The sequence below is a fragment of the Acinetobacter sp. YH01006 genome (assembly GCF_013420445.1).
In the GTDB taxonomy this organism is placed as follows: domain Bacteria; phylum Pseudomonadota; class Gammaproteobacteria; order Pseudomonadales; family Moraxellaceae; genus Acinetobacter; species Acinetobacter pseudolwoffii.
In genome coordinates this window covers 57,672-173,014 of record NZ_VOYB01000004.1, presented here as the reverse complement: position 1 = coordinate 173,014, position 115,343 = coordinate 57,672, and the positions used below count along the sequence as shown (strand labels likewise).

Genomic DNA, 115,343 nt, shown 5'->3' with positions numbered 1-115,343 from the left:
AGAAAATATTGAACAGAACCGCAGAAGTTTAAGTTTCGGGAATGAAGCAGCCGTATTTGATTTTCTGAAACAGGGCATAAGCCAGGCCAATCCCTATTTGCTGGGTGAAGAATTTTCCGCAGCAGACTTATATGCGGCTTATTGTTTAGTCTTTGCGATCTCTGCAAAAATTTTACCGCCATTTGACGAGTTCAGACCCTATTTGCAGCAGATGGCCTCTCGTGATTCCCTGAAAGACATGCCGTGGTTTCAAGACTATCGAGTTTAGTTCATCGCTCTGTATCACTTGATCTGGATATCTCATCACAATAAAAAACCACGCCGAAGCGTGGTAAAAAATGACCTTAAAATTATTTCAGGTACAGTTTTTTAAACAGTTGCTGACTGGTGTTTTCCAGTGATTGTGGAATGGCCAGTGCGGCCACAAAACGGTCAGGACGCAAGATCACCACTGAATCGGAAGTATTGCCAAACCAGGAGCGAATTTCTGTGCCGCTATCACCAATGGTGATGACATCTTCAAACTGTTGGCGCTGGGTATTTTGTAACTGTACTGCCGGAATGACCTGAATAAATTTCACACCGAGGGTTTTCCACTGTTGCAGTGTCTCTGGACTCAGGCCCCATTTTGGATCGACACCCCAGGCAATAATGGCAAAATCATTGCCAATCACTTCATCCAGTAACACTGTTTCACCTGATGCAAGCTGAACTTGAGGCTGAATGAACATCTTGCCAATTGGAGAATTTTTGGCGCCGTTGCTCAAAAGCACACCATCATGATATTTCGGCATCGGTTTAAAGCGCATTTCCAGCAGGTACTGTTTGATCGGCTTGATATAGTTCAGGGCATAGGCGATACCGTCACGGACAAAACCTTGCCACTTTTTTGGTGGTGCCAATACATGACCGGCCATCACGGACAGATCAATCATGGCTTTGGCATGGTCTTTACGTTCAATCTGATAAGAATCTAAAAGTGCGGGGCCGGTTTTGCCTTGAACCACCAGTGCGACTTTCCAGGCCAGGTTAAAGGCATCCCGCATCCCGCTGTTATAACCCTGACCTTGCCATACCGGCATAATGTGCGCAGCATCACCTGCCAGTAAAATACGGTTTACCCGGAATTTGTCCGCAATACGGGCATTATGGGTATAAACACGCTGACGGATCACTTCGATGCCGTCGGTACTTGGAAGCACTTTGGCCAGTAATTTGGCAATATTTTCCGGTTTGCTGAGTTCTTCCTGAGTTTCACCCGGCATAACCATAAATTCAAAACGGCGAATTCCATGGGGCAATGCGGCGGATACATAAGGACGTACCGGATCACAACACAGGTAAATATGCGGTGTCGCAAGCGGATCATTTTCAAGATCGATTACGATCCATTGATTCGGCGCAGTTTCACCCTCAAAAGCAATGCCCAGATTACGGCGTACATAAGAGTTACCGCCATCACAGGCAATCAGGTACTGGGCACGGACTGTTTCTGTATTCCCTTGTTCATTTTGCAGGTTAAGCGTTACACCCTCGGCATCCTGACTAAACTGGGTCAATTGACGTGAGAACAGCACCTGCGTATTTTCATATTGTTTTAAGCCCTGAAGCAGAACCTGATCGACTTGTGGCTGAATAAAGGCATTACGGCGCGAAAATCCAAATTCACGGGTTAAAGGTTGAATATCTGCAAAACAGCGACCCTTAGGTGTTAAAAAGCGCATGGCATGATTGGGCGTGGTATGGGGCAAGACTTGATCGACCAAACCTAAGGATTGAATGGTACGCAAAGATTCATCATCGATCCCAATGGCACGTGGATAATCAATCAAACTATCCAGTTGCTCGACCATCGTGACGCTCACGCCTTGCTTGCTCAGATAGTTGGCAATGGTTAAGCCTACAGGCCCAGCGCCGAGGATTGCTACATCAGTGCTGTAATTGGTATTGCTCATAGTGAATGTCCATTCAATCGACTTGCATTTCAATCTATTAAGGGACAGTTCTGAGCTGTAAACAAGTTAGGCGATAGTAGTTGAGCTATATGAATAATATTAATCTTAAGTGGATTTTTATTATTTAAATAATTGAATTTAAATGATAAATTTAAAATAATTCAATAGTCATTCTCAATCCTGTGATCAGTTTTAACTATGATGGGCATTTAAATCTAGTCAATAAAAATGCTGAACCCGCAGCAAGCATGATTCAGCATCGATCAATATGAGGCAGTACAGGCTAAGCCTACTGGAGAAATACTGCCCTGATATTTTCTTTGATCATTTAACCCGTCGTTAAATCACTTAACGTGCTGCAGGTGTTGCGCTTTCTGTTGCAGCTTCAGATGCAGCTGGTTGTTCTGCATTTGCGCCAGCAACCGGAGCATTTGACTCAGGCAATTCCTGGGTACTGACAATCACTTTTTCTTCAGTGTTTGTATTTGCATTTGTTGTTTCAGTCGCGGCAAAGCTGGTGGCTGCAGCAGCAGTAAGCGTTGTTGCAAGTAAGATTTGTGCATATTTCATTTTTGGCATCCTTTATTTATGTCATATAATTTGCCGAGCTGACCATCACATCAATTCGACAGGAGTTCATCCTAAGCACTGAAATTTTGATGAGCAAATCAATTAACAAAAGCGACACGGAGTGAATAACTCAGCATATACACAATGCAGAAAGTTGTTTAATTACTGTTAATTATGCAGTGTTCTATTTAATGAAAATGTATATGAATGTTTCAAAAAGCTAAATTTTAAATATGAATAAACATCAAGATTCTCTATTTGAGATAATTCTCTTAACTTATAAACTGATGGTTTCAAGTCGCCATTGAGCAAGAAAATGTCTCTACAACCATGCTGTGTCCTATAATACAGGGCATGATCTTGTCTATTTAATCTCTTGAGAACCGATTTTGAAAATTCTGTCCGCAGCACAGCCGATTCCTGTCCATATCATTTCTGGATTTTTGGGGGCGGGTAAAACCACACTGCTTAAACATTTATTACAGCAGAAACCTGAACAGGAAATCTGGGCCGTACTGATGAATGAGTTCGGTCAGATCGGGGTCGACCAGCAGTTATTACCACAAGATTCAGGCTATGCGGTAAAGGAATTACTGGGTGGCTGCCTATGTTGTAGTAGTCAGTTGCCGATGCAGATTGCCTTGTCACGTTTACTGTCCGAAGTGAAACCGGATCGGCTGTTTATCGAGCCGACCGGGCTGGGACATCCTGCACAATTGTTAGAACAGTTGACGGAACCGCATTGGCACAGTCATTTAAACATGCAGGCTTTGGTCACTGTGGTTGATGGTTCACGTTTGCATGATCAGGATTGGTCACAGCAAAATCTGTATGCAGATCAGCTTAAGGCCGCGCAGATTGTGGTGATTTCACATACAGATTTAATGACAGCCGAAGATCATGCTGCGCTTACGCAGCTTCAGGCGGAATATCAAGTCTATGCCCAGCAGTGGTTGTGCACAGAGCAGGGACAGCTGAGTATTGAGCAGATTAAACAGGATTATCAAGGTTCTGTACGTCAGCTCCAGCCTTTATTAAAACAGCAACAGATCAATCCTTCCCCAGAGGCACCCGTGCTGATTCAGCAGCTGCCTTATCATTATGTGGAAAGCGCGCAGGGCTATCAGGTTGCGGGCTGGAAGTTGCCAAAACGCTGGCAATTTCATTTTTATGATTTGCTCGACTTGCTGTGTGAACAAAAAGACTGGCTCAGAATCAAAGGAATTTTTAATACCGATCAGGACTGGAAAAGCTTTAATTTCAATCCGGAGCAGTTTAATTATCAGTCGGTTGAGGCAGGTATTGATAACCGGATCGAAGTGATTTATCAACAGTCACGGGATTGGCTGGAGTTTGAAAGCGCGTTGATGCAATGCCGTATTGATCCGGAAAAATAATAGTACTGTTGCTAAGGCGCTGAATGAGTTATTGACCTAAATCTGTTCAGCAAAATACTGCTAAATCTTATATGCTAGGCGCCAAATTTGAGGATTGTGTTATGGCGTTAAAAGCGACGATTTATAAGGTTGATTTGAATATTGCAGATATGGATACGCACCGTTATGCAGATTATCAGTTGACGATGGCGCTGCATCCTTCAGAAACCATTGAACGCCTGATGGTGCGTATTCTGGCGTATGCGCGTTATGCCGATGAAGCGCTGGAATTTACCAAGGATCTGTTTGAAACCGATGAGCCGGCCTTGTGGGAAAAAGACCTCACTGGTCAATTGGTGAAATGGATTGAAGTCGGTAGCCCGGATGAAGATAAAGTCAAAAAAGCCAGTGCGCGCTGTAAGCAAGTGGCTGTGGTGACCTATGGTTCTGCGGTAGATGAATGGTATAAGCGCAGCAGCAAATTAAAGACGTTAAAGAATGTGGAGGTGTGGAAATTATCGACTACAACCACCGATGCATTGCCACAATTATGTGCACGCACCATGCAGTTACAGCTCAATGTGATGGATGGTGAATGGACTCTGATTGGCGATCAGGGGCAGGTGCTGGTCGAGTGGGAACAGTTACAATAAGGACGCATAAGGATGCACGTCTGGACTTGTATCCTGTCGCTTAAATTGCGTATACCTGAGGAATAAAAATACTCAGGGTTGTGTCATGTACCATGAACTTTATGATTTACTGCTGGCCGTCGCGATCGGGGCCATTATTGGTGCAGAACGTGAATATCACAGTAAATCTGCCGGACTGCGTACCATGATCATGGTCAGTCTCAGCTCCTGTCTGTTTACTATCATTTCCCTGAAAATAGGCGTGGAAAATCCTGACCGGCTGGCGGCCAATGTCCTGACGGGGCTAGGCTTTTTAGGGGCAGGGGTCATTCTCAAAGATGAGAACCGTATTTCAGGAATTACCACGGCCACCACCATCTGGATGACCGCAGCACTGGGCATGGCAGCCGGTGCGGGTTATGAAATCCTGAGTATCTGGGCCACTTTAATGGTCATGGTGGTACTGGTTCTACTGATGTATGTACAGCGCGGGATCGAGTCGCTGAATCAGGAACGTAATTACGAAATTGTCTGTCCTTTTGAGAAACATGAGCTCAACCATTATGAATCGCTTTTCAAACAATATAAGCTAAAAGTCATGCATTCTTCACAGCGCAAGGTTGAGCAGCAGATTAGCGGAAGATGGGTGCTGATGGGATCGGCCAAAAACCATCAAAAACTCACCCTGCATTTACTCAATGATCAGAATATTCAGGAACTCAGCTTTTAATCCATCAAGGACTAAAGCCTAAAAAAATCAATCAATCCGGTTTATACTGGTTTTTGAATTTATGCCAATCTCAGGTAAATAAGTATGATTAACGAACTTGAAATTATTGATTTAAAAGTAGGCGAAGGGAAAGAGGCGGTAAAAGGCGCGCTGATTACCACACACTATACCGGCTGGCTAGAAGATGGAACCAAGTTTGATTCATCGATTGATCGCGGTAATTATTTTGAAACCGTGATCGGAACAGGCCGTGTGATCAAAGGTTGGGATCAGGGCATTTTGGGCATGAAAGTGGGCGGTAAACGTAAACTGCTGGTGCCGGCACATTTGGCCTATGGCGAACGTAAAATGGGCAAAGTGATTCCAGCCAATTCAGACCTGATTTTTGAAATTGAACTGTTTGATGTAAAAACACGTGATTAATTCATTGAAATAAGATTCATTCAGTATCATGAGTGAATGCTGATCGGGAGAAGTCTCAGTATTGGGGGCTTCTTCCGATAAACTACAAAAAAATATTTGAACTCCCTGATATTCCAAGTAGATTATAAGAAGAATAAAGCTCTTTTTCAGGAAACTACTGTCTTTGCAAAACGTGATAAGGAATGTCTATTTTGTAATGTGGGTTTGGGCCATAAGCTGGGGCATCTTGATGAGCACTTCAGTATCTGCCCAGATCGCTGCCACATCCCCCGGGGTGCAGCAGCAGTTCCGTGATCATATCTCTGAAATTCATTTTAGCGAACACAGCAGCAGCCCTTTGCAGGGGAAATGGTTATTTTATCCGAGCCAGTTTATTGTCCAGCCAAGTTCCGTACTGTTATCAAAAACAGTGGAATTGCCGGCTTCTTTTAAAATACTGACCAACTCAAATATTGGTTATGGCACATTTATTAGCCATTATAAAATTCCTAAAGAATTTATCGGACGCCGGATTGCCATTCGGATTCCTGCTCAATATGGCGCTTATCGGGTCTATGTAAATGGCGAGTTTATTGTCCGGCTTGGGCAAATCAGTAAAACACCTGAACAGCAGATCACTGAAAAAGCCCCCCGGATTGGCTATTTCGTTGCAGACAGTGAATACATTACCTTAAGCATTCAGGCCTCGAATTACACTCATTTGCATGGAGGGCTGGAACGCCCAATGCAGATTGGGGTCGCAGGTACAGTCAATCGTCAATTCCAGCAGTTGATGATGAGTATTGCCATGACCTGTGGCGCAGTACTCGGGGTGGGTGTTTTCAATATCCTGTTTTCAATATTTCGAGGATCGAAAGAGCGTAATAGCAAAAGCATTTTTGTGTTTGGCTGTTTTATTATCTTTCTGGCCCTGCATAATATGTTTTCAGCGCCCTATGCTTATTCGGTATTTACCAATATCGACTGGTTATGGGGAACACGTTTAGAGTATCTGTTTACGTTTCTGGCGGTATTGTTTTTCCTCAGTTATATGCATCTGTTTAATCAGCGCTATTTAAAACCGCTGATTTATTATATTGCGATCGTCTTATTGATTTTGAATATCAGTGTGACGCTATTTTCTACCCCAGAGTTATTTGAACGTCTTGCGCTCTATAGTGCGATTTATGGTCTGGTGATTATTGGGAATTTCATGTACGGGTTTTATCAGACCCTACGTGATAAGCAACCGTATTCACGCCTGAATCTGTTTGCCATTATTTTCTTGTGTCTGACATTTTTAAATGACTATCTCTTGCTGATTAATGTCATTCAAACCACACATTTGTCTTTCATTTCCACCAGTTTATATGCCTTGTTGATTATGTTTCAGCAGTCTAGACACTATGCGCATCAAACTTATCAGACAGAACAGCTAAATTTTAACCTCATCGAGCTCAACAGTTCGCTTGATCAAAAAGTCAAAGAGCGTACCCAGCAACTGCATCAACTAAATGCCAAACTGGAACATCAGATGAAGATTGATGCGCTGACCGGTGCTTTTAACCGGCGTGCTTTAAATAGTGAAATCCAGCAGAAGTTTTTGCAAAGCCAGCAACATTCACATGCCACACTGCTTTTTGCCATGCTGGATGTTGATTATTTTAAAAATTATAATGATCATTATGGCCATTTAAAGGGTGATGAGATTCTACAAAACCTGGTTAAGGTGATTCAGGCCAGCTTGCCTCAATCGGGTTATCTGGCGCGTTATGGCGGGGAGGAATTTGCCATTCTGCTTGGTGATATACCGATTCCGGTTGCCCTGCAATATCTGGAACGTGTCATTCAGCAGGTTCGGGAACAACAATTTGAACATCTAAACCGGCCGGATGGCAAAGCCTGGATCACGGTCAGTGTGGGCGCGGCTTGGATAAGCCCACAACATCAATATGCCGATATTCATGCCTTGATGAAAGCTGCAGATGTGCAGCTGTATCTGGCCAAACACACCGGGCGTGATCAATTAAACTTTGAGCAGGGCGCGGATTAAAAAACGTATTTATACAGATATGATCCATCATCTTGTGAATGTGCAGGGCTGGAATCAAATCCACATCGCTGATAATAGCTGAGGGCTGTTTGAGTCGACTTGACTGCAATCTGATAGATTTTTTTCTCTACTAATGCTGCATGCATTTGATTAAATAATTTGGTGCCAAATCCAAGCCTCTGGCAATGTGGGGCGACATAATGCATCCGGATTTCTCCAGTATCACTGACCAATAAAAACCCGACTACTTTGTCGTGCACAAGGCAAACCCAACAATCGTTATAAAGCATATCGACAATCAGGCTGGCGTGATCAAATTTTTCCAGCCAGCTTTGGATGCGACTGTCCTCACGTTGATGATCTAAAACACAAGATTGAATACTGTCATGAATCACCTGAATAATTTGAGGTATATCCTGAATCTTCCCTTCACGAATCACCATGTTATTCATTTTCTCGAACATTTACAGGAAGGCTTCATTGGAAGAGAAATGCAGGTTGAAACAAAATAACAATCTTGTAGTTTTTTGAGAGGATTTTCTTAAAAAACCAGTAGGTGAAGATAACTTATGTTGCTGATCTGTCGGTTTTGTTTATCTGATTTTCTAAAATCAACGCTTCTCAGGAGCGGGTGCTCAAATTTACAGCAAGCTTTGCTAGAATCGCCGTGCTTACTTTAAATCCCCATAAAATCGAGTCAAGGATGCCATCATCGAAATAGTGCAGGAGTTTGCACTGTCTAAAAAATAGACGTATGCTAGGTGTTAGGCCATTATTCAAATGAATATGAAGTGCTCGGTAATAAAAATAAAATCAGCCACACGAGATGATCTACTATGTTTAAATTGTTGCTCTTGCTGTGTATTTTTTTGCTGTTCAATGCCGCCTGGATCGTGGGGCGGAAAATTTATAAAACCCAGTCTTATCTCTCTGCGCAGCGTGCAGAAAAACCTGAACAAATTGCCAGTATTTCAGAACATGTCATGACTACGCATGAGGAACAGGTGCATCTGGTTGATGCTTATGAACTGGAACTGTTTGATGATGTGGCTCAGCTGTTTTTTCAGCGTCATGTAGCTATTCAGGACAGGGCACAGGCAGAGCAGTTACAGCAGGAAATCTTGCAAAAAATGCCCATGCAAAGCAGTACACAAATTCGTCAGATGGATTTAGGGGAGTGGTCGATTTTCTGGAATTTTTACCATCAGTCACTGGAATATTATGTCGGCCGCTATGGCGTGTTTTATACGCATGTCGACCGTTTTGGCCAAGAGCATCGTCAGGAAATTCGTACCGATCTTTTACAGTCAGATTGTGCTTGATCTCTCTGCTCAGGAAGCTTGTAAGTTTTGCAGGAGACGATAGGCGTTAAACATCAAGCTGCATATTTAAGCCGATGTAATTCGGAAAAGGTATTTAAGGCATCTTGCCAGATTTTTTCTGCCCCCTGACGGAAATAGCCCATATGACCAATGTCCTTTAAACCATAATCTTCAGCTTTAAGATCAATATAATGCACGTTTGCTTGACGGTAATATTGCATAAAAGCATGTCTGGAATTAGGCAGGGCCCAAGTATCATCGAGAGCAGCAACCGCATAAATCGGAGTACTTACCGCAGCATAACGTGTGTGTAAGTCTTTCAAATCCGGATCGGCAAAGAAATAGGTCGGATATTTGCACCACTTACGCCACTGACGATAGACATCACGTGGCAAGTCTGCACCCATGTTAAATTTGCTCCATGGCAAATAGCCGGTGATTGCTACGAGTGGAGGGAAAACAATATTCCAGATCATCTGAACCTTGATTTTTTCCTTGAGCGGCATATAACCATGCCAGCCGGCGCCTGTGCCATAACAGTACATCGCTTCGATGCGGTCATGATGTTTACACAGACCTAATGCCTGACCTCCATAGGAATGGCCAATCATATAAATATCCAGTCCTGTCCGGCCCAAATATTCAATTGCCGCACTCAGGTCATATTCTCCCCAGTCCAGATAAGACATTTTAAAGCCTTTGAGCTGTTTCGGTGCGGAAGCGGCCACCCCTCGATAATCGAAGGTCAGCACCTGAAAACCGGCATGAGTTGCATATTCTGCAAAACGGCGATAAAACGCTTGCGGTACTCCCGTTGCACAGGCAACGACAATATTGGCCTTCGCCACAGACGGTGTCCGGTAGAGTTTGCCACTTAAGCTATAACCATCTTCTGCCAGAAACTGGACACTTTCTACCTGCATTTTTACCTGCACCATGAGTATATCCTTCGTTATATTGGATGAGATCTTGTTTTTTGTGCGCTAGCTTATGTTTAATCCAATAATGGGCCAGATGTCAAAACTCGGCAGTCGTATAGCGAGAAGAACCCTTTAAACATATATGAAGATTGCTGCGCTATCATCATGTCTAAACAGGGGGAAATAGTATGATTATTGATTTTCAGCAGGCGAAATTACAGAAGTTTATGGCTCTGGCAATGAAGATCGAAGCGCAGCCTGAACTGTATGTGCAGTTTGATTCGGTTTCAGACTTTTATAAAGCAGACTGGCTGCGGGATTTTCCAAACGGAACCACATGGTATGTGTCCGGTCTAGACGATGGCGCCGATGAATTTCATGTCGTGATTGACTATGCCACAGCGCAGCTACAGATCAGTTGTGGCCAGACACAGTTGTCTGCAAAACTATCTTGCAAAGATTGACCGAATTGCCGCTATTTCCCGATAAAAGAATAATGACAGATGCTATAAAGTTGATATAAATTGCAGAATCATCTCTGTGTTTGGTTTTATTTGCGATAGTCCGGAGTGACCTAAGCGAATAATGCAATAAAAATAAGGAAAAATAGCATGGCACATCAGTTCACTGTGAAAGCAATTATCAATGGCGTGTCTATTGATGAATTTAAACGTCTGGCCAATGATATTCGTTTGCATGAGGCAGTCTGTCATCGAATTCCTGCGCAAAATTTAGAAATTCTGGTCTCGGAAAAGCAGGGGCATATGTATACCTTGAAACGTGCCTATAATCTGGATGTCAACATCCCGGATATGGCAAAAAAATTACTCAAGGATGCATTCCGTTTGCAGCGTACCGATATCAGCGATCTGAATCAAATGACATCGACGGTACAACTCGGGGCAAATTTACCGATCGAGGCGACCTGTCAGCGTGCAGTCACTGGAGATGAAGACCAGATCCAGTTTCAGCTCAACTGGACAGTAAAGGTCAAAGTGCCGTTGCTCGGCGGTATGCTGGAAAAGCATGCAGAAGGCGAGATTCGTAAATTTAGTGAAATTGAACTCAGTATCGTTGAAGATGAATTACGCAAGAGCCTAACAGCCTGAATTAGTGCACCCATCTCGTTCACCAATATTTAAAAAGGGCACTTTTAAGCTGGGTGGTGGCGGTCAATTCGGCAATGTATAGCCATTTAGCTTGCTGCCGTTCTCTAAGCAATGCGGCTTAAGACGTAGAAAAATAATAAGGCAATACAGATGGGATTGAGTGCCGTTTGATCGACTGAAGAAACGGCATCATATTATTTATATTTATGCCGCTAACTTTGAGCTTAATCACTTCTTCTATGATATTGCATCGCCAGTCGATAAGCGAGTTGATCCACATTCAGTAATTATCTGCGCGTACTGCGCAACATGAGCTAACCATCTGCATGCTATTGTTTGTATAGATATTTTTGATTGGTGAAACAGATTGCTGAATTGCAGTGCCATAAGCAAAGACTTCGACCATACCGCCTTGCATGCCCAGTTCCGTAGTGCTCAGCCGAATCCCCATAATCTGGGTGGCTCCGATTCTTTCAGCTTCAAGTTTTAAACGTACAATCGCCTCACGCCGTGCCCGCTCTACCACGCTTTCATAGCTGGTCAAACGACCTCCCAACATGTTCTGCACATTGGCAATTGCGTATTTAAAATAATCATGGGAAATGACCACATTACTGCTGATCATCTGTCCGGAATGTTCAGATAAGATAAAGCGGCTGTTGTTGACCTGGATATAAGCCAGTCGTTGTTCCTGTTCGTCTAGATAACGAAAATGTTTGCGTTCATTATAACGACCAAAGCCAAAACCGACGCTAAACAGAATGACAAAAATGACGATCTGAAAAATTAAACCGTCCATGAATTATTCTGCCTGTGGAAAAGGGTCGGGTAATTTTGGCATGACTGGATCAACAATGACCGCCGTTCCATAGACAAACAGTTCAGAGGCGCCTTGGGCAATATTGGAGGTCGAGAAACGAATACCGACAATCGCATTGGCACCCATGCTACGGGCTTTTTCAACCATCCGGTTCATCGCTTCCTGACGGGATTCTTCCAGCAGCTCGGTATAAGCAGTAAGCTCACCCCCGACAATATTTTTCAGGCCAGCGAGTAAATCACGCCCGACATGTTTGCTGCGTACCGTACTGCCATAAACCACATCAATTTGTTGGCGAATAGTATGTCCCGGTACAGATTCCAGATTGCTAAGTAACATGCGTATGTTTTCTAAATAAATTGCTGGTCTATGACAATAGGAAAACTGCCTTGAAAATGCAATAAAAAAGCCCACCGAAGTGAGCTTTTCTTTTTCTATTTTAAATCTATTTCGCCTGCTGTTCTGCTGCGCGGCGTTGTTCAGTCACGGACGGCTGATTCGGCAGGGTATCCGTGGTATTGACTTTTAAGCCTCCGCCGAGGGTCTTGTAGACTTCAACCTGATTGTTCAAGTTGGCCTGTTCAAGCAAGAGCAAGCCTTGTTCTGCGGCATAAGAGGCACGCTGTGCATCCAGTACCGTCAGATAGCTGTCAATCCCGGCGCGAAAACGTGCCTGCGACAGGCGATAGGTGGTATTGGTGGCTTCTACCAGACGGCGCTGTGCAGCAATTCGATCACCAATGTTTTGGCGAACTGCTAGCGCATCATTTACTTCACGAAAAGCGGCTTGAATCGACTTTTCGTAATCTGATAATGCAATTTGCTGATCGGTTTCAGAAATCTGGATATTGGCCTGACGGGTACCCCAATCGAAAATTGGAATATCCAGACTTGGGCCAAAGGACCAGCCAAAACTGCCTGATTTAAACAGATCGCCTAAATCGGTCGATGCATAACCTGCTGAACCGGTCAAACTGATGGTCGGGAACAGGCGTGCGCGTGCTGCTGCAATATTGGCACCCGCTGCAGACAGACGATACTCGGCAGCGCGTACATCTGGACGGTTAATCAGCAGATCACTTGGCAAGCCTGCACCCAGTGCCGTATTGGATGTGATGCGGGTTACGCGTTGTGCCGGCAATAAAGTCGCAGGCACTTGCTGACCGACCAGCAGGTTTAACAGGTTTTGTGCCTGTGCCACCTGAGTGCGGTAATTCGCGACATCATTGCGTGCCGTTTCGACGGAAATCTGGGCCTGACGCACAGGAAGTTCGCTGTCGATCCCGACATCAAAACGTTTCTTGTTCAGGTTAAACGATTCAAGCTGTGCTTTTAGCGTTTGTTCAGCCAAAGCCAGATTGGCATTGGCAAATGAATAGCTGAGCCAGGCTTGAGACACCTGACCAATCAGTGCAATTTGCGTCGCATCTCGCGCACTTTGAGTCGCCAGGAAGTTATCCAGTGCATTGTCACTTAAGCTACGTACACGCCCCCAAAAGTCCAGCTCAAATGCGGTTACACCCAGACCTACATTATAGGTGGTTACAGCACCGCGGCTTTGAGGATTGCTACTGCCCGTGTCTTGACGTAACACGCTGCCACTGGCACCAATGGTCGGTAACTGATTGTTTTCAGTAATCTGATACTGTTGCTGGGCGCGTTGAATATTCAGGGCAGCAGTGCGCAGATCACGGTTATTGTTTAATGCCAGATCGAGCACCTGTAACAGGCGCTGATCGGCAAAAAAGTTTTTATAACCTTGTTCTGCTACAGAAGTACCAGACGCATTGGTATAGCTGCTCGGGATATTTGCCTGTGCAACCGGCTCTGGACCACGCATGCTTTGACAGGCTGTCAAAGCAAGCGCAAGGGCAGATACCGCAATGCTACGACCTGTAATAGACCATACATTTTGCATTACGACTTATACTCCTGATTTTGTTGTTTTGGTTTGTATTTAAAGATACTTCGAATCCACACGTAGAATACCGGGATAAAGAAGATACCTAACAAGGTCGAGCTGATCACGCCACCAAGTACACCATAACCGACTGAGTGCTGACTACCTGCACCTGCACCTGAAGCCAGGGCAAGCGGCAATACACCAAAACCAAAGGCCAAAGTGGTCATGATAATTGGACGTAAACGCATTTTCGCCGCATGCAAGGTTGCTTCGAATAAATCTTCACCTTGCTCTTGTAGCTCTTTCGCAAATTCCACGATCAAGATCGCATTTTTCGCAGAAAGACCAATCACGGCAATGATCGCCACCTGGAAGTAAATGTTATTCGACAGGTTCGGGTTTTGCAGCAGCACCATCCCGCCATAAGTCATGAGCAATGCACCGACGATACCCAATGGCACCACCAGCAGAACCGAGAACGGAATCGACCAGCTTTCATACAGGGCTGCCAGACACAGGAATACGATCAGGAGTGACAGGGCATACAGGAACGGCGCCTGTGCACCAGATTCACGTTCTTCCAAAGACAGACCGGTCCATTCGAAGTCAAAGCCGGTTAAGCCCATTTCTGGTAACTTCGCCGCAATTTCTTCCATGGCCACCATGGCATCACCCGAACTGATTCCCGGAGCCGGTGTACCTTGAATGTTCATCGACGATACGCCGTTATAACGTTCAAGACGTGGTGAACCATAGGTCCATTCGCCTGTGGCAAAGGCCGAGAAAGGCACCATTTCACCGCGATTATTACGCACATACCACTGGTCCAGATCTTCCGGCATCATACGTGAGCCAGCTTCACCCTGAACATATACCTTCTTGACCCGACCGCGATCAATGAAGTCATTGATGTACGAACCGCCCCAAGCAATACCCATAGTACTGTTAATTTCGGCAACGCTGACACCCAGTGCACCTGCTTGCGCATGATCCACAATGACACGGTACTGAGGAGTATCTTCCTGACCGTTTGGACGTACACCTGCCAGACGCGAATCTTGTGCTGCCATGCCCAGGATTGCATTACGTGCTGCCAGAAGCTGGTCATGACTTTGACCACTTGCAGCCTTGAGCTGTAAGTTGAAGCCAGCCGACACACCCAGTTCAGGCATCGCAGGAAGCTGCAATGGCATGATATAAGAGGCATCTTTGACAATCATGTTCAGCGCCATACCACGTTGAATAATGGCACCGACCTGAGATTCCGGACTGTTACGTTCAGACCAGTCTTTCAGTTTAATAAAGGCCAGACCTGCGTTTTGTCCCACACCGGTAAAGGAGAAACCTGCCACACTAAACACCGACTCGACATGATCTTTCTCGTTTTCCAAGAAATAGTTGGTCATGGTGTTGACCACTTTGTCGGTACGTTCCAGGGTAGCATTTGGCGGTAGCTGAACCAGCGCCATAACCACACCCTGATCTTCATCCGGCAGGAATGAAGACGGCAGTTTCTGGAACAGCAGCACGATAACACCCAGCACTACTGCATAGACAATGCCTGAGAAAATCTTGCTGTGGGTCATGCGATTTACGCCGCCCTGATATTTCACCGCCACATTGTCAAAGCTGCGGTTAAACCAGCGGAAGAAGCGGGCAAAGATACCGTTACTTTGCGGCTTGTTCGGATCATGCTGTTTCAGCAAGGTCGCACACAGGGCAGGGGTAAAGGTTAATGCCACTATCAGCGACAAGACCATTGCTGTGACCAGCGTAATCGAGAACTGACGATAAATAACCCCGGTGGTTCCACCGAAGAATGCCATAGGAACGAATACTGCTGACAGCACCGAGGTAATACCAATCAGTGCGCCAGAAATCTGTTTCATCGACTTTTCAGTCGCAGAAACCGGATCCAGATGCTCTTCCACCATGACCCGTTCTACGTTCTCGACCACAACAATGGCATCATCGACCAGAAGACCGATCGCCAGCACCATGGCAAACATGGTCAGGGTATTAATCGAGAAGCCGAAGACGTTAATCACGGCAAAGGTACCCAAGACCACGACTGGAACGGCCATGGTTGGAATGATCGTGGCACGCCAGTTCTGCAAGAACAGGAACATGACCAGGAACACCAGGATAATCGCTTCGATCAGCGTTTTGACTACGCTCTTGATCGACAGTTCAATAAATGGTGTTGTATCAAAGGCCAGTTGATCGACCATGCCTTGCGGATAGTTCGGACGTAACTGTTCTAAGCGTTCTTCAACCGCTTTTGCTGTATCAAGCGCGTTAGCACCTGTGGCAAGTTTAATTGCCACACCACCAGCCGGTTTGCCATTAAATTTCGAATCAAACTGATAGTTATCTGCACCGAGTTCCACCCGTGCAACATCACCCAGACGAACTTGCGCGCCCGAAGTGGTATTTTTTAGGAAGATATTGCTGAACTGTTCTGGGGTTTGTAACAGGCTTTGAGCCGTTACGGTTGCATTCAGCACTTGACCTTCAACAGCAGGAGCACCACCAAGCTGACCGACCGCAACCTGTGCGTTCTGGGTGCGAATTGCAGTCGCAATATCGCTCGGTGTTACTTGCAGGCTGGCCATTTTGGCCGGATCTAGCCAGATGCGCATCGCATAAGAGCCACCAAAGACCTGAACTTCACCAACCCCGGCCACACGGCTTAAAGGTTCAGAAATATTCGAGTTGACATAGTCTTTGATGTCATCGGCGGTCAGGCTGCCATCAGGTGAATAGAAAGCCAATACCTGAAGGAAGCTGGCACCGGATTTGGTGACACGCACACCCTGACGCTGTACATCTTCGGGAAGAAGTGCAGTGGCAGACTGTAATTTGTTCTGAACCTGAACCTGTGCGATATCAGGATCAACACCCTGGTCAAAGTTCAAGGAAATAGAAGAAGAACCGTTACCCGCGCTGTTAGACGAGATATAACGTAAGCCATCCATACCGTTCATCTGCTGCTCGATGATCTGGGTGACTGTATTTTCAACAGTTTCAGCAGATGCACCTGGATAAGTCGCAGAAATGGTCACGGTTGGCGGAGCAATCGTTGGATATTGTGCAATTGGCATTTTGCTGATGGTTAAAATACCGGCCAGCATGATAACCAATGCAATCACCCATGCAAAAATCGGGCGATGAATAAAGAATTGAGCCATGAACCATTACTCCTTATGCATTTGCAGCAGGTTTTTGTTCAGGTTGTTCTTTCTTTGCATCATCTGCCTTTTTCTCGCTTGCTGCAGGCTGCTGCGGTGCAGCACCTTGTGGCGCAGCAGCTTGAGGTTGATAAGGTTTAGCTACAACTTGCTGTTCAGGTTTCACTTTTGCAATCCCGTCCACAATCACTTTATCACCTGGATTCAGACCTTCAGTCACAATCCAGTTGTTGCCTTGAGAGCCGGTGGTCGTGACTGGACGTGGTGCTACTTTACCATCAGCACCGACCAGCATCGCCATTGCCTGACCTGTTGGAGTACGGGTCAACGCCGCTTGTGGGATCAGGAAGGCATTGGGCACTTCACCCTGTACGATTTGCGCAGTCGCAAACATACCTGGCAGGAGTAAATGGTTCTTGTTCGGGAATACCGCACGTAAAGTCACCGTACCTGTTTCCGGATTTACGCTGGCATCCGAAAATGCAAGACGGCCTTCAATCGGGTAGATGCTGCCATCTTCAAGCTTTAACTTCACTTTAGTGTTGTTTGAGCTATTCAAATCGCCTTTGTTGAGCTGCTGACGTAAACGTAAAAGCTCAGCACTGGACTGGTTGATATCCACATAAATTGGATCTAAACGCTGAATGGTAACCAATGGCTCTGGTTGATTCGCCGTCACTAATGCACCCGCAGTGACAGACGAACGGTTGGTCTGGCCCGAGATCGGTGCACGTACAGTCGAATAGCCCAAGTTAATTTCGGCATTACGCAAGGTGGCACGGTTGGCATTCAGATCGGCTTCAGCCAGTTTGACCTGTGCCACGATGTCATCATATTCTTGTTTAGAAATGGCATTGGTTCCAACCAGCTGGCGGTAACGGCCTTCCTTCACACGTAATACACCCAGATTGGCTTCAGCACGGGCAATTGCTGCACGAGCATTATCCACGGTCGCACGGTTGGTGCTTGAATCGATTTCGTACAGAGCCTGACCTTCACGCACATAACTGCCTTCAGTGAACAAGCGTTTAAGCACCACACCACTGGCTTGCGGACGTACTTCTGAAATTTCAAATGCTGTTGTACGACCCGAGAGCTCTACAGACTGCTCTACACTTTGTGGTTGTGCAACAAGAACACCGACTTCAGTCGGTGGCATTTGTTGTTGAGCACCAGCTTGCTGGCCCTCTTTTGGATCTTTGCTACAACCAACAAGTGCAAGACTTGTTGCTAATGCGCAAGCAGTCAGGGCAGGTGCCCAAAGCTTTGCAGACATCATTGTTTCACCTCTATTAGATCTTTATCTAAATTTTCTTATTTGTGCGCCGCGCAATATCTGATCCAGACCATATACCACAACGAAATCCAAATAAAACTGATACTCCAGCCGGATATGACATCTGAAGGAAAATGTACGCCTAGATAAACTCTTGAAATCCCCATCATCAGCATCCATAAGCCTGCACCGATCATGATGATGGTAAAGCGAGAATGTTGCCGATACATGTAAATTGCCAGACAAGCCAGACATGCCGCATACAGACTATGCGCACTTGGAAAGGAACTTCCAAAACTTTCAACCAGATGCAAGGACTCTGGTGGTCGGGGTCGGGCAATTGCAAACTTTAACAGCCAAGCTAGGAGTATTCCTCCGATAATTCCGATACATATAAAAATTACGCTTGTATGCTTTTTATACCACAGCAAGGCAATACACCATAGTGTGGATAAAAATAATACAAATGGCATGCCACCTATCACTGATAAGGACAGAGTAATTCGATTCCAAAACTCGGTGCGATACAGACTCATCCTTTCCACTGCGTGCAAATCAAGCTTGCTTAAAGCAGGGATATTCAGGATGAACACACTGAAAATTAAAAATAAAATACCGACAAAAAGTAACAAGTAATGCATGCCAAAAATCCTTGTCCCTTTAACCGTTCGCAGATCGGTTAATTGTCTGGAGTAGAAGTGTACTTGTCAGTACACTTTTTTTCAAGTGTGCGTATTTTATGCGAATTCCATTTTTTTAGTAAGGAATTTGTTGCTAAATATACTGTAATTGTCGCAGTTTTAAGATTTTGTCGATGTATGATTTTCGTCAATTTCAATGCTTTGCTTGGGGGGCCAGAAGAAATCACTTGGCCGGGTCAGGAAGTGAGTCATGACCAGTTTTGCCAACGGTTTCCACTGTTCAAAACGTACCCGTCGTGCACGTAAGGCCACAATAATGGTCAAACTGAAACTGACAAATAAGTTGGTCAGGCCAATCAACAACACACCGAGGAAAGACACCACAATCAAGCCAATATCCGGGCCATTAATATTGATCAGGCCCTGAATAAAGTTGGCCGAGGCAAAGGCAATATGACGGATATCGAGCGGCAACCCCAGAATAAAACCAATGGTGCCCATACTGCCGAGCATGATGCCAAACATGAAATTACCTGCCAGCGCTCCCAGATTACGTTCAATATAATCTGCAAACCGGTACAGCCGTTCCTGTCCCATCAATTGCGATAAACGTATATGGGCTTTCAGGCGGGGGCCTACCTTGCGGTAGACGGCCATGTTGTCAAAATAACCGGCCAATAACCCGGACAGGAACAGACATACCCCGGCAATTGCAGCATGCGGAATTGCCAAAGAGGTAAAGGGATTCAGGTCATGTAAGGTTTTGGTTGCCTTGGCATGATTCATTAAGGGTTCATGCAGAGCAACGTCCCACATTAAGGTAATCAATGCCGCCACCGGAATGGCAATCGAAATATTGCCCAGAATTGCCACAAACTGGGTACGGATAATATTCACAATCAGCGCGGCCAGCTCGGCAATTTGCGCCATTTTTGAGCCTTTGCGTTGCTGGACTGTGGCCGCCAGTGCAGCGGCTGTCATCGCTGGCTGTTTGGTCGCCACGGTAAAATGCAGCACATGGATCAGCATAAAACCCAGCGAATAATTCATGCTATAGCTAAAGGCCTGCATGAGAGGCGCCATGCTCAGGCGTGTCATCAGGATTTTCAGGGTGGCCATTGTTGCGATAATGGCACCTGCACCGGCGGCCGATTTGTACATGGCCAGAAAGCCTTTTTTGTCAGTACTGACATAGTGCTCGCCGGTTTTACTAGCATTCTCAGTCACCTGCAAGGCCAGGAGTTCACTATTGGTCGCCAGCAGGGCACGTACACTGCGTTCGCTATAAATCGCTTCAGTGATATCTGCAATAAACAGGCCGATGGACTGGTAGCGCAGGTCATCCTCGTCCATGACCATGTTGAGCAGGATTTCAACCCGCTCCAGACACTGCTCCAGCAGTGCCAGCATATAGGTCAGACTCACGCTGACCCCAATCCGTTTGGTAGAGCGGCGAATTTTTGCCACGACATCATGACACTGTTCCAGCATCACCAGTGCTTGCGAAGCATCTGGCGGGGTGATCGAATCGACCAGCGTGACCGTGTTATAGCGTTTTTTGTATTCCTGAATAAATTCGTTAATCTCACGGTTCTGCACCAGAAAAGGAGATTCATATTCCATCAGTTCCGGCTGTGCATTAATAAATTCAGGATGCAGACCAATACCACTGATCCGATACGACAAAATGGTCAGTGCCTTGATCAGTTGATCTTTAATGCGGGTCTTTTCAGGCTGATTGGAGTGACCCTGATTGAGAACTGAAAATAAGCGTTGCCAGTCATCTTCATCAAAATAGTCGAGCCAGTATTTATCGGTCGGCTGATAAAAAACCTTGCGAAATAATTCTTGTAATTGCTGATGATCCGGAATAACTGGCAGGATATGCGCGCCAATACGCTGATTGAGCTGATTCCAGAAACCATCCAGAGACAAAATACCGGTATCGGAAAACAGACTGGTCTGTTTATAACGGTTAATGATCCGCAGGGTAAATGTCTGTAATGCTGAAACTGCATTCGGCGTCAATAATAAAGCCTGGATAAATGCATTGAACTTTGCTTCGATTTCTTCGGTATTTCTGCTGTCTTCCGGTCTGATTCTTTCAATCAGTTCAATGAGAAGATTTTCATCCAGCACCGCCTGAGGTTGCTCAAGCTGATGCTGCATGTTTTGGAAAAGATCAAGAAAATTAATATGCATAGGCGAGTTTAAAGATTACTGAATTCGGTGTAGGGCCAGTTTGGCCAGATTAATCAGAGCTTGACGATACTCAGAGTCAGGTAATGCCTGCAGGGCATGAATGGCGGTTTCCGTTTCTTCAGTCGCACGTTGACGGCAATAGTCCAGTGCCCCAGATGCATTGACAATTTGAATGACTTGATCGAGATGTTCTGTACCGCCAGTGGCAATACTGCGACGGATAATTTCATGCTGCTCACCGGAGGTATTTTTTAGCGCAGCAATCAATGGCAGGGTAGGTTTGCCTTCCATCAGGTCATCACCAATATTTTTGCCGAGGGTTTCTGCATCGGAGGTGTAATCTAGAATGTCATCAATAATCTGGAAGGCATTGCCGAAATGACCGGCGAAAGTTTTTAAAGGCTCACGGAATTCATCTTTACCCGACAGAATCGCTGCGCCTTCTGTCGCCAGTTCAAACAGGCGCGACGTTTTACCATGAATAATATTTAAATAAGTCGCTTCACTGGTTTCTGGCTGGTGCTGGGATTGCAATTGCAGCACTTCACCTTCAGCAATTTCACAGGTGCCGGTCGAGAAATCTTTCAGCAAGACCATATTGTTTAAATCGACCAGCAGATCAAATGCACGTGAAATCAGGAAGTCACCGACCAGAACAGCAGTCTGGTTATTCCATGTCGCATTGGCAGTCGGACGGCCACGACGCAGGCCAGATTCATCGACCACATCATCATGCACCAGCGTCGCCGTATGCAGCATTTCAATAATCGCGGCCAGCTTGCGATGCGGTTCTAAATCTTCAGCACCACAAGCCTTGGCAGCCAGAAGACACATAATCGGGCGCATACGTTTGCCACCCGCTTCGACTACATGTTTGCTGACGGCCATCACCAGTGCAACTTTTGAAGTAATTCCTTCATTAATGAATGTGTCCATCGCAGCAAAGTCGTTAGCAACAGGAGCGAGAATGTCTTGCTTAAAGTCGATGGTCATGTGAAAGAAAACCTCTAGTCTGGTAAATCGCAGGTCGTAGTTTAACAATTTATAACATGAGTGAAACCTAAGAAATGCATAAACTCCACTAAAAATCAGCTTTTTATAGATCTTATTCAGATTCGATCTATATTCTGCGCTACAAAAAATCAGGAAAGGTCAGCGATATCGCTCTCTTCATCAGGCTGAGTATATTAATCAAACTGGCCGAATTTCTGCTGTATTATTTTGTTGCTGAATATATCTTGAGTGTCTGATTTGATAGAAATTATTTAAGTGTTAAATAATTAGCACATACTCGCCATTATTATTTCAGTAAAATGGCTTGTTGTTTTTTTGAATATCCCTTAAAATCCTCGCCCTTAGATATCCCCCAGTGGCGTACGTCTTAAGATCGATATCTTCCTTTATCGGCACGACGACACGGGCTTGTTTGGAGTACATTATGTACGCAGTAATCCAAAGCGGTGGTAAACAACACCGTGTAATCGAGGGTGAAACCCTTAAAGTAGAATTATTGAAAGCTGAAACTGGCTCAACTATTACGTTTGATGACGTATTGATGCTTGTAAACGGTGAAAGCATTCAAATCGGTGCTCCAGTTGTTGCTGGCGCTACTGTAACTGCTGAAGTAGTTAGCCATGGTCGTCACGACAAAATCCGCATTATCAAAATGCGTCGTCGTAAACACTACCGTAAACAACAAGGTCACCGTCAATGGTTCACTGAGTTGAAAATTACAGCTATTTCAGGCTAATTACGAGGAGTAAATAGACATGGCAACTAAAAAAGCCGGTGGTTCGACTAAAAACGGTCGTGATTCGAATCCTAAAATGTTAGGTGTTAAAATGTACGGCGGTCAATCTGTGACTGCTGGTAACATTATCGTTCGTCAACGTGGTACTGAATTCCACGCTGGTCAAAACGTAGGTATGGGCCGTGACCATACTTTGTTTGCGACTGCTGACGGCGTAATCAAATTCGAAGTGAAAGGCCAATTCGGTCGTCGCTACGTATCTGTTGAAGCGTAATTCGCTGAGATAGAAAAAAAGCCCACAGTTTCTGTGGGCTTTTTTATGCCTGAAAATTGACTGTAATGAACGCCTGATCCAGCTTATGTAAAAAAACGGCTGAAATCTTCATCATGATGAACAAAAAAATAGATTTCGAATTAATAACCATACAAAAGTTCTTATTTTCTATCATTTTAGCTTTTAATTTTCGTTTAAGATGAGACATCAAATAAATTGCGATGACGCAAAATATAAAGGTGAAATTATGAATATGCTTCGTAAAACCGTCTGTGCTATGGCTCTGGGTGCAGTGACTTTAGCACCGGTGATGAGTACAACCGTGTTTGCTGCACCTGTGGCAGCGTCGGAGCAACAGGCAACTGCCAGTCTGGTGAAGCAGCTGAATTATGTACGTAGCATGACGGCAAATTTTGAGCAAAGCACCAAGGTGACCAATCCGAGAGCAACCCAGAAAAAAGGCTTGAGCGCACAACATATGAATCAAACCTTTAAAGGGGTGATGAAAGTCGAGCGTCCGGGTAAATTCTATTGGGAAACGACCGCACCATCGAAGCAAACCATTACAACGACTGGTAAAACAGTATGGATTTATGATCCGGATTTGCAGCAAGCGGTTCGTCAAAATCTGGATGAGCAAGTTGCCAATACACCGGCTTTGCTTCTGTCAGGAAATACCAGTCAGATTATGCAGTCTTACCGGGTCACTCAGCCGAATAAGGGGAAAACCTATTACACGCTGTATCCTAAAAATACCGATGGTGTCTTTGAGAGCCTGACCATTAGCTTTGGCGCCAATAAAGCACCGAGCCTGATGATCTTGCAGGATTCACTTGGCCAAACTACAAATATTAAGTTTAGTAATGTGAAAGTGAATAACAGTATTCCGGCTTCTACCTTTAACTTTACCCCGCCAAAAGGTACGGACATTATTGATCAATAATCAGAAGTATCAAGTAAACCAAAGAGCAACCGATTCTGGTTGCTTTTTTATTGCCAATTATCATGATTATTTTGAGCAGGCTACAAGGTTCAGCTATATCTAGACAAGAGAGCATCTTAAAATAAATAAAAGTCGAGTCAATGAAATTGCAAAATTTTGGGAGCTCAGGATGAAGATCAATCTGTTTAAAACTGCTGAAATTTATGCTGTCTTATTAATCACTGTATATATGTTGGGCTGTCAGCCGCCATCCAATTCAGTTGCAACGCTTACCCAAACAGAGCCGTGGGTGCAGATTGAAGCCAAGAGTATTCCCCTCAAAGGGGTGGCCAAAGTGGTGTGTGAAATAGAAGGCTGTGTACGCTTTGAGCTTCATACGGTGGATACCAACCTTGACTGGATTGATCAATATTTTATAGAACGTATTCAGCATACCGAGCCGGTTGCATTCACCAAAGTGACTCAGAAAAATCCTAAAAAAGCCGATGAGCCCTATTATCTGGATCAGCGTTTTATCAAGGTAGTATTTATCGCTCAGCGTGATCATCTGGCGACTTTTGCCTTAATAAGTTCCAATCTGGTGAAGAATCAAACTGCATCAAGTGAACATGTGGAATATATCAATTTTGATCTGAAACAGAAAAAGCGTCTGGCTTTGCATCAATTGATGTTAAAGGGCGGTGAGCAGAAACTACTCAATGTGATATATCGAACCAATACTCGATGGCTACGCACACAGGGGATACAAGCACAGCAGTTAAAACTGAGTGATAACTATTATTTTGACAGGTCGGGTCTGGTGTTGGTGTACCCGGCAGGTGAATTAACTTCTAAAGCAGCAGGAACGCCTGAATTAAAAGTGTCCTATGCAGATTTGGGTGAAGTGATTTGGCCTGAATATTTAGCCATTTTACAGTCCAAGACTTCCTAAATATTGTGCTAATAAGGCACAGCTGTGGTCGTAGTCACTGTATTTTTTGACGTTAAGAGCTTACACTATAGCCAGTTTTTTTCTTCTGCAAAGATTGATTATGATCGACCCGAAATTACTCAGAAACAATATTGAGGCTGTAAATTTGGCCTTGGCAAAACGTGGTGTTCAACTCAATGTTGAAGAGTGGGCCTCCCTAGAAGCGCGCCGTAAAGAAATTCAGTCCAAGACAGAAACACTGCAAGCTGAACGTAATGCCGGTGCAAAACAAGTCGGTCAAATTAAAAAAGCAGGCGGTGATGCCTCTGAAATCATGACACGCATGTCTGCGATTGGTGATGAAATCAAAGCGGCTGAAGCAGCATTGGCTGAACTGCAAGCGGAGCTTGAAGAAAAATTACTGTCTATTCCAAACTTGCCAGATGAAGCTGTGCCTGAAGGCAAAGACGAAAGCGATAACGTGGAAATCCTGAAATGGGGTACACCACGTGAATTCGATTTTGAGATCAAAGACCATACTGACCTCGGTGAAATGATGGGCGGTCTGGAATTTGAAACCGCAACCAAATTGACCGGTTCTCGTTTCAGTGTTTTGAAAGGCCCATTGGCGCGTTTACAACGTGCATTGACACAGTTCATGCTGAATACGCATACAGATCAGAATGGTTATACCGAAGCCTATGTACCGTATTTGGTGAATGCGGATTCATTACGTGGTACAGGCCAATTGCCTAAATTTGAAGAAGATCTGTTTAAACTTCAAGGCGAAAAAGAATTCTATTTAATTCCAACTGCTGAAGTGCCAGTGACTAACTTCGTGCGTGATGAAATCATTGATGCAGATCGTCTGCCATTAAAATATGCAGCACATACCCCATGTTTCCGTAGTGAAGCAGGGTCTTATGGCCGTGATACCCGTGGCCTGATTCGTCAGCACCAGTTCGACAAAGTGGAAATGGTTCAGATTGTTAAACCTGAAACGTCTATGCAGGCACTGGAAGATTTAACCGGCCATGCTGAAGGTATCTTGCAAGCATTAGGTCTGCCATACCGTAAGATCATCCTTTGTGGCGGTGATATGGGCTTTGGCGCGACCAAGACTTATGATCTTGAAGTTTGGGTGCCAAGCCAGAATACTTATCGTGAAATCTCTTCATGTTCAAACATGGGTGACTTCCAGGCGCGTCGTATGAAAGCGCGTTACCGTGCCGACCAGAAAAAAACTGAATTTGTACATACCTTGAATGGTTCAGGTCTGGCTGTTGGTCGTACCTTGCTTGCAGTGATGGAAAACTATCAGCGTGCAGACGGTTCGATTGAGATTCCTGAAGTATTGCGTCCATATATGGGTGGTGCGACTTATATCGACTAATGCTTGATATCAGCATCGCTAAATGTGCATGAAAATTGCATAGACAATCAGATTTAAAATTTTGAGGTAGTTCATGGATATCTTTCCAATCTCGTTAAAGTTGCAACAGCAACCTTGTCTGATTGTCGGTGGTGGACATATTGCCTACCGTAAAGCGGTATTATTAGCAAAAGCCGGAGCAGTGATTCATGTCATTGCACCTGAAATTGATGCCAATTTACTTGGGATTGTTCAGCAGTCTCAAGGGCAATATGATCAGGCACCATTCAGTACACAGATTCCTTTACGTCATTATCGTTTAGTGATTGCAGCAACAGATGATGCTGATGTGAATCGTCAGGTTTTCGAGCTGTGCGAAGCTGAAAATGTACTGGTCAACAGTGTTGATGATCCGCCACATTGCCGTTTTATGGTGCCTGCGATTATTGACCGCTCACCGCTGGTGATTTCGGTGGCATCGAATGGCACGTCGCCGGTGTTGTCACGCCAGATTCGGACTCAACTGGAAGCGACGATTCCACATGGCATGGGCAAGCTGGCTGAGTTTTCAGGCAAATGGCGCAGTCGCGTTAAAGCAAAAATTGTCAATCCGGATCAGCGCCGTATTTTCTGGGAAGATCTGTACGCCAGTCCGCTGAAAGAGCAGGTGTTTAATGACAATATGGCTGAAGCAGACCGTCTGATCGAGCAAGCATTACAAGAGTGGCAACAGCCGAAAGGTGAAGTCTATCTGGTGGGTGCAGGTCCAGGTGATCCAGAACTGTTGACCCTGAAAGCGTTAAGGTTGATGCAGCAAGCCGATGTGGTGATTTATGATCGCCTGGTGTCTGAACCGATTATGGATCTGTGTCGCCGTGATGCGGAAAAAATCTATGTTGGTAAGGCGCGTTCCAATCATGCAGTTCCACAAGATGGGATTAATGCTTTATTGGTCAAATATGCCAGTGAAGGCAAGCGGGTTTGTCGTCTGAAAGGCGGTGATCCTTTCATCTTTGGGCGTGGCGGCGAAGAAATTGAAGAACTGTTTGCGGCAGGTATTACTTTTCAGGTGGTGCCGGGTATTACCGCAGCTTCAGGTTGTTCCGCCTACGCCGGTATTCCATTAACGCATCGGGATTATGCACAAAGTGTGCGTTTCCTGACAGGTCATTTAAAAGAAGGTTCGCCTGAATTGCCTTGGCGTGAGCTGGTCTATGAAAACCAGACCTTGGTGCTGTATATGGGACTGGTGGGATTGGAAAGAATCTGTGCGCAGTTAATCGCTCATGGTCAACGCGCAGATATGCCGGTGGCACTGGTCTCTAAAGGCACGACTCCTGAGCAAAAAGTTGTGGTGGGAACCCTTGCTGACATCGCCTCTAAAGTGTCTGAGCATCAAATTCAGGCACCGACTTTAACCATTATTGGTGAAGTGGTTCGCTTGCGTGAACAACTGCAATGGCATGAGCGAGGATAAGCAAATCACTGCTTTGCCCGAGCGCAAGACGAAGGCTATGCCTGAGTAAGAGGATAAGCAAAAGTTGTCTCTTGGTTTGACCGTAAGACGAAGGCTATGCCTGAGTAAGAGGATCAGCAAAAGTTGTCTCTTGGTTTGACTGCAAGACGAAGGCCATGCCTGAGTAAGAGGATAAGCAAAAGTTGTCTCTTGGTTTGACTGCAAGACGAAAATTACACCTGAATAAAAGGATATGACGATTAATCTCATGGTCCGAATACAGGAAAAAGCTGCATCTAGATAACAGCACTGATGTTGCTGTTTGATCTATAAGTTGAAAGCTATATCTGAATGAAATGTATAAAGTGAGAAATAAGTGATCCACGTTGTTTTATATGAGCCCGAAATTCCTGCAAATACAGGCAATATTATTCGTCTGTGTGCCAATACGGGAGCACAGTTGCATCTGGTCAAGCCACTGGGTTTTGAACTGGATGATAAAAAACTGAGACGTGCCGGTCTGGATTATCACGAATATGCACGTATGCAGATTTGGGACACTATCGAAGACTGTCTGGCCGATCTGGCAAGCAAAGGCATTGCTCTGGATGCGGTCTATCCACTGACCACCAAAGGGACTGAAACGCCACATACCTCGGACTTGAACCGTCCTGTGGCATTGTTGATGGGGCCGGAAACGCGTGGTCTGCCTGAACATGTTCGGATGATGTTCCCGCAGCAGCACTGGATTCGTTTACCGATGGCAGAGAACTCTCGTAGTTTAAACCTTTCGAATGCCACGGCAGTGATTGTATATGAAGCCTGGCGTCAGCAGGGTTTTAAAGCGCTCTAAGCTTAAATTTACAATAATTTGAAAAGCTGCCTTTGGGTGGCTTTTTTATTTGCTAGGATAGAGAGATACAACTGATTGGAATAAGAAGGATATACGCGTGAAGCCGATATTAAAATTTGCCTTGGCCTGTTGTATTGGAATGACTGCTTTACACCTCGGTGCGCAAGAAGCAAGTGATGTAATGGGGGAAACGCAACAAGTTCAGCCAATTACGCAAGCGGAAATACAGCAAGGATTGGCTGACATGCAAAAACGCTTGGATGCGCGGATCGATAACTGGGGACAGAGTCTGAATTCCGATGATTTTGAATGGACTTGGCGTGGACGTAAATTGAAGCAGACCAAACGTCAGGAAGTCTGTGCTATTTTTCAGGATGTGGTCAATGAAATGTATCAGCTGGCGGTCAAGAATAAAGCCAGACTAAATCCGGAAGAGCAAAAATTATTGTCGAATAGAAGTCTGTTCATTGAAAAACTGGGCTATGAAAATAATCGGGTCAATACCCAAATGGGTTTTGATTGTCGTTTATCCTAAGTAAAATCAAAAACATAAAAAAGGCGCTTAAAGCGCCTTTTTTATTTGAACCGGAACGATATTATTTATCGTCAAATTCGTTGTGCTGAGGTGCAGGATGCTTGAAACCTTTGGTTTTATAACCCAGGTACAAGATACCGCCAAATGCCCAAATCAGACCATATTTCAATGAGGTTTGATCAACTTCGAGCCATAAGGCAAATACTGCAATGAAACCTGCAAGTGGTACCACCACAAAGTTCAGAATTTCTTTCGCAGTTTTGGTACGACCATCACGTAAAGCATAGCGTGAAATGACAGACAAGTTTACGAAACTGAACGCCGTCAATGCACCGAAACTGATCAGTGAAATCACAAAATCAAGATCCATGAAGCCAGCTGTTAAGGCTACAGCACCGACAATCATAATGTTGTATGACGGTGTGTAGTTTTTCGGACTGATATGACCAAAGATTTTCTTGTTGATCACGCCATCACGGCCCATGACGTACATTAAGCGAGATACACCTGCGTGTGCAGAAATCCCTGATGCCATGACGGTAATGATTGCAAAACCAAGTACATAAGCCTGGAACAAGGACCCACCCACCAGCATCAAAATTTCCGGCTGAGTTTCAGCAATATTCTGGAAATATGAACCTGGATTGTTCGGGAAGTAAATCTGCATGAAGTAAGTGCTGATAATGAAAATAATACCGGCAATTAAAGCGGTCAAGAAAATCGCTTTAGGCAAAGTTTTTTCAGTATCTTTGGTTTCTTCAGCCAGCGAGCTTAAAGAGTCAAAACCAGTGAAAGAGAAGCACAGTAAAGTCGCACCAGTAATCAGGGCGCCTACTGACGTTAATTCATTCCAGAACGGTTCCAGACTCCAGAGCTGATAGCGTTGCTCAGCTGTGATTGGACCATCCGCATTAAAGCCAGCCTGTAACTTGCTGTAGACCATCCAGGTAAATACGGCAATGACAATCAACTGCACGAACACGATCATACTGTTGAAGTTTGCTACAAAGCGCGCACCACGTAAATTGATGCCAGTCATGAATGCAGTCAATACCACGACCCAAACCCAATGATTGATATCAGGGAACAGGGCTTCTAGGTAAATGACAGCAAGAATGATGTTGACCATTGGCGACAATAAATAATCGAGCCAAGATGACCATCCCACCATGAAACCCACATTCGGGTGAATGGATTTTTGCGCATAGGTATAGGCCGAACCCGAAGAAGGGTAGCGACGAATCATATGACCATAGCTCAAAGAGGTTAACAAAATTGCAATCAGCGCAAAAATGTAAGAGGTGGGAACGTGGAAGTTACTTTCTTCAGATACCAGACCGAATGTATCAAACAAGGTCATGGGTTGAATATAAGCCAAACCAATAATAATGATGTGCCAGAGTCCCAGCGTTTTTTGCAGTTTAGCTGCCGATTGAGTCCCAGAGATATTAGTCAACGGCGTTATCCTCTTAATCGTTGATCAAGGATCAGTCATATTTATAAGGATCGTTTGAGACGAACGATCCCCCCTACAGTTTTCTATAAAAGCCCGCCAATCTACTTGAAAAGAAGGGCTTTTGCTAGCTATTTTTTTGACTTTTGAGGTGCATAAAGTATGCCATTCAAATTAGCGCAATGATTTCTTTATGCAAGATAAAAGCCTGATGTCTAAAAAAACATCAGGCTTTAATTTTCGCTATATTGGCTTATTTTTCAGTAATTACCAAGCCTTTTTTAAGATAGATTTTAAATCTTCCAAGGTGGCTTCTTTCGGGTTATAAATGATGGAACCATCGTTCAGGGCTTTCTCTGCCACTTCATCCAGCTGCGCTTCAGAAATCTTGCCGGTTTCACGTAATGTACGTGGCAGTTTGGTCAGACTATAAATCCGATCTCGCATGGTCAGAATAGTGGCAATGGTTTTGTCTGCGCGTAAATGTGCTGGTGTTTGCGCATAAATATCGGCACCTGCCAAAGGTAGCAACAGATCAGCAATCTTGTCACCATTGACCTCTTTGTTGTATTCCAGCACATACGGCAGGAACAGGTTCATACATAAACCATGCGGCAAGTGCACCACTGCACCCAGTGAATGACCGAGTGAATGCACAATCCCGACCATCGAGTTAGAAAATGCAATACCGGCCATGGTCGATGCTTGAGCCAGTTCCAGACGGCCTTGCGCATCATTGGGATTATCCAGCACATTGAATAGATGGCTACTGATCTTCTTGACTGCTGCGGTGGCATAAGCATCTGAGATTGGATTGGCTGCCATGCAAGTATAAGCTTCGACCGCATGGGTCAGTGCATCCATTGCGGTCATGGCGGTTAAATGCGGCGGCAAAGTCTGGGTCATGCGCGGATCTAAAATCGCAGCATGCGGCATCAAATAATACGATGCGAAAGGCATTTTAACATTCTTCTCAGTATCTGAGACGACGGCCACCATGGTGACTTCTGAGCCTGTCCCCGAAGTTGTTGGAATCACAAAAAATGGCTTCAGCGGCTTAGGCAGGTTATGGGCACCAGAATATTTAAGCAGGTCATCACCGCCTTCAGACACCAGAATATTGGTTGCTTTGGAGGTATCAATGACTGAACCGCCGCCCACAGCAATGATCGCATCACAGTGATTTTCACGATACAGTTTCGCCGCACTACGTACTGTACCCAAGCTAGAATCGGGTGGTACGTCATCAAAAATGGCTACAATTGCAGCATCCGCCATTTCAAATGCAGCTTCAATCGGTGCCAGCAGATTATTGGCGCGTACACCTTTGTCGGTAATGATGAGTGGACGTTTGGCCCCCAAAGTTGCAAGCTCAAACGGAATATGTTCTAACGCGGCATGTCCGGCAATGACTTTAACTGGACAGAAAAATTCATAATAAGGTTTAGCCATGTTATACACTCCGTTTTAAATAAGATTGAGCGATTTTTAGATAAATACTGCTCGCTTCGCTTAGTTTTTCTTTGAGGCTGAGATTGCTTGGATATTCTTTGACAGCCAGTTGCGCCACCAATTTAGGCAAAATCAGTGCTTCCATTTTATTTAGACAACGCACCAGACGAATGGCATTGGAAATATCGCCATCGGCAATCATGCGGTCATTGGCAAAGGCTTGAGAGGTGCTTTCCTGAAAGGAAAAAACTAAAAAAGCATGGTGCAGATGTTTAAAGGTAATAGTCAGATCAGGTGCTTTTTCCAGATTTTTCACCAGTTCCAATTGCTTGTCCTCAGTGACCCGCGCCACAAAGGCTGGGCCATGCGGAAAGACTTTCATGGAAAGAGTGAAATGGACTGGAAATTGAGCAACTTCCTGTTTGATTTCTTCATCCACCTGGCTTGCCATGACCAGACCGCGGCCAATCACATCCATCATGAGTTTGACATAGGCAAGCTGCAAAGCGGGTTTTACGGATTTAGTTGCAATCACGTGATGATCCCTATCTCAATATTATTGGTTTAGAGTAAATACTCTAATTTATTTGGGGGTGAAATGCAAAGGCTTTATCTTTGCTCGACAGTGACTTGATTAAAGTAACCGCTGTGGCGCAAAGTTTCAATAATTTCACGACATAACTGGTTGAATTGTGGCGGTTGTTCCAGTAGGTCGCTCATGCGAACCATTTCCAGTCCCGCATAACCACAAGGGTTGATGGTATTAAATCCGCTCAGGTCACAATCCAGATTTAAGGAAAGACCATGATAGCTACGGCCTTTACGAATTTTAAAACCCAGTGAACCAATTTTTCGTTCAGCCACATAGACCCCCGGTGCATCGGGTTTGGCATAAGCATCAATGCCGTATTTTTTCAGCAGATCGATCATCAGGTTTTCAGCATAGGACACCAGTGTACGCACATTCCAGCCTAGGCGATTCAGGTCAAACATGAAGTAAGCCACCAGCTGGCCCGGGCCGTGCCAGGTCACTTGACCACCACGATCGGTTTGAATTACCGGGATATTGCTCGATATCAGAATATGTTCTGGCTTACCGGCCTGACCTTGAGTCAATACATCCTGATGTTGCAGAATCCACAGCTGATCCGGACTATATTCATCACGGTTTTCCGTAAATGTTTTCATTTCCAGAAAGCGATCTTCATAAGGAGTAAGGTCGTGATATTGACGAATGATCAGCTCGGGCTTTTGCAGCACATCAGTCACAGGGAGTGTCCTTGGTAATTATAAAAAACTGGTCATAATTATAATGATTTCGGCATGAAATAGGGGCGAGACCTACAATATTTAAGCGCTAGCTCAGTCATTGTACAGGCATAAAAAACACGCCCGAAAGCGTGTCTTTTGTATTTTTGATTACAGTGCGGTTTTAATCAGCGGACAGGCGGCCAAATCTGCATATACTGCATGTACCTGCTCCAGTTCCAAAAAGCGCAGTTGTGCGGTAATGGAATGATATTTGCCAGTACGCGACGGTGTGATGGTCATCTCACTGCCATCAAATTCAGGAAAATGTTTTACAAAGATATCATTCACGGCCTGACGCAGTTCAATGCCAGCAAGGCCAATCAGTTTAATCGGATAATCCATAGGGAAAACCCAAAGATGTTCTTGAAGTTCACGAGATGGTGTACGGTCTAACATGGTAGTCCCCCTGATTTGAAACGCCTGCAATCATGCAGGCGTTTGGGTCTGTCTTGGCTACTTAAGTGGAGACTGATGATTAAATTTCAAGTCTCCAGAATAAGCATCAAATCTTAATCATTCTCGAGGAATGAACGTAAGTGTTCTGAACGTGATGGATGGCGAAGCTTGCGTAACGCTTTAGCTTCAATCTGACGAATACGTTCACGTGTCACATCAAACTGTTTGCCCACTTCTTCCAAGGTGTGGTCGGTCGGCATGTCGATACCAAAACGCATTTTCAGAACTTTGGCTTCACGTTCAGTCAGGTTTTCCAGAACTTCGCGTGTCGCTTCTTTCAGGCCTTCTGAAGTCGCAGCATCAATTGGTGACGTGATGTTGCTGTCTTCAATGAAGTCACCCAGATGCGAATCTTCATCATCACCGATCGGTGTTTCCATCGAAATCGGTTCTTTGGCGATTTTTAGCACTTTACGTACTTTGACTTCGTCCATTTCCAGACGTTCGCCCAACTCTTCAGGTGTCGGTTCACGCCCCATTTCTTGAAGAAGCTGACGCGATACACGATTGATCTTGTTGATGGTCTCGATCATGTGCACCGGAATACGAATGGTACGTGCCTGATCGGCGATTGAACGGGTGATCGCCTGACGAATCCACCAGGTTGCATAAGTCGAGAATTTATAACCACGACGATATTCAAACTTGTCCACCGCTTTCATCAAGCCAATGTTACCTTCCTGAATCAGATCCAGGAACTGCAAGCCGCGGTTGGTGTATTTTTTCGCAATTGAAATCACCAGACGCAAGTTGGCTTCGACCATTTCTTTCTTGGCGCGACGTGCCTTGGCTTCACCAACGGCCATGCGTTTGGCAATGTCTTTAATGCCTTTAACATCAAGACCCAACTCTTTTTCAATATCGGCAATCTTTTGCTGGAAGGCCAATACATCGGGACGTACTTTTTCCAGATAGGCTTTCTGGTCTGCAGGTGTTTTCGCGATCTGTTCATCTAACCAGGCTGGATTCGATTCCTGTCCCGGGAAAGAAGTACGGAACTGGGTACGATCCATACGACCACGGCGCACGGCATAACGCATCACTTCACGTTCTGCACCACGGATCTGGTCATGCGTACCACGAATCATTTCTGAAATGATATCGAATAGACGCGGCGTGAATTTGAACATCATGAATACGGTCGCCAGTGCTTCCAGCGCAGCTTCAGATTCTTCGCTGTCACGACCATGTTTTTCGATGGCTGTTTTGGTATTCAACCATGCATTTTCAAGTTCAGTGAAGCGTGCTTTGGCAATTTCAGGATCTGGACCAGAATCAGCTTCTGAATCATCTTCAGTTTCAGCTTCTTCCTCTTCATCATCGTCCAGTTTTACATCTTTGGTCGATTTTTTCGAATCAGTCTTGTCTTCAGCGATCTCGACTTCTTCTTCGAGTACTTCAGGAATTTCTTCGTCTGATTCAGGATCTAAATAACCCGATAACAGGTCAGCAAGACGGCGTTCGCCCGCTTCATAATCTTTATATTCTTGGAGTACAACTTCTACCGCATTGGGCCAGTAAGCAATCGAGTGCAAAACATCACGAATACCTTCTTCGATGCGCTTTGCAATGCTAATTTCGCCTTCACGGGTTAAAAGCTCAACGGTACCCATTTCACGCATATACATACGCACAGGGTCAGTTGTACGACCTGGCTCATTTTCTACAGAGGCCAGTACGGCTGCAGCTTCTTCTTCTGCAACTTCATCGGCAGCTTCTGTAGTATCTTCGAACATCGTATCATCAGATTCAGGCGCGCGATCATGTACAGGAATACCCACGTCATTCAGCATCTGAATGATATCTTCAATCTGCTCGCTTTCTGTGATGGAGTCCGGCAGATGATCGTTAACCTCAGCGAAGGTTAAGTAACCTTGTTCTTTGCCTCGGCTAATCAGAGCCGCTACTTGTGAAGTAGGGGAAGTCATATCGCTCATCTTTTGCTTACTCTTCGTTGAATCTGTGACAGGAAAAACCGTACAACTTATGCACGATTTAAGCTCATTAAATTTAGTGAATAGCCTACGTATTTCATCAGAGTATTCAGCATTCAAGCTGTCTGATAAAATATTTAAAATGAAATTCAGTAATTTAAGATGGGGATGAATTTGTTATTTTCAAGTCCAACCCCGGCATCTGTGTATTTGACCAAAAAATGTGTAGTCAAAAAACATAAGGACGCAGGGTGGATTATATCATGTCACACAATGTCCTTAAAAAAAAGCCCTATTTACAACTTTAAAATACGAAAATTTAAATAAAACTTGACTTGTGGTTTTAGGCAAGATAAATAGCGCTAAAACCATTTACATTTTTCACTATGAGGAAGTTTTAGTGTCTTCTACAGATTTTGAACTAGATGATAGCTTCGGTGAGGATGATGTTAATTTCGATGAAGCTTCCAGCAAGCTGAGCGCTAAAGAGTCGTTGGAAAAACGTCGTCTGATTGATGACTTACTTTCACAACGTCGCTTGGAACGCGAACTCAAAGATTTTGACTATGACTTCGACGATGATGACGATTTTGATGACGAAGATTAACGAATTCGGATTTAGCATGGCCTGAATAAATGCTATGCTAAACCTTTCGGTTTTCTAAGTTTGGATGTTAGATGAGTGCTTTAGATTTAGACCTGTTGAGTGAATATCTAGATGGTGACCAAAATGAACATGGTCTAGATTTCGCAGCAACCCATGGTTTCTTATGTGCTATTGCAGTAGGCCCAAAATTCGACAAATGGTTAGACGAGCTTTTTGATAGCAATCAAAAGAAAGTGCCTGCAGAAATCATCACTCAGGTACAAGCATGGTTAGAGTCTATCCGTCAAAGCTTAGCCAATGAAGAAGGGATTACATTCCCATTTGAAATTGAAGAAGCAGACACCGAATCAAGCTTGGGTGACTGGAGTGTGGGCTTTGTCGATGCCATGTTCCTGAACGAAGAAGCTTGGTTTACTGAAGAATTTGAAGAGCAACTGGTAGATTTAACTCTGCCAATCATGGTCTTCAGCGGCATTGATGATGAAGATCCGCAAATGGAAACTTTCCGTCGCAATGGCCAGTTAATGGACGAACTTGCAGAAGAAATTCCAGACAACTTAAATGAATTGTATCTGATGTATCACACTCCAGAATAATTCATAAAAAAAGCACCGCACGGTGCTTTTTTTAGCTTTGGACTTTTATCAAAGCATCGAAGGGATTTTATTTTCTTTCAATACCGACCCGTTTGCTCAGACTGTAGCGGGCATAGCCATTATAGGCAATATGAAAGATCAAACCATGTACCGCAATCACAGCGGCCATCAGAAATGAATTCGGGCCCCTTCCGGTATAAGCCATGTTGTTGAAGATGGCTTCAGTCTGTGGATACATCCAGATCACAACAAATATAAAAATAAACCCAAATGTAATCGCAATGATGGTAGAACCCCATACCAGTTTGCTTTTCTCTTCCTTGCTGGGTAAACGTTGTTCTCTCTTCACAAAGTATCGGGCACTGAGAAAGGCCGACGCGATCAGGGCCGGGATCAGGAGAATCGCGCCCAGATTGAATACATAAATGAGTACGCCCACGAATAGAACCAAGCTAAGATAAACGGTGGCAAAATATTTAAGATAGTGCGACATCGTTTTAGCCTCCTTCATGCTGAGGTCTATTCAGGATGGACGATTTTTACGCTGCTGTCTACGGTAGATAACCCAGGCAATAATGACTATAACAATCGCAATAATCACATAACTGACTTTACTGAAAATTTGCTGCATCAACTCTTGGTTTTCACCAAAGTAAAATCCGACACAGGCCAAAAACGTGGTCCAGATGATGGTTCCGAGTGTGCTATAGAACATGAATTTCCAGAAGGGCATACGGCTCATGCCGGCAGGAATGCTGATCAGTGAGCGGACGGCAGGAACCATGCGGCCAAAAAACACAATCCGATGTCCATAATGTTCAAACCAGCTCAGTGATTTTTTCACATCATTGGATTTGATAAACAGATATTTGCCATAACGGTCGACAAACTTGAAAATGGAATCGTGATTGAATTTATAACCCACCCAGTACAGCAAGGCTGCTGCTAGTAATGAGCCAATGCAACCGGCCATGATCACCCCGACCAGTATTAACTCACCCTGAGAGGCCGAATAGCCCGCAGAAGGCATAATGATTTCGGAAGGGATGGGTGGGAAGACATTATCCAGAAACATGAGCAGGGCAATACCCCAGTAGCCCAGTTGTTCCATGACGGAAATAATCCATTCAGTTAAATTCATAAGATGGTCAAAATAAAAAATACTGCCTGTATCCTAAGCAGTATTTTTTATGCGGTAAAGTCTTGGAATATAAATGAGCAGGCAGAATCAGCTATGTGTCAGCGTATAAATATAGACTTTGCGTAAGCCATAGGCCAAACAGACAGGTAAAACACTCAGCAGCATAAAATGAATGACACTGGTATTAAGATGATAACCAATAAACAGCGCTAAAATCGCGCCAATCACAGTTCCCAAGATGACCACAAACACATGTGACTGGCTCTCAAGCTCGTCATTAACCTGATGAAGTCGTTGTTGTTTTATATTCTCTTTGGGTTGAAACTGAACCAGATTATCTGGATCTCGAGCAAGTGAACTGGTCATGTTATATTCCTTTTCATTTTAAAATTTAAGTTAATAATGAAAGACTTGGCTTAAGATAGACTTTTCAATAGACTAGCAATCTTGCTTGGAAAAAAATAAGGTTCTTGGTAATGAATTGGTGAGAGTTTTATTACTGTTGTAATTTTTATGTAAATAAAAAACCCTCCGAAGAGGGTTTTTATATATTTTCTTACAAAGCGGCTGGCTTAGAGACGTTTACGTTTTGCTGCCAGAATTTGGGACTGACGCATACGGAAACCGTCTTTTTGTTTCTCTGTGGTCTTGTCAATGCAGTACACGCAAGAGACACCATGTTCATAACTTGGCAGCGCCACTTCTTCAGGAAGCAAAGGCCAGCCACAGGCATGGCATTTGGTGTTTTGACCTTCTTCGACACCGTGTGTTACTGCTGTACGGCCATCAAATACGAAGCATTCGCCTTCCCACATACTTTCTTCAGCCGGAGTTTCTTCCAGGTATTTTAAAATACCGCCTTTCAGGTGATACACCTCTGTAAAACCTTCTTGCAGAAGCAGAGAGGTTGATTTTTCACAGCGAATACCACCGGTACAGAACATGGCAATTTTCTTGTCTTTGTGCTGTTCCAGATTATTTTTCACATATTCAGGGAATTCACGGAAGCTTTCAGTTTTCGGGTCAATCGCGCCTTTGAACGTTCCTGCTTTGTATTCGTAATCGTTACGGGTATCAACCAGAATCACGTCATCACGCGCAATCAGTTCATTCCATTCCTGAGGATCAAGATAGTGACCGACCAGATCACGTGGTTTCACTTCTACCCCTAAAGTCACGATTTCTTTTTTTAATTTAATTTTCATTTTACGAAATGGCTTGTCAGAGCTGTCTGACTCTTTATATTCCATCTCAACAAAGCCTTCATTGAGAAGGAACTGGTGAATTTGATCAATCGATGCACGGTCACCTGCAACCGTACCGTTAATCCCTTCACCCGCTACAATGAGTGTTCCACAAAGGTTGATTGTTTTTACCAAGTCTAAAAGACGTTGTTGAAGATCGGCAGGATCTTGAACTTCTTTGAATTGATAAAGTGCGGCAACAACCCAACCTGAGGTCGCTTGCTGTTCTACAGGTGCAAGCTGTTCTACAGTAGCGTTCATGGAATACTCCAACGTAGCATGATAATTTAAAGGCGCATATTTTAGCGTGATTCGAGTGAATAAGCGAGTAAAACACTTGCCTTTTAACAGGCTTCAATTCATGGGGGAGAGCGTGTATAGTCATGCCCGACCCGGAATTTTGTAAAGTTTTATGCAGTGATGCAGGTACTGGAAGTTGCAGTATCTTTGGAGTGTGTTTTGAGTTCAGATCGTCGTATTGCGTCTTTAACCCCGTGTGCTGGGCGTTGCTCGACCGTATTTGGTGATGCGGTATGTCGTGGTTGCCGCCGTTTCAATCATGAGGTGATTCACTGGAACACTTATGGCGCTGATCAGCATCATGCCGTATGGCGGCGTCTGGATGCACAGCTGGATCAGATTTTAGTGCCGTTGTTGCCACATGCAGATATCGTCAAGGTTCAAGCCTTTGTGCTGTCAAAACGGGTACGTTTACGTGACGATGCCTCCAAAGGGCGTAAGCTGTATCATGCTTTAAAGCTCTGTGAAAAAAATCGGCATTTTACCGATGATAGTGGTTTGGGGATTCATTATAAGCAGGTACGTCCACTCTGGGATGAATTTGAGCGCCGGATTCTGGCTTTGGCCACTGCCAGTTATGATCTGGCTTTTCTGCGGGCGGATGGCATTAGTCAGCATCTGATTCATCTGCAGGAAGAGGAATAAGTCCTCTTTTTTTATGCAAAAAAATAACAACAGCTGAGGGAAGAGCATGAATATCAGTGAGTATCTCTTGTATTGTCTGGCTGTTGTGGTAATGATCGCCACGCCTGGTCCGGTGATGTTGCTGGTGGCCAGTTCCGGTCTAAAAGGCGGTTATGCTGCGGCTTTAAGAACTATTTTTGGCACCAATTTCGCTTCATTGATATTGATTGCTTTATCGATATTAAGCCTGAAAGGTTTGCTGGTCATTAATGAACAGTGGCTGTATGCCATCAAGTTGCTGGGTTGTCTGTATATTGGTTATCTGGGGCTGCAAATATTTCGGGAGGTGATTTTTCAGCAAGCAGAGTCAGCTCAAAAGAAGTTATCTCCGGTACGTGGCGGCTTTCAGCAGGGTTTTCTGGTCGGTATTTCCAATCCCAAAGATATTATTTTCTTTGCGGCTTTTTTCCCGCAGTTTATTGGTATTACATCTGATCTCGATTTGAGTCTCATAATCTTAACCTTGAGCTGGATCGTGCTGGATTTCCTGACCCTGTCGGTGGTGTATTTGGGTTTTAACCGTTTATCCCGTTCTCGGTTGTATCCGCATTTGCTGGCCTTGTGTGGTCTCATTCTGCTGATCATTGCTCTTTACGGCATTTATCAGATCCTGATTTAAAAAAGTACTGCACAGTTGTAAGGTTCCTGCCTGGCATATGCGCTAAAAATCATGCTAAGGTAAAATCAAATAAAAATTGAACAGATCAGCATGTCTAAAACAGTAACCAAGCCCGATCATCCATTCTCACCGCTGTTATTTATTCAACCTGCTGTTATTCAGATTCTTCAAATCATTGGACTCGCGCTGATCGCTGTCAGTATCGTGTATCTGCTGGCAGCAAACTGGTGGATGCTGCCGAAATTTGTCCAGTTGTTTATGCCGCAAGTTTTATTGCTGGGTTCGGCATTGCTGAGTGTGCATTTTGCTGCGCGAGAAAAGTTAAGACAAAGTCTGGATACTGTATCGGGTTTAATGCTGGGCTTAAGTCTGGCGGTGATTGGGCAGATCTATCAGACTGGCGCGGACAATTATCAACTATTTTTGCTTTGGGCATTGTTACTTTTGCCTTGGCTGTATCGACCGAATATTGGTGTGTTTGCATTATTTTGCGTGGTCAGCCAGCTGGCGCTTTATTTTTATTTTAAACAAAGCTTTTGGTTGGTGCGTGCTGAAACTGCCTATCTGCTCAGTCTTAATCTGTTGACCGGACTGAGTCTGATCTATGCATTACGCTATTATCCGGTTTTACGCTATCTGTTGATTGCCGTGGTGGTACTCATTTCGGTATTCAGCATGTTTCGATTTATCGACTCGAATTCGATCTGGTATTTGGCTTCGGTACTGGTCTTAGCACTGTTATTTAGTGCTTATTTCTATACTCGGCAGCAACAGCTGGAAACCAGTTTGCTGGTTGCAGGGCTGGCACTGAGTTTTAGCATTCTGATTTTTGATCTCACAGACCAATATTTGCAAAATTCAGCTGCAGGCTTATTGGTGCTGGCTTTGCTCATCTTTGGCTGGTTTGCGGCGATTAGTGCGCTGCTGATAAAGCTGTTACCCCAGAGCCGGTTTTCGGTCATTCCACTGGCGCTGGGCGCATGGATTGCTGGTGTGATACTGGCCATGCTGTTGCTGACCTATTGGGAAAGTTTATCCATCCTGATGGGGCTAATCTTTATCGGGATTGCCTGGTGGCTGATTCATAGCAAGCCTTCAGTTTTTCTGCGGCAACTGGCTTATTGTTTGTGGGTTTGCGGTCAGGCTGCTGTCCTGATTCATACCGAATTGTTGACAGATAGTTTATTGCTGATCTGGCTGATACAAATCGGTATTACGTTGCTAAGTATCATGAATCGCATGCATTGGCTGGTGCTGCTATTACAGTTATTACTGGCTCATGCGTTGGGAATTGCAGTTTTAATCGAGCAGCACCCATTTTCTCATGACCATCGCCTGATCACATGGATCATGCTGTTGAATTACAGTGTGCTGATCGTGGCTTTACTCACTGCAAGACACTGGCTTGCTTCAGCTTATGCCAAAAGTGTGAATCTGTGGATGATCAGTATTTTGGCAGCAACGGCTATTTTTCAATGTCTGTTGCAATTTGGCGTAGCGCAGCAACTGCATCCGCGCGGTATAGATGAAGCAATTGTTTTCTATATTTTACCCGCAGTATGGCTGCTGAGTTTTATTGGAATACATCTGAAGCAATTTTCGCTGACACCACTCTGGCTGATTCCTGCCGCAGGCATTTTACTGATTGCACTGGGCTATTTTGAAATTTTCATCATTCTGGTACTTATGGCCTGGGCGATGGTCAATCAACAGCGATTGATGCAGGCCTTATTGGTTCTGTTACTGATCTTCTGGTTATGGTTGCTGTATTACAATCTGGGACTCAGCTTTTTATTTAAGAGTGTCAGTATCTTTGCTTCAGGTCTGCTGGTTTTGCTTCTGGCTTATGTGTTGAGCTCACCGAAATTTCAGTCGAAAACAGGAGTGACCTCATGAAAAAGTTTTGGGTGCTACACCTGAGTATTTTTAGTATTGCCTTATTTGTGGGCTTAATTATCCAGCATGAATGGCATTTAAGAAATAGTCAGAGTATTTTTGTTAAGTTGGCGCCCGTCGATCCGCGTTCGATTTTGCAGGGCGATTATATGGCGCTGAATTATCAGTTGCATTTTGCTGGTCTAGATGCTGATGAAACTGCCCTGAATCAAACAGGTTCAGATATCACTATTCAGGATTTTAAAGATCGGTCTCAGATCATGAGCTATGTACGCTTGGATGCACAACGACGGGTGATACGAAGCAGTTTTGATCCGCGTCTGTTACAAGTTCATCCGGCATCTTCCGCAAAACTGCTTTTAAAGAATCCACGCAATAGTTTTGAAGCTTTATATCCGGCGGCCAATAGTTTTTTATTCGCCGAAGGCCTGGAGCCGTGTTATCGCAATGCCAAATTTGCCGAACTTAAGCTTAAGGAAAATGGAAAGGCTTTACTGGTTAATCTTGTTGACTCCCATTTAAAGCCCCTAAATTGTGAAAGTTCTAAAAGCTGGCGGCAGGGCAGTTAATTATATTTAGTCATTCTGGCCATAAAAAAGCCCGCGAGGTGCGAGCTTTGGGAATCTGGTCGAATCGACTTAAGCGACTTGTACCGGAATACAGTTGGCAGTATGGCTGACGGTATTGTTTGGATTTGCATAGACCAAGCGTGGCTGATGTGCATTTGCTTCAGCTTCAGTGAAATCACCAAAAGTTGCAATAATGATGATATCGCCTACATCGGCTTGATGTGCAGCGCCACCATTGACTGAAATGATGCCTGAATTATCTTCGCCACGAATGGCATAAGTTGCAAAACGTTTACCATTGGTCACGTTCCACACATGAATTTCTTCGTATTCGCGAATGCCAGCTAAATCCATCAAAACGCCATCAATTGCACATGAACCTTCATAGTGTAATTCTGCATGTGTAACGTGAGCGCGGTGAATTTTGCATTTTAATAAACGAGATAGCATGGCTAGCGTCCCCTGAGTTGAACTAAGACTTTGATCATCATATGGTTGAATCAATTTCTACGACACTGGATAAGTGGGTAGGCTTGCGCATTTTGCGCTTAAATGATCTTTCTGACAAGCGGAATTGTCCAGCGATTTTTGAATGATCAGTTAGGCTTATAGGCATTAATTTGATTCATGGCTTGCTGTACTTCTGCATTCACCAGCATTTTGGTACGTGCGAGCGCATGTGAAATTGCATCATCCATTAACTTTTGTTCGCTGCTGGGCGCTTTACTGAGCACATGACCAGAAACACGGTCTTTGGCACCAGGATGACCGATTCCAATACGCAGGCGATGGAAGTTTGAACCAATATGCGGCACGATATCGCGTAGACCATTATGACCACCGTGACCACCACCCGTTTTCAGGCGAATGACACCAGGATTCATATCCAGTTCATCATGGGCAATCAGGATCGATTCAGGTGCGATATTGTAGAATTTGGCGAAAGGAACAACACTTTTACCGGAAAGGTTCATAAAGGTTGTAGGTAGAAGAAGACGAACGTCTTGACCTTCGATATTGCCACGACCACTAAATCCATTGAATTTCGGGTCTTTCTTGAGGGTAATGCCATATTGCTCTGCAAGGCGTTCTACGAACCAGGCCCCTGCATTATGGCGGGTTTGGGCATACTCAGAACCTGGGTTGCCCAAACCAACAATCAGTGAAATATTTGACACTAATTACACCATTAACACTTATGCGCGTTTAAAGTCAGCGTGCATAGGCGTGTTTTTAGCTGGGTGACGTTGTAAGGCTTGGATTTTCACGCTTTCAACTTTACCGTCTACATCAATTTCGATAACTTCTTCAAAGAAAGAGTTATTTTCTAAGAATTTAACAAGCTGACGAAGCTCAAGAGTAACAGCTACAGGAGCAGCTTCGCCACCGTAGATGATTGCAGGAACTTTAGCTTGAAGACGAAGGCGGCGGCTCGAACCTTTCCCTTGAACTGCTTCTTCACGTGCTGCTGCGTTTAATACGAAGTTTGCCATGATAGACATCCTATTTAAGTTAAATGAACCAGACTTGCGACCAGTCTAGTGAGTAAAAGCCCTACCAAATGGCAGGGCTTTGAAAATTCAGCGCTCTATTATAGATAAGAATCGAACATTGCGCTAATAGATTCTTCGTTGTTAATGCGACGAATCGTTTCGGCAACCATGCTGGCTACGGAAACCTGGCGAATCTTGCCCAGTGCTAAAGCTTCATCTGAAAGTGGGATGGTGTCACAAACCACCAACTCATCAATCACAGAATGTCTTAAGTTTTCTAATGCTTTACCAGAAAGTACTGGATGCGTTGCATAAGCAACAACCTTGCGAGCACCGAAAGTTTTCAATGCATCAGCTGCTTTGCATAAAGTGCCTGCAGTATCTACCATGTCATCGACGATGACACAATCACGATCTTTCACATCGCCAATCAAATGCATCACTTGTGATTCATTCGCTTTTTGACGACGCTTATCGATGATTGCAAGATCGATATCACCCATTTGTTTCGCAACAGCACGTGCACGAACCACACCACCGACGTCAGGTGAAACCACCATCAGGTTGTGATGTGACTGCTGACGTAAGTCAGCAAGTAGCGCTGGTGTACCGTAGATGTTGTCTACAGGGATATCGAAGAAACCTTGGATCTGGTCAGCATGAAGATCAATCATCACAACGCGGTCAATACCTACAGTCGTCAGCATGTCTGCAACGACTTTAGCAGTAATTGGCACACGGCTTGAACGTGGACGACGGTCTTGACGAGCATAACCAAAGTAAGGAATCACGGCAGTAATACGACCTGCACTTGCACGACGCAAAGCGTCAGCCATGACTAAGATTTCCATCAGGTTATCGTTAGTAGGAGCACAAGTAGGTTGCACGACGAATACGTCTTTACCACGAACGTTTTCAGTAATCTCGACAGCGATTTCACCATCAGAGAACTGACCTACAGAGGCAGCGCCTAGAGGAATATGTAAGTGACTTACGACTTTTTGAGCGAATTGTGGATGCGCAGATCCACTAAAAACGACAAGATTGGGCATGAAGCACCCTTGGCGGTTGGGATATATGGGAATAGATGGCAGGGGTAGCTGGATTCGAACCAACGGATGCCGAGATCAAAACCCGGTGCCTTACCACTTGGCGATACCCCTAATGCGGCAGAACTTTAATATTTTTACGGTAAAGTGTCAAGGTAAATTAACAGTCTTACAGCAAATGAGTGTTCTGTCTTTTTTCGAGAAAATGGCAGGGGTAGCTGGATTCGAACCAACGGATGCCGAGATCAAAACCCGGTGCCTTACCACTTGGCGATACCCCTAAATTTGATGAACTGTAAGATGGCAGGGGTAGCTGGATTCGAACCAACGGATGCCGAGATCAAAACCCGGTGCCTTACCACTTGGCGATACCCCTAATACAGTACATCTACAGGTGAAAATGGCAGGGGTAGCTGGATTCGAACCAACGGATGCCGAGATCAAAACCCGGTGCCTTACCACTTGGCGATACCCCTATCTACACTTTAAACTGAACTAAAGGTGATTCTTGTAAACTGTTGACCAGGTAAGCTTTACATGGTGCATTTGCAAGAATATCTTCGATATTCAGATTTTCAGTGACTTCAATAAACACACAAGCACCTGTACCTGTAAGTTTTGCAATACCGAACTGGTCGAGATATTGCATCGCTTCATCGACTTCAGGATATAAGGATCGAGCCAGTGGCTCAAAGTTATTTCCAAAATCAGATGGCGTTTGCTGATAGGCGCAAAATTTAGTGCTCTTCGTGTCTCTTGTCAATGCTTTTTGCGAAAAAAGCAGTTGAGTGCTGATAAAACAGTCAGGTTTTAACACAATGAATTGTTTTTGATCTAAGTCTATGAATGTTAAGTGTTCGCCAATGCCTTCAGCCCAAGCATTTCGACCATGTACAAATATCGGTACATCTGCACCCAGTCTGACTCCGAGATCTGCCAGTTGCTCGATATTTAAACCGCACTGCCAGAGCTGGTTCAGCACAATCAGGGTGGTGGCTGCATTAGACGAGCCGCCCCCGAGTCCAGCACCCATCGGGATATTTTTTTCCAGACGAATCTTTAGTCCGGATAGTGTTTGAGCATAGGGCTTCAACAGTTGTACCGCACGATAGATTAAATTCTGTTCTAGGTCGACGGAGGCCAGCCCTTCAATCTGGATGTGTTGATTATCTGTTTGTTCAAACTCCAGCCAGTCATACAGATCAATCAGCTGAAAAATGCTTTGCAGCTCGTGATAGCCATTTTCACGGCGACCGGTAATATGTAAAAACAAATTCAGTTTAGCAGGCGAGGGAACACGAATCATCATGGGCTAACATCAGGTCAATTAACGGTTTTCAATGATCATTGTAATACGGTTTTCCGCGCCATTTTCAAGTGACTGCTTTAAAATCAAGCGGTTTGGCATTTTGGCCTGCGCATTGTAATTGAGATCGACCGTCCAGCCCTGTTCAATAATCTGGCTAATCCGCTGTGTATCATCTTTTTGCAATTTGGCAGTTGTTGTCGCAGGGCGGGCCTGTACCCAGTCCACTAAATAGCTGATCGGTGCTTGCCAGCCTGTGGCGCGTTGCAGTAATTCTTCGGCACTTGCCGCCTGAATCACACCTGTTTTAGCACTGTTTAATGTGACTTGGCCGGGCGTGCCGGAAATCTGGGTTTTGCCCACACCTAAAATACCACTCAGCTCAATATCAAATTCTTCTTGCTGTTGTACCCAGGTAAAGAATGCACTGCCGGTCTGTTGCGGTGTGCGCACACCAATTTTACCTTGCAGCTGGAATTGATTATCTGCCTGTACAGAAGGCGTCACTGGCGTTTGCGGATTGATCATCTGCTGACAACCAGTTAAGAATAAAGCAGTTGCTGCAAAGGCACAGCAGCCCAATTGGCTTAAATTGCGCATAAAAGAATTAACTCGTTTGGTTTTGTGGTGCTAACAATAGCGAATTAAGTTGTTTTAATTCGGGGTCATTTGGATGGTTTTGTTGTAATTGTTGTAACACTTGATGGAAGTGTTGTATATCACCATTCATGTACAACGAACGCGCATAACGTACCCCAATCTTCACGCTTGGATTGAGTTGATATGCTTTGTATAAGACATCTGCAGCCGTGGCAAAGTCATTCTGTAAATAACAGATATAACCATAAGTATCCAGAATGGAAGCCTGTTCCGGTGCATATTCCAGTGCCTGTTCGACATAGCGGCGCGCTTCTTCCAGACGCCGGTTCTGCATTGCCAGGGTATAGGCATAGGCATTCAGATAGGTCGGACTATTCGGTTCAATCTTGAGTAAATTTGCCAGCAATTTATCCAGCTTGTTGCGATCCTGATGTGGATCTAGCAATAGCACTTGCGCATAAACCAGTTCCGGATCATCCGGCAGGTTTTTGCTGGCTTCTTCTAGCAGGCGGATCGCAGCTTTTTTATTCTGCATACGCGTTAAAATATCTGCTTGGGCCAGATATAAAAAGCTGGCATGTTGTGGATAATTCACCCGTTCCTGAGTCAAGAAACGCAGCGCATCATGCAGCTTATCCTGCTGGGCAAAAATCGAGATCATGTTACGACGCGAGACGGTGTACAGACTGCCATCGACCAGACGATAATAGGCTTTGGCGGTTTCATAATGCTGTTTGCGTTCAGCATTCACTGCCAGATAATAATAGGCTTCATTTTGATACTGCGCAGAATAACGCAGTTCGACCAGATGTTTTTCGGCCTTCTCGTATTCTTCCAGATCAATACTGGTCAGTCCGGCAATGAACAGGGCTTCTTCAGCCGTTGGCCATTTTTTTAGAATGTCTTGCAGTTTTTTCAGCGCCAAAGTCGCTTCGTTCAGCTTGACCAGATATTTGACTTCGGCCAGACGCACATCCAGATTATTGCGGTGTTTACGGCTGGATTTTTCATACCATTGCAGGGTTTCTTCTGGATCGCCAAGAGCATTCAGCAGATTGGCTTTCATCAGGATATAACCAGTCGCATTCGGACGTTTTTTTAGAGCACGGTTAATGGTATTTAAAGCCTGTTCCAGCTGACCATTTTGTGCTTCCAGACCGGCCACCAGCACCAGAATAGACGGATTGTCTCTGGCTTTGGTGGTGCTTAAAGCCTGAATCAGATAGCTGCGGTCTTCTGTGCCTTCAGGTGAAATCCCAGCGAGAATTTCTTCCAGATCGGCACTGTCATCAATTTGCAGGATTTTCTCTAAGGTCTCTGCCGCCAGCTCATACTCATGCACTTTCAGGGCAATATGGGATAAATAAAATAAAGCGGGGACATCCTGCGGCTCCTGTACCACCCAGTGGGTCGAGATATCGAGGGCTGCCTGTAAATCATCATGTTCCAATGCAACATTCAGTGCACGCTGCTTGACCGTGGTGGAATTGCTCTTGATTGCCAGAACCGTATAGTTGTGCAAAGCAGTCGGAATGTCATGTGCGGCAATGGCAAACTCGGCCATCATACTTTGTTTTATGGCATCATAATTTTGATTTGCATGGTAAACTGCTTCCGCTGCATAAAGATGAGCAGTTGAAGCCATGCTACCCACCAATAGGAATGTGGTAGAATATTGCTTAATTGTAGGGCCGTTGATACGGCTGATTGTTTGACGCAATTTTTCTTGATCCAAGTAATGCTTTTTATGACACCGATATTGCACAATAGCATAAATTTATTGAAATGATGACCTGATATGTCTTTCTTTGCATTGGGTGTCAACCATCAAACTGCCTCTGTAGAACTGCGGGAACAAGTTGCGTTTAACCCTGAAAAGTTAAGTGCCATTCTTGCCGAGCAAAGCCAACACCCTGAATTAAACGACATGGTGGTGGTGTCTACATGTAACCGAACCGAAGTTTACGCGATGTCTGACAATGTCGACATGGTGCTGAACTGGCTCGCCCAAAAAAATGGGGTGGATGTCAAACAACTGCAAAATCATGTCTATCGTTATGAAAATGCCCAAGCCGTGACGCACTTGATGCGTGTCGCCAGTGGTCTGGATTCACTGATGCTGGGTGAACCGCAGATTCTGGGACAAGTCAAAAATGCACTTTCTCTTGCCAAAGACTCCCAGACGGTGTCACGCAGTTTAAACCGAATTTTTGAATATGCCTTTTATGCGGCCAAACGGGTTCGTTCCGAGACTGCTGTCGGCAGCCATGCGGTATCGATGGGCTATGCGGTTGCACAGTTGGCCCTACAGGTATTTAGTCATCCAGACAAGCTCACCATTATGGTGGTAGCAGCCGGGGAGATGAACAGTCTGGTCGCCAAGCATCTCGCAGAAATGGGTGTGGGCAAGATTATTATCTGTAACCGTACCCGAGAACGTGCAGACATTCTGGCGCAGGAAATTGCGCATCGGGTGGAAGTAGAAATTATTGACTTTGACCAGCTGGCAGACAATCTGCATCGCGCCGATGTGATTTCCAGTTGTACCGGCAGTCTGCATCAGGTGATTCATTTTGCAGATATCAAAGCGGCACTGAAAAAACGCCGTTACCAGCAAATGTTGTTAGTCGATCTAGCCGTGCCACGTGATATCGATCCTAAAGTTGAAAAACTTGATGGGGTATATCTGTATGGCGTCGATGATCTGCAAAGCGTGATTGAGGAAAATCTGGCGCATCGTCGTCAGGCTGCGGTTGAAGCCGAAGTTATGGTGAATCAGCTCGCAACAGAACTGATGACCCAGCAAAAGGTCAAGCAGGCCGGGGCCACCATTCATGCTTATCGTGACCATGGTGAAGAGTTGCGGCAGGAAGAACTGGCATTGGCGCTGCAACGTATTGCCAAGGGTGAAAAAGCAGAAATGGTTATGGCTGAGTTTTCGCACCGCCTGACTCAGAAACTCTTACATCCGACTTCTATTGTGCTGCGTGAGGCGGCCAAGGCGGAGGATCCAAGCTGTTTTGAAATGATGCGCGATACCTTGCAAGAGGTAGTTGATACACGCCGCAAGACCAAACATTAGCGAGCTCTTTAACAATAGCTATTTTGAAGAACGGCGTTTAGAGATAAACGCCTTATTTTTATTTGAAGCGATTTAAAACTGTTAATCGTCCAATAAGGTCATGGAGCGTTTTTTATCAATTTCGTAAATCTGCATTTTCAGATTCTTCATTTCTGCAATGCTGCTAAATTTTTTCGATTTTATCTTGTTTTTCAGACACTGATATTGCAGCTTGGTCGAGAAGTCTGCCGCCAGTTTGTCGGCCTGTTCAGGCGAAGAGGTATAATCGCTCACATTGGCATGTTGTAGAATATGCTGTAATTCATGATGATGTACTGCACAGGCACCTAAAACATAATAGATCGAGAGTTCAGGATCATCCGGCAGGTCATCAAAAATCACATTCAGAATATTTAGGATTTTAAACAGCAGCTGATCTTCAGATACCAGCGCACGCAGTGGTTCAAAATGAATATACAAATAGGGATGATTCATCAAAATTGCAATCACATATTCTTCAGCATCAATTTTGGTGCTAAAACTTAAGGATGCATCGGTATTAACCTTGGGTTGCCATTTACGGTTAAAGCCCAGTTTTTCGCGGAAAAATTGCTGCAGCAAATAGCGGAATGAGCCATGTTTAGGCAATAATTCGGTCAGGTTTTTCAGTTCACCCATGACCTGACTTTTACCTTCAGGGGTGGTGATGTCCTGATTTTGGGTCAGATGGGCAAACACGAAGTCCGACATCAGCGGCGCCTGATCCAGCAAGCGTCTAAAGTTTTCGATGCCTTCACGGCGGATCAAGGAGTCCGGGTCATGGTCAGCAGGCAAAACAAAGAATTTCAGCTCACGGCCATCACTGAGTAATGGCAGGGCAATGTCCAGCGTTCGGCGTGCGGCTTTTTGACCGGCAGCATCGCCATCAAAGGCAATGGTAATCCGGTTGTTCTGCTTAAACAGAATGTTCAGATGGTCGGTATTACTGGCAGTCCCCAGTGTCGCGACTGCGCCATGAATGCCGTATTGCTGCAATGCAATCACATCCATATAGCCTTCGACCATCAGCCATTCCTGGGCTTTCTGCTTTCTGCCTTCATACAGCCCATAAAGCAACTGGTTCTTATGGAAAACTTCAGAGTCTGGCGAATTGATGTATTTGGGCTTGATCTCGTCATTGAGCGCACGGCCACCAAAGCCGACCACACGACCCTTGGTATCACGAATCGGGAAAATCACCCGTTCACGTAGCAGGTCAAAATCACGGCCACTGTCGCTGGTACGAATCAGCCCCAGTAGTTTCAGGCCTTCAATATCCTGAGGAAAGGCTTTTTCCAGATGTTGCCAGTCTTCAGGTGCATAACCTAAGCGCCAATAGGCAATGGTTTCTGCAGTCAGGCCACGTTGCTTGAAATATTGCTGTGCACTGGAACTGTTGGGTAACTGGCGTTCATAAAACTGCGCGATATTTTCCAGCAGGTCGTATAAGTTGCCGTCTTGCTGAACTTCGGCCATTGGCATGTGCTCAAAAGCAGCAAAAGGGTCGCCGTAGAAATCCTGTTCGGAGGCCTGAAACTCTGCAAATGGATCAAAAGAAGCATCCGACACAGAATATTCTTGTGCTGGGCGTTGCGGAGCTTGCGTATTCTCAACTTTGGTCGCAGCGACTATTTTCGGTTTGGCTGATTCCCGTTTGTATTTTAATTTATTGGAGTCAGTATTGTCTTTTGGCAGTTCAATGCCGGTCTGACTGGACAGGTCTTTCATCACTTCGACGAAATTACGGCTACCAATGTCCATTAAAAAACGGATGGCGTTGCCATTGGCCTGACAGCCAAAACAGTGAAAATATTGTTTGTCACGATAGACGTGAAAAGAGGGCGATTTTTCCTGATGGAAAGGACAGCAGCCCGAATAGGTACGGCCAGTTTTTTTCAGTTTCACGAATTGACCAATCACATCGACAATATCGGTGCGATCGAGAATCTGATCAATCGTATGTTGAGGAATTGCCATAATCTGCTGAGCTTCTCGTGCTGCGTATCTAAGGTTTAAGTGATTGAATCAATAGGATTGAACTGATTCAGGTCAATTCTTTTTAACTTCCTTTGTATACCTTTTGCACGATTTGTTCAAGCCTGGCCGGGACAAAGCAAAAGGGCAAGTATGATACCTTGCCCTTAAAGAAAATGCACCTGTGACAGTCGGCTTATTCGGCAGTCGGTTCAGGTTGCTCTGCTTCGGTATTTTTAGGACGATCCAGCAAACCAAATGAAATGCGGTTGGTGATGCTGCGCTTTTCAGTTTCTGGCGTATCCGATTGTGCATCGGTGTCGGTTACAGTCTTGGCTTCTTTACCAAAAATACCCAGTGTCGCGCGGTTAAAGAAACTGCTTTCGCTCCGCGCTGCACGCAGATTCACCGTACCATCTGATTTCACCAGATTCGGATAATTCAGCTTTAAAACATCCACATATTGCTGAGAAGTCGCTTTATCACCTAGCTGATCATAGCCATAAGCAACTGTTGCGAGTGCTTCTGGAATCTGAGGGGTTTGTGGATAATGTTCCACCACCCATTGTGCACGTTCAACCGCAGCCAGATAGGCTTTACGTTTTAAATTAAAGCGTGCCGCATTCATTTCATGCTCAGCCAGTTCCTGACCGATAAATTTCATGCGCTGCGCTGCATCGACCGCATAGGTGCTAGACGGATAGCGGCGAATGAAATCGACAAAATTCTGATAAGCCACTTTCAGATAGCTGACATCACGATGCGACTGTTTCAGCGAGGTATAACGCAGCAGACCATTATAGTTCTGCTCCATATTGGATACGCCACGTACATAGTAAGCATAGTCGACATTTGGATGTTGTGGATTCAGACGGATAAAACGCTCTGCCAGTGCCACTGCACCTTCATAATCTTTTTGCTGAAATTTTACATATAACAGTTCAAGTTGCGCTTGCGGAGCATACTGACTGGTCGGGAAATAGGTTTCCAGTGCTTCTAGCTGTTTTGCGGCATCGGTATATTGATTACGATCTAGCGCTTTCTGTGCTTTTTGAATATAAACTTGCTCGCTAGATTCAGGACCTTTATCCACGACTTCTTTTTTGGGATTACTGCTACAGCCTACCATTGCCGATGCAATGCCTAATGTCACAGCAAGCATTGTCATTTTATAATGTGGTAGCGACATAAAAATTCCTCTGTTAATACGGGCAATGAGCTACAATTGCACTATTAAACCACTTTTGTCTGAATGAGCAAATGAGTCAAGCACAATCTTCCAATTCTAATATCCCTGATACTGATTTCAATTTACTTGAAGATTCTGAGGATGCAGATAACCATACTTCAGAAGCAACTGCAACACGTTTATCGTTGCAATTTCAACTGGATGAAACTTATATCGGGCAACGAATCGACCAGATTGCAGCGATGGTCTGGAGCGATTTTTCCCGAGAAAAATTAAAGCAATGGATCAAAGAAGGTAATTTATTGGTGAATGGCCAACCGGTCAAGCCTAAATTTAAAAGTGATGGTTTCGAAATCCTGACCTTAAATGTCGAGCTTGAAGCGCAAACGCGCAGCCTGCCGGAAGACATTCCACTGGATATCATCTATGAAGACGAAGATATTATCGTCATCAACAAACCAGTCGGTATGGTGGTACATCCGGGTGCCGGCAATACCTCGGGCACCTTGGTGAATGCTTTATTACACCACTATCCAAAATCTTCTGAGCTGGCGCGAGCAGGTCTGGTACATCGTATCGATAAAGATACCAGCGGTTTATTGGTGGTTGCTAAAAATCTGGAAGCACAGTTTGCCTTAAGCAAACAGCTTGAGAAGAAATCGGTGTATCGTCTCTATGATCTGGTGGTTTACGGCAACATTATTGCTGGCGGCACCATTGATGAGCCGATCAAACGCCATCCGGTGGATCGTGTAAAAATGGCAGTTCTGCCAGGCGGCAAGGATGCAGTAACCCATTACAATGTTAAAGAGCGGTTCCAGCACTTCACCCGTGTTCAGGCACGTCTGGAAACCGGACGTACCCATCAGATTCGTGTGCATTTTAGCTATATCGGCTATGGCCTGGTGGGTGATCAGGTATATATGCCGCGTGTCCGTATGCCTGCAGGCGCATCGCAATTGCTAGATGATACTTTACGTGGCTTTAAGCGTCAGGCTTTACATGCCGTGCAACTGGGGCTGAAACATCCGCGTACCAAAGAAGAAATGACCTTTGAAGCACCGTGGCCGGAAGACTTTGCCAATCTGATTGAAGTGCTGCGTACCGAAAACAAAGCCTATTAATCTTTTTATTTAGCTCGCGTCAAAGCAAGGAATCGAGATGCAATTTGTACCAGGACTTCCACCAGGTGTGTATGTGGGTCAGACCCGTGTTTATCATGCGAAAGTGCAGCCATCTACACAGCCTGAACTTGCAGGTTTTAATCTGGCCTTGCATGTGCAGGATGATGCGCAACGGGTACAACAGCATCGTATGGCTTTACTGCAGGATTTCGCTGCCTTTGGCGTAGATAAAATTACCTGGATGACCCAGACGCATAGCACCATCTGTCATACGATTAATGAGCAGATGCCTTTTGAGGCACTGGTAGGAGATGGTCTGGTGACGCAGCGTAAACAGCATGCTCTGATGATGATGACTGCAGACTGTTTGCCAGTTGTATTAGGCAATGCGGAAGGTATGGAAGTTGCGAACTTGCATGCCGGCTGGCGGGGACTCGCAGGAGGTATTATCGAAAATACCCTTGCAGCCATGCAGACTCCGCCGACTTGGGCGTGGCTCGGTGCAGCCATTAGTCAACCTAGTTTTGAAATTGGTGCTGAAGTAAAAGCAGCTTTTTGTGAGAAATATCCTGAACTGGACAGTGCGTTTCAGCCCGGTGGACAGGCTGGTAAATATTATGCTGACCTGTATGCGATTGCGCGTTATATCTTGCAGCAACACGGCATAAATACCGTATTGGGTGGGGATCAGTGTTCTTATCGTCAAGCAGATGAATATTTTTCTTATCGCCGTGAGCCTAAAACGGGTCGTATGGCGACATTCGTGTTTATGGCATGAAAATGTTAAACTTAACTGAATTTTTTGGCTTTTGAGCATTATGTCCCTATCTTCCAAATCTGTTGCGATTGTTTATCACAGTCCTTATGGACACACGGCTAAAGTGGCAAATTTTATTGCTGATGGTGCACGGGAAACTGGTGTTCAGGTGCATATGATGAATGTCGAACATATTGATTGGGATGTGCTAGATGCCGCAGATGCGATTGTCTTTGGTTGTCCGACCTATATGGGAAGCCTGACCTCTGCCATGAAGCTGTTTATGGAGCAGTCATCCAAGCGCTGGCTGGCGCGTAGCTGGCAGGGCAAACTGGCAGCAGCTTTTACCAATGGTGGCGGACTTAGTGGCGACAAACTGGCAGTGTTGCAGCAAATCAACCTGTTTGCGATGCAGCATGGTATGTTGTGGAGCGGTTTGCCCTTGATGCCGACAGGTCGTGCCGTGACTGATCTGAATCGTATGTCGAGCTTTTTGGGGCTGATGACCCAGTCGGACAATGCACCGGTAGAAGTCACCCCACCTGAAGGGGATTTAAAAACCGCGCTCTGGTTTGGCGAATATATTGCTTTGACACTGGCGCGCTTAAATCATCCAGCTTAGTCAGTGATAAAAAAACCTCCACATGCTGGAGGTTTTTATATTCAAGTATTGATCCATTATTTATGGAAAATTCGCGCTTTATCACGTTGCCAGTCACGGTCTTTTTCAGTAGCACGTTTGTCATGGAGCTGCTTACCTTTGACCAGTGCAATTTCCAGCTTGGCATGTGGGCCTTTCCAGTAACAGGCCAGTGGCACGCAGGAATAACCTTTCTGGTTAATCGCGCCCATCAGCTTTTCAATTTCACGGCGATTCAACAACAGTTTTCGGGTACGGGTCGCTTCAGGCACCACGTGTGTTGAAGCACTCAGCAAAGGCTGAACTTGCGCACCAAACAGGAAAGCTTCACCATTTTTAAAGGTAATATAGCTTTCTACAATGGTCATACGACCGGCACGCATTGATTTGACTTCCCAGCCCTTTAATGACAGCCCCGCTTCAAATTTCTCTTCAATAAAATAATCGTGGCGGGCACGTTTATTCAGTGCAATGGTACCGCCATTATTTTTTTTTACTACAATAGATGCTTTCGCCATAATCTGATACTTCCAAACGTGCTGCTATTGTACCGCAACTAGAAATAAGGTGAAGTTTTTTAAATTAATGAGGATTATTCACCAAAAAAACAAGTTTTTGCTAAAATAAGATTCTACATAACAAACAGAGTACAAATGGATGTCTAAAACTCGTGTGATTTATCCGGGGACTTTTGATCCAATTACCAATGGACATATTGATTTGGTAACCCGCGCAGCGCGAATGTTTGATGAGGTCGTTGTGGCGATTGCCATCGGTCATCATAAAAATCCGGTATTTAGTCTGGAAGAGCGTGTTGCCCTGGCAAAAGAGTCATTGAGTCATTTGGACAATGTTGAATTTGTAGGTTTTGATGGTTTGCTGGTCAATTTCTTTCGTGAGCAAAAAGCGACGGCTGTACTGCGTGGTTTGCGTGCAGTGTCCGATTTTGAGTATGAATTTCAGCTGGCCAATATGAACCGTCAGCTTGACTCCCACTTTGAAGCGGTATTTTTAACTCCTTCAGAGCAATATTCTTTTATTTCATCCACTTTGGTGCGTGAAATTGCTCGATTAAGAGGTGATGTGACCAAGTTTGTACCACCAAACGTGGTTGCTGCCTTCGGGCGTAAACTTCAACAAGGTTGGTAGCGTGTCTTTATATATCACCGATGAATGTATTAATTGTGATGTCTGTGAACCTGTATGCCCGAATGAGGCCATTTATATGGGTGAACTCATTTATGAGATTCATCCAGATTTATGTACAGAGTGCGTCGGACATCATGATCAACCGCAATGTCAGCTGTTCTGTCCGGTGGATTGTATTCCACTGGATCCGAACCATGCGGAAACGCAGGAGCAGCTGCAAGCCAAGTATGAAAAACTGACTGCTCAAAAAACATCAAGCAATTAGTCTCGATATTTGGTACTATGCCGCTCGAAGTGAGCCAGACGATCGCTGCTGTGGAGATCTCCGTGATTGAAGCAGGGGAGGAAAGTCCGGGCTTCATAGGGCAAGGTGCCAGGTAACGCCTGGGCGGTGTAAACCGACGGCAAGTGCAGCAGAGAGAAGACCGCCTTCAGTATGTTTTCGAGCAATCGGAATCGGAGGTAAGGGTGAAAGGGTGCGGTAAGAGCGCACCGCATGGCTGGTAACAGTTCATGGCGAGGTAAACCCCACCGGAAGCAAGACCAAATAGGAATCCATTAGGCATGGCCCATGCTGGATTCGGGTAGGTCGCTTGAGCGCATGAGTGATTGTGCGCCTAGAGGAATGATCGTTCACGACAGAACCCGGCTTATCGGCTCACTTCAACAAATTTTGATCAAACAGTGCATTATGGGGTTGACGCTCTTTAAAGAAAATCTCATAATGCGCGCACAGTTTAAGGCTATGTAGCTCAGTTGGTTAGAGCACCGCACTCATAATGCGGGGGTCACAAGTTCAAGTCTCGTCATAGCCACCATATTCTGAAAAAACCCACTCCGATTGAGTGGGTTTTTTTATGTCTGATATTTGGTGATGATGTTGGTGGAAAATCTGAAAAGCACTACAATAGTTAAAATAAAACAAATAACAAGAATATGTATGATGATTAAAAATTTAATGCTATCAACTTTAATTTTATTTATGGCTTTGCCTGTTTTTGCTGCAGATTCAATTAAGTCATTTCCTTTTAAAGAAAAAAATATTTCCAAAGCAGAAATAAGATCAATTTGTCAAAAAGTAAAATTTAGTTGTGATGAGCGTGATGCAAAACTTTGGGTAGTTAAAATTGCTGAAGCTGAAAAATATTATTTAATTGATGAAAATTTACAAATTATTCAGCTTTCAAAAAATCTTGGAAAATATCAAATCATTGATTATTGGGATCTAACCACGTATCAACAGGTTTATGCGCTTAAAGAGGATAAGAGTGGTATAGAATTTATATATCCTGCCTTATACCCACTCAATCGGCATAGTTATGCTATTGCCTTAATTCATGGCTGGGTTTCAAATGATGCAGGTGAACAGAATGCACAGTTTATTCAATTACTTCCAAAAGGAAAGACAAAACTGGTCTTCGAGCATTTACCTTTTTACGAATACCAGAATCGACTTTCCTGCTACAAAGATATGAAAGATAAAAAGAATAATTATTGTGATGATCAGAAGGAGACCGTACTTAAGATCAGCTATAGAGATGTAGGATTGGCTTATTATGAATGGCGTTTAAGTTATTTGAATATAAACTGGCTTAAGAATAATAAAATCGACGGATATAAACAGCGGAGTTTGGCGTTAATCCCTTTTATTCAAGCGCAGTAAAGGCATGTAGCAGTGATCTAACATCATCCGTCTGCAACTGCTCACGTATTTTTAAAAACTGCTTTTCATCTAAGTCATAGAGCTTTAGAGAAAGCAGTTTTTTAATATCTTCTTCAGGAAAACGGTATTTAATGATTTTCGCAGGTACACCACCGACAATTGCATAAGGCGGCACATCTTTGGTTACTACTGCACTTGTTGCTACCACAGCACCTTCGCCAAGCGTTACACCTTGCATAATCATGGCACGTGAGCCAATCCAGCATCCATCGCCAATGACTGTGTCGCCAGCAGGCACAAAACTGCGTGTATCGAAGGGAAAGGCTGAAATCCAGTCTGTACGGTGTAATTGATTACCACCCATCATAATCACGCATTCTGCGCCAAAACAGACAAAATTGCCGATATAGAGCTGATCAATGGGTTTATCTGGAGTAGAGGACTTGTCATGTAGATAACGCACAACACAACGCTCAAACCCTTGATCCCAATAAGCGGAATAGTAAGAATAATTCCCCTTAATATGAATATTTGGATTCTTCACCGTTTTTGAGATGAATTCGAACTCACACCAGTGTTTGACAGGGGAATTAATTAACTTTTCAGACATGCGTATATGGCGTTTTGAAGGTTGGGGGATTATAGCAAACAAAAGTCCCTCTTTGAAAAAGTGGGATTTTGGGGGGGGATTCTTAAACAAGGCCTCTCCTTTGTCGAGTAGTGTTCTTCATTTCCTAAAAGGAAAGGCAATTTTATTGTGAATTTTGATTTGTAATGATGGCTTTGTGTTCCTGTGGAATAACATCCTCAGAATATATACTGAGTGTACAAGGGAGTGAGGAATATGATTGAAATTATGAAAAATTTTATCTGAACAAATTCCAAAAGATACTAAAAATACGAGCAATACAATTGGGAAAAAGAAAGCCCAGAATTGCGCAGCTGAGTATCGCGGTTGAAATAATCAGGACAGAACTGGTATGCATGTCGATGAAGTATGACCAGTTGATCGCGATGGCAACACCAAGGATCAAACCGCCAAGTGCATAGTAAAAAGCGTGTATGAAGCGATCATCCATTTTTTTGTTATCTATTTTATTATTTGCTCATAAATTAAAGCTAAATCAATAGTTTTTCAATAAAAAACCCCTCAATTGAGGGGCTTTAATTGTTGTAAATATCTAAAGCTTAGATATATTCAACTTTCACAATTTCGTATTCAACTTCACCATTTGGTGTCGTAATTTTCACATCATCGCCTTCGTTTTTACCTAAAAGACCACGTGCAATTGGTGAGTTCACAGAGATCTTGTTGATCTTAAAGTCTGCTTCGTCATCGCCTACAATCTTGTAAGTTTTTTGCTCTTCAGTATCCAGGTTTTCAATTGTCACTGTCACACCAAAAACCACACGACCTGATTGCTCAAGTTCTTTCACATCAATGACCTGGCAAGCGCCCAGTTTCCCTTCGATGTCCTGAATACGGCCTTCACAGAAGCCTTGCTGTTCACGCGCTGCGTGATATTCTGCATTTTCTTTTAAGTCGCCGTGTTCACGTGCTTCCGCAATCGAAGCCGTGATACGAGGACGGTCAACGGTTTTCAGTTGATGTAATTCTTTCTCTAAGGCAATTTTGCCTTCAGGAGTCATAGGATAACGTTGCATGTTGTCCCTCAAAAGTCAGTTGAAAGATATAAAATCTATAAATAAAAAAAAGCCCGCCACCAAGAAGGTAGCGGGACTTCTTGGAAACTTAATTAACCTTTAGTTAGGTCTTGCAAGCGATATACATCCATTGGCAATTTGATTGCTAAAGCTTGGCATACAGCATCAGCACCGTTCAAGGTGGTCGTGTAATACACTTTACCTTGTAGCGCAGAGCGACGGATCGAGAACGAATCCTGCTGAGCCTGTTTACCTTCAGATGTATTGATAATGAGGTGAATTTCGCCATTTTTCAAGCGGTCCACAATATTAGGACGGCCTTCAGTTACTTTATTCACACGTTCACATGCAATACCCGCTTCAGTAATCACGCTGTATGTGCCACCCGTTGCAAGCAACTTGAAGCCATAGTCTACCAGTTGCTGAGCGATACGCGCGACATGCGGCTTATCTGAATCACGAACAGACAGGAACGCATGTTTTACTTCGCCTTCAGTTGGTTTACCTGGTAAGCGATCGTTCGAGCCTAATACAGCTTTATAGAACGCTTCACCAAATGATTTACCAACACCCATGACTTCGCCAGTCGATTTCATCTCAGGGCCAAGGATTGGGTCAACACCCGGGAATTTGTTGAATGGGAACACCGCTTCTTTTACAGAGAAGTGCTGAGGAATAATCTCTTTAGTGAATCCTTGAGATTCTAGAGATTGACCTGCCATACAACGTGCAGCAACTTTTGCTAAAGACTCACCGATACATTTAGAAACGAACGGTACAGTACGTGATGCACGTGGGTTCACTTCCAGAATGTAAACGTCAGTGCCTTTTACTGCAAACTGAACGTTCATCAAACCGATTACACCCAGTTCTTTTGCCATTGCAACAGTTTGACGGCGCATTTCGTCCTGTACTTCTTGAGAAAGCGAGTAAGGAGGAATCGAACATGCTGAGTCACCAGAGTGGATACCCGCTTGTTCAATGTGCTGCATGATACCGCCAATCACAACGTCTTTGCCGTCAGATACGCAGTCCACGTCAACTTCGATCGCGTCATCAAGGAAGCGGTCAAGAAGAACCGGTGCTTCGTTTGATGCTTGAACTGCATCACGTAAGTAGCGTTTCAATTCGTCATCGTTATACACGATTTCCATGGCACGACCGCCAAGAACGTATGATGGACGTACAACGAGTGGATAGCCAACTTTCGCTGCTTCAGCCATACCTTCTTCAGCAGATTTTACAATGCTGTTGTTCGGTTGACGAAGTTGCAGACGCTGAATCATTTGCTGGAAGCGTTCACGGTCTTCTGCACGGTCAATCGCGTCTGGAGATGTACCGATAATTGGCGCACCGGCTTCTTCCAAAGCACGAGCCAATTTCAAAGGTGTTTGACCACCGTACTGCACGATAATGCCTTTAGGCTTCTCGATACGTACGATTTCAAGTACATCTTCCAATGTGATTGGTTCGAAGTACAAACGATCTGATGTGTCGTAATCTGTAGAAACCGTTTCAGGATTACAGTTGACCATGATGGTTTCATAACCATCTTCACGCATTGCAAGCGCTGCGTGTACACAGCAGTAATCGAACTCGATACCTTGACCAATACGGTTAGGTCCGCCACCAATCACCATGATCTTGTCACGCGTTGATGGATTTGCTTCACATTCTTCATCGTAAGTTGAGTACATGTACGCTGTATCAGACTCAAATTCTGCAGCACATGTATCGACACGTTTGTAAACAGGGGTTACGCCCAGGTTCCAACGGTGTTTACGGAATTGTTTTTGTGAAATGCCCATCAAGTCTGCAATACGAAGATCCGATAAACCTTTACGTTTGAAGCTGCGGATGTTGTCCGCGTTCAAATCACCAAAACCTAAAGATTTAATCTGTTCTTCAGTTTTAATGATGTCTTCGATCTGGATCAGGAACCAAGGGTCGATATTGGTTGCAGCAAATACTTCATCAAGTGTAAAGCCGTGACGGAATGCATCACCAATGAACCAGATGCGCTCAGGACCTGGTACTTTAAGTTCTTGAAGAATTTTATCTTTCGCACCTTCAGCACCGATTTCGATTTTTTCATCGAAGCCAGAAGCACCAACTTCAAGACCACGAAGCGCTTTTTGCATAGACTCCTGGAAGTTACGGCCAATGGCCATGACTTCACCGACAGATTTCATCTGAGTCGTCAAAGTTGCATCTGCTTGCGGGAATTTCTCGAAGTTGAAGCGAGGAATTTTCGTTACAACGTAGTCAATCGCAGGTTCGAATGAAGCAGGAGTTGTACCGCCCGTGATGTCATTTTTCAACTCATCAAGGGTATAACCTACAGCCAGTTTCGCCGCGATTTTCGCAATCGGGAAACCCGTTGCTTTAGATGCAAGGGCAGAAGAACGAGAAACCCGTGGGTTCATCTCGATCACAACGATACGACCGTCTTTAGGGTTGATACCGAACTGAACGTTTGAACCGCCTGTTTCTACGCCAATTTCACGAAGTACAGCTAAAGAAGCGTTACGTAGTAACTGGAATTCTTTATCTGTCAGTGTTTGAGCAGGCGCAACAGTGATTGAGTCACCTGTATGCACGCCCATTGGGTCAAAGTTTTCAATGGTACATACAATGATACAGTTGTCGTTTTTGTCACGAACAACTTCCATTTCATACTCTTTCCAACCAATGAGTGATTCATCGATCAATAACTGTTTGGTTGGAGAAAGATCGAAACCGCGTTCACAGATTTCAATGAATTCTTCTTTGTTGTATGCGATACCGCCGCCTGAACCACCCATCGTGAATGATGGACGGATAATCACAGGGAAGCCGAAGCGTGCTTGAATAGTTAAAGCTTCTTCCATTGACTCGGCAATATCTGCTTTTGGACATTCAAGACCAATTTTACGCATTGCCTGGTCGAAGAGTTTGCGGTCTTCAGCTTTTTCAATCGCTTCTTTGGTCGCGCCGATCAATTCAACATTGTATTTTTCTAGAATGCCGTGCTCATCAAGGGCAAGGGCACAGTTCAATGCAGTTTGACCGCCCATGGTGGGAAGAACTGCGTCTGGGCGTTCTTTCTCAATAATTTGTGCAACAGTTTGCCAGGTAATCGGTTCGATATACGTTGCGTCTGCCATTGCAGGGTCGGTCATGATGGTCGCCGGATTCGAGTTGACCAAAATAACGCGGTAGCCCTCTTCACGAAGGGCTTTACATGCTTGAGCACCTGAGTAGTCAAACTCACATGCCTGACCGATGACAATCGGACCCGCACCAATAATTAAGATGCTTTTAATGTCAGTACGTTTAGCCATGATGCTTCCTTAATTACTTCTTAGATGCTTCGATAAGTTCGATGAAATGATCGAACAATGGTGCGCAGTCATGTGGACCAGGGCTTGCTTCAGGGTGACCCTGGAAGCTGAACGCAGGCTTGTCTGTGCGATGAATACCTTGGTTAGTACCATCAAACAGTGAGCGATGCGTTACACGCAATACATCCGGCAGGTTGCTTTCATCAACTGCGAAGCCGTGGTTTTGAGAAGTAATCATCACTGTACCATTTTCAAGGTTTTGCACAGGATGGTTGGCACCGTGGTGACCGTGAGGCATTTTTAGTGTTTTGGCGCCACTTGCAAGTGCAAGGATCTGGTGACCCAGACAGATACCAAATACTGGAATTTCAGTGGTTTCTACAATTGTTTTTACAGCTTCAATTGCGTAGTCACATGCAGCTGGATCGCCAGGGCCGTTCGAGAGGAACACACCATCTGGATTCAGAGCAAGTACGTCAGCAGCAGGAGTTTGCGCAGGCACCACAGTCAGTTTACAACCGCGGTCTGCGAGCATACGTAAGATGTTGGTTTTGACACCGTAATCGTATGCAACAACATGGAATTTAAGTTCAGGTTGAGAGAAACCTTTGCCTAATGCCCAAGAGCCTTCAGTCCACTCAAAGCCCTCAGGATCGCAACATTCTTTTGCCAGGTCTAAACCGTTTAAACCGCTAAAGGCACGTGCTTTTTCAAGCGCTTCTGCTTCAGTGATATTTTCGCCAGCAAGGATACAGCCATTTTGCGCACCTTTGTCACGTAGGATACGTGTCAATTTACGCGTGTCGATATCCGCAATTGCCACAACATTGTGTTGTACCAAATATTCAGCTAATGATTGGGTTGAACGGAAGTTACTGTGCAATAAAGGCAGGTCACGAATGATCAATCCGTTGGCCCAAACTTTATGAATACGACCTGATTCAGCGTCTTCTTCATTGCAGCCTGTGTTACCGATATGCGGGTAAGTCAGTGTCACAAGTTGCTGTGCATAACTCGGGTCAGTCAAAATTTCTTGATAGCCAGTCATGGCAGTGTTGAAAACGACTTCACCAGTCGTACTACCCGATGCGCCAATCGAAGTACCTTTAAAGATAGTTCCGTCGGCAAGGGCTAAAATTGCTGGGGTGCTCAAACCAAAGCTCCTGAAATTTAGGCTGTAAAAAAGCGAGAAGACGAAAAAAAAGGAAGGCTAATTTTTAAACCTACCCTCCTATGTCTGCTCGCTTGAACTTAACACGGCATTATACGCAGAATGATGCTTGAAGTCCAATGGCTTTGCAGCGAAAGTATAAGATAAATGCCTTGCTTTTTGAATGGAAGTCTGTTTTGTAAACAGGATGAAAAAATGTAAGCAATTAATAATTGTCAGACAAATCAAATCTTAAATTTTATCAAGTCTACTAATATAGCTCAGTCAATATAACAATAGGAACAAGACAAATGACTACAGCATCAAAATCTACCCAATCCAAAAAAGCCAGCCCGAGCGTCGTGGCAGAAACTGCCGAGAAGCTTGAAAAAGTAGCAGTAGAGGCGAAAGATCAAGCACTTGAAAGCATCGAAGAAAGTAAAGAAAAGCTTGAAGTTGAAGCCAAGCAATTGACCGATACCGTACAGGAACAATTGCGCCAATTTAAGCAGGAGGTGTTGCAGCGAATTGACACTTTAAAGGAGCAGATCTTCGGTTCACAAAAAGAATTAACTGAATTGAAGAGCTTTATCAAAACAGAATTCAATGCAGTGATCGAAGACTTGTCCAGTCTGGGCAAGGAACTGAAAGAGGATGTCAGTCAGATTTCGACCAAACATAAAGAGCATTTGACCGATACCTTAAAACGTTCTAAAGACAGCACCATTGAAGTGCTGAAAAAAGTCAAGCCGGTAGTGAAAGCAGAAAGTTCAGACAAAAAGCCTGAGCTGAAAAGTTAAGCTGCGTTGAAAGGCTGCTCTTTAAAAGGAGAACAATCACATGTTCTCCTTTGTCTTTATGCAGCAAAACGGACTCACAATAACAATTAAAGGGGGTCACGATGCAACAGCATTATTTCGTAGGTATACTTGGTTTACTGATATTGATCATGCTACTGAATCTGGAAAGTGGGCTAGGGCGCATGCTTTATCTGGGTGTGATTGTGTTGTGTCTGGGAGTGCTGGGGCTGGTTTTTGGCACCATCCTGCTTACTGTACTCACTTTTGCGTTTATTCTATATGCCGCTGTAAAATCCATTCAGAAACAGCATCAGCTAAATCATTAAAATATAAAAATTTAGCAATATTGAAAATCTTTAAAACAACGCTACAGAGCTTGACTACTTTTCTAGGCATAAACAAAAACGTGAGACTTCAAGTCTCACGTTTTATCAGCCTATGCTAGATTCAGACAGCGGTGCCTGATTTAAACCACATGTAACCAGTCTCGTTTATTATGAAAATCTGCCTGAGGACTACTGTGCTGCATCGCGTAGTACTGATCGCCTTGCGAGGTTTTTAAAACAGCAGATAAACCCAGGAATAAATCTTCCCATTTCAGTTTATGTGTTGCCATAAAATCCGTCAGATCCACGCTGACATTAAGACCATAATGCGTACGTTTGAGCTGATTCAGCTCAATATCATCTGCAGCTTGCGGTGGCATATCTTCAGGATAGCGGTATTCTTCAAATTGATAAGCCTGCCAGGCCTGAGACGGGGAAAGATTGATCTCACGATAAAAATCTTCGCCCTGAACCCCAATAAAAATTTCAAAGCAGGTCTGTTCCCACAAAAAATCCTGACGGGGATGTGCAGCTACCATGTCTGGCCACAGGATGTAATGATTGGGATCGCGGATCCAGAAGCCCACATTTAAACTACATGGACCTTGCTGTTCAATGGCAGCAACCAGAGAGATGGCCTGAAAACGGCGATCAAATGCGCTAAGTTCGTAACTTGCCATAAGTCCTGTACTTAGTTAGACAAATGAGCGAAACGAACAAGATTGGACAATTTTTGGTTCTGTTTTGCCGCTTTCTTATAAAGAAGTGCAATTTTACCAATAGTTTGAACCACTTCAGCACCAGTCGCTTCTGAAATTTCAGCAATCAGCGCTGCACGCGCTTCACGATCTTCAGCGACAATTTTAACTTTAATCAGTTCGTGATCGTTTAAAGCACGCGCTAATTCTTCGATGACATTTTCCGTCAGACCTTTGTCACCTAGCATCACGACTGGGTTAAGTGTATGTCCGATTTGACGTAAACGCTTACGTTCCTGAATAGATAAAGCCGCCATGAGAGATAACCTGAATTTTAAAACGGCTTAGTATAGCAAAAGCAAAAAATAAACGCTGTAAATTATCAGGAAATAATCATATTCAATCTGTCCACGGAGAGAGCAAAAGCCTTAGATTTAGATACACATGTATACTGCAAAATAAGTCTTTTTCACGTACAATTAATAATAAGACATTTTTTTATTTAGAGAGTTATGGCTACACGCATTACCAACCAAAAGTTATCTAAAAGTAGTCGTGATTGGATGAGAGAGCATTTAGACGATCCTTATGTAAAAAAGGCACAAAAGGAAGGCTATCGTGCGCGTGCAGCATATAAGCTCTTAGAAATGCAAGAAAAGTATAAAATCATTAAACCTGGTATGACTGTGGTCGACCTAGGCGCAGCGCCAGGCAGCTGGTCACAGATTGCTGGTAAACTTGTTGGCGATAAGGGTTTATTGATTGCATCTGATATTTTACCAATGGATGCTTTACCAGATGTCACTTTTCTGCAAGGTGACTTCCGTGAAGAAGAAGTTTTCCAAAAACTGCTAGAAATTTTAGATGGTCGTACTGTAGACGTTGTAATTTCAGATATGGCCCCCAATACATCAGGTAATAAGGCTGTAGATCAACCGCGTCAGATTTACTTGTGTGAACTTGCACTGGATTTTGCCAATAAGGTGCTAGGCCCCAAAGGTCAATTTGTGGTAAAAGTTTTCCAAGGCTCAGGTTTTGATGAATTCCGTAAGCAAGTGGTTGATAGTTTTGATATTCTGAAAACATCTAAACCCTTGGCATCACGTGCTCGCTCTAAAGAAGTTTTCCTGATCGGGCAGGGACGCAAGAAGGCTTTAAAATAAGTCTACTTGCCAAGTCGTTAAAAATTGTGCATTTTGTACGTTTTCAGATAATTGTAAGTTAATTTACAGCTTAAGTATTAAGGTCACCCTGAACAGGGCATGATCAAATTAGATTGGAATGGGAATAAAGCTTTGAGCGATCTTTTTAAGAATGCCGTATTGTGGCTCGTAATACTGGGTGTGCTGGTGTTAATCTTCAGCAACGTCAGTGACCGCAATCAACCGACTACAATGAACTACTCAGAGTTTGTTGCCGCGGTCAATGCTGGCCAAATTAAACAAGTTGTTATTGACGGCGAAAGAATTCGTGGCGAAAAATCAAACGGTTCAGAGTTTGAAAGTATTCGTCCGGCAGTTCAGGATCCTGAGCTGATGCCAAGCCTCATTAAAAATAATGTTGTGGTCGAAGGTGAAGCACCACAACGTCAAGGCTTGCTCATGCAGTTGCTTATTGCAAGTTTCCCTGTGCTTTTAATCATTTTGTTATTCATGTTCTTTATGCGCAACATGGGTGGCGGTGCAGGTGGTAAAAACGGCCCAATGAGTTTTGGTAAGTCTAAAGCCAAAATGTTGTCTGAAGACCAGATTAAAGTCACTTTCGTCGATGTTGCCGGTTGTGATGAAGCCAAGCAAGAAGTGGTTGAAATTGTCGACTTCCTGAAAGACCCAACGAAATTTAAACGTCTCGGTGCAAGTATTCCACGTGGTGTTTTGATGGTCGGTCCTCCAGGTACAGGTAAAACCTTGCTTGCCAAAGCCATTGCCGGTGAAGCTAAAGTGCCATTCTTTAGTATTTCAGGTTCTGACTTCGTGGAAATGTTTGTGGGTGTTGGTGCATCGCGTGTGCGTGACATGTTCGAACAGGCAAAACGTCATGCACCATGTATCATCTTTATTGATGAGATTGATGCAGTCGGTCGTCACCGTGGCTCAGGTACAGGCGGTGGTCACGATGAACGTGAGCAGACGCTGAACCAGATGCTGGTGGAAATGGACGGCTTTGAAGGCAATGAAGGTATTATCGTGATTGCTGCGACGAACCGTGCCGATGTACTGGATAAAGCTTTACTTCGTCCGGGTCGTTTTGACCGTCAGGTTGTGGTTGGCTTGCCAGACATTAAGGGTCGTGAACAAATCCTGAATGTGCATTTGAAGAAATTGCCTTCAGTCACAGGGGTCGACGTTAAAGTACTTGCGCGTGGCACACCAGGCTTCTCGGGTGCGCAATTGGCTAACCTGGTGAATGAAGCGGCTTTATTCGCTGCACGCCGTAACAAGAACACTGTCGATATGCATGACTTCGAAGATGCAAAAGACAAACTGTATATGGGTCCTGAGCGTAAGTCGATGGTGCTGCGTGATGAAGAGCGTCGCGCGACGGCTTATCATGAAGCAGGTCATGCGATTGTTGCTGAAAGCTTGCCAGGTACAGATCCTGTGCATAAAGTAACGATCATGCCGCGTGGCTGGGCTTTAGGTGTCACCTGGCAGCTGCCTGAATTTGACCAGACTAGCCATTATAAAGACAAAATGTTGAATGAACTTTCGATTTTGTTTGGTGGCCGTATTGCTGAAGAAGTATTCATTAACCAGATGTCGACCGGCGCGTCAAATGACTTCGAACGTGCAACTAAAATGGCACGTGCGATGGTGACCAAATACGGTATGTCTGACAAAATGGGCGTCATGGTCTATGAAGAAGATGCACAGCAATCGTTTATGGGCAGTATTGGTAGCCGCAGTATTTCTGAAACGACCCAGTTAGAAGTCGATCGTGAAATCCGCCGAATTCTGGATGAGCAATATAAAGTCGCACGCGATATCTTGGAAAGTAAAAAAGATGTTGCCCATGCGATGGTCAAAGCCTTGATGGAATGGGAAACTATTGATCGTGATCAAATCCGTGACATCATGGAAGGTCGTGAACCTCAGCCGCCAAAAGTCTATGTTGCAGAAAATCCTGTGATTGATGTAACCCCAGATGATGGCCCGTTGACGCCACCGCCATTGCCAGCCAACTAAGTTAAATAAAAAACCACCTTTGGGTGGTTTTTTTATGTCAGTCATTTTTATGATAATTTTCTGAATGCTATATTTAACTCAAAACTAATGGGCAAATGTCTTATCGAGCTTTGCTTTATTGCTCTATCCATAAGACAATATTCGAATTATTGTGAACGAGAATGGAAACATGCAGCTGATGCCTTTACGACCACATGTATGGACATTTGGTGAGTTAAAACTGGACTTATCTCAGCCGCATGTGATGGGAATTCTCAATGTCACCCCCGACTCATTTAGTGATGGTGGTCGGCATAATCAAAAAGAAGATGCAGTTGCACGTGCGCTGGAGATGATGGCTGAAGGTGCGACCGTAATTGATATCGGCGGGGAATCGACCCGTCCGGGTGCCGCTGTGGTAGACGTAGAGGAAGAGATCCGCCGCGTGGTGCCTGTGGTTGAAGCCTTAGCAAAACATGATGTTGTTCTCTCGATTGATACTTCACAACCAGAAGTGATTCGTGCAGCGGTTCAGGCCGGAGCGCATATCTGGAATGACGTCCGTGCGTTGACCCGCCCCAATGCCTTAGTAACGGCCGCTGAATTAAATATTCCGGTAATCATTATGCATATGCGTGGTGAGCCGACCACCATGAACAATCTGGATCAATATGAGGATGTCACTACCGAGGTGATTGGCGAACTATCTCAACGTGTTCAGGATGCCTTGGATGTAGGAGTAAAAGCCGAAAATATCATGATTGATCCGGGGTTTGGTTTTGCCAAGAATGCTCAGCAAAATCTCAAGCTGCTTCAAGAATTTTATAAATTGACAGAAATGGGTTATCCGATTTTATCTGCCTTATCACGTAAACGCTTTATTGGGGCTGTCTTAGATGGCGCAGAACCACAGGCGCGTGCGGTGGGTTCGGCAACAGCACATTTGCTCAGTATTCAGCAGGGCGCCTGTATGGTACGGGCACATGATGTGAAAGCGACAGCGGATGCGATTAGAGTCTGGCAAGCCATGCAGATGGCGTAGACATTGATGGCGGGAGAGTAAGCATCTGGCAATGTTGTTTGGCTTTCAGGCAACAATGTGCTATATAGGCACGCTTAGATTAAATTGTCATCTTTTAGAGTGCCTGTAATGTTTGCAGATTTACTTCTCCCCATGTTCGATGATGCGTATTATCCCGATATTCTGGTTGCTGAAATCAAACAGCACATCGAACATTTTGCCCAAAAAGTCGCTAAATCAGCTTTGTCAGATCAAGAAATTTACCAGCTTGCCCATCTGACCGTTGCTGATATTAATGCCATGAAACCGCAGTTTGAAGATCTGGATTCATCTCTGGATGATACCGCTGCAGATTATATTGCCGAAGCCATGATGATGGTGGTGCAAGAGCACGGGTTGTTCGAGATTGAAATGGAAGAGCTGATTACCAATCGTGAATGGTGATCGATAAAACCCTGCTACTGCAGGGTTTTTTATTATTTGTAGAAATAGTCTTTAAAACTTTTAAAGCGAATCGAGCTGAGTAATTTTTGCTCCTCATGCATGCATTGCTGATAAAGATTCTGGTAATAAGCCTGCAGATTTGACTGGTCCTGAATCGGTTGCGGTGTTTTGGATCTGGACTGTTGATAGGCCCAAAAGGCCAGCTGCCGCAGTTTTTGCAGTTTGATCTGATCAATTGCACTACAAGAACTTTTAAATAAAGGTTCTAAGGTGACAGCGCCAAAAGAGGAAAGCGCTAAAATGATCATGCTGATGATCACCAGCATATCTGAATGAACTACATACAGATTCAGCAATAAAACCAGAAAAATCGGAATTTGCAGATACAGACAGTTCTGCAAGCGCTGACTATAGGCTTTGGAGCTGAATTGCGCCTGATATTGTGCATACCAGATATAGGGATAAAGCAGGGCCATTAACATGATCAAGGTGACATTAAAGGCGATCGTGGCATTCTTGAAAAAATAATATTCCAGAAGTACTGAGCTGATGCTACAGGCCACGCAGATTAAAAGAGACAGTAAATTAATCGCGATCACAAACTGGAGATTTTGCAGGGCATTAAATTTGAAGCGGCTATAACGCAGCTTCAGGAAAAAAGCGTCTGGATGGCGTAATTGTAATGTGGCGAGATCGAAGTATTTTAATTCTGACATGAGGATTTCGCGCTAAAAGAATAAAATTCAGGCACAAAAAAACCAGCCTAATGCTGGGTTTTCTATTGCACCATTTTAATAAAGATTAAAATGGTGCCCGAGGCCAGACTCGAACTGGCACGCTTTGTGGGCGGGGGATTTTAAATCCCCTGTGTCTACCGATTTCACCACTCGGGCATGTGCGCAATAATAGAGGACGAAATAAAGCTTGGCAAGCACATTTCTAAATGATTGCTTTCTTTTCAAGCAATTCCGTGGCTTCTCTCTAAAAAATTAGCAGATCAATCTGTTTTTAAGCCCCTTATTAGAAATATTCAAGATGGCTAATCAAAATAATAGAGCGAACTATGAGTTCTCGTCCAGATAACTGTCGACATCCAGATGCTTGATGGTTTTACAGTATTGATGCTCATGTTTCAGCAGTTGGATATATAACTCGGCATAGTGATTTAATTGCTGTTTTAGTTCGGCATGCTGAGGATGATTGTTTGAACAAAAACGTAATTTTAGTCGAAGCATACAGGTCTGTTTATAAGCCCAGAAGCAGATTCTACGTAATTGTTGCAACTGATAATGTTCAGTATTTTGGCTGTTTTCCCGGAACAAGTTTTCCCGATAAAAACGGATAAAGCCAAAGCTGACTCCAAAAAAGAATAAACTCCACATCAGCAGGCTACTTTGTACAAAAAACAGATTTAAGGTTTGTAGTATAATCACCACAGCCATCTTGATTGGGGTATGGCGTAATAACTGATATAGCGAATAAGAAGAATGCTGAACCTGTTGCAGAATTAAGGTGAGACTCAACATCAGGAACAACAGTATCGCCAAAATGGCATAACTTTGCGCCTGAAATTCGCTCACTTGCACAAAAGATTGCTTTATGACGTCACCGAACATCAAACTGACGGGAATAAAAATCATGGCCGCCAAGACCCAGGGAATCAAAAGCTTGGCTTTATCCCAGATCCCACGGATTTTGATCTGGCTATAGAACAGGTAATTGCCTTTAAATGCAGTCGGATACTGTTGTTGAAGTTGCTGCAGCAACAAAGTCACTTGGGTAGTGGGCATCATCCAGAGATTGATTCAGAAATAGACACAGGCACTATAGTCGATTTGACGCAGAATCACAGGACAAATCCATTTTCAGCGCTTATCATTGCTTTAATCACGAAGATTTTAGTTTTTTAGCCACGAATTATGCGAAAATAGCCGATTCAAGATTTATTTTTTTAAGGACAGTTTATGACTGATCAATCTCCTGAGGCGTTAAGCGACATCGAAATTTTAGACATCCTGCAAAGCATGAAAAAGGATGAACTAAATACTGAGGCGAAAGAAGTGATTCGTCAGGGTGGTAAAGCTGGTCGTCAGGAAGCGCATAAAGAAGCGTTAGTGGCATTGAATCAGTCATTTGAAGACAAATTTGTCGAAGCGGTATCTTTGGCTTTGGGCCTGAATACGGCACAAATCAAAAAAATCCGTTATAAAAAAGACCGCGTCCGTATTTTAAAAGCGCGCGGAATTGATTATATGGCGATTGATGGTGCTGAAACTGCACAGGTACTGTCACAAATTGCCCAAGCAATTGTGCGTGAAGACGCGATTGTTACCCATGACCTGCATAATATTTTCCCATTCTGGAAAGAAGGCTGGCCTATGGTGCAGTTCGACAATGCTTACAAGATTCTAGAAGATGATATCCAGATTCACTATCAAGCTGTTTTAGATGCATTGTTAACAAAGATCTAAGCACCTCAATAGATGTAAAAAAGCACCGTTAGGTGCTTTTTTATGATTGAATTTACTGGTTTGAATAAAACAAACTTAAAATAAAACTGATAGGAACGATAAATAGTCGTCCCCATAAAATCAAAGGTATGGCTAAATACTGTCCCCAACTCATGGTTCGGTCATAATGGCCACGGTGACGCTGGTAACCATAAGGGGTAATGATGCAAGCAAAAATCAATAAAATGATCGCTAAAAACAAAAACAGCGGATTTTGTTGTTGAGCAAAAAAGAAATAGATTAAATACAGTCCTGAATAAAAACTAAAACAAGCCAATAGCGCAGAAATGGACATCACTCTATCCTTATGATTTTTATTTTAAAATAGAAGAAGAATCAGATTATTCTGATTCTTCCTGAATTAATGGATTGATTTCAATGATCCGAGTCACCAGCAACTGGTCAATCTTGAAATGATCGACATCGACGACTTCAAATTTATAACCGGCATGAATGACGGTATCGGCAGGACGCGGAATTTTACGCAGCTTGAACATCATAAAACCAGCCAGTGTTTCGTAATTTTCCTCATCTGGCATTGAGTCGATTTCAAGCGCATGTTTCATGTCTTCAATTGGCGTGCTGCCTTCAATCAACCAGGAATTATTGTCACGCTTAATAATTTGCTGATCGGCTTCAATTGGTGTCACCCAGTCGCCCATCACGGTAATCATAATGTCGGAGAGGGTAATCACCCCAACCACCAGCGCATATTCATTAATGACGACGGCAAATTTTTCCTTGGTCGAGCGAAAACGGTCCAGAACTTCCGATAAAGTTAAAGTATCCGGAATGGTCAGGACATTACGGATGGTATTTTCATTTAACTGTAGCAGCGACTGGTTATTCAGAATCCGCACCAGAATATCTTTGGCATCGACATAACCAATCACACTGTCGATGTCATTGCTACACACCAGAAACTTGGAATAGGGATATTCCGCCAGCTTTTGCCGAATACTTTCTTCTGGTTCATTTAGGGTAAAGAACACCACATTCTCACGGGTAGTCATACTCGAAGGTACATTACGCTCTTCCAGCTCGAATACATTTTCAATGAAATGATGTTCCTGTTTTTGCAGTACGCCAGCCTGTGCACCTGCATCCATCACTGCGGAAATATCATCAAAGGTAATATTATCATCACGAATGGTATTTACTTTAAACAGACGGAACAGCATGTTGGCAATAACATTAATGAGCCAGGCCAAAGGCTTACAGACTTTAATGAAAATCTGAATGGGTTCAATGACCGAGACTGCGATCTTTTCTGGCGCAATCATGGCCAGACGTTTCGGCATCAAGTCTGCAAATAGAATAAATAAAGAAGTGACGACAGTAAAGGAAAGTGCAAAGCTAATATTTTCAGCCCAAGGACCCTGGTAAAAGCGGGAAACAAAATTAAAAATATAAGGACGGAAGGCTCCTTCACCTAAAATACCGCCAAGAATGGCGACTGCATTTAAACCGATTTGAGAGGCTGCAAAGAAGTCAGCAGAATTTTCTTGTAGATCTAAAACTTTTTGAGCGCGATGTTCACCCGATTCAGCCAGAATTTTCAGTTTGACTTTACGGGCACCTGCGAGGGCGATTTCTGTTAAAGATAAAAAACCGGCCCCCGCGATGAGTATTAAGATAATCACGATATTTTGTAAGAGGCTCACAAATCCACCTGTGGATGAATAGTATCTTGGGATATTTTTAACACAAAAAAAGGCTTGAGGTGTAAAAACTACCTCTCAAGCCTTCAAAGTATAATCTTAAAAAATAAGAATTTAGAAGAATTTGAGTTTAATAGTGTGAAAATTGAGAATTATTGCTCAGGAATTCACGATTTTCTTCCTCAATCATTTGACGCGCAACATACAAAATCAGCTGACGTAACCAGCGATGTGCAGGGTGATGATGCAATAGAGGGCACCATGCCATTTTGAGTTCAAATTCGGGAATATAAAATGGTGGATCTTTCAGAATTAAATTATGATTCTTGGCTTGCAGGCGTGCGATCCGTGAAGGCAGGGTTGCCACCAGATCGACATTGGAGGCCAATAAACCTGGCATTTGATAATGACGGGTAAAGACCGAGATTTTACGTTTCTGGCCAATACGTTCCAAAGCCTGATCGATCCAGCCTAAACCGGCCTGTTTCTCCGGGTTGACCCCAAAGCCGACACCCATACCGGTTTTAGAGACCCAGATATGCTGTGCATCCAGATAGCTTTTTAAGTTCAGGTTGGTTGCAGCGGGGTGTTTATTGTTTAATAAACAGGAAAAACTGTCACGCCAGACCAGAACCTGATGAAAACTTTGCGGTATTTCATTAAAACGGTTAATCGCCAGATCAACTTTGCCTTGTTCCATGTCACGATAAGACACATCACTCGGGGTTAGAAAGTCCAAGACCACGTTCGGTGCTTCTGAACGTAAGGCTTTGACCAGCCGAGGAACCAGCGTCGCTTCGGCATAATCCGAGGTCATAATCCGGAAGACACGATTTGACGTATAAGGACGGAACTCGGTACGCGGTTCCAGAATCATGGACAAGTCAGCCAGCGCATCCCGGATACGTGGCTGTAACTCAAGTGCACGTTCTGTGGGTGTCATGCCTTCAGAAGAACGGATCAGGAGAGGATCATTAAATAAATTGCGTAATCGGCGTAAAATATTACTCATGGCAGGCTGGGTAACGCCCAATTGTTCGGCTGCACGGGTGACATTTTTTTCGCGAAGAAGTACATCAAGATAAATTAATAGATTGAGATCGACCCGCTCCAGATTCATAAAAGAAATACCGAGAATAAATACAAGAAATTATGCTGATTATGCCATAACTGCCGGGCTTTGTGTAAAGCGCCGATGAAAAAAAAGCCATGATAAAGCAGATAAAATCTAGGGAATTTATGCAGGTTTAAGCTGAATAATTAACGATTTTATTCGACTGAGTAGAAGCACGGGCTAAGCAAAGATTCAGTATTTTCATGTATGCAGATCAACAGCTCCATAACCAAGCTTTAAACTTTAAAAATACAGGTGTGAGTGCGTGAATAATTGCGTGAAAAGTATGCTATCTTGATAAATGCTTCAGCCTAAGAAATAATTCAAAATCATGATTATTTTTTAATAAAAGTGGATTTGAGCCAAGCCCAGACTTAAGTCTAATGAAGTATTTTTAAGCAGTCTGAAGGAAAAACGATCAATTTTATTTTAGTAAAATATAAAATAAAACAATATCTTATTTTAACATCACAGGATTATACTAAGACTTTCATCTACTCATTTTTTAAATAAATACTGAAGATTCTTGCAGACTATTGGATTAATTTTCATAAGCCCACTAATCTTTAGCTATCCCAACGGACCGGCGAAAATCTAAACAAGTTACTGAGGGTGTGATTTGAACGGTTCGTTGCAGAAAAATCCTAATATTATTACAGGAAAATATCATGACTACATACCAAACAGCGATTGATGCAATCCGCGAATTGAAAGCGAAATTCGGTAACACTTGGGCAGACATCAGTCCTGAAGATGCTGCGCGTATGCAAATCCAAAACCGTTTCAAAACTGGTTTAGACATTGCGAAATATACCGCGGCAATTATGCGTCGTGATATGGCTGCTTATGATGCAGACTCTAGCAAATACACTCAATCATTAGGTTGCTGGCATGGTTTCATCGCACAACAAAAAATGATTGCGAACAAAAAATACTTCGGTACGACTGAACGTCGCTACATTTACCTTTCTGGTTGGATGGTTGCAGCACTTCGTTCAGAATTTGGTCCACTTCCTGACCAATCTATGCACGAAAAAACTTCTGTTCCTGCATTGATCGAAGAAATCTACACATTCTTACGTCAAGCTGACGCGAAAGAATTGAACGACTTGTTCCGTGCACTTAAAAAAGCACAAGAAGCAGGCGATACTGCTAAAGCAGCTGAATTGACTTCACAAATCGACAACTTCCAGACTCACGTTGTGCCAATTATTGCGGACATCGATGCGGGTTTCGGTAACGAAGAAGCGACTTATCTTTTAGCTAAGAAAATGATCGAAGCGGGTGCATGTGCACTACAAATCGAAAACCAGGTGTCTGACGCGAAACAATGTGGTCACCAAGCTGGTAAAGTAACTGTGCCACACGAAGACTTCATCGCGAAAATCCACGCACTTCGCTATGCATTCCTTGAAATGGGTCTTGACGACGGTATCATCGTTGCACGTACTGACTCTGAAGGCGCTGACCTGACTCAAAAAATCCCAGTGGTTAAAGAGCCAGGCGACATCGCTTCTCAATATATCAGCTACTTGGAAACATCTGAAATTGATATCGCTGATGCACAAGAAGATGAAATCCTGATCAAACGTGATGGCAAACTTCACCGTCCTAAACGTCTTGCTTCTGGCTTGTACCAGTTCCGTGAAGGCACGCAAATTGACCGCGTTGTACTTGACTGTGTAACCAGCTTGCAAAATGGTGCGGATCTTCTTTGGATCGAAACTGCGACACCAAACGTTGCTGAAATCGCTCACATGGTAAACCGTGTGAAAGAAACAGTTCCAAATGCGAAACTTGTATACAACAACTCACCTTCATTCAACTGGACGCTTAACTTCCGTCAACAAGCGTATGACCGTTGGGTTGCTGAAGGTAAAGACGTTTCTGCTTACGACCGTGCTAAGTTAATGAGCGCTGAGTACGATGCAACTGAACTGGCTGCTGAAGCTGACGAAAAAGTTCGTACCTTCCAAGCAGATGCTGCGCGTGAAGCGGGTGTGTTCCATCACTTGATCACACTTCCGACTTACCACACAGCTGCACTTTCTACGCATGAACTTGCTCAAGGTTACTTCGGTTCTGAAGGCATGTTGGCTTATGTTGCTGGCGTACAACGTAAAGAAATCCGCGGCGGTATCGCATGTGTTAAACACCAGGCAATGGCTGGTTCTGACATCGGTGATGACCACAAAGAAATCTTCGCTGGTGACAATGCATTGAAAGCTGGTGATGACGCTAAAAACACAATGAACCAGTTCAGTGCTTAATCTGCTGAATTGATTCACCAAAAAACCCTGCATCTGCAGGGTTTTTTATTTGGAAAAATGCTATTAATAAATAGGAAATGGCAACCTCAAGAAAGTATTCAAGTAAGATCATCCATAATTTCTCCATGATTGGTTTTTATCACAGTTATTATGTGTTTAATTCTTGCATTTTACTGCTATGTCACTGAATACTTAGATATAGCTTGCTCGTATTTGGTCTAAATTCATCCCTATTTAATTAAAAAGTGACTCGGACTTATGCTGTCTAAATTTTTTATCCACCGCCCGATCTTTGCTGGGGTATTGGCGATTGTCGTGATGGCGATTGGCCTGTTCGCAGTGATGAACCTGCCAGTGGAACGTTATCCGGATATTGCCCCGCCACGGATAACGGTGGCAGCAACCTATAGTGGCGCTTCTGCGGAAACTGTGGAAGAAAGCGTGACCCAGGTGCTGGAGCAGCAGATTAAAGGGATTGACCATTTACTGTATTTTAGTTCGAGTAGTGATTCTTCAGGGCGCAGCCGGGTCAGCATCAGCTTTGAAAATGGTACCGACCCCGATACAGCACAGGTTCAGGTACAAAATGCGATTAATGGGGTATTGAACCGTTTACCGGAAGATGTCCAACGCCAGGGCGTTAACGTGTTTAAATCTCTCGGCGATACCCATATGGTGATCAGCCTGTATGATGAGTCCGGCCGCAGTAACAATATTGAACTTTCTGATTACTTGATGACACATCTGGAGCAGGACATTTCCCGGATTGAAGGCATTGGTGAAGTCGATGTTTTTGGTTCTCAATATGCGATGCGGATCTGGCTGGATCCAGGAAAACTCAAACAGTATAAGCTGATGCCAAGCGATGTTCGTGCCGCCATTGAAGCTCAGAATACTCAGGTGGCTGCGGGCGCGATTGGGGATTTGCCGGCAGTGGATGAACAATACCTGAATGCTAAAGTCACCTCGGGTTCCCGTCTAAAAACCGTTGAAGAATTCCAGAATATTATTGTCAAATCGGATCGTGCCGGTAGTTTTATTTATTTAAAAGATATTGCACGGGTCGAACTTGGTGCTGAAAGTTATCAGTCTTATAGCACCAATAATGGTTATCCTTCGGCAGGTCTTGGAATTTCTCTGGCCTCAGGTGCCAATGCCATTGCCACCTCAAACTTGATTAAAGCTGAAGTTGCCCGTATTTCCCAGCAATTACCCGAAGGCTATAAAATTGCCTACCCACGAGACAATACACCCTTTGTACAAGAGTCGATTAAAGAGGTGGTCAAAACCCTGATCGAAGCGATCATTCTGGTTATCATGGTGATGTTCATTTTCTTGCAGAACTGGCGTGCTACTTTGATTCCTACCGTAACGGTGCCGGTGGTGATTTTGGGAACCATGGCGGTGCTTTATGCACTGGGCATGAGTATCAATACCTTAACTTTATTCGCTTTGGTTCTGGCTATTGGACTATTGGTTGATGATGCGATTGTGGTGGTAGAAAACGTGGAACGGCTGATGCATGAACAGCATTTGTCTGCCAAAGAGGCGGCGTTAGAGTCCATGCAGGAAATTAGTGGGGCATTGGTCGGAATTACCTTAGTTCTAACCGCAGTCTTTATTCCGATGGCGTTCTTTGGCGGTTCTACCGGGGTGATCTACCGACAGTTCTCCATCACTTTGGTTGCGGCCATGTCCTTATCCTTATTGGTGGCCTTGATTCTAACCCCAGCACTGTGTGCGCTCATTCTGAAACCGAATCCGAAACCGGCAAAATGGGCGGCATGGTTTAACCAGAAGCTGGATCATTTAAAGCATCGTTATCTGCATCTTTCCAAAGTCACGATTCAGCATCAGGTCATTTGTTTACTGCTTTTTGCCGGCTTGATCTGTGTCTTTGCACTGTTTTACCGTGCTTTGCCAACCAGTTTTTTGCCGAGTGAAGATCAGGGGATTTTAAGCCTGCAAATCAAAGTGCAGGAAGGTGCTCCGATGAAAAATACCATTCAGGTCGGAGAAGAGGTCCGTAAATATTTTCTGGATCAGGAACAGGCCAATGTCAGTCTGGTGATGATTCGTTATGGCCGCAATTTCTCGGGAACTGGCCAGAATCTGGCCACCGGTTTTGTGGCATTAAAACACTGGAATGAACGTGCCGGTCAGGACAATACCGCACCCGCGATTCGTGAACGGGCTTTGAAGCATTTTCAAAGTAACCCTAATGCACAAATCAACGTATCCATGCCCGCGTCAGTCAATGGTCTGGGACAAACCGATGGTCTGGATTTCTGGATTCGGGATATCAATGGTAATGGCCGGCAGTATCTGGAACAGCAATTTCAGGCACTGGAAGCTCAGGCTGGCAATTATGCAAGCTTTGAAAATCTGGGTAAACGTTCTAATCCTGAAAAAGCCGAACTACGCGTCAATATTGACCAAAAACAGGCCATGGCCAATGGTCTGACCCAAACGGCAATTAACAGCACCTTATCTAGCGCTTGGGGTGGCAGTTATATCAATGACTTTATTGATCGCGGCCGGATTAAACGGGTGATCATGCAGGGCGATGCCGAATTTCGTTCCAAGCCGGAAGATCTGGCACAATGGCATGTCCGCAATGACCAGAATCAAATGGTGCCTTTTAGTAACTTCTCGCAAGTGGACTGGAGTGGTGGTCCGGAAGTGGTCAACCGTTTCATGGGCTATACCGCACTACAGATGGAAGCAGATCGGGCTCAAGGCAGCAGCTCCGGTCAGGCCATGCAGGATGTAGAGGCGCTGATTGCTGAACAGGACGGTGTAGATGTGGTCTGGAGCGGTTTATCCTTTGAAGAAAAACAGTCCAATAATCAGGCCATCTGGCTGTATCTGATTTCGATAGGTTTTATTTTCCTGTGTCTGGCCGCATTGTATGAAAGCTGGAGTATTCCAACGGCGGTAATGTCAGCAATTCCTCTTGGTATTGGCGGCAATATTATTTTCAGTTATTTGGCTGGCTTCCCGAATGATATCTATTTCCAGATTGCCTTGCTGACCACCATTGGCTTGTCCTGTAAGAATGCCATTCTGATTGTGGAATTTGCTTCGCTGGCACAGCAACAGGGAAAATCGGTGGTGGAGGCAGCATTGGAAGGTGCTTCCCTGCGTCTGCGTCCGATCCTGATGACTTCCTTGGCTTTTGGCGCCGGAATTTTACCTTTGGTCTTTGCCACGGGAGCAGGCGCGGTAAGCCGTCAGGAAATTGGTGTCAGTGTATTCGGCGGCGTAATTTTCGGAACCGTGCTGGTGCTAATTTTTATTCCCTTTATGTATGTGATGATTCGAAATTTAATGGCTAAAAAAGAACCGGTTGATTCATGATCGTGCGCTCAGAAAAACAATCCATAGCCTGACTCAATCCGGCTGTGATGATTTAGATGCACTGAGAGCAGGGGTAATGTTCGGAGGATGATGCTAAAATCCACGCCTTTGCGCTTATAACCATGGACTGCCTATGCCGAAAATTTCAGAAAAAATACAGCATATTCAACAACAGATCCGTTCTGAACACCATGCTATGGCGATTGGCTTATTAAATGAGCTGAATGTCGCCGATCAGGCCAGTATTTTAAAAGGTTTGAAGTTAGAAGAACAGATCCGGATTTTTCAGGAACTCAAAGAACCGAGCCGGGTATTCGAGTTTATGCCACTCAGCCAACAAGTCAGTCTGGCTGAGCAATTACCGGTCGCACAGATTATTGCGATTTTAAATGCGCTCGATTCGGACAACTTTGTCGATGTTTATAAACGATGTTCTCCACAGCTGCAGCAGCAGCTCATGGCAAAATTGTCCGAAGCGAGTCGGCAAACCCTAAAAGATCTGGCGATTTATCCTGAAGGGACTGCTGGTGCGCTGATGAGCTCCAGTTTTGTTTCTTTGCATCAGGATCTGTCGATTCATGACGCTATCCAAATGTTGCGTGTGGTGGCCGCAGATCAGGAAACCCTGTATCTGATTTATATTGTTGATGAGCAGGACCAGCTGATCGGGGTAGTCTCTTTAAGGCAGATGATTCAGGCCAGTCCTGAAACCAGCATTGCCGAGATCATGCAAAGAGATGTGATTTACGCCAAGATTGGGGATGACCAAGAAGACGTCGCAAAAACTTTAACCTATTATGATTTTATGGCTTTGCCGATTGTCGATGAGCATAAAAAAATTCTTGGAATTGTCACTTATGATGATGCCATGGACATCATGGAAGCCGAAACCACCGAGGATATTTTAAAGTCAGGGGCGGTTGAGCCCTTAACTGAGTTAAGTTTAAAAACTGCGCCTATTTTTACATTGTACCAGAAGCGCGTATCTTGGCTGGTGATTCTGGTCTTTGGCAGTCTATTGTCCGGCATTGGCATTGCACATTATGAAGAGACCATTGCCGCGCATATTGTTCTGGTTTTTTTTCTGCCATTGCTGGTGGGCAGTGGTGGTAATGCCGGCTCGCAGTCGGCGACCTTGATGGTGCGTGCTTTGGCCACCGGTGATGTAGAGTTTAGAGACTGGTTTAGCCTGCTCAGCCGGGAAACCTTGGTGGCGTTGTGTCTGGGTGGCACCATGGCACTGGCTGTCTCGGTGTTGGGTTATGTCCGAGGGGATATCATGGTGGCTGTGGTTCTGGCGATCAGTATGCTCGGCATTGTGCTGATGGGCTGCCTGATCGGCATGAGTCTGCCTTTTATTCTGAACAAGTTTAAGATGGATCCGGCCAGTGCCTCTGCACCTTTGGTGACCTCTATTTGTGATGCCACCGGTGTGATTATTTATCTATTTGTTGCTTCCAAATTATTGTTTTAATTCACAGATTGCTACAACTTTGGTCTCAAAATAATTTATGCTGATGAAAGTCAGCCCTATTTTTGGAATCACATATGCCTGAGCCTGGACAAAAAACAAAACTGAGTCAACAAGAGGTCATTCGTCTGGAACGTGATCTGGCCAAGTTTGCCAACATGATGGATTCAGTGGTACGTATTCCATTTACCAAGCAAGGGGTAGGGGCAGATGCCGCGCTGAGTACGATTCCGGTCGCTGGAGATATCGCCGGTTTTGTATTGACCTGTTATGCCATTCATAAGGCCAAACAGATTGGGGTGCCGAGTGCCAAGCTGAATCCGGTCATGAAACTGGCGGTGATGGATGCGGTGGTTGGATTTATTCCAGTGGCAGGCACCATTTTTGATATTTTTATTCGTCCCAGTCGCAAGGCGCTTGATGTGGTGCATGTTCATATTCGTGAAGAATATCAGATTCACAGTGATCGACATGTGGTACACCCTTTTTTGCATGAAAGCCTGGAACGCAAACAGCAGCAGTCTGTATTTTGGTGCAATCCTGTAGTGGCCTGGATCTGGATTCATATCCCGGATATTTTAGGCGCCTTGTTCCTGATTCTATTTGTTTTTGCGATTGGGTGGGGTGCGATGGCGTTGTATCAGTGGATTAGCGCATAAAGGCCTATATAAATAATGAATAATTGAATCCAATAAAAAAGCCTGCAAGTGCAGGCTTTTTTCAATCAATGAATAGTATTACTTAAGCACAATCAAGCTGTTGTAGTGCAGCAACACGTTGTTCGATGCTTGGATGCGTCTGGAACAAGGCAGCAAGGCTAAAGCCTTCTTCTTTACCCGCAGAAATCGCAAATGCTTTCATTTCTTTCGGCATGGCATCTGGCATTTCAGACTCTGCCTGTAAGCGCAATAATGCTGAAATCATAGCCTGTTTACCTGCCAAGCGCGCACCTGCTTCATCGGCACGATACTCACGCTGACGGGAGAACCACATCACAATCGACGACGCCAGAATACCGAATACGATATCCAGTACGATGGTAATTACAAAATAGGCAATACCCGGTGCTTCACCTTCTTCACGACCAAAAACGTTACGGTCAATAAAATCACCCGCGACACGTGCGAAGAACATGACGAAGGCGTTCACAACACCCTGAATCAGTGCCAGAGTGACCATATCACCATTGGCGACGTGACCAATCTCATGCGCCAATACTGCACGAAGCTCGTCTTTGTTCATACGCTCAAGCAGACCAGTCGATACGGCTACTAAAGCATCGTTTTTATTCCAGCCAGTGGCAAAGGCATTGGATTGATAAGATGGGAAAATACCCACTTCCGGCATTTTAATGCCTGCACGCTGAGAAAGTTGTGCAACTTCATGGAGCAACCAGGCTTCAGCTTGGTTACGAGGTGCATTCGGGTCAATCAGTTCAGTACCCGTGGTCTTTTTCGCCATCCATTTAGACATGAACAGGGAAATCATTGAGCCAACCATACCGAACACGAAACAGATGACCAACAGGTTGCCTAGATTCAAGCCACCTGCGCCATGGTAACTACCGACACCGAAGAGTGACAAGATAATGCCAGCTACAACCAGTACCGCGAGGTTGGTTAGCAAGAACAAACCAATCCGCATCATTGAGAAATCCTCTTATTACAGAAAAATAATCTGATTATTGAATGTAAATCATTGAAATCAATATGAGGTGAAATCGATAAGATTTCAAGAAAAAAATAGCAATTCGCTACAAAAAGACAGTATGTTTTTTGTCCATATTGAAAGATAGGTCTTTAAAAACAAAGCTGTTTCAAAATTACTCACTTAAATATATTTTTGCAGATGCTGTCGCATTGGCAGTGGCATAAGAACCCATCGGTGCATCAGTGAAGCTACCATCTGCTCGTGCAATGATCTGACGCTGATATTTTGCCGCCTGAACATTGGACGCCGTCGTGGTTTCAGTTGAATAATTGGCAGAGCTGGCAATGACACGACCAGTATCAGAAGAAGCGGTATATGTACCACTGGTGCTGCCCAGTCCCTGTGCGTACAAGTTCTGATAACGGCTGCTGACACGGCGGACATAGTCCTGAGTTTCACGAAAAGGTGGCACACCCTTATATTTGGCCACATTGCCTTCGCCGGCATTATAACCTGCCAGTGCCAAGGTAGTATTGCCATTAAAGCGTTTCAATAACCAGGCCAGATATTTGGCCCCAGCCATAATATTCTGCTGCGGGTCATAGGCATTGCTGACATTAAAACGACGTGCTGTCGCCGGCATAAGTTGCATCAGGCCTTGTGCACCGACTGGAGAGCGTGCCTGTACATTAAAACCGGACTCGGTATGCATCACAGCTTTGATCAGGCCTTCAGAGACACCATAGGTTTGCGCTGCCTGGCGAATAATCGAATCATAAGCATTTTTATTTCTACTATAGCTCGGCAAGACCGAAGCTTCACTGGAACCCCAATTGCTATAACTATGAATATTACTGTCTGGATAATAGGTCTTCTTTTCAACCTGAAGATGGTTATAGCGACTTTTCTTATTGGTTAATAAGGTGCTGCCATTGCTATCGCGCAACTGATAAATGGTTTGACCGGCATAGACCAACTGGCAACAACTCGCCAATAGCACAGCACTGATCCCCTGACACCCCAAAACACACAAATTTATTTTCATTGTTTATATTAGGTAAACACAATCGAGAAAAATTTAATGATGAGTTTAACAAAAAATTACGGAATGAAAAGACTTGTACGCTGCATTTATAAACGAGTTTGTAAGTGCAAGCCATTTTTTACATTTTAGAGTTAGAAAAAAAATATGATTTAATTTAAAACCTTAGGGTTGACAGGTTTAACTAGTTGATTTTTATTAATAATTAAATTGGTTAAAAAGTGATCAATTTAAAGAAAAGCCTTATCTTTTGAGACGAAGAACTTGTCAAGTGCGTTTCAATCCACAAAGTTATCCACAACTTTTGTGGACAACTGTGGAAAAGTCCAAAAACTAGGCATCTTGCTGATTAATTGAACTGAAACGTTCAATATATCAATCTAAATAAAACATGAAAATGAAACTAATATGACATTTGCATGAAAATAAATTCTTTTGATGCGATGCGGGCCTGAATCGGCTAAAATTGCGCGGTATTTTTATTTATGGGTGAATCTCGTCTATGTACTCGCCAGTTGAGTCCGAACAAGGATTTAATTTCAAACCTGAACTGCCAACAAGCTCAGCCTACTATCGTTTGTTGAAGAAGCTGCGTCGCCAGGTCGGACATGCCATTCGTGACTTCAAAATGATTGAAGAAGGCGATAAGGTCATGGTGTGTATTTCAGGTGGTAAAGACAGTTACACCCTGTTAGATATCATGTTGCAGTTCAAGCGTATCGCACCGATCAACTTTGATGTCGTGGCGGTGAATCTGGATCAGAAACAGCCAGGCTTCCCGGAAGATGTATTACCACGTTATTTAGAAGAAAATAACATTCCGTATTACATTCTGGAAAAAGACACCTACAGCATCACCAAAAAGTTGACCCCGGAAGGTAAGACTTATTGCGCCGTCTGTTCGCGTCTACGCCGTGGCTCTTTGTATGGCTTTGCCCAGGAAATTGGTGCGACCAAGGTTGCGCTGGGGCATCACCGTGATGATATTCTGGCGACCTTCTTCCTGAACCTGTTCCATGGCGGCAGCTTGAAGGCCATGCCACCAAAACTGTTGTCTTCTGACAAAAAGAACATTCTGATTCGTCCACTGGCTTATGTGGAAGAAAAAGACATCATCAAATATGCAGAAATGCGTCAATTTCCAATTATTCCATGTAATTTATGTGGCTCTCAGGCGAACCTGCAGCGCGCAATTATCAATGACATGTTACGTGATTGGGATAAGGCACATCCAAAACGTCTGCACAGTATTTTTGGTGCATTGCAAAATGTCTCGCCATCACAGCTGGTCGATCGTGAATTGTTTGACTTTGAAGTGCTGGACAGCCAGCGCGAATTTGACTTCAAAGACAGCTATTCGACTGAAGAAGCGCTGGAAGGCGAGAAACGCCGGATTAATATGGTCAATCTGGGCTTTGCCGCAGAATAATTTCAGCACACAGATATCAGCCTTCGGGTTGATGTCTGTATGAAAAACAAATAAAAATAGAACTACAAAAATTGAACGACGCGTACAAAATTCGTTAGCCTTTGCGCTAATGATCATGATATAACAAAGCACGAGCATAATAGCTTCAACATGATGTCGTCTGGATAGTCGACACAAATGAACAAATAATTTGAGGAAAGATCATGCCTGCTTTTTTAACTGATGATTGGTTTTCAACTGTAGAAACACTTACTGCGCAAGCTGGTGATTTAAACTTGCCACCAGCTTTGGCGAACCTGGCGATTAATTTGGTTGTAGCGGACACTACAGGTAATACTGAACTATCTTTAGATGGTGGAGCAATTAAAAAAGGTTTGTCTTCAAATGCCAAAACGACTTTGAATATGGACGGCGAAACGTTACGTAAAGTTTTTCTGGAGTTTGATATGGCCGCAGCCATGCAGGCATTTATGACCGGTAAAATCAAAGTACAGGGTGATATGTCTCAATTGATGGCACTTCAAACTGCCAAACCGAGTCAGGAACAAAAAGATCTATTCAAGAAAGTACTTGAAAATACGACAGCTTAATTTTGCTGAACATCAGCTGAAATGAGCACAAAAAAAGCTTACCCTTGAGGTAAGCTTTTTTTATCGCTGGATAGAATAAAATCCAGCTCATCAGACCTTAGATATTCACCAATTGTGGTGTGGTCTTGATGTGTTCCAAATAAGCACGAATACGGGTTACATATTGTACTGCCTGACGATAGCGGCCGTTATTGGCTTTATTCTGATCCAGATAGGCATAGAGGTTGACCCAGTTATTTGGATTCTTGCCTTGTGACTGAATGCGTTTTTGTAACTGATTCACTGCACCTGGGCCCATATTATAAGCGACCAGTGCAAACCAGTTGCGATCCGGATAAGGAATATGCTCATAGCGGCTCAGCATTTGATCATAATACTTGGCACCACCCTGAATGCTTTGGGCTGGATCGGTACGATTGCTCACACCCATTGCTTTAGCAGTGCTATTGGTCAGCATCATCAAACCGCGAACACCTGTCGGAGAGACCGAGTTCGGTTTCAGATAAGATTCCTGATAACCAATGGCAGCTAATAAATGCCAATCCAGATCATATTGCTGCGCTGTCTGTTTAAAGCTTGCTTTATAGATCGGTAACCGGTTGCTCAAATCACGTTGAATGGCTGTCCAAGATTCCTCTTTCACCACATTCTGATTATAAAATGAAGCAAGCTGCTTGATGGCACCACTTTGTTTGCCTTTACAGATAAAAGCACTGGCAGTTTGGCTCAAGGGATCTGTGGCAGATTTAAATACCAGATTTAAATTGGTATTCAAGCCATTACTCACCAAAATAGACTGATCACCACAGGTGGCGGAGAATGAAGTCAGGCGCTTATTTTCAATTTCACCTAAATCGGTGGTGGTCATGGCCAGATTGGCTTTGCCCTGAGCAACCCATTGCAGTGCAGTGGCATTATTCGGGACAATTTTAAAATCCAGTTTCACATTCAGACTGTTGGCATAGTTGCGCACCAGGTCATAACCGAAGCCATGCAGATGTTGTCCATCCTGAAATACGGTGGTCGGATTTTCGACTGCAACCACGGTCAGCTTATTGCTATTGACCACATGATCAAACTGAAGTGTGGTCTTACTTGCATTGATACTGTGAAAGGGAATAAATGCAGTGCTCAGTACAAGTGCTTTCAAAGGGAGAGAAGAAATTACAGATCGTAGGCAAAGCCTCGACCCAGTGGATGAACTACTGTGCATGTTGTCTCCGCTACAAGTAATTTATGCCCTAAAAATCACAGCCAACATAGCCAGAAATTTTAACAGTTTGATAAATTCAATAAGGGTTGGGCAGTCATGACGTCATTCAAAATGACAAGAGATTTACGCATCATTATGTAGAAAAACTACATAGATTAAAAAGTAAGCATTTCCGGAAGTAGGTGGCATATTAATGATCTAAAAAACGATTGTCAAATTTTGTACACAAATTATTATTAAAAATAATTTTAAGATATTGAAATGTAATGTGAATTTTTTTTGAATTTTTTCATTGTTTTGAAATGGTAAATAAAATAAGCTGTTTGTAAGTTAATACACTGAAAATTTGATCAGCACGACGTATGAAATCCAACTTAATCACCCGTGGTGGACACGATAAATTGGTGGCAGAACTTAAGAATCTCTGGCATGAAGAGCGGCCGGAAATCACCAGAAAAGTGAACTGGGCAGCGAGTCTCGGCGACCGTTCGGAAAATGCCGATTACCAATATAACAAGCAAATTTTGCGTAAGATTGACCGCCGGGTCAGATACCTAGGCAAGCGTCTTGAAGAGCTAAAAATCATCGATTTTTCTCCAGAGCAGGAAGGCAAGGTCTATTTTGGAGCTTGGGTCGAGATTGAAAATGAAGAAGGCGAGCAGAAAAATTTACGTATTGTCGGAGTCGATGAAATTTATGATCATCATCCGCAGCATATCTCGATCAGTTCGCCCATGGCACGTGCGTTGTTGGGCAAGCAGGTAGATGATGAGGCTGAAGTGCTGACACCTTCCGGAAAGAAACGCTGGTTCATCAATTCAATTCGTTATGAAAAACCAGAAAATTCAGCAAATTAATGGAATTGATTTTATTTTGTGCAATTGATGCAGTGAAAGCATGAAAATATTTGCCAAGCGTGATTTTTGTTTATATCATGTCGGCCATGGAAGCGTGGCAGAGCGGTTTAATGCACCGGTCTTGAAAACCGACGAGGGTGTGAGTCCTCCGTGAGTTCGAATCTCACCGCTTCCGCCAAATTCTAAAAACCCAGTCAATTGACTGGGTTTTTTTATGCCTTTATTTTTATATTCATTATCAAGCTAATTCTGATTCATGTCGTTGCTTTATCTTGAATTAAATAGCTCTTGGCATCGTTTAAGTATTAACTTCTTTAAATAAAAATACATTTCAGCTTTTGTTTCGGCTGATTTTTAACTGAATAAACAGCTTTTGCTAAAAGTTTTGCTAAATTTTATTGCCAAAAATCCGATTTATTTATATGATGGCGGCCAAGGAAGCGTGGCAGAGCGGTTTAATGCACCGGTCTTGAAAACCGACGAGGGTGTGAGTCCTCCGTGAGTTCGAATCTCACCGCTTCCGCCAAATTCTAAAAACCCCAGTCGAAAGATTGGGGTTTTTCTTTTTAGGCAGCAATGATTCAATACTTTATTCATCAATAACCAGTCCATAGCCCAAAACTTGAAAAATGGACGCATGTGCCAAATATAGAGTCAGAGACATCAACGCGCTATCATATGCCCAAGCATCATATGGATCTCATTATGAAAATTGTCGCAGATGAAAATCTGGCATTTACCGATTATTTCTTTTCTGAATTTGCAGACATTCGTCATTGTCCAGGCCGTAACTTAATGGCACAGGATGTTCAGGATGCAGATGCATTATTGGTACGCTCAGTGACTCAGGTCAATGAAGCACTGCTACAGAATAGTTCGATCAAGTTTGTAGGCAGTGCCACTATTGGTACAGATCATCTGGATATTGCTGTATTGGAACAGCATGGGATTCAGTGGAGCAATGCATCCGGCTGTAATGCACAAGCCGTGGCTGAATATGTCATTACCGCATTACTGCATGTACGTCCTGAGTTAGTAGATGCCAATGCAACATTTAGCCTGGGTATAGTCGGTTTGGGTAATGTTGGAACCCGTCTGGCTTATATGGCAAAACTTTTGGGCTGGCGCGTGATTGGCTATGATCCTTTGGTTCAAAGAACGCAGGTCGATCAAGTTGAATTTAATGAATTGTTGCAGCAAGCGGATGCGATTTCGATTCATGTCCCTTTAACTCAAACGGGTCTTTATCCAACTTACCATTTATTCAATACGGCTACATTAGTGCAAATGCAGCCTGATGCAATTCTGATTAATTCTGCACGTGGGCCAGTGATTGAAGAGGCCGCCCTGATCCAGGATCTTAAAGCGACACAACGAACCGTGATTTTAGATGTTTTTGAACACGAACCGGTTATTTCAGCAGAATTTCTGGATCTGCTGACGCTGGTGACGCCGCATATTGCCGGTTATAGCCTGGAAGGCAAGGCGCGTGGTACTCAAATGATCTATGACGCTTTCTGTCAAAATTTTGCTTTTGCAGTACATAAACAGTTCGAAACCCAGCTTCCGGTCTGCAAGCAGTTTTTCCAAAATCAGGATTTAAAAATGGTGCTAAAGCAGTATTTAACGCAAATTTATGATATTGCCCGTGATGATCAAAATCTGCGTGCTTGTGTCAAGGATGGCAAAGTGGATCAGCAGGCTTTTGATCATTTAAGAAAAACCTATCCGCTGCGTCGTGAATGGGCTGCACATGGTGGGCCAAAAGCATGAATAGCACTTATCAGCCGACGTGTGACTTGAATGCCATGCGTGCACGTGCCACCTTATATGCACAAATCCGTCATTTTTTTGCTGAGCGGGATGTATTAGAAGTCGAAACACCAATTTTATCTCAAGCCGGTGTGACCGATGTGCATTTGGCTTCAGTACAGGCGCAGCGTCATGTACTGGCTAAAGCACATACGCATTATTTACAGACCTCACCTGAATTTGCCATGAAGCGTTTATTGGCCAGTGGCAGCGGGCCTATTTACCAGATTTGTAAAGTCTTCCGTGATGATGAACATGGACGTAAGCACAATAGCGAATTTACCATGCTGGAATGGTATCGCCCGGGCTTTAGCTTAAAAGATTTGATGTTCGAAGTAGCCGATCTGCTTAATGTGACGCTTAAAGCACGTTTTGCTGAAATCCGTCCAACCATTTTGAGCTATAAACATGCCTTTATAGATCGTCTGGATATTAATCCATTGCAAGCGACCTTGCAGGAACTGAAAGACTGCTGTCGTCGTGTCGGTCTAAATCTGGATTTGGGTGAGGATCGGCTCGGCTATATCGACCTGTTATTTTCACATATGGTGGAGCCGAGTCTCGGTTTTGATACCGCAGTATTCCTGACCGATTTCCCGCCTGAAATGGCCTCTCTGGCGAAAACCCGAATCGATGAAGATGGGGAGCTGGTCGCTGCACGTTTTGAGTTGTATATCGAAGGTTTAGAATTGGCCAATGCCTATGATGAGCTGATTGATGCCGAAGTTTTGCGCTCACGCTTTGAGGCGGATAATGTAGAGCGGGCCAGATTGGGACTGCATGTCATGCCTATTGATGAGTATTTACTGGCGGCTTTACCGAATATGCCGGAATGTTCAGGGATTGCCTTGGGAATTGACCGCTTGCTCATGATCGCGACCAATCAGATGAAACTGGAGCAAGTGATTAGTTTCCCGGCGGATATTTCCTGATCGGGATTTGATTTTCCTTAAGCTCTTTAGAGGGCTGGGTCTCTGCACTAAATGATTGAAGCAATAAAAAAGCACCCTCGGGTGCTTTGTCTTTATTCAATAGATACAGTTTGTTGGGCTTTAAGTTCACCCAGTGCCTGAATACGCCGTTCAATCAGCATTTCGCCAATATCCGGGCCTTGAATATCGGCAGGCAGGTCTTGTGCTTTAATGGCACGTACTATCTGCATGGCATCAAGTACATATTGCGCTTGTGGATAGGCACGATCTTCCAGTCCTAAACGGCCACGTGAATCACATTCACAAGCCTGTACAAAAGCTTCGACACGCTCGGGACGACGTAAAACGTCCAGACGCTGCAATAATCGCCATAAAGTACCGGGTTTGAGATTAAATGCCTGATGACATTTCAGATGCTCTTTACATACTGCCAACGCCAGTTGCTTGGTATAGGTCGGTACTTTTAAGCGATCACACAGATCATTGACCGGCTTGATGCCACGTTCTTCATGCATGATATGCCGCGGTAATTCTTCAACCGGGGTTAATGCTTTGCCCAAATCATGCACTAAAACGGCGAAACGTACATCCAGACTATAGTTTTGACGACACGCCTGCTGCAAGGACATCATGGTGTGAATGCCGCAGTCAATTTCCGGATGATATTCAGGGCGTTGCGGAATACCATATAAGGCATCTATCTCAGGAAATAAGACTTTTAAAGCCCCACATTGACGCAATACTTCAAAATACACATCAGCATGGCGTTCTGTTAAGGCACGTGAAGTTTCTTTCCAGACCCGTTCCGATGTTAATGCATTCAACTCACCGGATTCCGTCAAGCGCTGCATGAGTGCTAAAGTTTCATCCGCAATCACAAAACCCGCACTGGTATAGCGGGCCGCAAAACGGGCAATTCGTAGCACCCGTAATGGATCTTCGACAAAAGCATCGGAAACATGACGCAGCACCCGGTTATTCAAATCCTGCTGACCGCCATAAGGATCATAAATCTGACCGGCATCATCCATCGCCATGGCATTAATGGTCAGGTCACGACGGATCAAATCCTGTTCCAGGGTCACACTGATATCGGTATGAAAGTCAAAACCATGATAACCGGTGCCGGATTTACGTTCGGTACGGGCCAGTGCATATTCTTCTTTTGTTTTGGGGTGTAGGAAAACAGGAAAATCTTTGCCTACGGGCTGATAGCCTAAGTCAAGCATTTGCGCCGGAGTTGCACCAACGACCACATAATCTTTTTCGTGATAGGGGTGTCCGAGCAAATGATCCCGAACTGCACCGCCTACTAAATAAACTTGCATGAAAAAACCTCTATTCTTACAAGCATCATGCTACAGAATAGAGGTTTTCTCAAGTTAAGAAACGAGGCGGATGCGTCGTTATCTTGTCATTGGATTAAAGTGCGTCTTGTTCCGCTTGCTGGATTTCTGCAACGGTAAGTGCAGTCATGTTCACCACGCGACGCGTAGTCGCAGTCGGAGTCAAGATATGTACCGGCTTCGCAGCACCCAACAGAATTGGGCCAATCGTCACGTTGTTGCCTGAAGTTGCTTTCAACAAGTTAAACGAAATGTTGGCAGCATCCAGATTCGGCATGATCAGTAAGTTTGCAGAACCTTTAAAACGTGAGTTCGGGAAGGCAAACTGGCGAATATTTTCATCCAGTGCAGCATCACCGTGCATTTCACCTTCAACTTCTAGCTCAGGCGCGATTTCAGACAGGATGTCATATACCTTACGCATTTTTTGCGCGCTGGCATCATGCTGGTCTGAACCGAAACTTGAGTGAGAAAGCAGGGCAATACGTGGGGTCATACCAAAACGGCGCACTTCTTCAGCAGCCAGAATGGTCATTTCCGCCAGCTGTTCAGCCGTTGGATTGGTGTTGACATAGGTGTCGGCAATGAACAGGTTGCGATCTTCAAGCATCAAGGCATTTAGGGTAAAGAAAGTGTTATGACCTTCTTTTTTGCCAATGATGTTGCTGACGAAGTCCAGATGAATGTCGTAGCTTGAATAAGTACCACAGAGCATGCCATCTGCCATGCCATGTTTGACCAGCATCGATGCAATTAAGGTAGAGCGACGACGCGCTTCACGCTGTGCATATTCAGGCGTTACGCCTTTACGCTGCATGATCTGGTAATAATCGTCTGCAAACAACTCATAATCCGGATTCTTTTCCTGATCAACAATCGTGATATTCACGCCATCTTCAAGACGTAGACCCAATTTTTTGATATTGGCTTCAATCACGGCTGGACGACCGACCAAAATAGGGATCGCCAAACCATCATCGACTGCAATTTGAACGGCGCGAAGTACACGCAGGTCTTCACCTTCCGCATAGGCAATACGCTTAGGATTCGATTTTGCCTGTTCAAAGATCGGTTTCATCACGAATGCCGAGTTATAGACAAACTCAGACAAACGTTGACGATAATGCGAGAAATCTTTAATTGGACGTGTTGCTACACCCGAATCCATGGCTGCTTGTGCCACTGCAGGTGCGATTTCAAGAATCAGGCGCTGATCCAGTGGACCCGGAATCAGGTATTCACGGCCAAATGATGCCGATTTCTCACCATAAGTTGCAGCATCCGCTTCGACGTGTGCCATACGCGCAATTGCATGTACACAGGCAATTTTCATTTCTTCGTTAATCGTGGTTGCACCAACGTCTAATGCCCCACGGAAGATGTATGGGAAGCAAAGTGCGTTATTGACCTGGTTTGGATAGTCAGAACGGCCAGTGGCCATGATCACATCATTACGAACTTCGTGTGCATGTTCAGGCAGAATTTCTGGATCCGGATTCGCCAGTGCGAAAATGATCGGATCTTTGGCCATCACCTTAACCATTTCTTTGGTCAGGATGCCGGCAGCAGAAAGACCAAGGAACATGTCTGCACCCGCGATCACATCACCAAGCTGAGTGGCTTCGATGTCCTGTACATAAGCTTTCTTCGACTCATCCAGACCTTCACGGTGCGTCGTCAGCAGACCACGTGAATCGGCAACGATGATGTTCTCTTTTTTCGCGCCAAGGGCACAAAGCAGATTTAAACAAGATAGGGCTGCAGCACCCGCGCCTGAAGCGACAATCTTGATGTCTTCAATTTTTTTGCCGTTGATTTGCAGCGCGTTAAGTAAAGCAGAACCCACAATAATCGAAGTACCGTGCTGATCATCATGGAACACTGGAATGTTCATGCGTTCACGCAGTTTTTGCTCAATATAGAAACATTCTGGCGCCTTGATATCTTCAAGGTTGATCCCGCCGAAAGTCGGCTCTAAGGATGCGATAATATCAACAATTTTGTCCGGGTCGTTTTCAGCAATTTCAATATCAAACACATCTACGCCAGCGAATTTTTTGAATAATACGCCTTTACCTTCCATGACGGGTTTAGAAGCCAGAGGACCAATATTACCCAGGCCCAATACCGCAGTACCGTTGGTCACTACAGCGACCAGGTTGCCACGTGCAGTATACAGTGCAGCAGTTGAAGGATCGCGTTCAATCTCAAGACATGGTGCAGCTACGCCAGGCGAGTAAGCAAGGGCTAAGTCACGTTGGTTGACCAATTGTTTGCTTGGTGTAACGCTGATTTTTCCCGGGGTAGGAAATTCGTGATAGTAAAGGGCCTGTTGCTTTAAAGATTGTTCGTCCATCAGTCTCTCGATCGTTGTAAAGATTACCCGGTCAGCGGGTAAAAAATTTATTTATGTCCCTGAATATACCATTTGTTAGCCTGTTCGCACAGCCAATGGCGGCCGTTTTTCCAACAATCTTGCTGAAGCATGTATAAACTTAGACTTGATAGATATAAGAGTCCTTAACCATGTTTTGCTTCAAATAAGTGGTCGCTTCCTGTTCGGGCAGCGGTTTGGAGAAAAGGTATCCTTGAGCGATATCACAGTCTAAATCACGCAGATATGCTAACTGCTCTTCAGTCTCGATGCCTTCCGCGACCACGGTCATCCCCATGGCTTTACCCATCGCCACCATGGCACTGACAATGGCTTCCTGTTTGTTTTCACCAATCTTGGACACAAAGCTGCGGTCAATTTTTAGGGTATCAATCGGGAAATCAGCAAGATAGGATAGGGATGAATACCCCGTGCCAAAATCATCCAGAGCAATATGGATCTGTCGCTGTTTGATTTCGTTCAGCAGGTTTTTGACTGCTTCCGAATTTTCAATTAAAGACGATTCGGTAATTTCCAGTTCCAGACTGGCACCTGAAATCTGGTTATCGGCAATGGCCTGATCCAGATCATCGAGTAACTGACCGCGGCGCAATTGCTGCGCCACGACGTTGACTGATACACAAATATGATTAAAGCCCAGATTATTCCATTGGCGGATCTGTTTGGCTGTCTGCTGGATGACCAGACGGCCAATATCTGAAATCAGGCTGGTCTGTTCGGCTAAAGGGATAAACAAGCCGGGTGGAATAATGCCTTTTTCGGGATGATTCCAGCGAATCAAGGCTTCAAAGCCATAAATGCGCTGATCACTGAAATTAATTTTTGGCTGATAATAAACAATCAGCTCATTATTCTGGAGGGCTTTACGCAAATCCCGTTCCAGAAAAATCCCCGTTTCTTGTAGGCCATCACTTTGATTAGAATAAAAGTGAATGGTATTGCCCCCCAGATTTTTAGCTTCGTTCAGGGCCTGTTCGGCACAGTTGTTTAAATAATCGAGTTGACGACCATGATCTGGATAAAATGCCACGCCCATGGAAAGCGTGATCACATAATCCTGACCGTAAATATTAAATGGAGTGGTAAATGCCTGAGCGATGCGTTCACAGTGTCGCTGTACTGAAGGGCGAATATGTGAAATCTCATAGATAATCGCAAAATCATCACCATTCAGATGCGCCACAAATAAGGCTTCTGCATTGTTCATGCGCAGGCGCTGCGCGACCTGACGTAAAAGTTCATCCCCGCCATTATTGGATAGATATTCATTTAATGGACGGAAGCGATCGATATTCAGGCGAATCACGGCCATCTGCTGAATGGAGTCTTTTTGCGAGACCAGATATTGATGCAGCTGATAGTTATAATAGAAACGATTCGGTAAATCGGTCAGTGGGTCATAATTTTCCAGATAAGACAGGCGCTGTTCCTGTAATTTGCGTTCGGTCAGATCCGAGACAATCCCGACATAATGGGTAATCCGGCCTTCATCATCGGTGACGGCATTGATGTGTAACCATAAGGCGGATTGTTTGCCCGACATGAATTTGGCGTATACCTCGCCATCATAGGAGCCAATCTTTTGAAGCTGTTTGATAATACTGGCATGGTTACTGCGCTGTTCAGCTTTATTTTGTGCAACAAGATCGAATAAAGACTTACCGATGATCTGCTCACGCTCAAAGCCACTCAGGTATTCATAGTGAGGATTGACATCAATATAATACAGTTCAGGATTGAGAATAAAAATCCCTTCCGCGGCCTGTTCCAGTACACTGGCAACCAGTTTTAAACGTTCTTGAGAAATACGTTCCTGCTGAATATCACGACGAATACCTACCATTCGCAAAGGTTTGTTATTTTTAGGATCACGGCTAATCACGCGGCCAATATCATGCACCCAGTTCCAGCTGCCATCACTGAGCAGAATCCGGTAAGTGGCATCATAACGCTCAATCTGGCCACGTAAATGCTGTTTCATGTTGCGCTTAAAATAGTCCAGATCATCAGGGTGAATCAGATGCTCTAATTGCAGATGATGATCTTTGGAATCACGCAGAATTTTTTCATCTTTATGATTGGTTAATGTAATGAGACGGTCTTTGATATTCCAGTCCCATGGGCGAATGCCGGCAATCTCATGGGCAAGATCCAGGTTCTGTTGCTGATTTTTCAAATGATAATTAATCTGTTCAATATCATAGGTACGTTCCCGTACTTTTTGTTCCAGCAGTTGATTGTTGAGCTGTAACTGTAATTCAATATCTTTGGATTTATTGACTTCAGTTTGCAGTTGCTGGCACAGCTCATCAGTCCAGGCCACTTGCTGTTCGGCATTTTTAACCAGCAGACTGTTTTCTGCATACAAGCGCGATGTCCGGCGATGAATACGATAACTACTATTGGCACACAGCAGAATGACAATCACCGCAAAATTTAAGGCCAGACCGAAGAAGGGATTGGAAAGGCTGACATGATAAATTTGCGACAATAAAAAAGGGAATAAAGAGGGTAAAAATACCAGACAGAAATAACTGAGTTTTTGGGTCAGATAAGTCAAGCCAAATGCCTGAGTCACAATCAGGAGCAGAGCAGACAAGGTCAGTGCTTCAATATCTTCGAATGCAGGATTGGCCTGCGGCAAATAGCAATAAATTGTATAAATACCGACAGCAATACAGCTCCCGACGGCAAGACTCTGAATCTGTAACCAGCGATGTGCGCCTTTCAAATCATATTGTTCAGGCTTAAAATAAAGTGTGCTCACCAACCAGCACATACTGACCAGTAGCTCGGTCAGAATAAACCAGGTATTAAAATAGGTATTGGAAGGACGATATTGAAGGTGATAAATACAAAAAATATAAAGGCAAATCACCATTATACTGATTAAAAAATAGCGACTATGGCGAAGTGTGTTCGCAATCTGAGCATGATGCAAATGCTGCTGGATATAGTCGTCTTGCTTATCAACCATGTGATTCAATGCCTGTATTCATCCTAAACGTTTTTCCCTATGTATTGTTCTTATAAAAAAACTCCAGGAAATGTGTAAAATTAACTCATCAATAGTTATTATTCTTTCGTCGAGATTAGAGGTCTTAGGAATAAAAATCAACAAAATTAAAGACAAATTTTTACTGGCCTGATGAACTAGAGATTATAGTTCAAAATTGAAAGGGCCACGACAGGGGCTGTTTCGGTACGTAGTACGCGTTCACCAATACACCAGTTTAGAAAACCTTTTGCATTTGCCGCTGTAATTTCTGCCTCACTGAGACCGCCTTCAGGGCCAATCAGCAGGGCAATATCCAGGGTCGCATCTGCCAGTACATCTGTTTCATCTTTATTGGGGGCCAAAACCAGTTTGGTCTTGGGTAGCTCGGTTTCCAACCATTTTTCAAGTGATATTGGTGCTAAAATTTTAGGCACAATATTCAGTCCACACTGTTCACATGCTGCAATCGCGATCCCTTGCCAGTGATCCAGTTTTTTTTGGTCACGATCATATTTCAAGCGCATTTCACAACGATCTGAAGTCAGCAGCTGAATTTCGGAAACGCCCAATTCCACAGCTTTTTGAATCGCATAATCCATGCGGTCGCCTTTGCTCATCACCTGACCGAGCAAGGCCTGGAACTTGGGTGTGCGATTGGCGGGATTAAATGCATTGACCGATACTGTGGCTGATTTTTTAGCAACCTCAGTTAAGGTCACTTCATATTCGCCACCCTGTCCATTGAACAGGGTCGCGGCTTCGTCCGCTTGAGCGCGTAATACCTTTACCCAATGATGAAAAACGGTTTCCGTTAACTCAACCGTAGTATCAACATTTAAGTCTGCTTCAATAAAAAAACGTGGCATGTAAGGATTACTCTCAGATGGAACAAAACAAGACTGCATTGCATTTACACCCTCTTTGTGTTTCTCTCAAAGGGAGAAAATGGGTGAGATCAATGCAGCCTAAAAACTTATGCTAGACCTAAGTCTTTTACAAGTTGGCGTGTAGGATCAGTGGTGTTCATGGTGTAGAAGTGCAAGCTTGGTGCGCCACCTGCAAGTAGACGCTCACAGAATTTAACCACAACTTCGTGGCCAAAGGCTTTGATGCTGGCAGTATCATCACCATAGGTTGCCAGTTGCTTGCGAATCCAGCGTGGAATCTCGGCACCGGTACCGTCCGCAAAGCGGATCAGGTTGCTGGCATTGGTGATTGGCATAATGCCCGGCGCCACAGGAATATCAATTCCGGCTTTCTGGATGCGCTCTACAAAGTAGAAATAAGCATCTGGATTGAAGAAAAACTGGGTTAATGCTGCATTGGCACCAGCTTGTACTTTTTCAACAAAGTGCTGGATGTCTTGATCAAAGCTTTCTGCCTGAGGATGCATTTCCGGATAAGCTGCGACTTCAATCTTGAAATGATCGCCTGAATATTCACGGATAAAGCGAACCAGATCAGCGGCATAGGGTAATTCACCCAAACCAACCTGACCTGATGGCAAGTCACCGCGGAGGGCAACAATACGGTCAATGCCTTGTGATTTGTACAGATCAAGCAGTTCTGCAATACGCGCTTTATCATCGCCGATACATGACAGGTGAGGGGCAACCGGTGCACCTTTGCCATTAAAATCGTTGATGGTAGACAGGGTGCGTTCACGAGTTGAACCGCCTGCACCATAGGTCACAGAGAAGAATTCTGGATTGAGCAATTGTAGTTCTTGATGAACCACTTTGAGTTTTTCCGCACCTACATCAGTTTTGGTCGGGAAGAATTCAAATGAAATTGGAATTTGCTTAGACATGTTGAAATCCTTTTTATAAATACTTGTAATTTTGGATTGCCCTCATCCTAACCTTCTCCCAAAGGGAGAAGGGACTTCCATTACGATAGTTAAAGTCTTTAAAACTTACCCTCTAACTATTTTCACAATAGAAGTTTCCCTCTCCTTTTAGGAGAGGGCTAGGGAGAGGTAAAAACAAAAATTAGTATTTATAAGTCTCAGATTTAAACGGACCTTCAACAGCAACGCCTAAGTAATCCGCTTGCTCTTGAGTTAATTGAGTCAGAACACCACCAAAACCTGCAACCATTGCAGCAGCGACTTCTTCGTCTAATTTCTTAGGAAGAAGCTCTACACGAATTTGCGCAGCTTTTTCAGATTCTGGAAGATCAGCAAATTTCTCAGCGAATAAATGCATTTGACCCAATACCTGGTTGGCAAATGAACCATCCATAATACGTGATGGGTGACCAGTCGCATTACCAAGGTTTACCAAACGACCTTCAGAAAGAAGGATCAGGTAATCATTTTCATTTTCTGAACGATACACTTGGTGTACTTGAGGTTTCACTTCAACCCACTTGTAGCCACGTAGGTAAGCTGTATCAATTTCAGTATCGAAATGACCAATGTTACATACAACAGCGCCCGCTTTTAATGAATCAAGCATTGCTGAGTCACACACGTGGTAGTTACCCGTTGTAGTCACGATCAGGTCAGTGTTTTGAAGAAGATCAAGATTCACGTCTTCTTTCTTGCCAGTTTGTACGCCATTTTTGTATGGAGAAACAACTTCGTAACCGTCCATGCATGCTTGCATTGCGCAGATTGGATCAACTTCAGTGACGCGTACAATCATGCCTTCTTGACGAAGTGATTGAGCAGAACCTTTACCTACGTCACCGTAACCAATTACAAGCGCACGACGGCCAGATAAAAGCATATCTGTACCGCGTTTGATGGCATCATTGAGTGAGTGGCGGCAACCGTATTTGTTGTCGTTTTTAGATTTCGTTACTGAATCGTTTACGTTGATTGCAGGAACTTTTAAAGTGCCATCACGAAGCATTTCATACAGACGTTGAACACCTGTCGTTGTTTCTTCAGTGACACCGTGGATTTTAGCAATCACTTCTGGGTATTTTTCATGAACAAGTAGCGTTAAATCACCGCCATCGTCAAGAATCATGTTGGCATCCCAAGGCGTGCCATTGACATTGATCTGTTGTTCAAGACACCACATGTATTCTTCTTCAGTTTCGCCTTTCCAGGCAAACACAGGAATACCCGCAGCCGCGATTGCAGCAGCAGCGTGATCTTGAGTAGAGAAGATGTTACATGAAGTCCAGCGAACTTCAGCGCCCAATTCAACCAGTGTTTCAATAAGAACAGCGGTTTGAATAGTCATGTGGATACAGCCGAGAATTTTCGCGCCAGCAAGTGGTTTAGCAGCAGCATAGCGTTTACGCAGACCCATTAGGGCTGGCATTTCAGCTTCTGCAAGTTTAATTTCTTTACGGCCGTAATCAGCAAGTGAAATATCAGCAACTTTGTAATCTGTAAATGAAGCAGTAACCGCGTTCATCAGGATCTCCTAGGAAAAAATAGATTGGATCGTTCTGTTCGCGGATGCCGTTGTTGATCAGAACGAATGTCTGACCGATGGTCGAGCCTAGCGATTTTACATTTAGTGCCTGTAAAACGTCGCAGCATCCCTCGACTAGCGCAGTATTGTACTTGTATTTAATTTTATATCCAAGTTATAAAACAGTTACAATTAATTAGTTGCTTAATAAATAGAAAAGGAAAAAGTATGGTCGAGAAAGTTAATGGGGCTTTAATAATTTTAGAAGAGCTCAGATTAGATTCTAAAATAGGCAAAAGTAAGCACTTCTCGGCGAGTGATAGACAGAAAAAATATCATAATCTAATTGGCATCCCTGCAATTTGTTTTAATATTTTTATTGGGACTGTGCTTATAGCATTTCTAACATCTGAATATAACAATACAATTCTTTCAATTGTAGCTGCATGTCTTTCTTTTCTTAGCGCCGTATTGGGAGCGGTACAGACATTTTTTAATTTCAGTAAAAATTCAGAAGGTCATCGATCAATAGGAAATAGATATTTAGAAGTTTCTAGAAATTGTAAAATGTTAATAATGAAACATGAAGATAAGCCTTTTACCTCAGAAGATTTATGGGGTGAAGTTATAAACTTACAGAAAGTATACCTTCTTATTAACCAAGAGGCCGAAGCTTTTCCGACATCAGAGAAAGATCTAAAAAAGGCTAGAAGTTCAGTAGAGATAACTCCTTTTAAAAACGGCTATAATTTAAAAAATTGAATTTAAAAAATAGGCAACTATTGGTATAAATATCGGAGCAATAAGAAAAAAAGCCCATCATCTGACGGGCTTTTCGTTTTATTTAGCTTCTTGCTCAGCAGCATCCGCTTTTTGGGTCCAGAACTCAGCTAGTTCTTCATCGCCATCTACACCTAAACCATTTGCATAAATAAAAGCAAGATCGCGCATGGCCTGAACTTCACCCCATTCCGCAGCCTGTTTGACTAAAGAAATTGATTTCTCTACATCTTTTTCAATCACATCACCGCGACGGTAGAAACCGGCCAACTCTAAAGTCGCAGCAGGGTGCTTCTCGATATTGGCTTTACTTAACCAGTAATAGGCTAACTCAAAGTGAGCTTTAGATTCTTCCGGATCTTCTTCAGTCAGTTCTTTGGCATAAACGGTATAACCTTCACCTAACCAGTACATCGCATCAACCAGTCCGCCGTTGGCAGCTTTCAATGCCCATTCTTCAGCCAGAATGATGTCATCATCATGCTCGCTTTGCATATACAGTTCAGCCAATTCAAATTGCGCTTCAGCATTGCCTGCTAAGGCAAGATTGGTCAGGGCAGCAGAGGGAGAAACACGCTGGGTCATATCAACATCTCAAAAATATTATGCGTAGACTAAAGGTTTAAATTAAAAAAGCCAATCCGAAGATCAGCTTTTCAAGTATGAGGGGGTAAATTAGAATTTTAGACCAAGCAAATGATTGCTGAAATCACGGCGATTACCACACAGATTGAGGCGATTACTTTAATTTTACTTTCCAGATAGCTCAGGCTTAAACCAACGACCAATGCTGCAAAAGTTAAACTGCCCAGCCAATAACTGATCATGTTACTGATTGTACCTGCGAACAGGCACAGGATGAGCGCAATCGTTAATATCACCCAGCCAAGAATGCTGGCTATTTTGGTTTTGGGAGCATCTAGCTCTTTAGCAAAGATCTGTTTCTGATGTTTGGACATCGACGCGGCAAGTGCAAACATACCGAGAGAAGTCAAAGCCCAAATCAATAAGAAGAACATCATGCCTGATTCTCCTTGAGCATCACTTTAGATTTTTTAGGCGGCAAGCCTTTATGGTTTTTCACTTTCTTGAATGCAAACCAGAATAGGATTGCAAGCGCCCACATCGCCAGATCAAAAGAAGCAATCATCCACTGACCATGCATGATGCTGTTCCAGATTGCCTGACCGCCGGTCAGGAAGTTTACAATTGGGAGTAGGGCAAATGCTGCTGTTGCAAGCAGGAGCAGCTCTAGCCAGGCCTGACGATTGCTACGAATCATGGCATAAACTAAGGTCAGCAACCAGATGATAAAGAAGCTGCGAATTTCCCAGTTCAAACGCATGTCCATGTCTGCCGGAATAAAACGGTTGGCATAAAAGTAGGCAGCACAGGCAATCGGTAAACCGATAATTGCCGCGATATTAGTCACTTCCACAAGACGATAACCAAAAGATTTATAGCCTTGCTTTTGTTGTTGTGGTGCGCGTTTGACACACCACAGAATCAAACCAGTCGCAATCATGAATGTGCCGACCACACCAGACATGAACAATAACCAGCGTAGAGCCAAGTCCACGCCACGTGCTTCATGCAATGTGGTAAATACGTTATAAATACCGTTTGCAACCGAGGGTGTTTTCAGTGTGGTTTGATCCGGCTTTAATTCACCCGTCACGCCATTGAAAGCCAGACTCGGATAAACATTACGATAGGCTACGCTGACCCCATTTAAGGCACGAAGTTCAATTTCAGCTTTGGCGGTATTTGGCTGGATGATGTTAATTGTAGCAACCGGATTGTTTTTCCATTGCTTTTCTGCTGCTGCAAGAATGGGCGCTAAGTCTGCCAATGGCGCAGGGCGGGCAGGTGACGCATCGCCACGCGAACGGCGAGCTTCACCCCGTGCAGACATATCACCACGTTCACCACGATTCTCTCCCTCACTACGCGGTCGACGCTGGTCACTATCACCGGATTCAGCCTGAACGCTATTGTCCTGAATCAAGCTCTTACGTTGATCTTGCAGAAATGCGCCTCGATTTTCATAAATCTGGTTGACACCCCAAGGCATCAGGGTAAACAGCAGCAGTAACAAACCGCTAAAGGTAATCATGATATGGAACGGCAGGGCAAATACCGCCGTTGCATTATGGGCATCCAGCCAGGAGCGCTGACCTTTGCCAGGACGGAAAGTAAAGAAATCCTTAAAAATTTTCTTATGGGTAATCACACCGCTGATAATCGCCACCAGCATGAGCAAGGTTGCAATGCCGACAATCCAGCGCGCCCAGATTCGGGGCAGTCCGTACAGTTCAAAATGAAAACGGTATAAGAATGAACCACCGCGTGTTTCACGGGCTTGCAGCACTTCACCGGTTGCACTGTCAATGGTTAGGCGGGTACCGCCACGACGGGCACGCGGATCTTCACCGGCACCGCGAATATTCAGTATGGTGGTATTCTGGCGTGAGTTAGGCAGCTGAATCGCCCAGCTGCCGGCATCCGGATGATGCTGTTGCAGATAAGCCAATGCGACACGGGTCTGTTCGATTTGGGACTTTTGTGGGACTGACTGATGAAATTCCGGTTTCATCCAGATGCTGATTTCATTCTGGAAAAAACTTAAAGTTCCAGTTAAAAAAATCGCATATAAAAGCCAGCCTAAAATCAGACTGGCCCAGGTATGCAACCATGACATCGACTGGCGTGGCCCTTCCTGTTTTGCATCTACTCTCATCTTAATTTCCTAGGAATTTATAGCTGATATAGAGCAAAACACTGGGAATTACGATTCCGAGCGTTGCCTTGATAGTTTTGTTGACCATAAATACCCAAATAAAGGCTGCGGTATTCAGGCTAAAACCAATCAGGGTGGCTGACATGGCAGCACTGCTTCCTGCATCCATAAACATCTGGGCAATCACGATGGCAGCCAGCGAGGCAAGCATATAACCGCCGACACCAGCCAAAAGAAAGCGATATAAAATCATCCCACGATAAACCAGCAGATTTGCTTTAACTTTATTTTTGCTCGATGGACTCGGTGCAGTAACTGTTTCAGTCGCTATTGCATGCATATTCGGACTACTCATCATCGAAAATTCTATCTATTAAACTTGTTAAGCTATTTCAATGCGAATGATAACAATTATTGTTTATATTTTAAATACGAAACATCAAACTATTTATATGAAAAATAAAAAGAACTATTGGACAGGCTAAAAGGGGGGTATTAAAAAATATAAGCTTTAAAAATAAAAACAGCGGCTCGAAAGCCGCTGTCTAAATATTATCTGTTCAGAATTAGTCTTGCTGAATACCTGCAACCACCCAGTCCTGATTTGAACCTGCTGGTTTAGTGAAATGCCAGATTTCTGCAAACGGTTGTGGCAAGCTGTTCAAGTCTTCGCTTACCGTACCGGTAAAGCGTACGCTGACAATATACTGACCATTGTCAGTCGATGAATCTACCACCATGGCATTCAGATTTGAAAACTCGGCCACATCCTGATCCTGATTGCTCATGATGTCATTACGCATTGACTGATAAAGATCAGGAGTTAGGTAACGCTGAATTTCCGAAATGTTGCTTGCCGTATTCATAGACTGAATGTGGTTAAAACGCTGACGTGCGACACGCAAGAACGCGGCAGGTTCAGTACCATCCGGTAACTGGCTACCACTTTGGGTATAAGCCGTGCCGAAAGGCGCCGTATTTACCGGCGCAGAACCAAACGGTGCATTAGTACTTGGCGTTTGACCACCAACATTCTGACCAAAGATATTGCTATTGTCACCACCGCGAGGTGCAGTCGGTGCTTGACCAAAAGGTGCTGTATTACCAGCACCGCTATTTGGTGCAAATGGATTAGAAGCTACTTTTTTTTTTGCGCCCATCTTACGGAAAATGAAGAAGGCAACAGCAGCAGCAAGCAGGATCCAGATCCAGCCTGGAATACCACCTTTTTCCTCTTCTGCTGGAGCCGCCTGAGCTTCAGACGCTGCCACACTTTGATCATCGGCCAATGCATTGGCAGCTACGGCACCAATCGCAGCACCCGCTACACCGGCAGCAACCATACCACCCACACCTGGGCCAGATTTTTGCTGGGTTGCAGCACCGGCAACTGGCGCTTGTTGAGCAGGCGCAGCTTGACGAGGTTGTTGATAAGATTGGGTAGGCTGTGCAGAACGTTGCATACCGTGACTTTTACCGCCACCGGCACGTTTTGCTTCAGCAGCAAAAGGCGCAACCAATAATACTGCTGTCAAGATACCTGTAATCAAACCGCGCTGTCGAACTTGCATTCATTTTTCCTATGAGAATAAAACCTATTTGTACAGTCTATTTATATAGGCTTTGTGTGGAATTTCAATCAAAAATCTGTATTTTTTTGCGCTTTACTGCAAATTCACTGCCTGATGCTTAATTTAGCTCATCACTTAAAGACATGGCTTCACTCAGGGCTTCATGCAAACGGGCAACAGGAATAATTTGCACGCCTGCAATGGTTTTTTGCGGTGCATTGCCACGCGGCACAATAATGTATTTAAAACCATGCTTGATCGCTTCTTTCAGACGTTCCTGTCCATTTGGCACGGGACGAATTTCACCAGACAGCCCGACTTCCCCAAAAACAGCCAGTTGTTGTGGTAAGGCCTTGCCACGAATACTGGAAGCGCAGGCGAGAAGTACCGCCAGATCTGAACCGGTTTCGGTGATTTTCAAACCACCGACGATATTGACATAGACATCCTGGCCGGAGGTTTGCACACCACCATGCCGATGCATGACGGCCAAGAGCATATTCAGGCGGTTCTGATCCAGGCCAAGTGCTACACGTCTTGGTTGGCCATGCGCATCATCGACCAAAGCCTGTACTTCGACCAGGAGTGGACGCGTGCCTTCACGACTGATCATGACAATCGAGCCCGGAATCGCTTCATCATAACGGCTTAAAAATATTGCAGATGGATTGGACACTTCGCGCAGCCCTTTGTCGGTCATGCCAAACACCCCGAGTTCATTCACCGCGCCAAAACGGTTTTTGACGGCACGGATCATCCGGTAACGTGAATCGGACTGACCTTCAAAATACAGCACACAATCGACCATATGCTCAAGTACGCGTGGGCCTGCCAAGGCGCCTTCTTTGGTGACATGACCGACCAGAAATAAAGAGGTACCGCTGTTTTTGGCAAAACGGGTCAGCAGGGCAGCGGATTCACGAATCTGCGAGACTCCACCTGGAGCTGATTGTAAGGTCTCGGTATACAGGGTTTGAATTGAGTCCAGAATTGCTACGGCAGGGCGTTGTTGGGCCAATACTTCACAAATACGTTCAACACAGGTTTCGGCCATGACCTTGAGCTGATCGGTCGGCAGATCCAGACGCTGGGCACGTAGCGCGACCTGAGACAAGGATTCTTCGCCGGTGACGTATAAGGCCGAATTTTTGGCAGAAGCCATGTGCGCGGCTGTTTGCAGCAAAATAGTCGATTTACCAATTCCGGGATCACCGCCAATCAGAACCACGGAACCTGTTACCAGTCCGCCACCCAGAACCCGGTCAAATTCACTGATTCCTGTTGGCAGACGGGTTTCGTGAGAGACTGAGACCTGATTTAAGATGGTGATTGTGGATGCCTGACCTGCATATCCACCCGCGATTTTTGGCTGAGCCCGATGTGTAACCGCAGGTGCAATGCTGACCTCAGTCAGGCTGTTCCATTCCCCACATTCCGAACATTGTCCCGACCATTTCGGATGATCTGCACCACATTGTTCACAACGATAGACACTTTTTGCTTTAGCCATATTTTAAGATGAGGCGATTGAAATTGACTGACAGCATAGCGGTGAATGTGATCTAAAACCAAGCCTTTCACCTGAGAAATCATGGTTTTTACGACAAGGCTTGTCGTTTTTATTTGTGCTTATTCGGATGTTGTGTATCAACGCCGTCTATAATGCCCGTCTTGTTATGCTGAAAATGGAACAGATCTTGTCACAATTGCTGAAACATATTGATGCGATCGCACGTGAAAAAAACCGTGATGTGCTGTTTGTGCATTTTGAACAGTATGTATACCCAGATCAGGACGCTCACTCGGTTCGGCAAATGTTTATCGGCTGGTTAGAGCAACAGGGTATCCGTTATATACCGTGTTTAGGCATTGAGCCCACAGTCCGCAGTGACGTGTATTCGGGCAGTCTATATCTGGATGTACCTTTTGACCTGCAGCATAAAACCTATCAGAAACTGAGCGAGTATTTGGAAGATGATCAGGGCAATATGAAAATTGAAGGCATTCAGTTTTTTGTTTTATCTTTAGGGCTGGCACTTGAACTCGAATCTGACGGCAAATTACCAGAATGGGGCGGTTTATGCTCATAGAACATGAATATTGGATTTGGATTTCGAATAATTAATAATAAAAAGCCACAATTGATGTGGCTTTTTATTCTCTTGGTTCGGGATTTAAGCAATAAGGCGGTTAATAAAGTTCACCAGATTTACGCCTTGCGATGAAGTCTTTCGATTCCTTGGCAATCACGCCAGACAATAACAGCAATGCAATCAGGTTGGGAACCGCCATCAGACCATTAAAGGTATCGGCAAATAACCAGACCAGATCCAGTGTCGCGATACAGCCGACAAAAACCGATGCAATATAAATAATACGATAGGGTAGAACGAACTTTTCGCCGAGCAAGTAAGTGGCACATTTTTCGCCGTAGTAGCTCCAGCCTAAAATCGTGGAATAAGCAAAGAAAATAATTCCGAAGGTGACCACCCAGCCACCGACACCGGGCAGGAGTTTGTCGAACACGCCAATCGTCAGTACTGCACCGGTCTGATCGCCAAATGAATTACCGGCCATGATGTAGCCCATGACCAGAACAATACCAGTAATCGAACACACAATAATGGTATCAATAAAAGTACCGGTCATAGAGACCAGACCCTGACGGGCAGGATGGTCGGTTTTTGCTGCTGCGGCTGCAATCGGCGCAGAGCCCATGCCGGCTTCATTCGAGAATACCCCACGTGCTACACCATAACGAATCGCCGCACCAATCGCACCGCCTACTGCAGCTTCACCGGTAAAAGCATAGGTGAAGATCATTTTTAGTGCAGGCGCTACCAGTTCTAAATTGTTGAGAATAATGACCAGACCACCAGCCACATAGCCTACCGCCATGATTGGAACAATCACCGAAGATGCCTTGGAAATCGATTTAATCCCGCCCAAAATCACCAGTGCTGAAAAGGCAGTAATGATAATACCGGTCATCCAGGTTTCGATCCCCAAACTGTTTTCAACTGCCAGTGCAACAGTATTGGACTGCACTGAACTGCCGATCCCAAAAGAGGCCAGTGTCCCGAACAAGGCAAAAATCAGCGCCAGCCATTTCCATTTCAGGCCACGTTCGATGTAGTACATCGGACCACCCGACATTTCACCTTTTTCATTTTTAATCCGGTATTTGACTGCAAGGACACCTTCGCCGTATTTAGTCGCCATACCAAACAGTGCAGTCATCCACATCCAGAACACCGCACCCGGACCACCCAGCACACAGGCGGTGGCTACGCCGGCAATATTACCGGTACCAATCGTGGCAGACAGTGCAGTCATCAGTGAAGCGAACTGGGAAATATCGCCTGAGTGCTCGGGATGCTTGCCAAAAACCTGTTTGAAGGCCAGTGGCAACATACGGAATTGCCAGAACAATAAGCGGAAAGTGAGGAATATCCCGGTGCCGACAATCAGTACCAGCATATAAGGGCCCCAGACCCAGCCGCTTAAAGTCTCCATTAAACTTTGTAAATTTTGCATAAAATTCTTCTTATTGATCCATGTCTATGTAATTCGAGATATTGATTAAAAAGCAATTATTGTGCCATCGGTATTCATCCTGAATACTTAAAATGGCGGAATTGTGTTCTAGTTTTTACATGGTTTTGCTGCTTTGACAAGAAGTTTCTTGAATCTCGGGCGTCGAAAAAATAAGCGTTAAGCTGGCGCGAGTGAGATATAAGAAAAATAAATGAACTTTACAGTTTAGGCAGAAAATACAAATGATGTGATTTTTCTTTTTGTATTCAGGCTTTTTTACGTTAATTTGTCGCGAGTAAAACTCGAAGTTGAAATCAATAATGTCAGAAAAATATAACAGTTCATCGGCAGAGCACGGTGAGTTACAGCGAAGTTTATCCAATCGGCATCTACAGCTTATTGCCATTGGTGGCGCCATCGGAACCGGCCTGTTTATGGGTTCGGGCAAGACCATCAGTCTCGCAGGTCCTTCTATTCTGGTGATCTATATGATCATCGGTTTTATGGTATTTCTGGTAATGCGTGCACTCGGTGAGTTGTTGCTCTCGAATTTGCAATATAAATCATTCATTGATTTTGCCACGGATCTGATCGGGCCTTGGGCCGGATACTTTGTTGGCTGGACCTACTGGCTGTGCTGGATCACTATCGGGATCGCAGATCTATCCGCGATTATTTATTACCTGCAATTCTTCAATAATGGCTTGCCCTTTAGTCCTGAAGAAGGAGTGATGATCAGCGTTGCCGCGATTGTGTTTATCATGGGTTTGAACCTGGTCACGGTCAAACTGTTTGGTGAAATGGAATTCTGGTTTGCTCTGGTCAAGATTATCGCGATTGTGGTGCTGATTGCCGTTGGCCTGTGGATGGTCTTTACCGGGTTTACCTCGGATGCCGGCACAGTTGCGTCATTTAGTCATATCTGGTCACATGGCGGTATCTTCCCGACTGGAGCGATGGGCTTCCTGGCCGGGTTCCAGATTGCGATTTTTGCCTTCGTGGGTGTAGAGCTGGTGGGTACGACCGCAGCTGAAACCAAAGATCCGGAAAAGAACCTGCCGAAAGCAGTGAACTCGATTCCGATCCGTATCATTATTTTCTATGTACTGGCACTTTTGATTGTGATGTCGGTAACGCCATGGAATCAGATTGATCCAAATATCTCGCCCTTTGTGAACCTGTTTAGTCAGGCTGGTATTGCCGCAGCTGCGATCATCATGAACCTGGTGGTGTTGTCCTCGGTGATGTCATCGATGAACAGTGGGGTATTCTCGACCAGTCGTATGCTGTTCGGTCTGTCGCGTGAAGAGCAGGCACCACTTGCCTTTGGTCGCTTAAACCGTCGTGCAGTTCCGGCAAATGCCTTGTATTTCTCTGCGGTATGTTTGTTGCTGGGTGCAGCACTACAGTATTTCGTTCCAGATACCGTCCGCGCTTTCACTTTAGCAACGACTTTATCCACGATTCTGTTTATCTGTGTCTGGATCATCATTATCTGGAGCTATATCGTGTACTACAAAACACGTCCAGAATTGCATGCCAAATCGACCTTTAAGTTGCCGGGTGGTCTGGTGACCTGCTGGATTGTGATCGTATTCTTCCTGAGCATGATCGTGGTGTTGGCGCTGGAAGACGATACCCGTCAAGCACTGATGGTCAGCCCGATCTGGTTTATCCTTCTGGTTATTGGCTATTTCGGTTTCTATAAACAGAAACATAAATAAACCTTATCAATAAAAACGTCAGCGATCTGCTGGCGTTTTTTTATCGCTAAAGATAATCTCTAGGCTTTAGCGCTTTAGCGCTTTGGTCATGGTGATCATCGCGTTATACTTCATCGAAACACTATTCAATTAGGTGGTCAGATGCATCAAGTCATTTGCTACATCAGTATCTTGGCGACAAGTCTTGTTCTTGCAGCTTGTGGGCAGTCAGGTGCGTTGCACTTGCCGAATGATCCAGATTACGACAAGCGTGCCAAGTATTTGTTATATAAAAATACCGAAGCTGAATCCAAAGCCTCCGATGAAGAACGAGATGCCCCTGTGCAACAACAGTTTGCTGCGCCTGAAGCATCAGATTCAACGACTACACCTTAACGCTTTCAAAGAAAGGATACCTTCATGAGTTTCACCCGCATTAATGGGGTATTGCACGCTGAGCAATGTTCATTACAACAGCTCGCAGAGCAATTTGGCACACCTCTCTATGTTTATTCCAAAGCCACCTTGGAAAAGCATTTTTTAGATATGGACCGTGCTTTTAACTTTATCGATCATCAAATCTGTTTCGCGGTAAAGTCCAACTCCAATCTTGCGGTATTGAATGTATTGGCCAAACAGGGGGCCGGTTTTGATATTGTGACCGGCGGTGAATTGGCACGTGTACTGAAAGCCGGTGGTGATGCCGCAAAAATTGTATTTTCGGGTCTGGGTAAAACTGAAGCAGATATTAAAAAAGCCTTAGAAGTGGGCATTGCCTGCTTTAATGTGGAATCTCATGCCGAGCTGGATCGTATTCAAAAGGTTGCGGCTGAATTGAATGTTAAAGCGCCGATTTCATTGCGCGTGAATCCGGACGTCGATGCCAAAACCCATCC

General features: G+C 44.3%; 110 protein-coding genes, 8 tRNA genes and 1 other RNA gene (2 of these 119 cut by a window edge). 55 read left to right on the top strand and 64 right to left on the bottom strand.

Annotation, left to right across the window (positions count from 1 at the left end):
• Positions 1–268, top strand: the end of a protein-coding gene (locus FTT73_RS05425) for a glutathione S-transferase family protein (RefSeq protein WP_180078251.1). 347 nt of this gene lie to the left of the window's left edge; only the last 268 of its 615 coding nucleotides appear in the window; its start codon lies off the left edge, out of view; it ends in the stop codon at positions 266–268.
• An 82-nt stretch (positions 269–350) separates the two neighbouring features.
• Here FTT73_RS05425 and FTT73_RS05420 read toward each other — a convergent pair whose 3' ends face one another.
• Together FTT73_RS05420 and FTT73_RS05415 are read right to left on the bottom strand one after the other, a co-directional pair.
• Positions 351–1,955, bottom strand: coding sequence for a bifunctional 3-(3-hydroxy-phenyl)propionate/3-hydroxycinnamic acid hydroxylase (locus tag FTT73_RS05420; RefSeq protein WP_180191125.1), 1,605 nt, complete (start codon positions 1,953–1,955; stop codon positions 351–353).
• A gap of 348 nt (positions 1,956–2,303) precedes the next feature.
• Complete coding sequence (locus FTT73_RS05415) at positions 2,304–2,525, bottom strand: hypothetical protein (protein WP_180078206.1); 222 nt, start codon at positions 2,523–2,525, stop codon at positions 2,304–2,306.
• 389 nt (positions 2,526–2,914) lie between these two features.
• Here FTT73_RS05415 and FTT73_RS05410 point away from each other — a divergent pair, with 389 nt between their 5' ends.
• The 5 genes from FTT73_RS05410 (at position 2,915) to FTT73_RS05390 (ending at position 7,718) form a co-directional block, all read left to right on the top strand.
• Positions 2,915–3,922 carry a GTP-binding protein gene (locus FTT73_RS05410; RefSeq protein WP_100357878.1) on the top strand — a complete coding sequence of 336 codons (1,008 nt, stop codon included), beginning with the start codon at positions 2,915–2,917 and terminating at the stop codon, positions 3,920–3,922.
• 101 nt (positions 3,923–4,023) lie between these two features.
• Positions 4,024–4,554 (top strand): YaeQ family protein, encoded by a 531-nt coding sequence (locus FTT73_RS05405; RefSeq protein WP_005169770.1) that lies wholly within the window; start codon positions 4,024–4,026, stop codon positions 4,552–4,554.
• Between the two features lie 85 nt (positions 4,555–4,639).
• Complete coding sequence (locus FTT73_RS05400) at positions 4,640–5,263, top strand: MgtC/SapB family protein (protein ID WP_005097799.1); 624 nt, start codon at positions 4,640–4,642, stop codon at positions 5,261–5,263.
• A gap of 84 nt (positions 5,264–5,347) precedes the next feature.
• A complete protein-coding gene (locus tag FTT73_RS05395; RefSeq protein ID WP_005097798.1) occupies positions 5,348–5,686 on the top strand; it encodes an FKBP-type peptidyl-prolyl cis-trans isomerase in 339 nt (112 codons plus the stop codon).
• Between the two features lie 229 nt (positions 5,687–5,915).
• Positions 5,916–7,718, top strand: coding sequence for a diguanylate cyclase (locus FTT73_RS05390; protein WP_100357896.1), 1,803 nt, complete (start codon positions 5,916–5,918; stop codon positions 7,716–7,718).
• Here FTT73_RS05390 and FTT73_RS05385 read toward each other — a convergent pair.
• Positions 7,715–8,182: a GNAT family N-acetyltransferase gene (locus FTT73_RS05385; RefSeq protein ID WP_005097793.1), complete on the bottom strand. Its 468-nt coding sequence runs from the start codon at positions 8,180–8,182 to the stop codon at positions 7,715–7,717. The two genes, FTT73_RS05390 and FTT73_RS05385, sit on opposite strands and share 4 nt — an antisense overlap.
• A gap of 372 nt (positions 8,183–8,554) precedes the next feature.
• Here FTT73_RS05385 and FTT73_RS05380 point away from each other — a divergent pair, with 372 nt between their 5' ends.
• Positions 8,555–9,040 carry a hypothetical protein gene (locus tag FTT73_RS05380; protein ID WP_005169777.1) on the top strand — a complete coding sequence of 162 codons (486 nt, stop codon included), beginning with the start codon at positions 8,555–8,557 and terminating at the stop codon, positions 9,038–9,040.
• 53 nt (positions 9,041–9,093) lie between these two features.
• Here the strand turns inward: FTT73_RS05380 and FTT73_RS05375 are convergent, their stop codons facing one another.
• Entirely contained in the window at positions 9,094–9,978 is an 885-nt protein-coding gene (locus FTT73_RS05375; RefSeq protein ID WP_180191124.1) for an alpha/beta fold hydrolase, read from the bottom strand.
• 170 nt (positions 9,979–10,148) lie between these two features.
• Between FTT73_RS05375 and FTT73_RS05370 the strand changes: the two genes are divergently transcribed.
• On the top strand, positions 10,149–10,424 hold the full coding sequence (locus FTT73_RS05370; protein ID WP_180078202.1) for a hypothetical protein: 276 nt from the start codon (positions 10,149–10,151) through the stop codon (positions 10,422–10,424).
• 147 nt (positions 10,425–10,571) lie between these two features.
• Positions 10,572–11,069: a DUF2505 family protein gene (locus FTT73_RS05365; RefSeq protein ID WP_005097789.1), complete on the top strand. Its 498-nt coding sequence runs from the start codon at positions 10,572–10,574 to the stop codon at positions 11,067–11,069.
• A gap of 280 nt (positions 11,070–11,349) precedes the next feature.
• Here FTT73_RS05365 and FTT73_RS05360 read toward each other — a convergent pair whose 3' ends face one another.
• From FTT73_RS05360 to sdsA, 8 genes are all read right to left on the bottom strand, one after another.
• Positions 11,350–11,868, bottom strand: coding sequence for a YbjQ family protein (locus FTT73_RS05360; RefSeq protein ID WP_005097787.1), 519 nt, complete (start codon positions 11,866–11,868; stop codon positions 11,350–11,352).
• 3 nt (positions 11,869–11,871) lie between these two features.
• On the bottom strand, positions 11,872–12,228 hold the full coding sequence (locus tag FTT73_RS05355) for a YbjQ family protein (protein ID WP_005097785.1): 357 nt from the start codon (positions 12,226–12,228) through the stop codon (positions 11,872–11,874).
• A gap of 106 nt (positions 12,229–12,334) precedes the next feature.
• Positions 12,335–13,807 carry a multidrug efflux RND transporter AdeIJK outer membrane channel subunit AdeK gene (gene adeK / locus FTT73_RS05350; protein ID WP_005097784.1) on the bottom strand — a complete coding sequence of 491 codons (1,473 nt, stop codon included), beginning with the start codon at positions 13,805–13,807 and terminating at the stop codon, positions 12,335–12,337.
• The gene (locus FTT73_RS05345; protein ID WP_005097783.1) at positions 13,807–16,983 is read right to left on the bottom strand and encodes an efflux RND transporter permease subunit; all 3,177 of its coding nucleotides are present in this window, start codon (positions 16,981–16,983) and stop codon (positions 13,807–13,809) included. Before FTT73_RS05345 ends, adeK begins: the two co-directional genes overlap by 1 nt.
• A gap of 13 nt (positions 16,984–16,996) precedes the next feature.
• Entirely contained in the window at positions 16,997–18,262 is a 1,266-nt protein-coding gene (locus tag FTT73_RS05340; RefSeq protein WP_034608437.1) for an efflux RND transporter periplasmic adaptor subunit, read from the bottom strand.
• 35 nt (positions 18,263–18,297) lie between these two features.
• Complete coding sequence (locus FTT73_RS05335) at positions 18,298–18,900, bottom strand: phosphatase PAP2 family protein (RefSeq protein WP_074383416.1); 603 nt, start codon at positions 18,898–18,900, stop codon at positions 18,298–18,300.
• A 159-nt stretch (positions 18,901–19,059) separates the two neighbouring features.
• Entirely contained in the window at positions 19,060–21,102 is a 2,043-nt protein-coding gene (locus tag FTT73_RS05330) for a site-specific recombinase (protein WP_034608441.1), read from the bottom strand.
• 15 nt (positions 21,103–21,117) lie between these two features.
• The gene (sdsA, locus tag FTT73_RS05325; protein WP_005097778.1) at positions 21,118–22,095 is read right to left on the bottom strand and encodes an All-trans-nonaprenyl-diphosphate synthase; all 978 of its coding nucleotides are present in this window, start codon (positions 22,093–22,095) and stop codon (positions 21,118–21,120) included.
• Positions 22,096–22,540: 445 nt separating this feature from the next.
• On the opposite strand from sdsA, the gene rplU reads away from it, so the two are divergent.
• The 8 genes from rplU (at position 22,541) to FTT73_RS05285 (ending at position 29,195) form a co-directional block, all read left to right on the top strand.
• Positions 22,541–22,852 carry a 50S ribosomal protein L21 gene (gene rplU / locus FTT73_RS05320; RefSeq protein WP_005097776.1) on the top strand — a complete coding sequence of 104 codons (312 nt, stop codon included), beginning with the start codon at positions 22,541–22,543 and terminating at the stop codon, positions 22,850–22,852.
• A gap of 19 nt (positions 22,853–22,871) precedes the next feature.
• Positions 22,872–23,126: a 50S ribosomal protein L27 gene (gene rpmA / locus FTT73_RS05315; protein ID WP_005097774.1), complete on the top strand. Its 255-nt coding sequence runs from the start codon at positions 22,872–22,874 to the stop codon at positions 23,124–23,126.
• Positions 23,127–23,373: 247 nt separating this feature from the next.
• Positions 23,374–24,069 carry an outer membrane lipoprotein chaperone LolA gene (gene lolA / locus FTT73_RS05310; protein ID WP_180191123.1) on the top strand — a complete coding sequence of 232 codons (696 nt, stop codon included), beginning with the start codon at positions 23,374–23,376 and terminating at the stop codon, positions 24,067–24,069.
• A gap of 169 nt (positions 24,070–24,238) precedes the next feature.
• The gene (locus tag FTT73_RS05305; RefSeq protein WP_180191122.1) at positions 24,239–25,000 is read left to right on the top strand and encodes a DUF3298 domain-containing protein; all 762 of its coding nucleotides are present in this window, start codon (positions 24,239–24,241) and stop codon (positions 24,998–25,000) included.
• Between the two features lie 100 nt (positions 25,001–25,100).
• Complete coding sequence (gene serS / locus FTT73_RS05300) at positions 25,101–26,372, top strand: serine--tRNA ligase (RefSeq protein WP_005097768.1); 1,272 nt, start codon at positions 25,101–25,103, stop codon at positions 26,370–26,372.
• Positions 26,373–26,445: 73 nt separating this feature from the next.
• Positions 26,446–27,828, top strand: coding sequence for a siroheme synthase CysG (cysG, locus tag FTT73_RS05295; protein WP_100534875.1), 1,383 nt, complete (start codon positions 26,446–26,448; stop codon positions 27,826–27,828).
• A 355-nt stretch (positions 27,829–28,183) separates the two neighbouring features.
• The gene (locus tag FTT73_RS05290; RefSeq protein WP_005097765.1) at positions 28,184–28,660 is read left to right on the top strand and encodes a tRNA (cytidine(34)-2'-O)-methyltransferase; all 477 of its coding nucleotides are present in this window, start codon (positions 28,184–28,186) and stop codon (positions 28,658–28,660) included.
• Between the two features lie 139 nt (positions 28,661–28,799).
• Positions 28,800–29,195, top strand: coding sequence for a hypothetical protein (locus tag FTT73_RS05285; protein ID WP_218946060.1), 396 nt, complete (start codon positions 28,800–28,802; stop codon positions 29,193–29,195).
• Positions 29,196–29,256: 61 nt separating this feature from the next.
• Here the strand turns inward: FTT73_RS05285 and FTT73_RS05280 are convergent, their stop codons facing one another.
• From FTT73_RS05280 to rpoD, 6 genes are all read right to left on the bottom strand, one after another.
• Complete coding sequence (locus FTT73_RS05280; RefSeq protein WP_005097762.1) at positions 29,257–30,651, bottom strand: APC family permease; 1,395 nt, start codon at positions 30,649–30,651, stop codon at positions 29,257–29,259.
• Between the two features lie 264 nt (positions 30,652–30,915).
• Complete coding sequence (locus FTT73_RS05275; RefSeq protein WP_005097761.1) at positions 30,916–32,100, bottom strand: iron-containing alcohol dehydrogenase; 1,185 nt, start codon at positions 32,098–32,100, stop codon at positions 30,916–30,918.
• A gap of 1 nt (position 32,101) precedes the next feature.
• Positions 32,102–32,635: a hypothetical protein gene (locus FTT73_RS05270; RefSeq protein WP_005097759.1), complete on the bottom strand. Its 534-nt coding sequence runs from the start codon at positions 32,633–32,635 to the stop codon at positions 32,102–32,104.
• 74 nt (positions 32,636–32,709) lie between these two features.
• The gene (gene lipB / locus FTT73_RS05265) at positions 32,710–33,369 is read right to left on the bottom strand and encodes a lipoyl(octanoyl) transferase LipB (protein WP_074383411.1); all 660 of its coding nucleotides are present in this window, start codon (positions 33,367–33,369) and stop codon (positions 32,710–32,712) included.
• A 150-nt stretch (positions 33,370–33,519) separates the two neighbouring features.
• A complete protein-coding gene (locus FTT73_RS05260; protein WP_005169807.1) occupies positions 33,520–33,807 on the bottom strand; it encodes a YbeD family protein in 288 nt (95 codons plus the stop codon).
• A 113-nt stretch (positions 33,808–33,920) separates the two neighbouring features.
• Positions 33,921–35,855: an RNA polymerase sigma factor RpoD gene (gene rpoD / locus FTT73_RS05255; RefSeq protein WP_225554192.1), complete on the bottom strand. Its 1,935-nt coding sequence runs from the start codon at positions 35,853–35,855 to the stop codon at positions 33,921–33,923.
• Between the two features lie 346 nt (positions 35,856–36,201).
• Here rpoD and FTT73_RS05250 point away from each other — a divergent pair, with 346 nt between their 5' ends.
• Both FTT73_RS05250 and FTT73_RS05245 read left to right on the top strand, forming a co-directional pair.
• Positions 36,202–36,408 (top strand): PA3496 family putative envelope integrity protein, encoded by a 207-nt coding sequence (locus FTT73_RS05250; protein WP_005169810.1) that lies wholly within the window; start codon positions 36,202–36,204, stop codon positions 36,406–36,408.
• Between the two features lie 71 nt (positions 36,409–36,479).
• A complete protein-coding gene (locus FTT73_RS05245) occupies positions 36,480–37,004 on the top strand; it encodes a YecA family protein (RefSeq protein WP_005169813.1) in 525 nt (174 codons plus the stop codon).
• A 67-nt stretch (positions 37,005–37,071) separates the two neighbouring features.
• Here FTT73_RS05245 and FTT73_RS05240 read toward each other — a convergent pair whose 3' ends face one another.
• The 4 genes from FTT73_RS05240 to FTT73_RS05225 form a co-directional block, all read right to left on the bottom strand.
• Positions 37,072–37,497, bottom strand: coding sequence for an ABZJ_00895 family protein (locus FTT73_RS05240; RefSeq protein ID WP_180191121.1), 426 nt, complete (start codon positions 37,495–37,497; stop codon positions 37,072–37,074).
• 30 nt (positions 37,498–37,527) lie between these two features.
• The gene (locus tag FTT73_RS05235; RefSeq protein ID WP_074383408.1) at positions 37,528–38,145 is read right to left on the bottom strand and encodes a DedA family protein; all 618 of its coding nucleotides are present in this window, start codon (positions 38,143–38,145) and stop codon (positions 37,528–37,530) included.
• An 87-nt stretch (positions 38,146–38,232) separates the two neighbouring features.
• Positions 38,233–38,511, bottom strand: coding sequence for a hypothetical protein (locus FTT73_RS05230; RefSeq protein WP_005097750.1), 279 nt, complete (start codon positions 38,509–38,511; stop codon positions 38,233–38,235).
• A 206-nt stretch (positions 38,512–38,717) separates the two neighbouring features.
• Entirely contained in the window at positions 38,718–39,650 is a 933-nt protein-coding gene (locus FTT73_RS05225) for a rhodanese-related sulfurtransferase (protein ID WP_005097749.1), read from the bottom strand.
• 198 nt (positions 39,651–39,848) lie between these two features.
• Here FTT73_RS05225 and FTT73_RS05220 point away from each other — a divergent pair, with 198 nt between their 5' ends.
• From FTT73_RS05220 to FTT73_RS05205, 4 genes are all read left to right on the top strand, one after another.
• Complete coding sequence (locus tag FTT73_RS05220; protein ID WP_035337988.1) at positions 39,849–40,334, top strand: DUF1289 domain-containing protein; 486 nt, start codon at positions 39,849–39,851, stop codon at positions 40,332–40,334.
• A 46-nt stretch (positions 40,335–40,380) separates the two neighbouring features.
• A complete protein-coding gene (locus FTT73_RS05215; protein WP_180071803.1) occupies positions 40,381–40,992 on the top strand; it encodes a LysE family translocator in 612 nt (203 codons plus the stop codon).
• A 90-nt stretch (positions 40,993–41,082) separates the two neighbouring features.
• A complete protein-coding gene (locus FTT73_RS05210) occupies positions 41,083–42,888 on the top strand; it encodes a DUF2157 domain-containing protein (protein WP_180191120.1) in 1,806 nt (601 codons plus the stop codon).
• Positions 42,885–43,457, top strand: coding sequence for a GDYXXLXY domain-containing protein (locus FTT73_RS05205; RefSeq protein ID WP_005169829.1), 573 nt, complete (start codon positions 42,885–42,887; stop codon positions 43,455–43,457). The genes FTT73_RS05210 and FTT73_RS05205 overlap by 4 nt, the downstream gene beginning before the upstream one ends.
• A 69-nt stretch (positions 43,458–43,526) precedes the next feature.
• On the opposite strand, the gene panD is transcribed toward FTT73_RS05205, so the two are convergent.
• The 11 genes from panD to FTT73_RS05150 all read right to left on the bottom strand — a co-directional run bounded on the left by panD (position 43,527) and on the right by FTT73_RS05150 (position 49,625).
• On the bottom strand, positions 43,527–43,907 hold the full coding sequence (gene panD / locus FTT73_RS05200; RefSeq protein WP_005097743.1) for an aspartate 1-decarboxylase: 381 nt from the start codon (positions 43,905–43,907) through the stop codon (positions 43,527–43,529).
• A gap of 146 nt (positions 43,908–44,053) precedes the next feature.
• Positions 44,054–44,635: an aminoacyl-tRNA hydrolase gene (gene pth, locus FTT73_RS05195; protein WP_074383404.1), complete on the bottom strand. Its 582-nt coding sequence runs from the start codon at positions 44,633–44,635 to the stop codon at positions 44,054–44,056.
• Between the two features lie 18 nt (positions 44,636–44,653).
• Positions 44,654–44,950, bottom strand: coding sequence for a 50S ribosomal protein L25 (gene rplY, locus FTT73_RS05190; protein ID WP_005097741.1), 297 nt, complete (start codon positions 44,948–44,950; stop codon positions 44,654–44,656).
• Between the two features lie 98 nt (positions 44,951–45,048).
• Positions 45,049–46,002, bottom strand: coding sequence for a ribose-phosphate pyrophosphokinase (locus FTT73_RS05185; RefSeq protein WP_005097740.1), 954 nt, complete (start codon positions 46,000–46,002; stop codon positions 45,049–45,051).
• A 36-nt stretch (positions 46,003–46,038) separates the two neighbouring features.
• Positions 46,039–46,113, bottom strand: a tRNA-Gln gene (locus FTT73_RS05180).
• 92 nt (positions 46,114–46,205) lie between these two features.
• Positions 46,206–46,280: transfer RNA gene (locus tag FTT73_RS05175), tRNA-Gln, on the bottom strand.
• A 20-nt stretch (positions 46,281–46,300) separates the two neighbouring features.
• Positions 46,301–46,375: transfer RNA gene (locus tag FTT73_RS05170), tRNA-Gln, on the bottom strand.
• Between the two features lie 25 nt (positions 46,376–46,400).
• Positions 46,401–46,475: transfer RNA gene (locus FTT73_RS05165), tRNA-Gln, on the bottom strand.
• A 2-nt stretch (positions 46,476–46,477) separates the two neighbouring features.
• Complete coding sequence (gene ispE / locus FTT73_RS05160) at positions 46,478–47,305, bottom strand: 4-(cytidine 5'-diphospho)-2-C-methyl-D-erythritol kinase (RefSeq protein WP_180191144.1); 828 nt, start codon at positions 47,303–47,305, stop codon at positions 46,478–46,480.
• Between the two features lie 21 nt (positions 47,306–47,326).
• Complete coding sequence (gene lolB / locus FTT73_RS05155; protein WP_005097737.1) at positions 47,327–47,905, bottom strand: lipoprotein insertase outer membrane protein LolB; 579 nt, start codon at positions 47,903–47,905, stop codon at positions 47,327–47,329.
• Positions 47,906–47,912: 7 nt separating this feature from the next.
• The gene (locus FTT73_RS05150) at positions 47,913–49,625 is read right to left on the bottom strand and encodes a tetratricopeptide repeat protein (RefSeq protein WP_180191119.1); all 1,713 of its coding nucleotides are present in this window, start codon (positions 49,623–49,625) and stop codon (positions 47,913–47,915) included.
• Positions 49,626–49,703: 78 nt separating this feature from the next.
• On the opposite strand from FTT73_RS05150, the gene hemA reads away from it, so the two are divergent.
• Positions 49,704–50,987 (top strand): glutamyl-tRNA reductase, encoded by a 1,284-nt coding sequence (gene hemA, locus FTT73_RS05145; protein ID WP_005097735.1) that lies wholly within the window; start codon positions 49,704–49,706, stop codon positions 50,985–50,987.
• 81 nt (positions 50,988–51,068) lie between these two features.
• On the opposite strand, the gene FTT73_RS05140 is transcribed toward hemA, so the two are convergent.
• Together FTT73_RS05140 and FTT73_RS05135 are read right to left on the bottom strand one after the other, a co-directional pair.
• Positions 51,069–52,982, bottom strand: a complete 1,914-nt coding sequence (locus tag FTT73_RS05140; protein ID WP_180191118.1) for a DNA primase — start codon at positions 52,980–52,982, stop codon at positions 51,069–51,071.
• Positions 52,983–53,175: 193 nt separating this feature from the next.
• On the bottom strand, positions 53,176–54,168 hold the full coding sequence (locus FTT73_RS05135) for an outer membrane protein assembly factor BamD (protein WP_180191117.1): 993 nt from the start codon (positions 54,166–54,168) through the stop codon (positions 53,176–53,178).
• A gap of 71 nt (positions 54,169–54,239) precedes the next feature.
• Between FTT73_RS05135 and rluD the strand changes: the two genes are divergently transcribed.
• From rluD to FTT73_RS05120, 3 genes are read left to right on the top strand one after another with little or no spacing between them, the layout of a single operon-like run.
• The gene (gene rluD, locus FTT73_RS05130) at positions 54,240–55,292 is read left to right on the top strand and encodes a 23S rRNA pseudouridine(1911/1915/1917) synthase RluD (protein WP_180191116.1); all 1,053 of its coding nucleotides are present in this window, start codon (positions 54,240–54,242) and stop codon (positions 55,290–55,292) included.
• A 37-nt stretch (positions 55,293–55,329) separates the two neighbouring features.
• The gene (pgeF, locus tag FTT73_RS05125; RefSeq protein WP_180191115.1) at positions 55,330–56,070 is read left to right on the top strand and encodes a peptidoglycan editing factor PgeF; all 741 of its coding nucleotides are present in this window, start codon (positions 55,330–55,332) and stop codon (positions 56,068–56,070) included.
• Between the two features lie 40 nt (positions 56,071–56,110).
• A complete protein-coding gene (locus FTT73_RS05120; RefSeq protein WP_005097730.1) occupies positions 56,111–56,671 on the top strand; it encodes a flavodoxin family protein in 561 nt (186 codons plus the stop codon).
• 56 nt (positions 56,672–56,727) lie between these two features.
• Here FTT73_RS05120 and smpB read toward each other — a convergent pair whose 3' ends face one another.
• Complete coding sequence (gene smpB, locus FTT73_RS05115; protein ID WP_004280586.1) at positions 56,728–57,207, bottom strand: SsrA-binding protein SmpB; 480 nt, start codon at positions 57,205–57,207, stop codon at positions 56,728–56,730.
• Positions 57,208–57,346: 139 nt separating this feature from the next.
• Between smpB and coaD the strand changes: the two genes are divergently transcribed.
• The 5 genes from coaD (at position 57,347) to FTT73_RS05090 (ending at position 59,501) form a co-directional block, all read left to right on the top strand.
• Entirely contained in the window at positions 57,347–57,838 is a 492-nt protein-coding gene (coaD, locus tag FTT73_RS05110; protein WP_180076220.1) for a pantetheine-phosphate adenylyltransferase, read from the top strand.
• A gap of 1 nt (position 57,839) precedes the next feature.
• Entirely contained in the window at positions 57,840–58,103 is a 264-nt protein-coding gene (locus tag FTT73_RS05105; protein ID WP_005097729.1) for a YfhL family 4Fe-4S dicluster ferredoxin, read from the top strand.
• Between the two features lie 26 nt (positions 58,104–58,129).
• Positions 58,130–58,507: RNase P RNA component class A (gene rnpB, locus FTT73_RS05100), an RNA gene on the top strand.
• 72 nt (positions 58,508–58,579) lie between these two features.
• Positions 58,580–58,656, top strand: a tRNA-Met gene (locus tag FTT73_RS05095).
• 65 nt (positions 58,657–58,721) lie between these two features.
• A complete protein-coding gene (locus tag FTT73_RS05090; RefSeq protein ID WP_373686432.1) occupies positions 58,722–59,501 on the top strand; it encodes a hypothetical protein in 780 nt (259 codons plus the stop codon).
• Here the strand turns inward: FTT73_RS05090 and FTT73_RS05085 are convergent.
• The 4 genes from FTT73_RS05085 to carA form a co-directional block, all read right to left on the bottom strand.
• On the bottom strand, positions 59,485–60,111 hold the full coding sequence (locus FTT73_RS05085) for a CatB-related O-acetyltransferase (RefSeq protein ID WP_180191113.1): 627 nt from the start codon (positions 60,109–60,111) through the stop codon (positions 59,485–59,487). The genes FTT73_RS05090 and FTT73_RS05085 overlap by 17 nt on opposite strands.
• Before the next feature lie 578 nt (positions 60,112–60,689).
• Complete coding sequence (gene greA, locus FTT73_RS05080) at positions 60,690–61,166, bottom strand: transcription elongation factor GreA (protein ID WP_005097724.1); 477 nt, start codon at positions 61,164–61,166, stop codon at positions 60,690–60,692.
• Positions 61,167–61,258: 92 nt separating this feature from the next.
• Positions 61,259–64,489: a carbamoyl-phosphate synthase large subunit gene (gene carB / locus FTT73_RS05075; protein ID WP_180191112.1), complete on the bottom strand. Its 3,231-nt coding sequence runs from the start codon at positions 64,487–64,489 to the stop codon at positions 61,259–61,261.
• A gap of 13 nt (positions 64,490–64,502) precedes the next feature.
• Positions 64,503–65,642 (bottom strand): glutamine-hydrolyzing carbamoyl-phosphate synthase small subunit, encoded by a 1,140-nt coding sequence (gene carA, locus FTT73_RS05070; RefSeq protein ID WP_005097721.1) that lies wholly within the window; start codon positions 65,640–65,642, stop codon positions 64,503–64,505.
• Between the two features lie 308 nt (positions 65,643–65,950).
• Here carA and FTT73_RS05065 point away from each other — a divergent pair, with 308 nt between their 5' ends.
• Positions 65,951–66,439 carry a hypothetical protein gene (locus tag FTT73_RS05065; protein WP_159516100.1) on the top strand — a complete coding sequence of 163 codons (489 nt, stop codon included), beginning with the start codon at positions 65,951–65,953 and terminating at the stop codon, positions 66,437–66,439.
• 101 nt (positions 66,440–66,540) lie between these two features.
• Positions 66,541–66,765, top strand: a complete 225-nt coding sequence (locus FTT73_RS05060) for a hypothetical protein (RefSeq protein ID WP_100355628.1) — start codon at positions 66,541–66,543, stop codon at positions 66,763–66,765.
• A 140-nt stretch (positions 66,766–66,905) separates the two neighbouring features.
• Here the strand turns inward: FTT73_RS05060 and FTT73_RS05055 are convergent, their stop codons facing one another.
• Positions 66,906–67,445, bottom strand: coding sequence for a DOMON-like domain-containing protein (locus FTT73_RS05055; protein ID WP_180191111.1), 540 nt, complete (start codon positions 67,443–67,445; stop codon positions 66,906–66,908).
• 11 nt (positions 67,446–67,456) lie between these two features.
• A complete protein-coding gene (yhbY, locus tag FTT73_RS05050; RefSeq protein ID WP_005097716.1) occupies positions 67,457–67,780 on the bottom strand; it encodes a ribosome assembly RNA-binding protein YhbY in 324 nt (107 codons plus the stop codon).
• A gap of 195 nt (positions 67,781–67,975) precedes the next feature.
• On the opposite strand from yhbY, the gene rlmE reads away from it, so the two are divergent.
• From rlmE to FTT73_RS05030, 4 genes are all read left to right on the top strand, one after another.
• Positions 67,976–68,626, top strand: coding sequence for a 23S rRNA (uridine(2552)-2'-O)-methyltransferase RlmE (gene rlmE / locus FTT73_RS05045; RefSeq protein WP_005097715.1), 651 nt, complete (start codon positions 67,976–67,978; stop codon positions 68,624–68,626).
• Positions 68,627–68,758: 132 nt separating this feature from the next.
• Entirely contained in the window at positions 68,759–70,648 is a 1,890-nt protein-coding gene (ftsH, locus tag FTT73_RS05040; protein WP_100355633.1) for an ATP-dependent zinc metalloprotease FtsH, read from the top strand.
• Positions 70,649–70,817: 169 nt separating this feature from the next.
• Positions 70,818–71,669, top strand: a complete 852-nt coding sequence (gene folP, locus FTT73_RS05035; RefSeq protein WP_159138239.1) for a dihydropteroate synthase — start codon at positions 70,818–70,820, stop codon at positions 71,667–71,669.
• A gap of 108 nt (positions 71,670–71,777) precedes the next feature.
• A complete protein-coding gene (locus FTT73_RS05030; RefSeq protein ID WP_005169878.1) occupies positions 71,778–72,092 on the top strand; it encodes a DUF5713 family protein in 315 nt (104 codons plus the stop codon).
• Positions 72,093–72,124: 32 nt separating this feature from the next.
• Here the strand turns inward: FTT73_RS05030 and FTT73_RS05025 are convergent, their stop codons facing one another.
• The 3 genes from FTT73_RS05025 to FTT73_RS05015 form a co-directional block, all read right to left on the bottom strand.
• Positions 72,125–72,808, bottom strand: a complete 684-nt coding sequence (locus FTT73_RS05025) for a hypothetical protein (protein ID WP_180071806.1) — start codon at positions 72,806–72,808, stop codon at positions 72,125–72,127.
• 91 nt (positions 72,809–72,899) lie between these two features.
• Positions 72,900–72,985 (bottom strand) — tRNA-Leu (locus FTT73_RS05020).
• Between the two features lie 168 nt (positions 72,986–73,153).
• On the bottom strand, positions 73,154–73,882 hold the full coding sequence (locus FTT73_RS05015; RefSeq protein WP_100534866.1) for a hypothetical protein: 729 nt from the start codon (positions 73,880–73,882) through the stop codon (positions 73,154–73,156).
• Between the two features lie 174 nt (positions 73,883–74,056).
• On the opposite strand from FTT73_RS05015, the gene FTT73_RS05010 reads away from it, so the two are divergent.
• Positions 74,057–74,563, top strand: a complete 507-nt coding sequence (locus FTT73_RS05010) for a hypothetical protein (RefSeq protein ID WP_074383395.1) — start codon at positions 74,057–74,059, stop codon at positions 74,561–74,563.
• 52 nt (positions 74,564–74,615) lie between these two features.
• Here the strand turns inward: FTT73_RS05010 and FTT73_RS05005 are convergent, their stop codons facing one another.
• The 3 genes from FTT73_RS05005 to FTT73_RS04995 form a co-directional block, all read right to left on the bottom strand.
• Positions 74,616–74,897, bottom strand: a complete 282-nt coding sequence (locus FTT73_RS05005) for a hypothetical protein (protein WP_005097706.1) — start codon at positions 74,895–74,897, stop codon at positions 74,616–74,618.
• A 46-nt stretch (positions 74,898–74,943) separates the two neighbouring features.
• The gene (locus FTT73_RS05000) at positions 74,944–76,266 is read right to left on the bottom strand and encodes a hemolysin family protein (RefSeq protein ID WP_005097704.1); all 1,323 of its coding nucleotides are present in this window, start codon (positions 76,264–76,266) and stop codon (positions 74,944–74,946) included.
• Between the two features lie 127 nt (positions 76,267–76,393).
• Entirely contained in the window at positions 76,394–77,383 is a 990-nt protein-coding gene (locus FTT73_RS04995; protein ID WP_005097703.1) for a LysR family transcriptional regulator, read from the bottom strand.
• A 662-nt stretch (positions 77,384–78,045) separates the two neighbouring features.
• Here FTT73_RS04995 and FTT73_RS04990 point away from each other — a divergent pair.
• The 4 genes from FTT73_RS04990 to FTT73_RS04975 all read left to right on the top strand — a co-directional run bounded on the left by FTT73_RS04990 (position 78,046) and on the right by FTT73_RS04975 (position 85,137).
• On the top strand, positions 78,046–79,647 hold the full coding sequence (locus tag FTT73_RS04990) for an isocitrate lyase (protein ID WP_005169883.1): 1,602 nt from the start codon (positions 78,046–78,048) through the stop codon (positions 79,645–79,647).
• Positions 79,648–79,905: 258 nt separating this feature from the next.
• Positions 79,906–83,007, top strand: a complete 3,102-nt coding sequence (locus FTT73_RS04985) for a multidrug efflux RND transporter permease subunit (protein ID WP_180191110.1) — start codon at positions 79,906–79,908, stop codon at positions 83,005–83,007.
• A 133-nt stretch (positions 83,008–83,140) separates the two neighbouring features.
• Positions 83,141–84,481, top strand: a complete 1,341-nt coding sequence (mgtE, locus tag FTT73_RS04980) for a magnesium transporter (protein WP_100357860.1) — start codon at positions 83,141–83,143, stop codon at positions 84,479–84,481.
• A 74-nt stretch (positions 84,482–84,555) separates the two neighbouring features.
• On the top strand, positions 84,556–85,137 hold the full coding sequence (locus FTT73_RS04975) for a DUF4112 domain-containing protein (protein ID WP_180191109.1): 582 nt from the start codon (positions 84,556–84,558) through the stop codon (positions 85,135–85,137).
• Positions 85,138–85,219: 82 nt separating this feature from the next.
• Here the strand turns inward: FTT73_RS04975 and htpX are convergent, their stop codons facing one another.
• Both htpX and FTT73_RS04965 read right to left on the bottom strand, forming a co-directional pair.
• Positions 85,220–86,125 carry a protease HtpX gene (htpX, locus tag FTT73_RS04970; RefSeq protein WP_005097694.1) on the bottom strand — a complete coding sequence of 302 codons (906 nt, stop codon included), beginning with the start codon at positions 86,123–86,125 and terminating at the stop codon, positions 85,220–85,222.
• 175 nt (positions 86,126–86,300) lie between these two features.
• Positions 86,301–87,173, bottom strand: a complete 873-nt coding sequence (locus FTT73_RS04965) for a lytic transglycosylase domain-containing protein (RefSeq protein ID WP_180191108.1) — start codon at positions 87,171–87,173, stop codon at positions 86,301–86,303.
• Positions 87,174–87,672: 499 nt separating this feature from the next.
• Here FTT73_RS04965 and ttcA point away from each other — a divergent pair, with 499 nt between their 5' ends.
• Both ttcA and FTT73_RS04955 read left to right on the top strand, forming a co-directional pair.
• Positions 87,673–88,599 carry a tRNA 2-thiocytidine(32) synthetase TtcA gene (gene ttcA / locus FTT73_RS04960; protein WP_180191107.1) on the top strand — a complete coding sequence of 309 codons (927 nt, stop codon included), beginning with the start codon at positions 87,673–87,675 and terminating at the stop codon, positions 88,597–88,599.
• 203 nt (positions 88,600–88,802) lie between these two features.
• On the top strand, positions 88,803–89,189 hold the full coding sequence (locus FTT73_RS04955; protein WP_004280536.1) for an SCP2 sterol-binding domain-containing protein: 387 nt from the start codon (positions 88,803–88,805) through the stop codon (positions 89,187–89,189).
• Between the two features lie 97 nt (positions 89,190–89,286).
• On the opposite strand, the gene FTT73_RS04950 is transcribed toward FTT73_RS04955, so the two are convergent.
• Entirely contained in the window at positions 89,287–90,402 is a 1,116-nt protein-coding gene (locus FTT73_RS04950) for a transglycosylase SLT domain-containing protein (protein ID WP_005097690.1), read from the bottom strand.
• 362 nt (positions 90,403–90,764) lie between these two features.
• On the opposite strand from FTT73_RS04950, the gene greB reads away from it, so the two are divergent.
• From greB to epmA, 5 genes are all read left to right on the top strand, one after another.
• Complete coding sequence (gene greB / locus FTT73_RS04945) at positions 90,765–91,259, top strand: transcription elongation factor GreB (RefSeq protein ID WP_005097688.1); 495 nt, start codon at positions 90,765–90,767, stop codon at positions 91,257–91,259.
• An 88-nt stretch (positions 91,260–91,347) separates the two neighbouring features.
• Positions 91,348–91,437, top strand: a tRNA-Ser gene (locus FTT73_RS04940).
• Positions 91,438–91,695: 258 nt separating this feature from the next.
• Positions 91,696–91,785: transfer RNA gene (locus FTT73_RS04935), tRNA-Ser, on the top strand.
• 179 nt (positions 91,786–91,964) lie between these two features.
• Positions 91,965–93,032 carry a 4-phosphoerythronate dehydrogenase gene (locus tag FTT73_RS04930; protein WP_180191106.1) on the top strand — a complete coding sequence of 356 codons (1,068 nt, stop codon included), beginning with the start codon at positions 91,965–91,967 and terminating at the stop codon, positions 93,030–93,032.
• Positions 93,029–94,003 carry an EF-P lysine aminoacylase EpmA gene (gene epmA, locus FTT73_RS04925; RefSeq protein WP_180191105.1) on the top strand — a complete coding sequence of 325 codons (975 nt, stop codon included), beginning with the start codon at positions 93,029–93,031 and terminating at the stop codon, positions 94,001–94,003. Before FTT73_RS04930 ends, epmA begins: the two co-directional genes overlap by 4 nt.
• A 92-nt stretch (positions 94,004–94,095) precedes the next feature.
• Here epmA and FTT73_RS04920 read toward each other — a convergent pair whose 3' ends face one another.
• The 6 genes from FTT73_RS04920 to ahcY all read right to left on the bottom strand — a co-directional run bounded on the left by FTT73_RS04920 (position 94,096) and on the right by ahcY (position 104,116).
• On the bottom strand, positions 94,096–95,331 hold the full coding sequence (locus FTT73_RS04920; RefSeq protein ID WP_180191104.1) for a multifunctional CCA addition/repair protein: 1,236 nt from the start codon (positions 95,329–95,331) through the stop codon (positions 94,096–94,098).
• A 94-nt stretch (positions 95,332–95,425) separates the two neighbouring features.
• On the bottom strand, positions 95,426–97,705 hold the full coding sequence (locus tag FTT73_RS04915) for an NADP-dependent malic enzyme (protein ID WP_180071811.1): 2,280 nt from the start codon (positions 97,703–97,705) through the stop codon (positions 95,426–95,428).
• Positions 97,706–97,844: 139 nt separating this feature from the next.
• Positions 97,845–100,721 (bottom strand): bifunctional diguanylate cyclase/phosphodiesterase, encoded by a 2,877-nt coding sequence (locus FTT73_RS04910; RefSeq protein WP_180191103.1) that lies wholly within the window; start codon positions 100,719–100,721, stop codon positions 97,845–97,847.
• Between the two features lie 176 nt (positions 100,722–100,897).
• Positions 100,898–101,608, bottom strand: a complete 711-nt coding sequence (locus FTT73_RS04905; RefSeq protein ID WP_100329084.1) for a 16S rRNA (uracil(1498)-N(3))-methyltransferase — start codon at positions 101,606–101,608, stop codon at positions 100,898–100,900.
• Positions 101,609–101,715: 107 nt separating this feature from the next.
• Complete coding sequence (gene metF / locus FTT73_RS04900; RefSeq protein ID WP_005097677.1) at positions 101,716–102,552, bottom strand: methylenetetrahydrofolate reductase [NAD(P)H]; 837 nt, start codon at positions 102,550–102,552, stop codon at positions 101,716–101,718.
• Positions 102,553–102,733: 181 nt separating this feature from the next.
• Positions 102,734–104,116 (bottom strand): adenosylhomocysteinase, encoded by a 1,383-nt coding sequence (gene ahcY, locus FTT73_RS04895; protein WP_159138232.1) that lies wholly within the window; start codon positions 104,114–104,116, stop codon positions 102,734–102,736.
• A gap of 228 nt (positions 104,117–104,344) precedes the next feature.
• On the opposite strand from ahcY, the gene FTT73_RS04890 reads away from it, so the two are divergent.
• Entirely contained in the window at positions 104,345–104,878 is a 534-nt protein-coding gene (locus tag FTT73_RS04890) for an SLATT domain-containing protein (protein WP_180050122.1), read from the top strand.
• Between the two features lie 78 nt (positions 104,879–104,956).
• Here the strand turns inward: FTT73_RS04890 and FTT73_RS04885 are convergent, their stop codons facing one another.
• From FTT73_RS04885 to radA, 6 genes are all read right to left on the bottom strand, one after another.
• Complete coding sequence (locus tag FTT73_RS04885) at positions 104,957–105,481, bottom strand: tetratricopeptide repeat protein (RefSeq protein ID WP_100329081.1); 525 nt, start codon at positions 105,479–105,481, stop codon at positions 104,957–104,959.
• Positions 105,482–105,579: 98 nt separating this feature from the next.
• Positions 105,580–105,918: a DUF3325 domain-containing protein gene (locus FTT73_RS04880; RefSeq protein WP_100534857.1), complete on the bottom strand. Its 339-nt coding sequence runs from the start codon at positions 105,916–105,918 to the stop codon at positions 105,580–105,582.
• Entirely contained in the window at positions 105,915–107,636 is a 1,722-nt protein-coding gene (locus FTT73_RS04875; protein WP_180191102.1) for a PepSY domain-containing protein, read from the bottom strand. The genes FTT73_RS04880 and FTT73_RS04875 overlap by 4 nt, the downstream gene beginning before the upstream one ends.
• Before the next feature lies 1 nt (position 107,637).
• Positions 107,638–107,994, bottom strand: a complete 357-nt coding sequence (locus FTT73_RS04870; protein ID WP_034608454.1) for a hypothetical protein — start codon at positions 107,992–107,994, stop codon at positions 107,638–107,640.
• Positions 107,995–108,202: 208 nt separating this feature from the next.
• Positions 108,203–109,207 carry a Tim44 domain-containing protein gene (locus FTT73_RS04865; protein WP_005097671.1) on the bottom strand — a complete coding sequence of 335 codons (1,005 nt, stop codon included), beginning with the start codon at positions 109,205–109,207 and terminating at the stop codon, positions 108,203–108,205.
• A gap of 118 nt (positions 109,208–109,325) precedes the next feature.
• Complete coding sequence (gene radA / locus FTT73_RS04860) at positions 109,326–110,717, bottom strand: DNA repair protein RadA (protein WP_180191101.1); 1,392 nt, start codon at positions 110,715–110,717, stop codon at positions 109,326–109,328.
• 175 nt (positions 110,718–110,892) lie between these two features.
• Here radA and FTT73_RS04855 point away from each other — a divergent pair, with 175 nt between their 5' ends.
• Positions 110,893–111,297 (top strand): hypothetical protein, encoded by a 405-nt coding sequence (locus FTT73_RS04855; protein WP_180077781.1) that lies wholly within the window; start codon positions 110,893–110,895, stop codon positions 111,295–111,297.
• A gap of 100 nt (positions 111,298–111,397) precedes the next feature.
• Here the strand turns inward: FTT73_RS04855 and FTT73_RS04850 are convergent, their stop codons facing one another.
• On the bottom strand, positions 111,398–112,744 hold the full coding sequence (locus FTT73_RS04850; protein WP_005097666.1) for a sodium:alanine symporter family protein: 1,347 nt from the start codon (positions 112,742–112,744) through the stop codon (positions 111,398–111,400).
• A gap of 320 nt (positions 112,745–113,064) precedes the next feature.
• Between FTT73_RS04850 and FTT73_RS04845 the strand changes: the two genes are divergently transcribed.
• The 3 genes from FTT73_RS04845 to lysA form a co-directional block, all read left to right on the top strand.
• Positions 113,065–114,468: an amino acid permease gene (locus FTT73_RS04845; protein ID WP_005097664.1), complete on the top strand. Its 1,404-nt coding sequence runs from the start codon at positions 113,065–113,067 to the stop codon at positions 114,466–114,468.
• 141 nt (positions 114,469–114,609) lie between these two features.
• On the top strand, positions 114,610–114,843 hold the full coding sequence (locus tag FTT73_RS04840; protein WP_005097662.1) for a lipoprotein: 234 nt from the start codon (positions 114,610–114,612) through the stop codon (positions 114,841–114,843).
• 24 nt (positions 114,844–114,867) lie between these two features.
• On the top strand, positions 114,868–115,343 hold the beginning of the coding sequence (gene lysA / locus FTT73_RS04835; RefSeq protein WP_005097661.1) for a diaminopimelate decarboxylase. 769 nt of this gene lie beyond the right edge of the window; 476 of the gene's 1,245 nt are visible here — the first part of the coding sequence; it begins with the start codon at positions 114,868–114,870; its stop codon lies off the right edge, out of view.

What these genes read in the sequence shown, in the direction of transcription:
- FTT73_RS04920 (WP_180191104.1), bottom strand. Translation starts at nt 95,331, where the DNA reads ATGCAAGTTTATTTAGTAGGCGGTGCAGTTCGGGATCATTTGCTCGGA.
- FTT73_RS04865 (WP_005097671.1), bottom strand. Translation starts at nt 109,207, where the DNA reads ATGCAAGTTCGACAGCGCGGTTTGATTACAGGTATCTTGACAGCAGTA.
- FTT73_RS05240 (WP_180191121.1), bottom strand. Translation starts at nt 37,497, where the DNA reads ATGTCGCACTATCTTAAATATTTTGCCACCGTTTATCTTAGCTTGGTT.
- htpX (WP_005097694.1), bottom strand. Translation starts at nt 86,125, where the DNA reads ATGATGCGGATTGGTTTGTTCTTGCTAACCAACCTCGCGGTACTGGTT.
- lolA (WP_180191123.1), top strand. Translation starts at nt 23,374, where the DNA reads ATGAATATGCTTCGTAAAACCGTCTGTGCTATGGCTCTGGGTGCAGTG.
- FTT73_RS04950 (WP_005097690.1), bottom strand. Translation starts at nt 90,402, where the DNA reads ATGCACAGTAGTTCATCCACTGGGTCGAGGCTTTGCCTACGATCTGTA.
- greA (WP_005097724.1), bottom strand. Translation starts at nt 61,166, where the DNA reads ATGCAACGTTATCCTATGACTCCTGAAGGCAAAATTGCCTTAGAGAAA.
- FTT73_RS05060 (WP_100355628.1), top strand. Translation starts at nt 66,541, where the DNA reads ATGCAACAGCATTATTTCGTAGGTATACTTGGTTTACTGATATTGATC.
- FTT73_RS05065 (WP_159516100.1), top strand. Translation starts at nt 65,951, where the DNA reads ATGACTACAGCATCAAAATCTACCCAATCCAAAAAAGCCAGCCCGAGC.
- adeK (WP_005097784.1), bottom strand. Translation starts at nt 13,807, where the DNA reads ATGCAAAATGTATGGTCTATTACAGGTCGTAGCATTGCGGTATCTGCC.
- FTT73_RS04840 (WP_005097662.1), top strand. Translation starts at nt 114,610, where the DNA reads ATGCATCAAGTCATTTGCTACATCAGTATCTTGGCGACAAGTCTTGTT.
- FTT73_RS04985 (WP_180191110.1), top strand. Translation starts at nt 79,906, where the DNA reads ATGCTGTCTAAATTTTTTATCCACCGCCCGATCTTTGCTGGGGTATTG.
- FTT73_RS05360 (WP_005097787.1), bottom strand. Translation starts at nt 11,868, where the DNA reads ATGGACGGTTTAATTTTTCAGATCGTCATTTTTGTCATTCTGTTTAGC.
- ttcA (WP_180191107.1), top strand. Translation starts at nt 87,673, where the DNA reads ATGTACTCGCCAGTTGAGTCCGAACAAGGATTTAATTTCAAACCTGAA.
- panD (WP_005097743.1), bottom strand. Translation starts at nt 43,907, where the DNA reads ATGCTATCTCGTTTATTAAAATGCAAAATTCACCGCGCTCACGTTACA.
- FTT73_RS05260 (WP_005169807.1), bottom strand. Translation starts at nt 33,807, where the DNA reads ATGTTAGACCGTACACCATCTCGTGAACTTCAAGAACATCTTTGGGTT.
- FTT73_RS04850 (WP_005097666.1), bottom strand. Translation starts at nt 112,744, where the DNA reads ATGCAAAATTTACAAAGTTTAATGGAGACTTTAAGCGGCTGGGTCTGG.
- FTT73_RS04885 (WP_100329081.1), bottom strand. Translation starts at nt 105,481, where the DNA reads ATGACCCAGCGTGTTTCTCCCTCTGCTGCCCTGACCAATCTTGCCTTA.
- FTT73_RS05135 (WP_180191117.1), bottom strand. Translation starts at nt 54,168, where the DNA reads ATGTCGCTACCACATTATAAAATGACAATGCTTGCTGTGACATTAGGC.
- rlmE (WP_005097715.1), top strand. Translation starts at nt 67,976, where the DNA reads ATGGCTACACGCATTACCAACCAAAAGTTATCTAAAAGTAGTCGTGAT.
- FTT73_RS04890 (WP_180050122.1), top strand. Translation starts at nt 104,345, where the DNA reads ATGGTCGAGAAAGTTAATGGGGCTTTAATAATTTTAGAAGAGCTCAGA.
- FTT73_RS05345 (WP_005097783.1), bottom strand. Translation starts at nt 16,983, where the DNA reads ATGGCTCAATTCTTTATTCATCGCCCGATTTTTGCATGGGTGATTGCA.
- FTT73_RS05025 (WP_180071806.1), bottom strand. Translation starts at nt 72,808, where the DNA reads ATGTCAGAATTAAAATACTTCGATCTCGCCACATTACAATTACGCCAT.
- FTT73_RS05415 (WP_180078206.1), bottom strand. Translation starts at nt 2,525, where the DNA reads ATGAAATATGCACAAATCTTACTTGCAACAACGCTTACTGCTGCTGCA.
- carB (WP_180191112.1), bottom strand. Translation starts at nt 64,489, where the DNA reads ATGGCTAAACGTACTGACATTAAAAGCATCTTAATTATTGGTGCGGGT.
- rplU (WP_005097776.1), top strand. Translation starts at nt 22,541, where the DNA reads ATGTACGCAGTAATCCAAAGCGGTGGTAAACAACACCGTGTAATCGAG.
- ispE (WP_180191144.1), bottom strand. Translation starts at nt 47,305, where the DNA reads ATGATTCGTGTTCCCTCGCCTGCTAAACTGAATTTGTTTTTACATATT.
- FTT73_RS05010 (WP_074383395.1), top strand. Translation starts at nt 74,057, where the DNA reads ATGACTGATCAATCTCCTGAGGCGTTAAGCGACATCGAAATTTTAGAC.
- rluD (WP_180191116.1), top strand. Translation starts at nt 54,240, where the DNA reads ATGAGTCAAGCACAATCTTCCAATTCTAATATCCCTGATACTGATTTC.
- hemA (WP_005097735.1), top strand. Translation starts at nt 49,704, where the DNA reads ATGTCTTTCTTTGCATTGGGTGTCAACCATCAAACTGCCTCTGTAGAA.
- FTT73_RS05215 (WP_180071803.1), top strand. Translation starts at nt 40,381, where the DNA reads ATGAATATCAGTGAGTATCTCTTGTATTGTCTGGCTGTTGTGGTAATG.
- cysG (WP_100534875.1), top strand. Translation starts at nt 26,446, where the DNA reads ATGGATATCTTTCCAATCTCGTTAAAGTTGCAACAGCAACCTTGTCTG.
- FTT73_RS04845 (WP_005097664.1), top strand. Translation starts at nt 113,065, where the DNA reads ATGTCAGAAAAATATAACAGTTCATCGGCAGAGCACGGTGAGTTACAG.
- metF (WP_005097677.1), bottom strand. Translation starts at nt 102,552, where the DNA reads ATGTCTAAGCAAATTCCAATTTCATTTGAATTCTTCCCGACCAAAACT.
- smpB (WP_004280586.1), bottom strand. Translation starts at nt 57,207, where the DNA reads ATGGCGAAAGCATCTATTGTAGTAAAAAAAAATAATGGCGGTACCATT.
- FTT73_RS05395 (WP_005097798.1), top strand. Translation starts at nt 5,348, where the DNA reads ATGATTAACGAACTTGAAATTATTGATTTAAAAGTAGGCGAAGGGAAA.
- FTT73_RS05225 (WP_005097749.1), bottom strand. Translation starts at nt 39,650, where the DNA reads ATGAACGCTACTGTAGAACAGCTTGCACCTGTAGAACAGCAAGCGACC.
- FTT73_RS05210 (WP_180191120.1), top strand. Translation starts at nt 41,083, where the DNA reads ATGTCTAAAACAGTAACCAAGCCCGATCATCCATTCTCACCGCTGTTA.
- FTT73_RS04910 (WP_180191103.1), bottom strand. Translation starts at nt 100,721, where the DNA reads ATGGTTGATAAGCAAGACGACTATATCCAGCAGCATTTGCATCATGCT.
- FTT73_RS05205 (WP_005169829.1), top strand. Translation starts at nt 42,885, where the DNA reads ATGAAAAAGTTTTGGGTGCTACACCTGAGTATTTTTAGTATTGCCTTA.
- FTT73_RS05120 (WP_005097730.1), top strand. Translation starts at nt 56,111, where the DNA reads ATGTCCCTATCTTCCAAATCTGTTGCGATTGTTTATCACAGTCCTTAT.
- FTT73_RS04930 (WP_180191106.1), top strand. Translation starts at nt 91,965, where the DNA reads ATGAAAATTGTCGCAGATGAAAATCTGGCATTTACCGATTATTTCTTT.
- FTT73_RS04880 (WP_100534857.1), bottom strand. Translation starts at nt 105,918, where the DNA reads ATGATGTTCTTCTTATTGATTTGGGCTTTGACTTCTCTCGGTATGTTT.
- FTT73_RS04870 (WP_034608454.1), bottom strand. Translation starts at nt 107,994, where the DNA reads ATGATGAGTAGTCCGAATATGCATGCAATAGCGACTGAAACAGTTACT.
- radA (WP_180191101.1), bottom strand. Translation starts at nt 110,717, where the DNA reads ATGGCTAAAGCAAAAAGTGTCTATCGTTGTGAACAATGTGGTGCAGAT.
- FTT73_RS04875 (WP_180191102.1), bottom strand. Translation starts at nt 107,636, where the DNA reads ATGAGAGTAGATGCAAAACAGGAAGGGCCACGCCAGTCGATGTCATGG.
- FTT73_RS04965 (WP_180191108.1), bottom strand. Translation starts at nt 87,173, where the DNA reads ATGAAAATAAATTTGTGTGTTTTGGGGTGTCAGGGGATCAGTGCTGTG.
- FTT73_RS05420 (WP_180191125.1), bottom strand. Translation starts at nt 1,955, where the DNA reads ATGAGCAATACCAATTACAGCACTGATGTAGCAATCCTCGGCGCTGGG.
- FTT73_RS05030 (WP_005169878.1), top strand. Translation starts at nt 71,778, where the DNA reads ATGTTTGCAGATTTACTTCTCCCCATGTTCGATGATGCGTATTATCCC.
- folP (WP_159138239.1), top strand. Translation starts at nt 70,818, where the DNA reads ATGCAGCTGATGCCTTTACGACCACATGTATGGACATTTGGTGAGTTA.
- FTT73_RS05055 (WP_180191111.1), bottom strand. Translation starts at nt 67,445, where the DNA reads ATGGCAAGTTACGAACTTAGCGCATTTGATCGCCGTTTTCAGGCCATC.
- yhbY (WP_005097716.1), bottom strand. Translation starts at nt 67,780, where the DNA reads ATGGCGGCTTTATCTATTCAGGAACGTAAGCGTTTACGTCAAATCGGA.
- FTT73_RS05305 (WP_180191122.1), top strand. Translation starts at nt 24,239, where the DNA reads ATGAAGATCAATCTGTTTAAAACTGCTGAAATTTATGCTGTCTTATTA.
- FTT73_RS05230 (WP_005097750.1), bottom strand. Translation starts at nt 38,511, where the DNA reads ATGACCAGTTCACTTGCTCGAGATCCAGATAATCTGGTTCAGTTTCAA.
- FTT73_RS04975 (WP_180191109.1), top strand. Translation starts at nt 84,556, where the DNA reads ATGCCTGAGCCTGGACAAAAAACAAAACTGAGTCAACAAGAGGTCATT.
- FTT73_RS05380 (WP_005169777.1), top strand. Translation starts at nt 8,555, where the DNA reads ATGTTTAAATTGTTGCTCTTGCTGTGTATTTTTTTGCTGTTCAATGCC.
- FTT73_RS05245 (WP_005169813.1), top strand. Translation starts at nt 36,480, where the DNA reads ATGAGTGCTTTAGATTTAGACCTGTTGAGTGAATATCTAGATGGTGAC.
- serS (WP_005097768.1), top strand. Translation starts at nt 25,101, where the DNA reads ATGATCGACCCGAAATTACTCAGAAACAATATTGAGGCTGTAAATTTG.
- epmA (WP_180191105.1), top strand. Translation starts at nt 93,029, where the DNA reads ATGAATAGCACTTATCAGCCGACGTGTGACTTGAATGCCATGCGTGCA.
- sdsA (WP_005097778.1), bottom strand. Translation starts at nt 22,095, where the DNA reads ATGACCATCGACTTTAAGCAAGACATTCTCGCTCCTGTTGCTAACGAC.
- mgtE (WP_100357860.1), top strand. Translation starts at nt 83,141, where the DNA reads ATGCCGAAAATTTCAGAAAAAATACAGCATATTCAACAACAGATCCGT.
- FTT73_RS05005 (WP_005097706.1), bottom strand. Translation starts at nt 74,897, where the DNA reads ATGTCCATTTCTGCGCTATTGGCTTGTTTTAGTTTTTATTCAGGACTG.
- FTT73_RS04990 (WP_005169883.1), top strand. Translation starts at nt 78,046, where the DNA reads ATGACTACATACCAAACAGCGATTGATGCAATCCGCGAATTGAAAGCG.
- greB (WP_005097688.1), top strand. Translation starts at nt 90,765, where the DNA reads ATGAAATCCAACTTAATCACCCGTGGTGGACACGATAAATTGGTGGCA.
- FTT73_RS05285 (WP_218946060.1), top strand. Translation starts at nt 28,800, where the DNA reads ATGACTGCTTTACACCTCGGTGCGCAAGAAGCAAGTGATGTAATGGGG.
- FTT73_RS05385 (WP_005097793.1), bottom strand. Translation starts at nt 8,182, where the DNA reads ATGTTCGAGAAAATGAATAACATGGTGATTCGTGAAGGGAAGATTCAG.
- coaD (WP_180076220.1), top strand. Translation starts at nt 57,347, where the DNA reads ATGTCTAAAACTCGTGTGATTTATCCGGGGACTTTTGATCCAATTACC.
- FTT73_RS05340 (WP_034608437.1), bottom strand. Translation starts at nt 18,262, where the DNA reads ATGATGTCTGCAAAGCTTTGGGCACCTGCCCTGACTGCTTGCGCATTA.
- pgeF (WP_180191115.1), top strand. Translation starts at nt 55,330, where the DNA reads ATGCAATTTGTACCAGGACTTCCACCAGGTGTGTATGTGGGTCAGACC.
- FTT73_RS04995 (WP_005097703.1), bottom strand. Translation starts at nt 77,383, where the DNA reads ATGAATCTGGAGCGGGTCGATCTCAATCTATTAATTTATCTTGATGTA.
- lolB (WP_005097737.1), bottom strand. Translation starts at nt 47,905, where the DNA reads ATGCGCAATTTAAGCCAATTGGGCTGCTGTGCCTTTGCAGCAACTGCT.
- FTT73_RS05330 (WP_034608441.1), bottom strand. Translation starts at nt 21,102, where the DNA reads ATGCATATTAATTTTCTTGATCTTTTCCAAAACATGCAGCATCAGCTT.
- FTT73_RS05375 (WP_180191124.1), bottom strand. Translation starts at nt 9,978, where the DNA reads ATGGTGCAGGTAAAAATGCAGGTAGAAAGTGTCCAGTTTCTGGCAGAA.
- FTT73_RS05370 (WP_180078202.1), top strand. Translation starts at nt 10,149, where the DNA reads ATGATTATTGATTTTCAGCAGGCGAAATTACAGAAGTTTATGGCTCTG.
- FTT73_RS04905 (WP_100329084.1), bottom strand. Translation starts at nt 101,608, where the DNA reads ATGCCACGTTTTTTTATTGAAGCAGACTTAAATGTTGATACTACGGTT.
- FTT73_RS05365 (WP_005097789.1), top strand. Translation starts at nt 10,572, where the DNA reads ATGGCACATCAGTTCACTGTGAAAGCAATTATCAATGGCGTGTCTATT.
- rplY (WP_005097741.1), bottom strand. Translation starts at nt 44,950, where the DNA reads ATGGCAAACTTCGTATTAAACGCAGCAGCACGTGAAGAAGCAGTTCAA.
- FTT73_RS05400 (WP_005097799.1), top strand. Translation starts at nt 4,640, where the DNA reads ATGTACCATGAACTTTATGATTTACTGCTGGCCGTCGCGATCGGGGCC.
- FTT73_RS05355 (WP_005097785.1), bottom strand. Translation starts at nt 12,228, where the DNA reads ATGTTACTTAGCAATCTGGAATCTGTACCGGGACATACTATTCGCCAA.
- FTT73_RS04955 (WP_004280536.1), top strand. Translation starts at nt 88,803, where the DNA reads ATGCCTGCTTTTTTAACTGATGATTGGTTTTCAACTGTAGAAACACTT.
- FTT73_RS05140 (WP_180191118.1), bottom strand. Translation starts at nt 52,982, where the DNA reads ATGGCAATTCCTCAACATACGATTGATCAGATTCTCGATCGCACCGAT.
- FTT73_RS04915 (WP_180071811.1), bottom strand. Translation starts at nt 97,705, where the DNA reads ATGGACGAACAATCTTTAAAGCAACAGGCCCTTTACTATCACGAATTT.
- FTT73_RS05185 (WP_005097740.1), bottom strand. Translation starts at nt 46,002, where the DNA reads ATGCCCAATCTTGTCGTTTTTAGTGGATCTGCGCATCCACAATTCGCT.
- FTT73_RS04855 (WP_180077781.1), top strand. Translation starts at nt 110,893, where the DNA reads ATGGAACAGATCTTGTCACAATTGCTGAAACATATTGATGCGATCGCA.
- rpmA (WP_005097774.1), top strand. Translation starts at nt 22,872, where the DNA reads ATGGCAACTAAAAAAGCCGGTGGTTCGACTAAAAACGGTCGTGATTCG.
- FTT73_RS05235 (WP_074383408.1), bottom strand. Translation starts at nt 38,145, where the DNA reads ATGAATTTAACTGAATGGATTATTTCCGTCATGGAACAACTGGGCTAC.
- ahcY (WP_159138232.1), bottom strand. Translation starts at nt 104,116, where the DNA reads ATGAACGCGGTTACTGCTTCATTTACAGATTACAAAGTTGCTGATATT.
- FTT73_RS05085 (WP_180191113.1), bottom strand. Translation starts at nt 60,111, where the DNA reads ATGTCTGAAAAGTTAATTAATTCCCCTGTCAAACACTGGTGTGAGTTC.
- FTT73_RS05015 (WP_100534866.1), bottom strand. Translation starts at nt 73,882, where the DNA reads ATGCCCACTACCCAAGTGACTTTGTTGCTGCAGCAACTTCAACAACAG.
- FTT73_RS05275 (WP_005097761.1), bottom strand. Translation starts at nt 32,100, where the DNA reads ATGGCTAAACCTTATTATGAATTTTTCTGTCCAGTTAAAGTCATTGCC.
- FTT73_RS05335 (WP_074383416.1), bottom strand. Translation starts at nt 18,900, where the DNA reads ATGCATTACTTGTTACTTTTTGTCGGTATTTTATTTTTAATTTTCAGT.
- FTT73_RS05390 (WP_100357896.1), top strand. Translation starts at nt 5,916, where the DNA reads ATGAGCACTTCAGTATCTGCCCAGATCGCTGCCACATCCCCCGGGGTG.
- FTT73_RS05405 (WP_005169770.1), top strand. Translation starts at nt 4,024, where the DNA reads ATGGCGTTAAAAGCGACGATTTATAAGGTTGATTTGAATATTGCAGAT.